The sequence below is a fragment of the Rathayibacter sp. AY1E6 genome (assembly GCF_002931115.1).
In the GTDB taxonomy this organism is placed as follows: domain Bacteria; phylum Actinomycetota; class Actinomycetes; order Actinomycetales; family Microbacteriaceae; genus Rathayibacter.
This window is the reverse complement of sequence record NZ_PSVK01000008.1, coordinates 1-110,274: the sequence shown is the minus strand read 5'-3', so window position 1 is coordinate 110,274 and position 110,274 is coordinate 1. Positions and strand designations below refer to the sequence as shown.

Here is a 110,274-nt window from a genome sequence, read left to right as displayed (position 1 = left end):
CTCGCCCTCGTCGTCGGTGCGGTTCGTGATCACGGCGCCCGGCACCACGCACGGCACGTCGAGGCGCTGCAGCGTCTTCAGCATCTCGTACTCGCGCCGCGACATCTCGGCGGTCGTCTCCTTGACGGCGACGACGTGACCGGAGAGGTGGGCGAAGCGGACCGTGTGCCGCGAGATGCCCTTCGGCAGGGCGGCGATGTACTCGTCGGGCCAGTCGTCGAGCCGCAGGTTCCACGGCAGGTCGAGCAGGGCCGGGTCGACGGTGGCCGAGGTGATGTTCAGGGAGCCGGACATGGTGCGCCGTTCGTGTCGCGTGTCGGACGGTGGGGGAGCCGCAGACGACGCTGCCGCCGCCCTGGAGGGGACGGCGGCAGCGTGCGGTGCAGGAGGAGGCTCAGGAGAGGCGCTCGCCCGACTCCGCGTCGAAGATGTGCACGCGGTGGTTCGCGGTCACGTACACGCGGTCGCCCGCGGTCGGGTGCACGCGGCCGTCGACGCGCGCGACGATGTCGGTGCGGCGGCCCTCGACCTCGGTGTGGCCGTAGAGGTAGCCGTCCGAGCCGAGCTCCTCGATGAGGTCGACCTCGATCGGCAGTCCGCCGGGCTGGGTCGAGACGGTGACGTCCTCGGGTCGCACGCCGAGCGTGACGACCTTCTGGCTCGTCTTCGCGAGCGCCTCGCGGGCGATCGGGAGGACGGTGTCGCCGAACTTGACGCCGCCGTCGGTGACGTCCGCGTGGAACAGGTTCATCGCGGGCGAGCCGATGAAGCCGGCCACGAAGACGTTGTTCGGGTTCTCGTACAGGTCGCGGGGCGAGCCGACCTGCTGGAGGAGGCCGTCCTTGAGGACCGCGATGCGGTCGCCCATGGTGAGCGCCTCGGTCTGGTCGTGGGTGACGTAGACCGTGGTGATGCCCAGGCGGCGCTGCAGCGTGCCGATCTGGGTGCGGGTGGACACGCGGAGCTTGGCGTCGAGGTTCGACAGCGGCTCGTCCATGAGGAAGACCTGGGGCTTGCGGACGATGGCGCGGCCCATCGCGACGCGCTGGCGCTGGCCACCGGAGAGCGCCTTCGGCTTGCGATTCAGGTAGGGCTCGAGGTCGAGCATCTTCGCGGCCTCGAGGACCCGCGCGGCGCGCTCGTCCTTGTTGACGCCGGCGATCTTGAGCGCGAAGCCCATGTTCTCGGCGACCGACATGTGCGGGTACAGCGCGTAGTTCTGGAAGACCATCGCGATGTCGCGGTCCTTCGGCGGAACGTCCGTGACGTTGCGGTCGCCGATGAGGATGCGGCCCTCGTTGACCTCCTCGAGGCCGGCGAGCATGCGCAGGGAGGTGGACTTGCCGCAGCCGGAGGGGCCGACGAGGACGAGGAACTCGCCGTCGCCCACCTCGAGGTTGAGCTTGTCGACGGAGGCACGAGTGGCCCCGGGGTAGACGCGGGACGCGTGGTCGAAAGTTACGGACGCCATTGTTCTTGCTCCTTCACCGGCAGGTACGTGCCGGACGATCCGAGTGAATGGAAGTGATGGTCATCATCGCGTGGGCGACTCCGACCAACCGTCACAGTATGCCACGGGGCCGACAGTCGTCGGTCGGGCACCGCGTATCCGTCGTTTGGAGGTTTCCCAGGGCTCGCGCGTAGGATTCCGGCGAGTCGCGCCCGGCGACCCCCTTCTTCCCCCTCTCTCATTCGGAGCGTTCTTGTCATGACCACCGGCGGAGCCAACGACCGTCTCTCGAAGAACCAGCGACGAGAGGCCGCCCGAGAGAAGGCGCGCCGCCTGCGCGAGCAGCAGAAGCGCCGCGACCGCGTGAGCCGCTTCGCCCTGCAGGGCGGGCTCGCCGCCGTCGTGATCGCGGTCGTCGTGATCGTGGTCTTCGCCGTCACCTCGAGCATCCGCCCCGCGGGCCCGGGCCCGGCGAACATGGCGAGCGACGGTGTCGTCATCGGCGAGAACATGGTCGCGCAGACGAGCGGTGCCGTCGCCGCCGACGGGACGCCCACCCCCAGCGCGCTCGACACCTCGGCCGGCACGGTCGACATCCGGGTCTACCTCGACTACCTCTGCCCCTACTGCGGCCAGTTCGAGAAGACCAACGGCGACCAGATCAAGGAGTGGGTGACCAGCGGTGCCGCGACGGTCGAGATCCACCCGATCGCCATCCTCACGACCCGCTCCAACGGAACCAAGTACTCGGAGCGCTCGGCCAACGCCGCCGCGTGCGTCGCGGACCGCTCGCCCGACTCCTTCTTCGACTTCAACTCCCTGCTGTTCGCCAACCAGCCGGCGGAGGGGACAGACGGACTCTCGGACGACCAGTTGAAGGACTACGCCTCGCAGGCGGGCGTCGAGGACACGGCGGCCGTGAACACCTGCATCGACGACCAGAGCTTCGTGAGCTGGGTCCGCGCCGCGACCGAGCGCGCCACCTCGGGTCCGCTGCCCGGCACGGACGTGCCCGCTGTCACGGGCACCCCGACCGTCCTGGTCAACGGCGAGGCGTACTCGGGCTCGCTGACCGACCCGGACGCCTTCAGCTCCTTCGTGCTCTCGGCCGCCGCCGACTCCTACTCGTCGGCGACTCCCGCGCCCACCTCCTCCGAGACCCCGGCGCCGAGTGACACGCCCGCCTCGACCGAGGCCCCCGCGTCGACCGAGACGCCCGCGTCGACCGAGACCCCCGCTCCCAGCGACGCCCCGGTCTCCACCGAGGCTCCGGCCTCCTCCGAGCCCACTCCGGCCGCCGCGGGCTGAGCCCCGGACGCGCAGGAGCCCCGCGCATGCAGAAGGCCCCGACCGCACACAGCGGTCGGGGCCTTCTTCTCTCCTGAGCCGACGACGGGACTTGAACCCGTAACCGCCCGATTACAAGTCGGGTGCGCTACCAATTGCGCCACGTCGGCAGGTGCGCTCGCGCGCCCGGCCACCCTATCGCGGGCCCCGGATCCGCCCGGATCGGGGCCCGCCGCGTCTCACGGTTCGAGGATGCTGAGGTGCCGCTCTGCGGGAGCGGGACGCTTGGGGCCGCCGATCTTCCCGTCGGGACGGCCGACGTAGAGCCAGCCGAGCAGCTCCTCGCCCTTCTCGAGGCGATGCGCCTTCCGCACGGCCTTGTCGCGCGTGTAGGAGCCGGTGCGCCAGAAGACACCCCAGCCCGCCTCGTCGAGCAGCAGGCTCAGGAGGTGGGCGACGCCCGAGGCGACGGCCTCCTGCTCCCAGGCCGGCACCTTCGACTTCTTGACGCTGACCACGACGGCCAGCAGCAGGGAGGCGCGGTGCGTCTTCTCGATGTACTTCCGCGGGTCCTTCTTCGCCCCCGAGGCGACCGCGAAGCTGCGGCCGACCCGGTCGCGGGCGGCGCCGCGGATCTCGATGACCCGCCACGGGCGCAGCGAGCTGTGATCGGCGAGACGCGACGCCGCCGAGACGAACGCCGCGATCTCGTCGTGCCCCGGAGCCTCCGGCGTCACCTTCGAGCGCGATCGGCGCGCGAGGACGGCCTCGAGCACGGGGGAGGAGGACACGGTCACTCGCCCTCGGCCTGGAAGTTCAGGGCGATCGAGTTCATGCAGTAGCGGTCGCCGGTGGGCGTGCCGAAGCCGTCGGGGAAGACGTGTCCCAGGTGGGATCCGCAGTTCGCGCAGCGGACCTCGGTGCGGACCATGCCGAGGGTGCTGTCCTCGATCAGCTGGACCGCGTCCGGGTTCACGGACTCGTAGAAGCTCGGCCAGCCGCAGCCGGAGTCGAACTTGGTGCCGCTCTTGAAGAGCTCGGCGCTGCAGGCGGCACAGGTGTAGAGGCCGGAGCGGTGCTCGTCGAGCAGCTCGCCGGTCCACGGGCGCTCGGTGGCCGCTTCGCGCAGGACCGCGTACTGGTCGCGGTCGAGCTCCTCGCGCCACTCGGCGTCGGACTTGTTCACGGAATACGACGACATGGGTCTCCCTCGGAATCCTCGTCAGTGTACGGGGGCGGTCGCGCCCCTCCACCTGGTCCAACCCCCGGGGCGACGGCTCCATTCCGCCTCCGCGGGCTGTGGAGGAGACTCCCCGCCTCCATGCCGCGACACGGTCACGAGCCGTTCGGAGCGCCTCCCCGGCGGCGGCCGTGGGCCTGCCTACCCTGGAGGGATGAGCAGGACGACGGACCCGAGGCCGGGCATCGGTCTGTCCGAGCGCGAGCTGCGAGTGCTCGCCTTCGAGCGCGAGTGGACGGCCCGCTCCGGGGACAAGGACGACGCGATCCGCTCCCAGTTCGGACTGTCGGCCGCCCGCTACTATCAGGTGCTCAGCGCGGTGCTCGCCTCTCCGGCCGCCCTCGCGCACGACCCGATGCTCGTCACGCGGCTGCAGCGCATCCGCGACCAGCGCGCCGGCGCCCGCGCCTCGCGACGCCTCGGGCGCCTCGAGTAGACGAGCTGCTCGAGTCCACCAACGGAAGGCCGGCCGTACCCCCGATGTCGAACACGCACCCGAGAGACCGCTTCGACGAGGTCCCGGCGACGGAGGCGCGCGTCGGCGCCCACCGCCGGCCGCCGGCCCCTCACGCCCGCGCCGTCGCCCTCGCCTGGGCCGCCCTCGCCACCGGAGTCATCGTCCTGCTCGGCTTCATCGGGCTGCTGGTCATCGACGACCGGGTGCAGTTCACGGACGTCTTCACTCCGCCGACCGCGACCGCGGAGGCGACCCCGACCGCAGCCGCGACGCTCGATCCCGATCTCGCCGTCGCCGTCCTCAACGGCACCGCCACCGTCGGACTCGCCGCCAGCGCCGGCGACGCCCTGACGACGGCCGGATGGAGCGTCCCGACCGTCGCGAACGCGAACACCGAGGACATCGCCGCCACGACCGTCTACTACACCGACCCAGCGCTCGAGGGAGCGGCCCTCGGTCTCGTCGACTCGCTCGGAACGGGGACCGTCCTGCTCTCGCAGGACTTCGTCGAGACGGGCTCCGTCGTCGTGGTCCTGGGGGCCGATTACGCCTCCGAGCAGGGCTGATCGGGGCCCTCTGTTACGGGCACGTTTCCTCCGTGTTGAATCCCGGGCAACTCTTCCCCGCGAGGCCCTTTCCAGCCCCTCCCGGGGCCGACAGCCGGATTAGTATTCCTGACCAGGCACCAGCACATCGCTCGTGCCGCGGGCATCACAGCACTGGGGAGTACAGAGATGGCGAACGGAACCGTCAAGTGGTTCAACGCTGAGAAGGGCTACGGCTTCATCACGGTCGACGGCGGCGGACAGGACGTCTTCGTCCACTACTCCGCGATCGACATGTCGGGGTACAAGGTCCTCGAGGAGGGGCAGCAGGTCGCGTTCGAGGTCGGCACGGGGTCGAAGGGCCCCCAGGCCGAATCGGTCCGCCCGGCCTGACCGCCGAGCCTCCCAGGAGCCGTCGTCCGCCTCGTGCGGGCGGCGGCTCCTTCGTGTCGGACCGCGTGCCGGTCGCTTGCACTCGTCCACCGCGAGTGCCAGAATCGACCTTGGCACTCGCTCCGGTCGAGTGCCAGCACAGACATTTCACGACGTCCGGGAGGGACGAGAAACACACATGGCCAAGATCATTGCTTTTGACGAAGAAGCCCGCCGCGGCCTCGAGCGTGGACTCAACACTCTGGCCGACGCGGTCAAGGTGACCCTCGGCCCGCGCGGCCGCAACGTCGTCCTCGAGAAGAAGTGGGGCGCTCCCACCATCACGAACGACGGCGTTTCCATCGCCAAGGAGATCGAGCTCGACGAGCCGTACGAGAAGATCGGCGCCGAGCTCGTCAAGGAGGTCGCCAAGAAGACGGACGACGTCGCCGGCGACGGAACCACCACCGCGACCGTCCTCGCTCAGGCTCTCGTCCGCGAGGGCCTGCGCAACGTCGCGGCCGGCGCCGACCCGATCAGCCTCAAGAAGGGCATCGAGAAGGCCGTCAAGGCCGTCACCGCCGAGCTCATCGCCGGCGCGAAGGCGATCGAGACCAAGGAGGAGATCGCGGCGACCGCCTCCATCTCCGCCGCGGACCCCGAGATCGGCGCGATCATCGCCGAGGCGATCGACAAGGTCGGCAAGGAGGGCGTCGTCACCGTCGAGGAGTCGAACACCTTCGGCACCGAGCTCGAGCTCACCGAGGGCATGCGCTTCGACAAGGGCTACCTGTCGCAGTACTTCGTGACCGACCCCGACCGCCAGGAGGCGGTGTTCGAGGACCCCTACATCCTCATCGTCAACTCCAAGGTCTCGAACATCAAGGACCTGCTCCCGGTCGTCGACAAGGTGATCCAGGCGGGCAAGCAGCTGCTGATCATCGCCGAGGACGTCGACGGCGAGGCGCTGGCGACCCTGGTCGTCAACAAGATCCGCGGCATCTTCAAGTCGGTCGCCGTCAAGGCCCCCGGCTTCGGCGACCGTCGCAAGGCGCAGCTCCAGGACATCGCGATCCTCACCGGCGGCCAGGTCATCTCCGAGGAGGTCGGCCTCAAGCTCGAGAACGTCACCCTCGACCTGCTCGGCTCGGCCCGCAAGGTCGTCATCACCAAGGACGAGACCACGATCGTCGAGGGTGCCGGCGACGCCGAGGCCATCGCCGGCCGCGTCGCCCAGATCCGCGGCGAGATCGAGAACACCGACAGCGACTACGACCGCGAGAAGCTCCAGGAGCGCCTCGCGAAGCTCGCCGGCGGCGTCGCGGTCATCAAGGCCGGAGCGGCGACCGAGGTCGAGCTCAAGGAGCGCAAGCACCGCATCGAGGACGCCGTCCGCAACGCGAAGGCCGCCGTCGAGGAGGGCATCGTCGCCGGTGGTGGCGTCGCCCTCATTCAGGCCGGCAAGCTCGCCTTCGAGAAGCTCGAGCTCGTCGGAGACGAGGCGACCGGCGCGAACATCGTCAAGGTCGCCATCGACGCCCCGCTCAAGCAGATCGCCCTCAACGCGGGCATGGAGCCCGGCGTCGTCGCTGCGAAGGTCCGCGAGCTGCCCACCGGACACGGCCTCAACGCCGCGACCGGCGAGTACGTCGACCTCATCGCCGCGGGCATCATCGACCCGGTCAAGGTCACGCGCTCCGCTCTGCAGAACGCGGCGTCGATCGCCGGTCTCTTCCTCACCACGGAGGCCGTCGTCGCCGACAAGCCCGAGAAGAACCCGGTCGCCGCGGGCGGCGACCCCACCGGAGGCATGGACTTCTAGTCCGTCCCCCCACCACGCAGAAGGCGGTTCCCCTCCGGGGGAGCCGCCTTCGGCGTTTCCGGAGGCATCTGAGCGAGCAGCAGGCGACCGAACCGGCAGGTGGTTCTGAATCCGCTCCGCGACCACAACGGCGGTCCTCCTGCGGTGGCACCGCACTCCGCGCCGCCTCGGTCTCCTCAGCGGACACCGGCACCAGAAGCGCGTGGGGTGCGCCGGTGCGGGTCGCGACGTACGGGGTCGGGGCGGAGATGTCGTCGGCCGAACGGATGCGGACGGCGACTCTGCAAGAGCCGGCGACGCGGCATCCGTCGAGCGTCGGGTGTCATCTCCAGCGGTCCGGGCGGGCTCGCCGCCCGTTGGTCCCCAAGAGGAGAGAATGAGCCGTGCGCGGCCGTGCGCGGCCGTGCGGGCCGGGTGGGCGAGGTCACGGTCGCTCGGGCGGATCGATCTGTGCCGCTCGCGGACGTCGACGGGAGAGCTCGGACCGAAGGGGCCCCCGAGGAAGGACGGACCGCGGTGCGGATCAGACCGAGGCGGGGGAGGTCTCGCCGTTCTGGCCGACCGTGAGCAGCGGCAGCGCGACGCGGAAGGTCGCGCCTCCGCCCGGCGTCTCGACGACGTCCACGCGGCCCTTGTGCGCGGCGACGATCGAGGACACGATCGCCAGTCCGAGGCCGCTGCCGCCGGTCTCGCGGGTCCGCGACGTGTCCGCGCGCCAGAAGCGCTGGAAGATCTTCTCGCGGATCTGCGGCGGGATGCCCTCGCCGTGGTCGATGACCTCCAGCAGGGCGAGGCGGCGGGAGCGGTCGACGGCGACGCCGATCTCGATCGGAGTGTCCTCGGGCGTGTAGCGGACGGCGTTGCCGATCAGGTTCGTCAGGACCTGGCGGATCTTGTTCTCCTCCGCCATCACCATCGCGGGCACGCCCGGCTCCTCGGGGGCGGTGGCGGTGCCGGCGGCGATCTCCTCGGCGTTGACCCGGCGCGGACGCCGGCGGAATCGGGCGAGCCTCGCTCCTGCCGCGGCGATCGGGCCGGTGAGCCCGGGGTTCGTCAGCTCCATGGTCTGAGTGGCGGAGGCGCCGGCCTCGTCGGGCTCGAGCGCGGGCGTCTCCACGGGGGTGTCGTCGCGGGTCTCGACGCCGAAGTCGCGGTCGGGCCAGGAGGCCATCGCGTCCATCGCGGCGTCGCGGGCGAGCGGCATCAGATCGACGGGCGCGAGTGCGAGAGGCTTCGTCTCGTCGAGGCGGGCGAGCTCGAGGAGGTCCTCGACCAGGCCGCCCATCCGGATCGCCTCCTTCTCGATGCGCTCCATCGCCTGGCCGACGGCCTCGGGCGTCTGCAGAGCGCCCATCCGGTACAGCTCGGCGTAGCCGCGGACGGAGACCAGCGGGGTGCGCAGCTCGTGGCTGGCGTCGCCGACGAAGCGGCGCATCTGGTCGATCGTGCGGGCGCGGTCGCGGAAGGCGGAGTCGATCCGCCCGAGCATCGCGTTCAGGGAGCGGTTGAGGCGTCCGACCTCGGTGTTGGGTGTCGTGCCGTCCAGGCGCTGGCTGAAGTCGCCGTCGGCGATGGCGGCGGCGGTCTGCTCGACCTCGCGCAGCGGGGCGAAGGTGGTGGTGACCAGCAGGCGGGTGAGGAGTGCGCCGATCACGACGATCGCGACTCCGAAGCCGAGGAAGATCGTGAGGTACGTCGTCATGATGACGTCGACGCTGCGGGTCGACACCGCGAGCAGGAGCGTCTGGTACTCGGTGCCCCTCGTGAACACCGTCGACATGACGTGGTACTCGACCTTGCCGTTGGAGCTCCAGATCTCCATCGGCTTGTCGCCGCCCTGCAGCGCCTGCTCGAGGGTGAAGGTCTGCGGGAAGGCGGGGTCGGCCGCGCCGGACGCGTTCGTGTTGTCGAGCGTGCCGTACTGGTCGTAGACGGCGCCGAAGTCGGCCTTGGACTCGTCGATCGCGGCGAGGTCGTTGACGGAGAGGTCGCTCGCCGTCCGCTGGACCTGGTCGGCCAGCTGCGCGTCGAGCTGGGCGACGAGCTGCGGCTTCAGCATCGTCATCGTCCCGATCCCGGAGACGAGGAGTCCCAGCGTGAGCAGGAGGACCGTGACCGCGGTGATCTTGGTGCGCAACGAGATGGAGTTCCACCGCTCGGCCAGACCCTGGTGCATGGCGGTGGAACTCCCTCGGGATCGGCGGGCGCCGCGCCTCCGGCGGGAGGTGGCGCCGAGGTGGCGGAGGCTAGGCCTTCGCGACCTTCAGCATGTATCCGAATCCTCGCTTGGTCTGGATGAGCGATTCCTCCGAATGCGTGTCGAGCTTACGTCGCAGGTACGAGATGTAGGACTCGACGATGCCCGCATCGCCGTTGAAGTCGTACTCCCAGACGTGGTCGAGGATCTGCGCCTTGCTGAGCACCCGGTTCGGGTTGAGCATCAGGTAGCGGAGCAGCTTGAACTCGGTGGGGCTGAGCTCCACCGGCTCGTCGCCGACGAGGACCTCGTGCGTGTCCTGGTCCATCGTCAGCTCGCCGGCCCGGATGACGGCGTCCTCCTCGGCGTGCATGGTGCGGCGGAGGATCGCCTTGATGCGCGCGACGATCTCGTCGAGGCTGAACGGCTTCGTGACGTAGTCGTCACCGCCGACGGTGAGGCCCGTGATCTTGTCCTCGGTGTCGTCCTTCGCCGTGAGGAAGAGGATGGGGGAGGTGTACCCGGCCGAGCGGAGGCGCTTGGTCACGCCGAATCCGTTCATGTCCGGGAGCATCACGTCGAGGATGATCAGGTCCGGCTCCTCCTCGAGGACCGCCGAGATCGCCTGGGCCCCGTTGCCGACCGCACGCACGGCGAAGCCGGCGAAGCGGAGGCTCGTGGTGAGCAGGTCTCTGATGTTGGGCTCGTCGTCGACGATGAGAATGCGGGGTCCGTCCATGCAGGACAGTATCTGGCCGTCGGCTGTACGGAGTCTGGGAGTCGGTTGTCCGGGCGCTCGGTGCCGGCTCGGCGGCGGGGAACGCCGGATCGGAGGCGGTGCGGCAGGAGGAGAGCGCGTCCGATCAGGACTGCGCGCGGCGGCGCCGGACCCCCACGATGAGCATCGCGATCATCATGAGGAACGCGATGGGCAGGCCCACCAGCGGCACGGCGAAGACGAACTGCCAGAACGGGCCGGCGTACTCGCGGATCCCGAGCGCGGGGGCGACCAGGATCGCGAGGAACGCGAGGACCGTCACGACGATGATCGCGATGAACATGTAGGCGAGCGTGCGCTCCGCGCGTCCGACGCCCGCCGGCTCCTGTGGCTTCACCCGTCAAGGATAGGGCGGCCCCGGTCGACTAAACTGATGGCTGCTTCATTTCCAGGAGGGGTCTGCATGCCTACCGGCAAGGTCAAGTTCTACGACGAGGAGAAGGGCTTCGGCTTCATCAGCACTGATGACGGCCAGGAGGTCTTCCTGCACGCTTCCGCGCTGCCCTCCGGGACCGCGGTCAAGGCCGGCACCCGACTCGAGTTCGGCATCGCCGACGGCAAGCGCGGGGCGCAGGCGCTCTCGGCGCGCGTCCTCGACGCCCCGCCGAGCCTGGTGAAGCTCAACCGGAAGTCCGCGGACGACATGTCCGTGATCGTGGAGGACACGGTCAAGCTGCTCGACGGGATCGGCGCGGGGCTCAAGCGCGGCCGCTACCCCGACAAGGCGCACGGGCGCACGATCGCGGCGCTCCTGCGCCGGGTTGCGGACGAGCTGGATGCCTGACGCCGACGGCACGACCGACGAGCAGGGCCCGGTCGAGGAGACCGTCGCCGCTCCGACCCCGGAGGACGCTCGCGTGGAGCAGTCCTCGGGAGAGGGCGACTCCGGCGCCGAGCCTGACGCGACTCCCGCCGATTCTGACTCCTCCGCTGAGGACGCGCGCGGAGCCGACGAGGAGACCGACGCTGACCAGGCGGCTCCTGTCGACGAGGCTCCCTCCGGCGAGGGTGAGAGCGACGCGGCCCTCCCGGTGACCGAGGCTTCTGGCGAGGACTCCGCCTCTGCGGAGGAGACTCCTCCGGCCGACGACGTCGCCGCGGAGGCGGGAGTCTCCGGCTCGGGCACGGCTTCTGCTGCAGTGCCGGCTCCTGCTGAGAACGCGGCCACTGCTGACAACTCGACTCCTGCTGACGACGCGGGAACACCTGAGGACTCGGCTCCTGCTCAGGACCTGGCTCCTGCTGACGACTCGGCTCCTGCTGAGGATGCGACTTCTGCTGAGGATTCCGCCCTCGTCATGGACGAACCTTCCGAGGCCGATGGCGCACCGGCGGCGGACGCGACGTCAGCCGACGACGACGCTTCCACGGGGGAGGCGGACGAGGCCGCCGCGGACGAGGCTCCCGAGCCCGTCTACGAGGCGGACGCCGTGCTTGCCGGGTCTCTCGATGTCGCGCGCGCCGCGCTCGCCGAGATCGCCCCCGAGGGGACGATCGGCGAGCTGGTCACGACTCTGGCGCAGGGCGAGCACGTCGTGTCGCTGCAGTTCGCGAACCTCATGCGCGGGTACCCGGGTTGGCTGTGGACGGCGACGCTGTCCCGGATCGACGAGACCGAGGACGTGAACGTCCTGGAGGTCGAGCTGCTGCCGGGCGAGGGCGCGGTCCTCGCTCCGGACTGGGTGCCGTGGTCCGTGCGTCTCGCCGACTACCAGACCGCGCAGGACGCGCTCGGCGAGGAGGTCGAGGACGGCGACGAGCTCGAGGACGCCGAGGAAGACGACCTCGACGACGAGTCGGACGACGACTCCGACGAGGACGAGGACGACTCGGACGACGACGACGATCCGGTCGACGACGACGACGACTCGGACGACGATTCCGACGGCGACGACTCGGACGACGAGGACTCGGACGAGGACGACTCCGACGACCCGGACGACGACTCGGACGACGAGGACTCCGACGACGTCGAGCCCGAACCCGCTCCCGCCCCGACCACCCGTCGCCGTCGACGTCGCCGCTGATCCGGTCCGGCGCCGCCCGATGAGCATCGACTCCGACACCCGCATCGCCTATCCCGACGGCGCCGTGCGCTCCTCCGGGCGCGTGCAGCACGTGGGCCGGCTGGAGGACGGCCGCTGGGCGGTCGTCCTCGATGCGACCGCCGCTCACCCCGTCGACTCGACCTGGCCCGACCAGGGGCCCGACCGCGGCGCGCTGGTCGTGGCGGGGGAGCGGCATCCCCTCATCGACTGCCGCATCGGGGCGTGGCAGGGCGGCGAGCTGCACGTCGGCGAGCGGCTCCCGGCGCGGCTCGGCACTCCGGAGTGGAGCTTCGTCGTCGTCCACATCGTCGACGACGCCTCCTCACTCCACGTGGACGACGAGGTCGGCGTCGAGGTCGAGCAGGAGCACCGGCACGAGCTCTCCCGCGGGCACACCGCCTGCCACCTCGCCTCCCTCGCCCTGAACGCCGCTCTGGCCTCGTTCTGGTCGAAGCCGGCGCGCACCGACGCTCTCGGGAACCCGGACTTCGACCAGGCGGCGATCCAGACCTCGCGGATCCGCGAGTCCGGCTCCACCGACGTCTACCGCCTCGGCAAGTCCCTCCGACGCAGCGGGATGGACACCGCCCGCCTGCTGGCGGAGATCCTCGAGGTGCAGGAGCGGGTGAACGCCCTCCTCGCCGAGTGGATCGCCTCGGACGCGGAAGTGCGCATCGAGCGCGATGACGACCTCCTCAGCACGCGGCGGACATGGCGCTGCACCCTCCCCGCGGGGGACGCCGCGATCGCGTGCGGCGGCACCCATGTCGAGCGCCTCGGCGAGTTCACCGGCCTGCGCGTCCGTCTCGAGCCCGAGGCCGACGGCACCGGACTCCGGATGGAGACCGACGCGGTCTAGCGGCGGTTGCGGCTGTAGAACAGCCCGATCGTGCCGAGGACCAGTCCGATCACGACGGTCGACAGGACGACCGGCTCGATGACGGCTCCGACGGCCGTCGCCACGAGCACGGCCACGAGCGCGACCGCCCAGACGACGCACCCGACCAGCAGAGCCGTCGCGTCGTCGCTCGCGTAGGGCGGCGGCGCGGGCCGCCGCTCCTCCTCGCGCAGCCACAGCCGCATGGCGTGCCTCAGACCGCCAGGCGCTCGAGGACGTGGTCGATGCAGCCGAGCAGCGAGCGGACGTCGTCCGGCTCGATCGCGACGAACGTCGCCACGCGCAGCTGGTTGCGGCCGAGCTTGCGGTACGGCTCCGTGTCGACGATCCCGTTCGCGCGGAGGATCCTCGCGACGAGAGCGGCATCGACGGAGGCGTCGAAGTCGACGGTCGCGACGACCTGGGAGCGGTGCTCGGGCACCTCGACGAACGGGGTGGCGAGGCTCGAGGCCTCGGCCCAGTCGTAGATCGCGGAGGAGGACTCGGCCGTGCGCGCAGACGCCCAGGCCAGGCCGCCCGAGGCGTTCATCCACTCGAGCTGCGACTCCATCAGCAGGAGGGTCGAGAGCGCCGGAGTGTTCAGCGTCTGGTTCAGGCGCGAGTTGTCGACGGCGTTCTTGAGGCTGAGGAACTCGGGGATGTAGCGGCCGCTCGCCGCGATGCGCTCGATCCGCTCGATCGCGGCGGGGGAGAAGAGGCCGAACCAGAGTCCGCCGTCGGAGGCGAAGTTCTTCTGCGGGGCGAAGTAGTAGACGTCGGCCTCGGCGATGTCGACGTCGATGCCGCCCGCCGCGCTGGTGGCGTCGATGACGGTGAGCGCGCCCTCGTCGCCGCGGACCCGGCGGACCGGGGCCATCACTCCGGTGCTCGTCTCGTTGTGGGGCCACGCGTACACGTCGATCCCCTCGACGATCTCGACCTCGCTTCGGGACCCCGCCGGGGCGGAGACGACGTGGGCCGGCTCGAGGAACGGCGCGGAGGCGGCGGCCGCGAACTTCTGGCCGAACTCGCCGAACGTGAGGTTCTCGGCGCGGCGCTCGATGAGGGAGAAGGCGGCGGCGTCCCAGAAGGCGGTCGAGCCGCCGTTGCCCAGCAGGACCTCGTAGCCGTCGGGGATGCGGAACAGCGTGGCGAGGTGCTCGCGCACGCGCCCGACGAGGTCCTTGACGGGCGCCTGGCGGTGCGAGGTCCCGAGGAGGTGCGCGCCCTGCGTCGCGAGGTGGGCGAGCTGGTCGTGCCGCACCTTGGACGGGCCGCAGCCGAACCGTCCGTCGTGGGGGAGCAGCTCGCGAGGAATGGTGAGGTCCGGCATGCGTTAATACTAGGGTTCCCGGCCCGCACCCCTCCTCCGAGCGACGGAGGCCTGCGTCGCGCCGCAGCGCCGATGCTGCGTCGAGGCGACCACTAGGGTGGAGCGCGCCGAGACGGGAAGGCTGAGATGACGGATCTGATCGACACCACCGAGATGTACCTGCGCACCATCCTCGAGCTCGAGGAGGAGAACATCATCCCGCTGCGCGCGCGCATCTCGGAGCGGCTCAGCCACTCCGGGCCGACCGTGTCGCAGACCGTCGGTCGCATGGAGCGCGACGGCCTCGTCGTCGTCTCGGGCGACCGCCACCTCGAGCTCACCTCCGACGGCCGCCGCAAGGCGATCCACGTCATGCGCAAGCACCGCCTCGCCGAGCGGCTCCTCCACGACGTCATCAAGCTCGACTGGGAGTTCGTGCACGAGGAGGCCTGCCGCTGGGAGCACGTGATGAGCGAGCAGGTCGAGCGCCGTCTCCTCGAGATGCTCGACCACCCGACGGAGTCGCCCTACGGCAACCCGATCCCGGGCCTGGACGAGCTCGGCGACACCCCCGCCTCCCGCTTCGCCGACGGCGTCATCAGCCTGCCGCGCTTCGTCGCCGGGTCGAGCGAGCCCCGCCGCGGCGTCGTCCGTCGCCTCGGCGAGCCGGCGCAGGTCGATCCGGAGCTCCTCCTCCAGCTCAAGCAGGCCGGGGTCGTGCCCGGTGCCGAGGGCGAGTTCTCGGCCCTCAACGGCTACGTGCTCGCGCGCATCGACGGAGCCGAGGCGGGCATCGAGCTGCCCAACGAGGTCGCGGCGCACATCTTCCTCGTCGTCTGACCCCGCCTCCCTGGGAGTGGCCCGTACGGGCCCCTAGCGCATCCGGTGACCGGAGGCGAACGGGAGAGCGGTCTCTTTCCGCCGAGAAGGTGACAAATCGGTAACGGTCGCTTACGCTCTGTGGAGCCCTGCGGCCGAGCCTCGGTCCCAGGGCGCGGGATCCGACGCCCCCACACCCGTCTCGGATCCTGTGCACACCGATGCTTCGTGCATGAGACGGGACAGCTGCCTGGGCTGAGGGGACGTCGGAGGATCTCCCCCTTGCCCCAGAACCCCCTCACCCCGAACGAGGACGCCGGCTCACCCGACCGGTTCCGCTCCAACCACCCCGACCGCTCCGGCGACGCGACCTTCGAGAACCGGCCCCCGGTCATCCGCGCCCGGATCCACGGGGACGCACCCGTCTCCCGTCGCGCCGTTCCCGCAGCTCCTGCCCGCCGCGCGGACATCACCGACTTCGTGCCGTCGCCGGCCGGGACCCCGCGCAAGCGCCGGGGCCGTGTCGTCGGCAAGGTCGCGATGGTCGGCTTCGCCGGCGCGCTGGTCGCGACCATGGCGCTCCCCGCCTACGCCTTCACTCCGGGCAGCCAGGACGACGGCCTGTTCGCGGCGTCGCGAGCCGACCTCCTCCGCCAGGGCTCCGCGCAGACCGTCGCCGTCGACGGCGGAGTGGTGCAGGCCGCGATCGCCCGCGACGGCTTCTCGGCCGAGGCGGCGCCCCCGCCGCCCGCACCGGAGCCCGAGCCCGTCGTGGTGGCCGAGCCCGTCGTCGACACGAGCGACGTCGAGGAGGCGCGCGCCGAGACCGCCGAGGAGTTCAACTCCTACTCCGGCGCCTCGGCCAGCGAGATCGCGGCCGCCGCCCCGACCACCAGCTACAGCCTCTCGGCGGTGTTCGATACGGCGATGCAGTACCAGGGCGTGCCCTACGTCTTCGGTGGAGCCGACCCGAGCGGCTTCGACTGCTCCGGCTTCGTGATGTACGTCTTCGCCCAGTACGGCATCTCGATGCCGCACTCGGCTGCGGGCCAGGGCGCCATGGGCACCCCCGTCTCGCTCGCCGACGCGCAGCCCGGCGACCTCGTCATCATGGACGGCCACGACGGCTTCTACGCGGGCAACGGCAACATCCTGCACGCACCCTACGAGGGCGCGAGCGTCCGCGTGCAGCCGCTGTGGACCTCCGACTACCGGATCGTGCGCATCAACGGCTGACCCGGTCGATCCGCTCGAGAGCCCGTCCCCTCCTGGAGGGGGCGGGCTCTCGTCGTCCCGCCATGTGAACGCCGCGTGACGAATCCGGACCGACCCCTGGTGTTCCGGGCGTGAAGGGTTAACCTGAACCCCAGTCCGCTCGCGTGGCGAGCGGATCGATTCGTCGAGGGACGGAGTGCCGGGATGGCCGAGCGGAGCGGGCGCCACAGCGTGGGGCTGCGCTCGCGCGTGCGGCCGGCCGATTCGATACGCGCGCGGGTCCTCACCGCGGCGGTGCACTCCTCCGACACGCGGATACGACTCCACGTCATCGCGCGGCACTCCGCCGCGGCCTCGCAGGGCGCCGTCATCACGACGGCGCCCTTGCTCGTGGTCGCGGCGCTTTCGCGTGACGGCGTGCGACAGCACGGAGGTCACTGATGCGCACTCTGGTTCTCAACGCCGGCTACGAGCCGCTCGCGGTGGTGTCGTTCAAGCGGGCCCTGGTCCTGCTGATGACGGAGAAGGCGACCGTCATCGCCGCGGACGAGGGCAATCCGGTGCACAGCGCGCACGGCGACCACGTGCGGCCCTCGGTGATCGTGCTGACACGCTACGTGCGCATCCCGAGCGGCCGGAGCGTGCCGGTGTCGCGCCGGGGCGTGCTCCGCCGGGACAACCACCGCTGCGGCTACTGCGGTCAGCACGCGGCGACGATCGACCACATCCAGCCCAAGTCGCGCGGGGGCCGGGACACGTGGGAGAACCTCGTCGCCTGCTGCCAGCGCTGCAACAACGTCAAGAGCGACCGCACCCCGCACGAGATGGGATGGCGTCTGCGCACCGTCCCCCGGATGCCGCGCGCCGGCTCCTGGCTCGTGCGCGGCGCGGAGCGGACGCAGCCCGACTGGGACGACTACCTGGCTCCCGCAGCCTGACGGGCCGCGGTCGTGTCGCTGGCGGCGTTGTCGTCGGGCGCGATCGCCGGTATCGCTTCCTCCTCCGCCTTGCCAGCGCCTGACGGGCCGCGGTCGCGCCGCTGGCGGCGTTGTCGTCGGGCGCGATACCGCCGGTATCGCTTCCTCCTCCGCCTTGCCAGCGACACGACCGCGACCCGTCAGGAGAGGGGCGTCGGGTGCGGCCCAGCGTTACTCGTTGTCGTTGCCGGTGTTGGCGCTGGCGTTGCCGGAGCGCTCGCCGGCCCAGGTCCAGTTCGCGACCTCGGGGATGTCCTCGCCGTGCTCGCGGGTGTAGGCGCGGGCGCGGATGCGGGCGTCCTGCATCTCCTGGCGGAGACCGGCGGCGCGGGCGCCGAGGCCGGGGGTCCGGTCGATGACGTCGATCACCAGCGAGTAGCGGTCGAGGTCGTTGAGCATCACCATGTCGAACGGAGTGGTGGTGGTGCCGTTCTCCTTGTACCCGCGCACGTGCAGGTTGCCGTGGCCGGTCCGCTTGTAGGTCAGGCGGTGGATCAGCCACGGATAGCCGTGGTACGCGAACACGATCGGGCGGTCGGGGGTGAAGACCGCATCGAACTCGCGGTCGGAGAGGCCGTGCGGGTGCTCCGACTCCGACATCAGGCGCATCAGATCGACCACGTTGACCGTGCGGATCGCGAGGTCCGGCAGCTTCTCGCGGAGGATGCTCACCGCCGCGAGGGTCTCGAGGGTCGGCACGTCGCCCGCGCAGGCGAGCACGACGTCCGGGGACTCGCCCTGCCGCTCGCTGCTCGCCCACTCCAGGATGCCGAGTCCGCGCGTGCAGTGGGCGACCGCCTCCGCCATCGTGAGCCACTGGGGCGAGGGCTGCTTCCCGGCGACGACCACGTTGACGTAGTCGACGCTCCGGAGGCAGTGGGCGTAGGTCGAGAGGAGCGTGTTCGCGTCGAAGGGCAGGTAGACGCGCACGACCTCGGGCTTCTTGTTGACGACGTGGTCGATGAAGCCGGGGTCCTGGTGGCTGAAGCCGTTGTGGTCCTGGCGCCAGACGTGGCTCGAGAGCAGGTAGTTGAGGCTCGCGATCGGGCGGCGCCACTCGATGTCGCGGGTGCCGTCCAGCCACTTCGCGTGCTGGTTGAACATCGAGTCGATGATGTGGATGAACGCCTCGTAGCAGGTGAAGAGCCCGTGGCGGCCGGTGAGCAGGTAGCCCTCCAGCCAGCCCTGGCACTGGTGCTCCGAGAGCACCTCCATGACCCGCCCGGCGCGAGCCAGGTGGTCGTCGAGGGGGCTGAGCTCGGCGTCCCACTGCTTGTCGGTGGCGGCGTAGACGGACTGCAGCCGGTTGCTCGCGACCTCGTCCGGCCCGAAGAGGCGGAAGTTGGTCGGGTTGGCGCGGATGACGTCGGCGAGCCATTCGCCGAGCACCTTCGTCGCCTCCGCGACGGTGCCACCCGGCTGCTCCACGACGACCTCGTAGCGGCGGAAGTCGGGCAGGTCGAGGGTCTGCCGCAGCAGCCCGCCGTTCGCGTGCGGGGTCGCGCTCATCCGCAGCTCGCCCTCGGGAGCCAGCGAGCGGACGCGGTCGGCCACGCCGCCGTCCTCTGTGAAGAGCTCCTCGGGGCGGTAGGAGCGGAGCCAGTCCTCGAGGAGGCGGGTGTGCGCCTCCGTGTCGCGCGCGTTGGGCAGCGGGACCTGGTGCGAGCGGTAGGTGCCCTCCACCTGGACGCCGTCGATCTCGGTCGGACAGGTCCAGCCCTTCGGGGTCTTCAGTACGATCATCGGCCAGGCCGGGCGTGAGAGGTCGCCGGCGGCGGCGCGCTCCTTGATCGCCGCGATGCGGTCGAGCACCGTGTCCAGGACGTCGGCGAACCGCTCGTGCACGCGCATCGGGTCCTCGCCGTCGAAGCCGCCCTCGACGAGGAACGGCTCGTGGCCGTACCCGCGGAGGAGGCTGTCGAGCTCCTCCTGCGGGATGCGGGCGAGGACGGTCGGGTTCGCGATCTTCCAACCGTTGAGGTGCAGGATCGGCAGGACGACGCCGTCGGTGAGCGGGTTCACGAACTTGTTGGAGTGCCAGCTGGTGGCGAGCGGGCCGGTCTCGGCCTCGCCGTCGCCGACGACCGCCGCGACCAGGAGGTCCGGGTTGTCGAAGGCCGCTCCGTACGCGTGGCTCAGCGCGTAGCCGAGCTCTCCGCCCTCGTGGATGCTGCCCGGAGTCTCGGGGGCGGCGTGGCTGGGGATGCCCCCGGGGAAGCTGAACTGGCGGAAGAGGCGGCGCAGCCCCTCCTCCGACTCGTCGATGTGGGAGTAGATCTCGCTGTAGGTGCCGTCGAGGTAGGCGTTGGCGACCATGCCCGGTCCGCCGTGGCCGGGACCGGTGATGTAGAGGGTCGGCTGGCGGCGCTCGCGGATCGCGCGGTTCAGGTGCGCGTAGATCAGGTTGAGGCCGGGGGTGGTGCCCCAGTGGCCGAGCAGGCGGGGCTTGATGTCCTCGCGGCTCAGCGGGGTCTTCAGGAGCGGGTTCGCGAGCAGGTAGATCTGTCCGACCGCGAGGTAGTTCGCGGCGCGCCACCAGGCGTCGACCGAGTCGAGAGTGTCCTGGGTCAGCTCGGCGTCGGCGGGTCGCGCGATCCAGCTGTGCTCGGGGACGGGCAGGAGGGACGGAGCGGGGGAGTCGGCCATGTGCCCACGTTGGCATCCGGACGCCCGGGGCGGAAGGGCCTTGCAGGCCCGGTTCCGGAGGGGGTCAGCCGCGCGGCGTCGCCCGGCGGAGGACCAGCGAGCCGACCGCCGTCAGGAGCGCGGCGGGGACGAGGAGCAGAGCGGCGGCTCCGGCGGTGCCCGCGCTCTCGAGGACGTCCACCACGACCGGCCGGCCGCCGGCGAGAGCGACGACGACGACCACCGCGAGTGCCGCCGCTCCGAGGACGAGGAGGAAGGCCGTCACTCCGCGCTCCCGCCAGCGGAGGAAGACCGCGCCCGCTGCTCCGCCGAGGGCGAAGGCGGTGAGGAGCGAGCAGAGCAGGACGACGAAGCGCTCGAGCCACGGGCCGTCGAGGGGAGAGGCGAGGAAGAGCGCGCCGCCCAGCCACCAGCCCCCGGTCGCCTCCTCGATCGCCCCGAGGGCCACGACGATCGCGGACCAGAGCACGGACAGTGCCGCGAAGGCGAGGGCGCTGCCGAGGACGTGGTCGCGCCGGGTCGCTCCGTAGCTCAGCGCCAGCCCGAAGGTGGCGGTCGTGGCCTGGATGGAGCCGATGAAGAGGAAGACGACGATCAGCATCCCCGGCCCCACGAGCAGGATGCCCGAGTCGCCGCCGCCCCGCTCGGCCCCGATCCCGCGGAGGACGAGCCACCAGATCACGAGGTTGCCGGCGAGGACGGCGAGCAGGACGAGCAGCGGCCAGCCGAGGACCGTCCCGGGGTGGGCGAGGTGGAGCCTCAGAACGGAGAGGATCCTCCGCGAGGAGGCGGAGCGGCGGGCGGGGGCGGTCATGGTCGGTCCTCTCGGATCGGTGGCGGTGGTGTCAGCTGCTGCGCGGGGTGGCGCGGCGGAGGATCGCCCAGCCCGCGACTCCGGCGATCGCGGTCGGGATGAGCGAGAGGGCGTAGCCGCCCGCGTATCCGACGCTGCCGAAGAAGGAGCCGACGGCGGGCCAGTTCTCGGTGAGCGTGAGGAGGGCGATCACGGCCAGCAGGAGGGCGCCGAGGATCCCGAAGAAGAGCAGCATCCCGCGCTGGCGCCAGCGCACGTAGACCGCCGCCGTCGCCGCTCCGATGAAGAAGAAGAAGAGCAGGGCGCAGAGCACCGCGACAGCCTGCTCGCCCACGGAGTCCCCGCCGAAGTAGATCGAGCGGAAGAAGCTGCCGCCGAAGCCCCAGCCGTCGGTCGCCCGCTCCACGATCCCAAGGACCACGAAGACGCCGGTGTAGAAGACCGAGAGGGCGACGAAGGTGAGGGCCGTGCCGAGGGAGAAGTCGCGGCGGGTGGCGCCGTAGCCGAGGGCGAGGCCGAAGGTGACGTTCACCGACTGGACGGCCACGACCATCATGTAGACGAAGAGGAAGAAGGACGCGCCGGAGTAGGTCATCCCCTCCTGCGCCTCGAGGCGCTCGCCGGAGTCGAGCCCGCGCAGGATCAGCCACCAGACGACCAGGTTGCCCGCCAGGATGACGGCCGTGATGATCAGCGGCGTGTAGAGGATGGTGGCGGGGTTCGCGAAGTGCAGGCGGACGATGCTGCCGAGGCGGCCGACGGCGGTGTCGTGGCGCGTGTGGGCGGCGGTGAGGGCGGTCATTCCGAGGCCTTCCCGGTGGTGAGCTGGACGACGAGCTGCTGGAGGGGGACGGACTCGAGCTCGAGCCCGTGGCGGGCGGCGGAGGCGCGGCCGGCGTCGTCGAGGCGGGGGAGCGTGGCAGAGGCGCGGCTGCCGAGAGCGGAGCGGGCGATGACCTCGCGGCCGGCGGTGAACGACTCGACGGCCTGCCGGGGTCCGATGACCGTTGCCGCAGCACCCCGCAGCTCCTCCGCGTCACTGTCGACGACGAGGCGGCCCTGGTCGATGACGAGGACGTGCTCGAGCAGGCTGCTGACCTCGTCGATGAGGTGGGTGGAGAGGACGACCGTGCGCGGGTGCTCGGCGAAGTCCTGGAGGAGGCGGTCGTAGAACAGCTGCCGGGCGACGGCGTCCAGCCCCAGGTACGGCTCGTCGAAGAACGTGAGCGGGGCGCGGGAGGCGAGACCGACGATCACTCCGATCGCCGAGAGCTGTCCGCGGGAGAGCTTCTTGATCTTGCGGTCGACCGGGAGGCGGAAGTCCTCGACGAGCTCGCGGGCGAACGCCTCGTCCCAGCCGTCGAAGAACCAGGGAGCGCTGCGCAGGACGTGCTTCACCTTGAAGTCGTCCGGGTACTTCTGGCTCTCCTTGATGAAGCAGGTGCGGGAGAGGACGGCGGCGTTCTCCACAGGCGACTGCCCGAAGACGCGGATCTCGCCCGAACTGGCGAACTCCTGGCCGGTGAGCAGCGACATCAGCGTCGTCTTGCCCGCGCCGTTGCGGCCGAGGAGGCCGTGGATGCGGTTCTCCTCCAGCGCGAAGCCGATGCCGTCGACGGCGCGCATGCGTCCGTAGTGCTTGGTGAGGTCGTGGACCTCGATGACCGCGCTCATCGCGATCCCCCTTCTGTGATCATGTCGGCGAGCTGCTCGGTGCTGAGGCCGAGCTTGGCGGCCTCGGCGAGCAGCGGAGCGACGAACTGGTCGCGGAACTGCGTGCGGCGCTTCTCGACCAGCCGGTCGCGCGCCCCCTCGGCGACGAACATGCCGATTCCCCTCTTCTTGTAGAGCACCCCGTCGTCGACGAGCAGGTTCACGCCCTTGCCGGCGGTGGCCGGATTGATGCGGTGGAACGCGGCGAACTCGTTGGTCGACGGGACCTGCGACTCCTCCGGCAGCGCGCCGTCGATGATGTCGTTCTCGATCTGCTCGGCGATCTGCAGGAAGAGCGGGCGGGAGTCGTCCACGCGGGCTCCTTCGGTGCTGGGTTGAGTGGTTAGTTGGTGTTGTAACTAACCATGGAGGCGGTAGGCCTTCGTGTCAAGAGGGGTGTGCCGCGCAGTCGCCGCGACGAGGGCCGTGGCGTGCTTCGCTGGCCTTGTGGTGGGGCCCTGTCGTCGCTTCGCGGGGGGCGGGGCACGGCGGGTACACTGGCTCGGCCAGCCTCTGTAGCTCAATGGAAGAGCGACTCCGTCCTAAGGAGCAGGTTGGGGGTTCGAGTCCCTCCAGGGGCACCACGATCCGCAATCGGGATCAGTCCATCGGACGACCGCCGCTTTCGCTCCGTCTGACGCCAGCGTCCGCCCCCCGCCCAGCACTCCGAGCTCTGCTCGTCGAGGCGACGACGGTCCGAGCCCTCGATGGTCCTGCCCGGGTGGGGACTCCTCGGCGGCAGGGACGCACGACCGAGGAGCTCCGTCGCGCGTTCTCGGCCGTCCTCGTCCTGAGCCTCTCCATCCAGCGGGACCCGTTCGCGGACAGACGGCGCGCGGGTTTCAGTGCGCTGCTCGCGATAGCCGGTCGCATGGCGGCCGTCCGCAGGCGGTGACCGGCGGAATCCGAGACCCCCTTCTCGGCGGGATGTGGCGGGCCGTCTTCCGCCCGCGGTACGTGCGCGAGCTCCTCGATCAGGCGGGGAGCACGGATACGCTCTCGAAGCGTCGCCCGAGGTTCTGACCGCTCACGGTCTTCTGAGGGCGTCCCGCGGGCCTTCGTTCAGGCTGCCTCGACATGATCGAGGCTGGTACTCGACGGAAGGTTCTCTGTGAGCATGTTCAAGCGCGTTCTCGGCATGGCGTCGAAGGCGCTCGATTCGAAGAGCGGCTCGGGGTCGTCCTCGAGCGGGACGACCGATTGGCGCGACCTGGTGCGCACCGCCGCCGACAAGGTGACGGGCGACTCGCGGAGCGGGCAGGCTCAGCCGCCCCAGCAGTACGGCTCGCCGCAGCGCCCCTCCGCGCGACCCCAGGACGCCCGGCCCGGGCAGCAGCCTGTGGTCACGCAGGAGGACCGCGCGGCGATCGCGCGCTACGACTACCTCCTCCGCACCGCCGACCCGGAGCAGCTCGAGCAGGTCCACCGCGACGCGTTCGCGAAGCTGACGCCGGCGCAGCGCACCCAGGTCGAGGCCCGGCTCCGCGACGAGCTGCCCGCGAACGAGCAGCCGCGGTCCCCCGCCCCCGACGACCTGGCGCGTGCGGCGACGCGGGGAGAGGCGAACAACCCGGGATTCCTCAAGAAGATGTTCTCGAAGCCGGGGACGCGCGGTACGCTCGCGGGCGCGGGCGTCGGAGCGGCGGCGGGCATCGGGCTCGGCGCGGCGGGCGGACTGCTCGCGGCGGTCGCAGGCGGTGCCGTGATCAGCAGCGTCGCCGGTCCTCTGCTCGCGCAGGCGTCCGGTCTCGGCGTGGACTTCGAGAACCTGGCCGGCGGATTCGGGGACCTGGGTGACTTCGGCGACATCACGGGCGGCGCGGGCGAGTTCGTCTCCGGCGCGGGCGAGCACGTGTCCGGGCTGGGGGAGCAGGTGTCCGAGTTCGGCTCGGACTTCCAGCTGCCGGGTCTCGGCGACCTCGGGAACCTCTTCGACCGCTAGGCGGTCCCGGCCGGAGCGCTCCGGCGGCGGAGGAACGGCGACGCGATCGCGAGCGCCGCTCCGACGACGAGCAGGACGGCGCCCACGATCGCGACGGCGGTCGTCGACCAGTCGGGGAGGTCGACGACCGTCGTGCCGTTGAGGAGCTTCCATTCACAGGCTGCGCCGAGCGGCCACCACGACCAGAAGCCGCGGACGAGCTCTCCCGCTTCGGGCGGGACACCGCCGAGGCTGACGCTGCAGACGTAGTCGAAGCCCTGACGGTCGATGTTCGCGTACTGCAGAGGCACGAGTGCGAGCGCGGCCAGGCCGGCGACGGCGAGGACGAGGCCGGCGATCAGGGCGAGACGGGCGGCCGTGAGGCGCTTCTTCACCGGTGTCGAGGCGGGGGCGGGAGGCGTCTCGGTCATCATCCGATGGTGTCATGAGCGCGGAATGGCCGGGCGGGGGTGCGCAACTACGGCTGAGACGCGTGCATCGGTCTGATTCAGCGCTTCGCGAGAAAGTCAGCATCCGGTGCGCAAGAGTCGCCGGTGTGCTGGCGCGATCGGATGCCGTCACCAGCGTCCGCCGACCGCCCGCAGCGCGACGGCCAGCATCCCGGCCAGCGCCACCAGGACGGTCGCGATGACGAAGATCCCGGACGAGTAGCCCTCGACCATCAGCGGCAGCACTGCTCCGAGGACGGTCCCGACCTGCGTCACGGCCGTGTATGCGCTGGCGCCCGCGCCGACTCCGCCCCTGCTCGTTCGACCGAGCAGGACCAGGCCGGTGCTCTGAAAGCCGACGCCCACAACGGCGTAGAGCACCTGGGCCAGCAGCAGCACCGGATAGGTGGTCGCGAGGAGCAGGAGCGAGAACGATCCGACCCCGAAGAGGGCGATCACGACGAGGGTGACGGCGCTGCCGCGGGCCGCGCTGAGCCGACCGAGCAGAGGCAGCGCGGCCAACTCCAGTAGAGCCGATATCAGGAACAAAGGAGGCACCTCGGCAGGGCGGAGCCCGGACGAGACAGCGAACAGCGGCAGATAGATCCCCCGAAGGGTGTCGGCCGACTTGAGAAGCGCCACGAGGACAAGCGCAGTGAAGAACGCTCCGCTTCTCGCTCGAGGCGTTCCGACTTCTCCGCCATCGTGCTCGCGCGGGAACGCGCGTCCAGCGAATGGTCTGCAGGTCGCACCGATCATCGTGATGCCGCCGAACACGGAGGCGATCAAGAGAGGATCGAGCCCGAGCGCGGACACGGCCGAGTAGATGACGAGGCCGAGGATGTATCCGCCGACCGTCATCAGCCGAAGACGCGTGACCGCGGCGACCTGTTCGTCGTCACTCAGCTGCGCGGCGACGCGGCCGAAGATCTGCGGGACGATCGTGCTGACGAGGAGCAGGAGAACGCCGCTCAGCATGACGAGCACGAATGTACCTGCGGTCGCGCGGAGTGCAAGGAGGGCGACCGGGACGGCTGCGCAGGTCAGGACCAATGCGCTGCGCGGGTACCCGTGATGGCGAACTGTAGGGACGAGCAGGGTGTTGTAGACGATGGCGGCGGCCGCGTTGACGAGAAAGAACACGGCGATCTCGCCCTTTGAGTGACCGGCCGAGTCGAGGGAGACGGGAACGGCTACGCTCGTGAGGCCTCCGATGGTCGCGTTGCTCAGCAGGGTCAGGGCGACGGATTGTGGGACGCGAGCGCCAGACAGTGGTTCCTCCTTAGTCGCTGACCGGTCTAGTTGGCGCGGGCGGACGAAGGTGGATCCTCGATGTCGCCCGGGTCGTTGCGATCCGAAACTGATGCGCGCCACTGAATATCTCTCACCTAAAAGCCGTCCGACCCTATCCCCGCTGATTGAAATGCCGCGGCGAGACCGCGCCCCAGCAACAGGTCCTTCCCGCACCTCCGGGCCGTGGCCAGAAGATGCTCACCCCACACTGCAGCCAGGGGCGCCATCGCATCGCTCAGGTACACCATGTCGAATTCGCGTTCGGCGAAACCGCATCGGATCCCGATCGCGTTGAGATTGACCGGTCGCCGTGCAGTCGACCAGCCGCTCGGATGTTCGGACGCAATGGGAAAACCCGGCCCGAGCGCGACGACGGACCGTGAATGAGCTACTTCAGACATCAGTCCGACGAAAAGCATCGATGTGTCGTTCGGATGCTGACGAAGGATCTGCAGGTCAGCTCGGCTGTTCGTTGAATCTCGAGCCCACCTCGCGACGCGCTCCCACTCGGGCTGCTCCAATTGCGCCAGGGGCCTGTTGCAGATGAAGAACTCGATTTCCATATCGACACATCGATCGGCCCACTGTTCCAGGTTAGCTCGATTGCTTCTTGCTTGTTCGGCTGTATTTTCGGAGATGCTCGGCAGTTCTACGCCCCACGCGTCCTCTATCCAGTGAAGAGAAAGGCCCATCCGGCATAGCCTGTAGCCGAACTCCACTCTTCGACTCCATAAGTTGAGAAGCGCTCGTCGAAACCGCCCGCGGAGAAGAAATCCGATCGCGCCACTGCAATGTTCCGTCCCCAGTAGAAACGCCAGGGGACCGCCAGCGGAACCCGCCGGACATCGACATCCAACCACTTGTCCGATCTGTAATCAGCGTAGCCGGGCCGCGTAGCCATCTCCATGTGTCTTGTGCGCCAGTCCGGGCCGCTGACAAGAGAACGGAATGCATGGGCATCTTCGCCAGAGAAGTCCCAGCCGTAGGTCGGCCCTGCTGTACTGCGTTTACCGACTTCCACGTTCGCCGCATGGGACTGAATCAGGTTCTCGCCCGCGAGAGTGCCGCAATCGAGGAAGATCAGTGTTCTGCCCCGAGATGCTCGCGCGCCGAGATTCCTTACCGCGCTCAGGCGGAACCCGTCGTCTCGTTGGCGAGTGTATGAGATGTCAATCGCGTGTTCGAAGGCCTTGACGACCGCAACGGTATCGCTCGAAGAGCCGTCGTCTGCGACGATGACCTCATAGGTGAACGACGCCTCTTGTTGCGCTAATGTCGTCAGAGTTCTTCTCAACTCGTCAGGGCGGTCATAGGTCGGAACGACGACTGAAACCTCCGGAGAAACACCGTCTGCTTTCTGCGGGAAGATCAACGGTCCTGACATGCCTTCATCCTTTCTCGCGTACCTGGAGGCATCGCAGAGCCGGCCCTCATTGTACGTTGCGGACTGCACTCCGCGATGTCGCGGTAAAGGAGTGATCGCTTCACGTCAGTTCGCTTGTGACTTCGCAATTCGATGTGCGAGACCGTAGCAGGCTGTGCCCTTCGGCGACCAGAGTGTGGCGCGCGTGGCACCCCTCGGGTCGTGAACACCGTGCGCACGCGCAGACGTGGCGCCAAGGCTCGCCCGCTGTCCAGCTCTCACAGAGCCAGGCGCGGCGAGTGTCATTTCGTGCCAGTCGTCGGCGTGGATGGCTGTGGGATATATGTTCATCATCACATCGAACCGACGAAGACCCACACGAAGAGGTGCGGAGTGATTTATCTCGATTCTGCGGCCACGTCTTTTCCCAAGGCGCATCATGTAGTGGACGCCATGAAATCCTATGCTTAACGTGGAACAAGCCCAGGCAGGTCGGGGCACCGGCTATTCGCTTGGGCTGAGGGCCAAGTCTGGGCAGCTCGTGAGTCGCTAGCAGATCTGGTCAAATGCATCGATCCGGAGCGGGTGACCTTCTCGCTGAATGCAACGATGTCTCTCAATGCGGTTGTGCACCACCTGGGCTCGATCGGGGGCCGCGTCCTGACGTCCGCTTTCGAACACAATTCAGTGGTTCGGCCACTTCATGCAGCGGCGCAGGAGGGTTCGGTCAGGCATGAGATCATTCCGCCCTCGACCAGCGGACCGTTCGATCTCGATCGACTGCAGGAGCAACTGCTTGCCGGCGGAGTCGCCGGGGTCATTGTCACCTGGGCCTCCAACGTCTCCGGTTCAGTGCTTCCGATCCGTGAAATCTCTGAAATCTGCAGAGAGGCCGGTGTTTTCATCGCCGTGGATGGGGCGCAGGCGCTTGGGTACCTTGATGTCGACGCGGGTCTTGCGGACGTGCTGGTGTTCGCTGGGCACAAGGGTTTGGGGGGACCTTTGGGTGTTGGTGGCGCTGTTGTCGGAGAAGGTGTCCGGTTGTCGCCTTTCGTCACCGGCTAATCGGGTGGACGTTCTGAAAGTCGGGATCATCCCTGCTGGCTGCCCTGGTCGCAAGAGGCGGGAACACAGAATGGGATCGGAATCGCCGGGTTAGGCGCGGCTCTGAGGCTGTTGGACGGGGCCGAGATCGCCAGAAGGCGGCGTCGAGCAACCGATTTGCGAGAACGATTCGTTACTGGTCTCAGTGGTGGTGGCGCGGTCACCCTCATCGAATCGCCCAGCGCCGAAGAACCTGTCGGAGTGGTGTCGTTCCGGATGAACCGTGTGACCCCGAGTGTTGCTGCTTCGCTCCTCGAAGAACGCTTCGACATTCTCGTTCGCGCCGGACTGCATTGCTCTCCTCTGGCCCACGAGACTCTCGGCACAGGCGATGGCGGGACTGTCCGGGTGAGTTTCGGGCCGAGAACTACGACAAATGAGGTCGATCTAGCACTTGCCGCAGTCCAGTCCATCTCATCGAGTTCGAGCGAAAGGAAATGATGAAGAATGTCGGTCACCTGGGACCCCGAATGGGTCTTCTGCAGGTCGAATCCGCGTCGAGTGTGGGAGGAAGACGGACTCGCGGTCTGTTCTGATCCAGCTCCCCTTCGGCAGGGTCACCTCCTCATCTACACAACCGAGCACTATCCATCGGCCGCAGACATGGATGCGCAGGCGGCAGAGCGGCTCGACGCATTGGAGGCCGACCTCGGTAAGCGTATCTGTGCAGAGTTCGGGGACTACGTTCTGTTCGAGCACGGGCGTACCGGTCACTGTCTTCGAAGTCGTCCTGGAGAGCGCCTCTGTCATCACATGCACGTCCACATGATCCCCGGCGCCCTAGACCTGCGGGGCTATGCAGGAATAGCGCAAGAGATCGAGATCTCATCATGGCGAGACGTCCTAGCCCTTGGTAGCGATGTCGATGGCTACGTTGTCATCGGCAATGCGCACGAAAAGGTCGTCGCGCCATTGACGCGCTCTCTTCCTCCGCATCACCTGCGTACGGTGATCGCGCGAGCGAACGCAACTCCAGATCTCGCCGACTGGGAACTCGCTCTCGCGGGAGAAGAGGTGGGCCTGGTCGCCGCTGCATCGCATTCGACTGTCGTCGCGCTCGTTGAGAATTTTCGGTTTGCGAGGGCGACATGAAGCGCCCCGTTGTACTGCATGTCTCGTGGGGAAGGGGGAACGGCCACGTCACGCGCCTGGTAGCCATAGGTCGGGCTTTTCACTCCGCGGGTTGGGACTGTGTTCTACTCGGTCGGCAGAATGCGGTGCACGATCGATTGGTCTCGAAGGCGGGAATCTTCACGACAGCCTATTACCGCGAAGGTGTCGCAGACATCGACCCATGGGCAGAATGGGGAGATCCTGGCGTGTTCGATAAAGCAGTCGTTGCTGACGTCGCTGTGCTCCAGCGGTTCAGGCCGGACCGGGTGATCAACGATAACCGATTGTCGATGATCGTAGCTTGCGCTTCGCTCTCCATCCCGATCGTCACGCTATGCCAAGACAATCAGCTCGTCGGCTACCGCTATCAGGGCGAGGGAGTGTCCGAGATCTGGACCGGACCGCTCATGGCGGTCAACGAGGCTCTTGGGCGGCGAGGGCTTCCCCTGGTCGATCGAGATGTTCGAGAACTGTTCGAACGCGGGCTGATCGCAATACCGAGTGCGCCGAGTCTTGACGTAATGGAGAGCCGCGTCGGTATGAGAGAAGTGGTTTTCACTGGCGTTCTCGGACCGGTCAAAGCGGGTCTGCATGGATCCGGGTTGCTGTTCTATCGGACGGTAGGAGGAATCGACTCGGAGTTCCTGCACGCTTTCGAGAACTGGGAAGGAGAAATCTATGTGGCGACCGGAGACCAGGCGTCAGCGGATTCGTATCGACATGTCCCGGACGCCATCCACGTCGCGGCTCTCTGGGATCTCGAAGAAGTGTTTCCGGAGCTGGCTGCCGTCGTGCATCACGGAGGACATGGAATCGCGACGACGTGCGTGGCATCAGGGGTGCCAGCCGTCATTCTTCCAGGTCACAATCCGGAGAGGCGTTCGAACGGGTATCGGGTGGAGTTGTCGGGGTGGGGGAAGGTGCTCGGTCCACTTTCAGCGGAGGGTACTCGATGGGGCCCGGCCGTCGATGTGACCGGAGACCGTCCTCCGTGGAGCGATGTCCGTGGTGCAGTCGACGCTCTCCGGGCCCCCGACGTCGACGCGGGCGGGTCCGTCGCGTCAGCATCAGAGCTCGTCCGGCTGCTGACATGACGAGGGAGAAGCTCGTCCGAGACGGTGTACCGGCACTGCTTTGGGGTCTCGGTGTCGACGCGCGCTTCAGATCCGTCGATGCCGGCGAGCGGCGGGCCTGGCTCCTGGCGAAGCTGAAGGAGGAATGCGACGAGGTCCTGGCTGCCCCGTCCGTCGAAGAGCTGGCGGACGTCGCGGAAGTCCTGCATGCGCTCGCGTCGGAGCTCGGAGTGGCCTGGAGCGAGGTCGAAGCGGTGCGCGAGAGGAAAGGAGCGGACCGCGGAGTGTTCGACGCCGGAGTCGTGATGCGACTCTCCGAGTAGCACTCTGCTCGCGCGGCGGCGTCGTACCCTCGTCTGCATGGGGTTCGTCTTCTCGCTGCTGATCATCGTCCTGACCGTGCTCGCGCTGGTCGACGTCGTACGGCAGCCGGACAACATCATCAAGAACCTGCCAAAGATCGTGTGGATCCTGCTGATCTTCTTCCTCCCGCTCATCGGCGTCTCGCTGTGGTTCCTGCTCGGGCACGACTGGAAGCGCGGCGACGGCGGATCCTTCGTGCCGGGCGGCCGAGTGCCCCGCCGCCGGAAGCAGGCGCCGCCGCCGATGGTGGTGCGGCCCGCTCCGAAGAGCACCGAGGAGCAGCTCGCCGACCTCGAGCGCGAGGAGGCGCACTACGCGCGGCTCGCCGAGGAGCAGCGTCGCCGCCGCGAGGGTGAGCGGCCGCTCGACGCGTGAGCGGCCGCTCCGGAGGCCGCTACTTCGAGAAGTTCGACGCCGCCCACTGGATCGAGGCGATCTTCGCCTGACCCGCGACGCTCGGGTGGAAGTAGTCGGTGGTCCCGATCAGGCCCCTGGTGACGGGGGTCGCGGTGAGCGCTCCGCCGTCCCAGTCGCAGAGCTGACCGGCGGCGCTGCACGCCGTCTGCAGCGCGGTGTTGTACTGCGTCGTCCGCGTCTTCGCGGCAGCGGCGGAGGCGGCAGCGGCGGTGCTGCTGAGCCTGCGGCCGGTGGAGCTGACGCCGCGCGTGGTCCGGCAGAGGTCGCCGCCCGCCCAGACGAGCGCGCCGACTCCGGTCTTCACGACCGACCACTCGGAGGCCACGTTCGGCATCGACGAGAGGACGATGCGGGCGGAGGGCCACGTGGTGCGGATCTTCGTGATCGCGGCGGAGGCTCCGGTGCGGAACGTGCTCGCCGGGGTCATCGTGTAGCCGTCGGAGGCGACGCGGTTGTCGGGCGAGCAGAGGTCGTTGCCGCCGATGAGCAGGGTGACGACGTCCGGCCGCACGCCGGCGGCGACCGCGGCGTCGATCCGCGAGGGGACCTGCGCGACGACGTCGCCGGTGGTGGCGAAGTTCGCGGTCGTGACGGTGGTGCCGGGGAGCGCGGTCCGCAAGCGGGAGGCGAAGGAGTTCACGGAGGAGCTGGTGCCGGTGGACCAGTTGTTGCGGGGGCAGTCCGCGAAGGAGCCGCAGGTCCCGTAGGCCTGGGTGATGGAGTCGCCGAGGCTCAGCACCGAGAGGGTGGCGGGAGTGGCGGCGGCGGCGGCCTGCGCCGGGAGCAGCGCGGCGGCGAGGGCGAGCGCGGCTCCGACGGCGAGGGCGCGGACGCGGCGGCTCGGGGTCGGCGGGCGGGAGAGGGAGAGGCTCATGGGGGACCGTTCTCGAGGGGGAGGACGGTGGGGGAGCCGTCGGTGCTGACGCTAGGGGAGCGGCGCCCCGGATGACCCCGAACGGGTGACCCCAGAACGGGCCGGATGTGCGCGACGGCAGCGGATCCGGTCGTCCGGCGGGCGGAACCGTCTGGAAGGCGAGCGTCCTCTCAGCCGCCTGCCACCGGCACGATCCGCAGCCGGCTCATCGCCCAGACCAGCGCCCCCGACGCGAGGAACGCGACCGCGATCCCGACGACGAACACCGACACCTGCCCGTACCCGGTCGCGGGATCCAGGAACGGATAGGGCACCCAGCCGTCCGTCGCTCCGCGGATCAGCACCACGACGAGCCAGACGATCGGGTAGACCACGACCAGCCAGAGCCTCCGCCACGGCAGCGGAGGGCGATCCGCGAGCAGCAGCCAGTCGAGCAGTCCGTAGACGGGGAACAGCACGTGCATGACGGTGTTGGCCCACGGTAGCGCCACTCCGCCCGCCACATCGGTGAGGAGGGTGTTGTAGACGAGGCCGACGATGATGATGTACCCGGTGAAGGCACCCCTCACCAGCACGAGCCCGCCGGGCGCGGGACGGCGGCGGAGCGCGAGCACGGCGGTGGCTCCGAGCACGACGGCCAGCACGATGTTGCTCTGGATGGTGAAGAAGCCGAAGAAGTTAAACGGGTTCAGCGGCGTCCGAGAGGCGGTGTCGACGGCCGTCGCGATCACGGCGACGAGCACGGCGGCGGCCACGAGGAGGCGGAGGAGCGCGACCGGCACGCGGGCCGACTCCGCCCGGGGGGAGGGAGCGGGCGGCGTCATCGCTCGAGCGTAGCGCCGGAGCGCCTACCCTGTCCCCGTGCTCACGATCGGTGTCGACCTCGCTGCGGAGCCGGTTCGCACCGCTCTCGCCGCCCTCGAGTTCTCCGGCGGCCGGGCCGTCGTCCGCTCGCTCGCCCTCGGCGCCGAGGACACGATGATCGTCGAGGCGTCACGGGACGCGGCGGTCATCGGGATCGACTGCGCGTTCGGCTGGCCGGTGGAGTTCGCGGCGTTCGTCTCCGCGCACACGCGACGGGAGGTCTCGCCGCGGACGCTCGCCGGGCGCGACTGGCGCCGCCTCCTCGCGTACCGCGAGACGGACCGGGTGGCGCGCGAGGTCACCGGCCGCTGGCCGCTCAGCGTCTCGACCGACCGGCTCGGGATGACCGCGATGCGCTGCGCGGAGCTGCTCGACGCCTTCGCCGCGAGCGGGGAGGACGTCGACCGCTCCGGGCGCGGACGGCTCGTCGAGGCGTACCCGGCGGCGGCGCTGCGGCACTGGGGAGTGGACACCACGGGGTACAAGACGCGACCGGAGGCCGTGGCGCTCGCCGCGGAGTCGCTGCGACGGGCCGCGCCCTGGCTCGATGTGCCGGCGGCCGCGCTCGCGCTGATGAGCCGCTCCGACGACGCGTTCGACGCCGTCGTCGCCGCTCTCAACGCCCGCGCCCACGCCCTGGGCGCGACCCTGCCGGTGCCTCCCGAACTGCAGGAGGCGGCGGAGGCCGAGGGGTGGATCGCGGTCCCGACCGGATCGCTCGCGGAGCTCGCGGGCTGATCCGGCCGTCTCGACCGGTGTTCGCTCAGGCCGGGATCTTGGCCCCCAGCAGGCCGGCGGCGACCTCGGCGGCCCGCTCGGCCTCCTCGACGGTCGAGAAGGGTCCGGTGGGGACGAGGGAGGGCGCGGTGGTCAGTCGGGCGTCGATCTCGAGTCGGAACCGGGGCAGCTCCGCCCCGGGGACGACGACGATCCTGACTCCGTTCCGGCTCCATCGCGCGGGTTGGATAGAAGAAATCTGTGTCATGGTGCTCTCCGCTTTCGCGATCATCCGCACGGGTGGCTGACGCCTCGACCGTGCACGCTTCACGCTACGTCCGGTGCCCGTCTCTCCGAACGGGCTTGACCTCTCAGGCTCGTCGGGCGTAGCGCCTCACTGCAGTCGGTCGAGGGTGTCGCTGATCCGCCGCAGACACTCGATGAGGACCGACACCTGCGCGGTGTCCAGGTCGGCGAGCACCTCGCCCTCGGCGGCGACGAGATTGCGCATCGCCTCGTCGACCCGCTTCGTGCCCCGCGGGGTGAGCGAGACGATCTTGCTGCGCGAGTCGGCGGCGTTCTGCTCGCGGACCACGAGCCCGCGAGCCCCGAGGCGGTCGACGCGGCTGGCCAGGTTGCCGCTGGACAGCGCGAGGTGCGTGGCCAGGGCCGAGGGCGTCATCCCGCCCTCTCCGCGCTGCCGCAGCAGCGAGAGGAGCTCGAACTCCCACGGGGCGAGATCGCTGACGGCGAAGGACTGCCGCCGAACCTCCTGCACGCGCGGGCTGAGGCGGCGGAGGCGGGAGACTACGTCCAGAGGCGCGAAATCGAGGTCGGGCAGGGCCCCGGCCCACGCGTCGATCACCAGATCGACGTCGTCGTCTTCGCGCATGCCCCGATTATCCCCGGACGGCGCGGGCGCCGACGACGGGTGGTCCGGGGAGGCCGGCGGGCCTAGCCTGTGCGGACGACGGGCGGACCGGTCAGGCGCGGGCGGCCCGGACGTAGGCGACGATCGCGTTGGCGTGGCCGTGGCCCAGGCCGTGCTCGGTCTTCAGCCAGGTGACGACCTGCATGTGCGGCTCGGAGCGCAGACGCTCGTCGGCGAGGTCCAGCCAGTCCTGGACGGGACGGTCGTAGGTCTTCTCGATGCTCGGGAAGTACGAGGCCGGTCCCTTCGGCTTCGCACCGTCGGCGGGCGGTTCGGGAGAGAGCACGCGGTCGGTCATGCGGTCACGATAGCGAGCCGCGGTCAGGTCGTGTAGGCCGAGGGGTCGAACCGGCCGAGCTCCTCGCGGAAGGCGAAGGCGAAGTCGGGCCAGAGCAGGGTGAGTCGCCGGTTGTCGTCCAGGTACCAGCTCTCGCAGCCGCCGTTGGTCCAGACGGTGTCGGCGCTGAGGGCGTCGAGCCGTGCGACGGAGGCGGCCTCGGCCTCGGCGGTGACCTCGAGCCGGTCGGCGCCGGAGACCGCGAGGTGGTCGAGCGCGGCGAGCACGTAGGCGATCTGCGTCTCGATCATGTGCACCGCGGAGTTGTGGCCGAGGCTCGCGTTGGGGCCGTTGACGACGAAGAGGCTCGGGAAGCCGTGGACCGCGGTCGACTCGTACGCGACCATGCCGTCGGCCCAGCGGTCGGCGAGGAGGACGCCGCCGCGGCCGCGGATGCGCCGGGCGAAGGGCGGCCGCGTGGAGTGGAAGCCGGTCGCGAAGACGAGCACGTCGACCCCGTGCGGGACGCCGTCGTCGCCGAGCGCGGCCCCCTCCTCGAGGCGCCGGAGCGGACCGGGGACGACGCGGACGTGCGGCTGCGCGAGAGCGGGGTAGTAGTCGTCCGAGAGGAGCACGCGCTTGCAGCCGATCTCGTAGTCCGGAGTCAGCACGGCGCGGAGCGCGGGATCGACGATCTGCGCCTCGAGGTGGCCGAGCGCCTCCGCCCGCAGCCGATCGATGGCCTCGGGCACGGCGACGCGGCCGGCGAAGCCGAGCTCGGCGCGCCAGAACAGCTCCTCGCGGAGCCTCGCCAGGGCCCCGGGCGCGCGGGAGAGGGCTCGGCGCTCCTCCGGCGGGTACGGGCGGTTCCGGCGGGGGACGACGTACGGGGCCGAGCGCTGGAAGAGCACCACCTCGGCGGCGCGCTCGGCGAGGTGCGGCACGATCTGCACGGCGGAGGCGCCCGAGCCGACGATGCCGATGCGCTTCCCGTCAAGGTCGACGTCGTCCCGCCAGCGTGCGGAGTGGAAGGCGGGACCCGCGAACGAACCCAGGCCCGGGACGGCCGGGAGGCGGGGCTCGGAGAGGCGCCCCGCGCAGACGAGGAGGACCGCGGCGGAGTAGTCGCCCCGGGAGGTGCGCACCCGCCAGCGGTGCGCCTCCTCGTCGAAGACCGCCTCGAGCACCTCGGTCCCCAGCCGGAGCCGGGGCGCCAGGCCCTCCTTCTCGACGACGCGCTCGAGGTAGGACTGGATCTCGGCCCCGGGGGCGTAGAACGCCGACCAGTCGGCCTCGGGGGCGAAGGAGTAGGAGTAGAGGTGCGAGGGGATGTCGCAGGAGACCCCGGGGTAGACGTTGTCCCGCCAGGTCCCGCCGATCCGCTCGGCGCGCTCCAGCACGACGAACGAGGTCCCGCCGCGGCGCTCCAGGCGGACCGCGGCTCCGAGCCCGGCGAACCCGGCGCCGATCACGACGACGTCGACGTCCATCAGACCGTCGTCCTCGCCAGGACGCTGCCCGCCGGGTCGCGGTGCGGATCGGCGAGGAAGTGCTCGAGGACGGCGAGGAGCTCGGCGGGCCGCTCGGCGAGCACCGCGTGACCGGCGTCGAGGACGGCGTAGCGGGCGTCGTCGATCGCGCCGAGCAGGGCCTCGGCGCCCTCGACTCCGGCGACAGCGTCGGCGGAGCAGCCGACCACGAGGGCGGGAACCCGGCAGTCCGAGGCGGCCGCAGCGACGTCGGCCCGGGCGGAGGCGGCGAGCATCCGCGCGACGTCGGCGCCCCACGGGGAGGAGGCGGTGGCCGAGCGGACGGCGAGGAGCCGAGCGGCCTCCTCCTGCGCGTCGGGCGGCAGCATCGGCCAGAGGCGCGCCGTGCGGAGGAGGCGCTCCGTCGGGCGCAGCCATCCGGCCACGAGGGCGAGGGCGCGCACCCGCCGATCGCCCGCGGCGAGGGCCACGGCGGCTCCGAGCGAGTGGCCGATCAGGACGGCCTCCTCGGCGCCGAGCGCGTCCAGGGAGGCGCGGACCGCGGCGGGTCCGTCGAGCCAGGGGTCGCCGAGATCGGCGAGCTCGAGCGCGGCGACGCGGTGGCGCCGCGCCAGCATCGGCAGCAGCAGCCCGGTCTCGCTCCGCGCGCCCCGGCCGACGCCGGTCAGCAGCAGGACCGCGCGCGGGCTCTCGGCGCCCGCGGTCAGCAGCCGCACGGTGGCGCTGCCCGACTCGATCCGCTCCTCCCGGACCAGATCGGCCTGGCGCCGCAGGTACTCGGAGCGGGTCATGACGCCCGGCGGGTCCCGCGGACCGGGAGGCGCATCCGCTGCGGACCCGCCGCTGCGACGGGCTCCGCCCGCAGCGCCCTCTCCGGCGCGACCACGCCGTACGTCGTGGTGCGCTGGCGCCAGCCGCGGCCGATCTCGCCGCTCAGCCGGGCGACGGTCGCGATGTCGAGCGAGCGGTAGGCCTCCGCTCCGGCCTCGGGCCGCAGGGCCCCGTCGAGCAGCAGGCCGCCGAGGTCGTCCGCCCCGCCGCGGAGGAGGACCTGCGCCGCGTGCAGTCCGAGCTTGGTCCAGGCGGTCTGCACGTGGGCGATCCGGCCGTGGAGGACGAGCCGTGCGACGGCGTGCACGGCGCGGGTCTCGCGGAGGGTCGGCCCGCCCCGGCTCGCGCGCACCACGGAAGGAGGCGCCTCCGCCGGGACGAAGGGCATCGCGATGAACTCGGTGAAGCCGCCCGTCTCGTCCTGGATCGCCGCGAGCGTGCGCAGGTGCGCGAGCTGCTGCTCGGGGGTCTCGACGTGTCCGTAGACCATGGTCGAGGTGGAGCGGAGGCCGCTGCGGTGCGCGGCCGTGATCGCCTCGCGCCACTCGGCCACGGTCGGGTCCGTCCCCTCGCTCAGGACGGCGCGGACGTCGTCGTCGAGGATGCGGGCGGCGGTCCCCGGGACGGAGTCCACGCCGGCCTCGCGCAGAGCGTCGAGCATCGCGGGCAGGGTTCGGCCCGTGCGCCGGGCGACCTCGAGGATCTCGCCGGGCCGGTAGGCATGCAGGTGCAGCGAGGGCTGCCGCTGCTTCAGCGTGCGGACGATCAGCAGCAGATCGTCGCCCGGGTGCTCCGGTCCGATCGCGCCCTGGAGGCAGAGCTCGGTGGCGCCGAGCGCGACCGCCTCGTCGGCGAGCTCCTCCAGCCGCTCGACGGTCAGCCCGCCGTCTCCCCAGAGGGAGGTGTCGATGTTGCGGTTGACGACGACCGAGACCTCGTCGCCGGCGGCGTCGTGCCGCAGGTCGTCCGCCAGAGCGGAGAGGGCGTCGAGGTCGTCGCCGTCGGCTGCGAGCAGGGCGAGGTAGTCGGCGTCCTCGAGACCGGCGGGGTCCGTCTCCGCCCGGGCGAGCACGGCGCCGAGGGCGGGCGCGACCGGTCGGGGCAGGGCGTCGAGCGAGTCGCGGTAGGGCCGGGGGAGGACCGCTGCCGCCTCGTCGGCGAGCCAGGTCCCGCGGTCGGCGAGCGCCTCGACGTAGGGAGCGACGCGCGGATCGATCCAGGTGGCCGAGTCGCGGAGGTACTGCGGGTGGGCGGTCAGCCGCTCGTGCAGCCGGTAGCCGGCCGCCGCGGTGAGCCGCGCGAGGTCGTCGATGTTCGGCCAGGGGCGCTCCGGATTCACGTGATCCGCCGTGAGCGGGCTGACACCGCCCCAGTCGTCGACCCCGGCGCGCAGCAGCAGCCCGAGCTCCTGCTCGTCGGTGAGGTTCGGCGGCGCCTGGATCGTCGCCTCAGCGCCCAGCACGAGGCGCGCGACCGCGACGTTGGCCACGTACTCCTGCAGCTCGAGGTCGACCTCGTTCTGCATGGCCGTCCGCGGCTTCGCGCGGAAGTTCTGGACGATGCACTCCTGCACGTGGCCCCACCGCTCGTGGGACTCGCGGATCGCGAAGAGGGCGTCCGCCCGCTCCGCCGCGTTCTCGCCGATGCCCAGCAGCACGCCGGTGGTGAAGGGGATGCGGCTGCGGCCCGCGTCCTCGAGCACGCGCAGGCGCAGCGCCGGGTCCTTGTCCGGGGAGCCGTAGTGCACACCGCCCTTCTCGGACCAGAGGCGCTCGGCGGTCGTCTCGAGCATCATGCCCATCGAGGGCGCGACCGGGCGGAGCCGCTGCAGCTCGGCCCACGACATCACGCCGGGGTTCAGGTGCGTGACCATGCCCGTCTCGCTCATCACCAGGACGGCCATCGCGCGCACGTACTCGAGCGTCGAGGCGTAGCCGTGCTCGGCCAGCCAGGCGCGGGCGACCGGCCACCGGTCCTCCGGGCGGTCGCCGAGCGTGAACAGGGCCTCCTTGCAGCCGAGCTCGGCACCGGCGCGGGCGACCTCGAGGATCTCCTCCGGCTCCATGAAGGTCGACTCGCGCTTGGCCGCGAGCCCGCCCGGTGTCTCCACGAAGACGCAGTAGTGGCACCGGTCGCGGCAGAGCTTGGTCAGCGGGACGAAGACCTTCCGCGAGTAGGTGACGACGCCGGGCCGTCCGCGGCGGGCGAGTCCGTCGTCGCGCAGGCGGCCGGCGGCCTCCAGCAGCAGGTCGAGGTCGTCGCCGCGCGCGCCGAGGAGCTCCTCGGCGGTCACGCGCGTCAACGCCTCGCCGCGGTCGAGCCGGGCGAGCAGGGTGGCCGTGGTCATGCGGGAGCGGCCCTTCCGAAGGGGGTCGTGGCGGAGGCGGGAGGTCAGAGCGCGCGCAGCCGCGGCGCGAGGTCGCGCTCGAAGGCGTCGAAGAAGCGCTGCTGGTCGTCGCCCGGGGCGTGGAAGACCAGGTGGGTGAAGCCCGCGTCGACGTAGGGCTTGATCTGCGCGACCGTCTCCTCGGGGTCGGAGCCGACGATCCAGCGCTTCGCGACCTGCTCGATCGGCAGCTCGTCGGCGGCGCGCTCCATGTCGACCGGATCGGTCAGCGAGTGCTTCTGCTCCGGCGACAGCGAGAGCGGCGCCCAGAAGCGCGTGTTCTCGAGCGCGAGCGCCGGATCGGGATCGTAGGAGAGCTTGATCTCGATCATGCGGTCGATGGTCGAGGAGTCGCGATCGGCCGCCGCGGCGCCCTCCTCGACGGCGGGGAGCAGCTTCTCGGTGTAGAGCTCCATGCCTTTGCCCGACGTGCAGATGAAGCCGTCGCCCGCGCGGCCGGCGTACTTCGCGACGACGGGGCCGCCCGCCGCGATGTAGACCGGCACGCCGCTCTCGGGCTTGTCGTAGATCGACGCCTCGTGCGTGGAGTAGTACTCGCCGTCGAAGGTGACGCGGTCGCCCGCCCAGAGCGCGCGCATGAGCCGCACGGCCTCGCGCAGGCGGGCGAAGCGCTCCTTGAAGTCGGGCCAGGTCTGCTCGCCCGCGCCCTGGTAGCCGGTGGCGACCTCGTTCAGCGCCTCGCCGGTGCCGACGCCGAGCATGATCCGCTCGGGGTAGAGCACGCCGAGCGTGCCGAACGCCTGGGCGATGACGGCGGGATTGTAGCGGTAGTGCGGGGTCATCACGGAGGTGCCGAGGGTGATGGTGGAGGTGCGCTCACCGGCCGCGGCGAGCCAGGCGAGGGAGAACGGCGCGTGCCCGCCCGTGTGCCGCCACGGCTGGAAGTGGTCCGAGACGACCGCGGTCTCGAAGCCGTGCCGCTCTGCGCCGACCGCGAGCTCGACGAGCTCCCGGGCGCCGAACTGCTCCGCCGATGCCTTGTACCCGAGCGTGATCGTCATCTGCAGCCTTCGTGAGAGGTGGGACGGCTCCCGGAGCGGGAGCGGCCCCTCCATTCTGCGCCCGCCGCGGCGCCCGGCGGGACGGGTGGACGCACCCGGGGGAGGCGTGCCCCGATCCCGCACTGGGGAGGAGCGTCAGGCCGGCGGAGCGGCGATGTTCACCATCCAGCCGACGCCGTAGCGGTCGACCAGCATCCCGAAGCGGTCGCCCCACGGTGAGGCGACCAGCGGCTCGACGACCATGCCGCCCTCGGCCAGGCCGTCCCAGTAGCCGCTCAGCTCGGCGTCGTCGTCGCCGAAGAGCGCGATCGTGATGCGGGCGCCGCTCTCGGCCGGGCTCGAGGAGGGGGAGTCGGAGCCCATCAGGATCATCCCGCTCGGCGTGACGAGCTGGGCGTGCATGATCCGGTCCTGGTCGGCCGGATCCGCGCTCATCCCGAAGTCGCCGAAACGGCTGGAGCTGAGCTCGCCGCCGAGGACGTCCCGGTAGAACTCCATCGCCTCCTGCGCGGAGCCGTCGAAGCCGATGTAGGGGCTCAGTGAAGTGGGCACGGCACGCCTTTCCGTCGAGGTGCGCCCAGTATCTCCGCGTCCCGACGCGAGCACCAGGGGCGTCCTGCAGAAGGTCCGCCCCCGGCCCTCAGAGCTCGTCGCGGGTGGGCGGGTTCGCGCCGGAGCGGGAGGTCGTGATGCCGGCGACGTGCGCGGCGTGGCGGCCGATCGCGTGCAGGGCGGGGCCGTCGAGGAGCATCCCGTTCGCGGCGCCGAGGCCCTGGCGGAACGCCTCGTCGAGGATCGCGCCCATCGCGGAGTCGCCGGCGCCGATCGTGTCCGCCACCACGATCCGGGCGGCGGGCACGGTCACCCGCGTGACGGTCGAGGCCAGCAGCAGTCCCTCCGCGCCGCGTGTGACGACCGCGAGCTGCGACCCGAGCGAGAGCAGTCGGCTGAGGACCTCGTCGAGCTGCATCGTCGGGTAGAGCCACTCCGCGTCCTCATCGCTGAGCTTCACGACCTCGCACGCGGCGGCGATCCGCTCGAAGCGCGCGAGCGCCTCGGCGTGCGCGCCGACCAGAGCCGGGCGGATGTTCGCGTCGACGCTCGCCGTCACTCCGGCGGGCAGTGCCTCGAGGAGCTCGAGCACGGCGGATCCGCCCGGCTCGAGGAAGATCGCGATGGAACCGGTGTGGACGTGGGAGGCGCCCTCCGGGTCCGCCGCCGGCGGGTTCCAGGAGAGGTCGAAGACGTAGCGGGCCGACCCGTCCGCGGCGAGGACCGCCCGAGCGGTGCTGGTGCGCTCCGAGTCGCCGTGCCGGACCTCCACGCCGGAGGCCTCGAGGTGGGCGCTGATGCGGCGGCCGCGCTCGTCGTCGGCGATGTCGGTGACGAGGGTCGCGGGCCGCCCGAGTCGGGCGAGCGTGAGGGCGACGTTGGCCGGGGAGCCGCCGACGTGCTCCGTGGCGCTGCCGTCGCGCTCGACGATGTCGATCAGCGTCTCGCCGATGACCAGGGTGCGGGAAGCCGGGCTGACGCGCTCGTCGGTGGAGGACATGCCGACATCATGCCGGGTGACGGGGTCGCCCCGCGACGCGCGGGGCCGACCGGCGCGAGCGGCTCGCGTCCCGACCGCGGTCTCAGCCCCGGTCGCGCAGGTCCGCCAGCACCGCGTCCACGGTCGTGATCTCGATCAGCGGCGCGTACAGGGACATGGCGTCGAGCGCGCGCTGGTGGTCGGCCTCGGAGGCGCCCGCGCAGGCGTCCGCGGCGACCCTGACGCGTACTCCGGCGTCCGCGGCCGCCAGCGCCGTCGAGAGCACGCAGCAGTCGGTCGAGACGCCGGTGAGCACGAGCTCGCGGGAGTCGTCGAGCTCGGCCTCGAGCTCGGGCCCCCACTTGCCGAAGGTCGTCGCGGTGATCGTGCGGTGGCCCTCGAACCCGGCCACGAGCTCGTAGAGCCGTTCGCTCTCGGGGACGAGCGCGAACGGCCACTCGCGGTAGTAGGGGATCCACGCGCCGGCGGGCCGCTCCGGGGCGACGAAGCGGGTGGTCACGACCCGCTCGCCGAACGCCGGGAGGAGCCGGCGGGTCCCCTCGGCCGCGCGCTCGAATCCGCCGGATCCCCACGGCGACTCGGCGTCGGCGAAGACGTGCTGCAGGTCGATCGCGACGAGCAGGCTCACTCCGAGGCCTCCTGGCGGCGGACGGCCCCGCGCGAGATCGCGAGCGTCCCTGCGAAGCCGATCACGAGCGCCACGAGGACGCCGAGATTGGCGCCGGCCCAGTCGCCGTCGCGGCCGCCGAGCGGGCCGAGGAGGTAGCCCTCCCACTCGAACCCGGGGGAGTAGTTGACCACCAGGCCCCAGCCGACGACCGCGCCGATCAGCACGAGGGCCACGGGGACCGCCGAGACGCTGCCGTAGCGGCCGCGGGAGTCGTACAGAGCCTCCTGGTCGTAGTCGCGCCGACGGAGGAGGAGGTCCGCGAGGAAGACGCCGAGCCAGGCCGCGATCGGCACGCCGAGGGTGATCAGGAAGCCCTGGAACGGGCCGAGGAAGTCGCCCGCGACGAACACGACGTAGACCGCTCCGAGGACCATCAGCACGCCGTCGATCCCGGCGGCCACCGGCCGCGAGACCTTGAGCCCCGTGCTGAGCAGCGCCAGGCCCGAGGAGTAGATGTCCATCACGGCCCCGCCGATCAGGCCGAGCAGCGCGACGACGATGAAGGGGAGCAGGAACCAGGTCGGCAGGATCCCGGCGAGCGCTCCGATCGGGTCCGCGGCGATCGCGTCCGAGAGCTCCTTCGAGGAGCCGGCCAGCAGCAGGCCGACGACCACCAGCACGACGGGCGCGACCGCTCCGCCGATCGTCGTCCACGCGATCACTCCGCTCGTGCGGGCACCGCGGGGGAGGTAGCGGGAGTAGTCGGCCGCGGCGTTCACCCAGCCCAGCCCGAAGCCGGTCATCATGAACACGAGCCCGCCGATGACCGCGGCGGCCGAGCCCGCGGGCAGGGCGCCGACGGCGGCGAGGTCGATCCGGTCGAGGACGAGCACGACGTAGACCACGGTCAGCACGGCGGTCGCGACGGTGATCGCGAGCTGGAGCCGCATGATCAGGCGGAAGCCCGCGATCCCGGCGATCACGATGAGCGCGGCGACCACGATCAGCGCGACCACCTTGGTGAGCACGCCCCCGTCCCAGCCGAACTCCTCGAACACCGTCGCCGTCGCGAGCACCGCGAGGGAGGCCAGCACCGTCTCCCAGCCCACCGTGAGCAGCCAGGAGATCACCGAGATCAGGCGGTTGCCGTCGACCCCGAAGGCCGCCCGGCTGAGCACCATCGTGGGGGCGGAGCCGCGCTTGCCGGCGACGGCGACCAGACCGCAGAAGAGGAACGAGACGACGATCCCGATCACGCTGACGAGCGTCGCCTGCCCGAAGGAGAGGCCGAAGCCGAGGAGGAAGGAGCCGTAGCTCAGCCCGAGCACGGACACGTTCGCGGCGAACCACGGCCAGAACAGGTCGCGAGGGCGGCCGTGCCGCTCCGACTCCTGGATCGTGTCGAGGCCGTTGAGCTCGATGCCGCTTGCGGGGCGGGTGCTCGGACGATCGGGGGAGGTCATCGCGTCCTCGTTCTCACGGGTGCCGGCCCTGCGCCGGAGCTGTGACGAACCTACAGCGCCCCGCGCTCGAACAGCAGCCGGAGCGATTCGAGGTCGTCCGCGACCCGCGCGCAGTCCTCGTCCCAGTCGTCGAGGCTCATCCCGGGGCGCCGCCGCACGGTGAAGGCCACCTCGGCGCCGTCCCCGTTCACGAGCACCCGGAGCGGATTGTCCACCACCGTCCCGTCGGGGAGCGTGACCTCGTGGTCCGCGACGCCGAACGGGTTCTGCGGGGCGAAGCGCACCTCGACCCGGCCCATCGGCGAGTCGACGAACCAGCGTCCGTCTACCTGCTCGAGCGCGGAGGAGGCGAGGCCCGCGGCCCACCGCGGGAGGTTCGCCGGGTCGGAGACGAAGGCGTACACCTCCGCGGCCGGAGCCTCGATCACGACGCCTACGGGGCGCGATTCGTACAGGGTCATCCGCTCGTCCTTCCTCTGCAGCCGGTCAGTGCTCGTCGCCGAAGCTGGCGACCAGCAGCGCGGCCAGCGCCGTCCGCTCCAGCATGCCCTCGATGCCGATCGCCTCGCTGCGCGCGTGCGCCCCCTCGCCCGGGGCGCCGAGCCCGTCGAGGACCGGCAGGCCCAGCGCGGCGACGAGGTTGCCGTCGCTCGCCCCGCCGACCGCGATCTCGCGGAGGGGGACGTCGATCCGCTTCGCGACCCGCTCGGCCCTGCGGTAGAGCGCGGCGACGGAGGCGGTCCGCTCGAAGACGGGCCGCTCCCAGGAGCCGCGCACCTCCAGCCGGATGCGCGGGTCGGCGGCGGCGAGCGCGTCGAGCTCGGCCTCGACGCGGGCGGCCTCGGCGGATCCGCGGATCCGCGCCTCCAGCTCCAGGCGCACGCGGGCCGTCGTCACGTTGACCCGCGAGCCGCCGGAGACCACTCCGATGTTGACCGAGGTGCCCTCCTCCTCCCGCGCGATCGCCAGCACCCGCGGGATCAGCGAGCCGAGCTCGTGGATCGCGCTCGCCCCCTTCTCCGGCTCGACCCCGGCGTGCGCCTCGACCCCGACCACGTCGATCACGAAGCGCCCGATGCCCTTGCGCGCCGTCTTGACCGCGTCGCCGATCGCGCCCTCGAACACCAGGACCGCGTCGGCGCCCGCGCACTGCCGCTCCAGGAACGGGCGGGAGGCGGCGCTGCCGATCTCCTCGTCCCCGCTCATCACCAGGCGGACGGCCGGATGCGGGACTCCGGCGTGGCGGAGCGCGGCCACCAGCCACACCATCTGCACCAGCCCGGCCTTCATGTCGTAGCTGCCCGGTCCGCTCAGGCGGTCGCCGTCGACGGCGAAGGGCCAGGAGCGGGTCGTGCCCAGGGGCCACACCGTGTCGTAGTGGCCGAGCAGCGCCACGAACGGACGCGTGCCCCGGTGCGGTCTCGCGCCGCCGCTCGCCGGGACGGTCCAGCTGGTCGCGGTCGGCGCGTCCTGCGCACGCCGGTGCTGCACGTCGGCGTCGTGCCCGAGCCGCTCTCCCACCCAGTGCACCAGGAAGGCGTGCAGCTCGCCGAGCGCCTCGAGGGAGTCGCTGGGGCTCTCGATCATCACGAGGTGCCGGACGTCGTCGAGCATCCGCGAGCGGTTGTCGCGGAGGAAGGAGCGCACGCGGGCGGCGTCGTCGGCATCGGGGAAGGTCATCGACTCCGGAGTACCAGAGTGCGGCCGCTCGCGCGAACCGGCTGAACCGTTCGGGCCCCCGTTACGTTGGTGCAGGAAGAGGTGGAGATGTCCGAGGATCAGGCCCAGATGCTGCGTGCGCTGCACGACGAGCACGCCAGCGCGCTCTGGCGGTTCGTGCTGCGCCTGACCGGCGACCGCCAGATGGCGGAGGACGTCGTGCAGGAGGCGCTGCTGCGCGCCTGGAAGCACCCCGAGATCCTCGCCCAGGGCGAGGCCGCCGCCCGCTCCTGGCTCTACACCGTGGCCCGGAACCTCGTCATCGACGACCGCCGCAGCGCCCGCTACGCCCGGGAGCTGGGCACGGACGAGGTCCCCGAGCGCCCGACCGCCGACCGCACCGACCAGGTGCTCGACGCCTGGCTGCTCTCGGACGCGCTCAGCGGACTGAGCCACGACCACCGCGCGGTCATCGTGCACGCCTACTACGGCGGCCGCACGGTCACCGAGATCGCCGCGCTGCTGGGGATCGCCCCGGGCACCGTCAAGTCGCGGATGCACTACGGGATGCGGGCCCTCAAGCTCGCACTGCAGGAGCGGGGGGTGACGGAGCTGTGAGCCGCGACCCCTCCTCCGACGACCGGCACGACGACCCCTTCCGCGACTGGGACGCCGCGTACCTCCTCGGATCCCTGACCGCTGCCGACCGCCGCGAGTACGAGCTGCACCTGCGCGCCTGCCCCGGCTGCCGCGAGTCCCTCGCCGAGTTCGTCCCGCTGCCGGGCCTGCTGGCCCACCTGCCCCAGGACGAGGCGATGCGCCTGGTCGAGGAGCCGGAGGCGGCCGGCGATCCGGCTCCGGCAGCACTGCTGACCCGCCTCGCCGCGGCCACCGACTCCGTCCGCCGCCGCACCCGGCTGCGCATCGCGGGCCTGGTGCTCGCCGCCGCGGGCGTCTCGGCCGCCGCCGCCGTCGCCCTGCCGCCCGCGATCGGTCCGTCCCTCGCCCCCGTCGAGACCGTCGGCTCGACCGTCTCGCTCGCCGCGGCTCCGGGCGTCCCCGTCGAGGCCTCCGTGCGGTTCGTGCCGCAGCAGTGGGGCACGCGGATCGACATGGACTGCAGCTGGGCCGACACGGCCGAGCAGTACGCGGGCTCGGCCGGCTACGTCCTCTACGTCACGGACACCTCGGGCGGCACCGAGGCCGTCGGATCGTGGACGAGCGCGCCGGGGACGACGATGGAGCCCAGCCTCGCCACCGGGCTCCCGCTCTCCGAGATCGCCTCGGTCGAGGTGCGGCTGCAGGGATCGGACACCGTCGTGCTCACCGGCCGCCCCTGAGCGGGCCGCCGGATTCCCAGGTGCGCGCGCGGCGGACTGAGTAGCTTCTCAGTCATGACGATCGCGACCCTCGCCCTCGCCCCCGCCTCCGTGGCGACCGCCTCCTCCTCCGACAGCATCGACGAGCTCTCCGGGCTCGTCGGCGTCGCCGCGCGGGTGATCGCCGCGCTCGGAGAGGCGGGCGTCGGCCTGCTGACGCTGATCGAGACGGTGTTCCCGCCGATCCCGAGCGAGCTCGTGCTGCCGCTGGCCGGCTTCCTCGCCCAGCAGGGCCGGATGAACCTGGTGCTGGTCGTGATCACGGCGACCCTCGGCGCCTACCTCGGCGGCCTGATCCTCTACGCGCTCGGCCACCGCATCGGCACGGAGCGCTCGATCCGCCTGCTCTCCAAGCTCCCGCTGGTCGACCGCGAGGACTTCGAGAAGGCGGTCGGCTGGTTCCGCCGGCACGGCACCTGGGCGGTCCTCTTCGGTCGCCTCATCCCGGGCGTGCGCAGCCTCATCTCGCTCCCCGCGGGGGCCGAGCGGATGAACCTGCTGCTGTTCTCGGGACTGACGATCCTCGGCTCCGGCGTCTGGAACGGCCTGCTGATCGGCCTCGGCGCGGCCCTCGGCACGCAGTACGAGCTCGTCGACCAGTACGCGGGCGTGCTCGACGCGATCATCTACAGCGCGTTCGGCGTGCTGCTGCTCGCGCTCGTTGTGCGCCGCGTGCGGCGGCACCGTGCCGCGGCGCGCACCGGATCGCGCCACTGACCTGCGTCCTCGGGCGGGCGGGCGCAAGGCCCCGCTCCACCCCGCCCCGGTGCCCTAACGTTCGAGGGGTCCGCACTCCCCGACGCGAAGGAACGCCATGTCCGAGACCGCCGCGCCCACGATGTCCCGCACCTCCGTCGAGCGCTGGTGGATCATCGCCGTCTCGCTGATCGCGATCGTGCTCGGCGTCATCGCCGTCCTGATCCCCGGTCCGACGCTGCTGACCGTCGCCATCGTCTTCGGCATCCACCTGATCGCCGCGGGCGTCTTCCGCCTGCTGCTGGCCTTCACCGCCTTGCGGCTCGATGCCCGGGTGCGCTGGCTCGCGGGCCTGCTCGGCGCCCTGATCCTGGTCGCGGGCATCCTGTGCCTGTCGAACCCGTTCGAGTCGCTGAGCGTCCTGGGCCTCGTGATCGGCGCGGGCTGGATCCTCGACGGCGTCTCGAGCATCACCAGCGGCCGCACCGTCGCCGGCCCCGCGTGGCTGCCGATCGCGGCAGGGATCGCCTCGGTCATCGCGGGCGTCCTGACGATCATCATGCCCGTGCTGGCGCTGGCCTCCTTCGTCACGGTCGCGGCCATCCTGCTGATCGTCGTGGGCGTCTCGGGCCTGCTCCTGCTCCCGGGCCGCACGAAGCGCCCCGAGGGCGCCGAGGCGTAGACCGCGCGGATGGCCGATCCCGATCTCGTCCCCGAGCTGCTCGTCGCCGACCTCGACCGGAGCCTGGGGTTCTGGTGCGGTCCCTGCGGGTTCCGGATCCACTACGCCCGGCCCGAGGAGGGCTTCGCGTACCTGGTCCTCGGCTCCGCGCACGTGATGCTCGAAGAGGCGGAGCGGGGCCGCAACTGGATCGCGGCACCGCTGGAGCGCCCGCTCGGCCGGGGGATGAACCTGCAGCTGCACGTCGACGACGCCGACCGGACGGCAGCGGCGCTCGCCGAGGCCGGGACGCCGCCGTTCTCGCCGCTCGAGACCCGCTGGTACCGGGTCGGAGCGGAGGAGGCGGGCGTCCGTCAGCTGGTGGTGGCCGATCCCGACGGGTACCTGCTGCGGTTCCAGTCGTCGCTCGGACGCCGACCGGCTCGAGCGGACGTCCCCGTCGCTCCCTGACCGGCCGACCGCCCCACCATCCGCTCGGCTCAGGACGTCACGCCAGCGAGTGACGACCGAGACACCGCGCGGCTGGTTGCCTCGGAGACATGACGCAGCACCCCGCCACCGCGACCCTCCCGCAGGTCCCGGCCGCCGCCCTCTCCGAGCCCGCGATCGAGCAGGCCGCCTCGGCGGAGCACGAGCCCCTCGTCCGTCCGGCAGACCTGGTGTCGGCGCTCACGGGCGTCGCGCTCTGCTTCTTCTCCCTCTTCGTCTACGCCATCGCGCACTGGCAGTACTTCGGCACGGACGTCGACGAAGTGAGCGTCCTCGGCTGGCTCGCGCCGCTGATCGCCGGCGTCGCCTGCCTGCTGTCGGCCGTCGTGTCCGTCGGGGTCCGCGCCTCCGGGCGCCGCGCCGAGCGGACCGCGGCATGATCCCCGTCCTCGCCGGGCCCGGCCTCGAGGCCGCGGAGCAGCTCCTCGTCCGCGCCGGATACCTCCGCCCCGAGCACCCGTGGGCGGCCGGTGCCGCCACGGAGGCCGCGCCGCGGATCGACTTCGCCGTCCTCGCCGAGCAGGCGTGCCTCCTCGACCTCTCGGAGGAGGCGGTCGCGCGCATCGCCGTGTCGCTCGCCACCGGCCGCCCCGTCGATCTGCGGAGCGCCTTCGGGCATCTCACGCGCGACCACGCCCGGCTCGTCATGACCGCGGTCGCCGCGGCCGCCGGGCACGACCGCGTGAGCAGCCGGATCCGCGTGGTCGGCGACGAGCGCCGGGTCGAGACGGCGCCGCCCCTGGCCGTCTGGCCCTCCTGAGCCCCCCGCCCGCCCCGATCGGGCGGGCGCGCTCGCCGATCCGACCCTGGGCTCCGCGTTCCTCCGATGCTCCGGCCCGGTGAGCCGTACGGAGGTGCCGTGCCGCCGACCCGCGTCGCTACGGCCTTTCGGAGGTGCCCGGTTTAGGGTGTCCGTGTGCAACGAGTCGACGATTTCCCAGGAGCCGGACCGGTGGCGACCTCACCCGAATCCGGTGACCAGGGGGAGGCGTCCGCGCATCGGCTCTCCCCGACGGCGACCTCTCCCGTGCAGGTGACGAGCGGCGAGGCCGGCTACCAGGGCGGCAACGTGGCCGATCCGGTGTGGCAGTCGTGGCGCGACGAGCTCGCCAAGGTCGGCGGTCCGTCGCCCCTCCTCCACTTCGTGGACTCGCCCCGGACGCGCATCGAGCTCTCGACCACGCACCCCGGCGGGCTGCCCCCGTTCATCTCGGGCAAGACGACGCTCCTCTCCTCGCTCATCCGCGACGAGCTCGCCCTGCGCACCGCGAAGAACGCCGCGGGTGCGATCACCGACAAGGGGATCGAGCTGCGCTCGGTCCGCGGCATCGAGGGCGTCCACCTCGCCATCGGCCTCGCCCAGTGGCGCGCCGGCGACACGGAGTTCACCGCACCCGTGCTCCTGCGCCCGCTCGCCATCCGCCGCTACGGCCGCGACTTCGAGCTCAAGCTCAAGGGCCAGCCCTACTTCAATCCGCAGCTCGCGCGCGCCCTCAAGCAGCAGTTCGGCATCACGATCGACCCCGAGCAGTTCGTCGAGCTGGCCGTGCAGAACGGCGTCTTCAAGCCGCAGCCGGTCATCGACCAGCTGCGCGGCCTGACCTCGCACCTGCCGTGGTTCGCCGTGCACCCGCGCCTCGTGGTCTCGAGCTTCGCCGACGTGGCGGGCGACATGCTCCGCGACGCCCGGATGCTCGAGCACCCCGTCCTCGACGCCGTCGCCGGGAACCCGGCCGCCAAGCGGGCGCTGCAGCAGTCGCAGAAGGTGGCGTCGATCATCCCGCAGGACGAGCGTCCTCCGGCGACCGACAACCTCCTCCTCGACGCGGACGCCGAGCAGGAGCAGGTGATCGCGAACATCGCGGCCGGCAACTCGCTCGTCGTGAAGACCCTCCCCGGCACGGGCGGCACCCAGACCATCGTCAACGCGATCGGCGCCCTGGCCGCCCAGCACAAGCGCGTGCTGGTCGTCAGCGCCCGCAGGTCGAGCCTCGACAGCATCCACCAGCGCCTGCTCTCGGCGGGCCTGGGCGGCATCGCGGTCGGGCCCCGCACGCTCCGCCGCGACCTCATCCAGTCGATCGGCCGCAACGAGAAGGCGGCGCGCCCCTCCGTCAGCGAGATCGACGACGCCCTGCTCCGGCTGCGGAAGGTGCTGCTCGACTACCGCGGCGCGCTCTCCCGGCGCGACGAGAGCTTCGGCGTCTCGGCGCTGCAGGCCCTCGAGGAGCTCGCCCGCCTCTCGCAGCTGCGGACGCCCCCGTCGACCGCCGCCCGCCTCGACCGCCGCTCCGTCACCGCTCTCGCGCACAGCCGCCCCGAGGCGACCCGGATGCTGATCGAGTCGGCGCGCCTGGGCGAGTTCCGCTACGGCCCGGGCGACTCGCCCTGGTACGGGGCCCAGTTCGACTCCACCGCCGACGCCGAGATCGCCCACGAGCTGGCCAAGCGCCTGCACCTGCGCGACCTGCCGCGCCTGCTCGACCGCGCCCAGGACGTCATCGGCCAGACGCGGATGCGCCCGTTCGAGTCGGTCGCCGAGCTCGGCATCTACCTGCGCCTGCTGCAGGACGTCCGCGAGACGCTGGACAAGTTCCAGCCGGCCGTCTTCGACCGCTCGATCCAGGACCTCATCGTCGCCACCTCGCCGCGCCGCGAGGCCGCCGAGATGTCGTCCACCAACCGCCGGCGCCTGAAGAAGCTCGCCCGCGAGTACCTGCGTCCCGGCGCGCACGTCACCGACCTCAACGCGGCGCTCCGCCGGGTGCAGCAGCAGCGGACGCTGTGGCAGCGCTACGCGGTCGCCGGCACGATCCCCGAGGTCCCGGTCGGCGTCGCCGACGTGCAGGTGGCCTACCAGCAGGTGACCGACCAGCTGAGCCGTCTCGACGAGCCGCTCGGCCGCCGCGGGACGAACCTGCAGCTCGCCTCGCTCCCTCTCGCCGAGCTGGCCTCGATGGTGTCCGGCCTCGCCGAGGACAGCGAGGTGCTGGCCAACCTCCAGGAGCGGACGACCCTCCTCGCCACCCTGCGCGACTGGGGCCTGGACCCGCTGCTCACCGACCTCTCGCGCCGCCACGTGCCGGCCGAGCTGGTCGCGGGCGAGCTGGACCTGGCCTGGTGGCGCTCGGCGCTCGAGATCATGCTGACCGACGAGCGTGCGCTGCTCGGCGGCAACACGAGCGTGCTCGACCGGCTCGAGGCCGACTTCAAGCTCGTCGACGAGGCGCACGCCGCCTCGAGCGCCGAGCTGCTGGCCTGGAAGCTCTCCGAGACCTGGAAGATCGGGCTCGTCGACTGGCCGCAGGAGCGCGACGCGCTGCGCGCGCTGCTGCGCACCGAGGCGGCGACGACCCCTCAGGAGCTGCAGAAGGCCGCTCCTCACCTCTCGCGCGTGCTCGCTCCGGCCTGGCTCGCCTCGCCGTACGAGGTGCACCGCATCGGCACCGAGACGACCTTCGACGCGGTGTTCCTCGTCGACGCCGGGGCGACCACGCTGGCCGAGAACGTCGGAGCGATCCGCCGGGCCAAGCAGGTCGTCGCGTTCGGCGACCCGGTCACGCAGACCCCCACTCCCTTCGGCCTGCGCGTCGACGAGACGCCGGAGTTCGGCTCCACCGCCTCGCGGACCGACGTGGAGGCGCTGCACGCCCAGTCGGCGCTCGCGCGACTCGGCGAGCTGCTCAACACCGTCACGCTCACCCGCAGCTACCGCGCGGGCGGCGAGGACCTGGCCGAGCTGGTCAACCGCCGCTTCTACGGCGGCCGCATCGACTCCCTGCCCTGGGCCGGCTCCTTCCTCGGACACGACTCGCTCCGCTTCCACTACATCGCGAGCGGGCACGGCATGCCCGAGAACGACTCCGGAGCCGTCGAGTCCGTCGACGCCGAGGTCGCGAAGGTGGTCGAGCTGGTGCTCGAGCACGCCGTGATCCGTCCGCGCGAGTCGCTGATGGTCATCACCGCGAGCCCTCGCCACGCCGTGCGGGTGCAGCAGGCGGTGCTGACGGCCTTCGCCAAGCGCACCGACCTGAGCGACTTCATCCTCGGCGATCGGCCCGAGCCCTTCGCCGTCGTGACTCTGGAGCAGTCGGTCGCGCAGAGCCGCGACCGCGTCATCTTCTCGATCGGCTACGGCCGGACGCCCCACGGTCGCCTGCTGTCGAACTTCGGCGCGCTCGCGGAGCCGGGCGGAGAGCGTCTGCTGGCGGTCGGGATGACCCGTGCCCGCCGCTCGATGGACATCGTCTCGTGCTTCCGCCCAGGCGACATCGACGAGTCGCGCATGCGCTACGGCATGGTCGCGCTCGCGCAGGTGCTGCAGGAGGCGGAGGACCGCGTCCAGCCGAGCGACCGCGACGACTACTCGGAGCCGATGCTGGTGGATCTCGCCGCGCGCCTCGAGCGCCGCGGACTCCGGGTCAACATCGGGCACAAGGGCAAGCTGGCCCTCGTCGCCGCGCACGGGACCCGTGCCGTGGTGGTCGAGACCGACCGCGACGTGAGCACGCAGAGCCTGCGCGTGTCGCTGCGCCTGCGTCCGGAGCTGCTGCGCCGGCTGGGCTGGCACTACCTGCGGGTGCACAACTTCGAGCTGTTCGCCGACCCCGAGGCCGTGGCCGCGCGGGTGGCCGGGCTGATCGGTGCGACCGCGGGGGAGGAGCAGACCCCTGCTCCCGCCGCCGGCGAGGCTCCTGCTGCTCCCGCCGCTCCTGCCGCTCCTGCTGCCGCCGCCGCTCCGGCGTCGGGGGAGACGCAGCCCGTCAAGCCGCTGCCGCGCGACTGATCGTGGCGCCGGATCCCGACGCCCCCGCGGGTGCCGACCGCCCGTTGCGGCGCACCCGCGGCGGCCGGCGGGCGACGCTCCCCGCGAAGCCGGGCACCGATCCGTCCCCGCACGACGCTCCGATCGCCGACCCCTCCGCGCCGCCCGCGCGCCCCGACACCGGCCCGAACGACGCTCGCCTGCGCCAGGACGTCCCCCCGCACTACTGACGTCAGCCGGACCGGTCGGTGATCCGCGAGTCGACGCTCGACCCGTCGACGACCTCGGACCTCACCCCGCCGCGCCCCGCCTCGACGAGCGAACGCGTCACGCCGCTGTCCGGCGACCGCTCACGTCGGACCCGGCGACGGTGACCGGCTGCTTCCCGTCCGGTGCCTGCGGACGATCGCGTCCGTCCGGTGCCTAGCTGATCGACCGCTTTCCGCCTCATGCCCGGCGATGTCCGATGAAGGCGTGGACACAGGAACGATCAGTCCCCGCCGGAGACGCTGAAGGCCCCGATAGGCGACCTGCCGAGGGTGCAGGTGTCGTCCGAAACGCGTGCCAGCGTTTCGAACGCACTGTTCGCACACCGCTCCACGGAACGCTCTCCATCGGGAAGCCGACCGCGGTCTTCTTCCGCCTCCGGCGGAAGAAGACAGGACAACTCAGTCGACGTGCTTGCCGGAGTTCGCGGTGGTGGCGGTGCCGTTGTTGGCGAGCAGGTCGCGGATGTCGGAGAGGAGCTCGAGCTCGGTGGGGGCCTTGTCCTCCGCGGCGGGGGCGTCGGCGGCCTTCTTGGCGAACGCGGCGTTCTTGAGGTGGTTGATCGGCAGGACGAACGCGAAGTAGAGGACGAAGGCGACGATCACGAACTGGATCAGGGCCGAGACGACCGAGCCGTAGGCGATGACGGTCGGGTCCTCGCCGTTCTCTCCCGGTCGGATGGGCCAGACCAGGGCCTCGAGGGAGGAGGCGTCGAAGATCACGCCGATGAGCGGGTTGAAGATCCCCGTCACGATCGCGTTGACGATGGTCGTGAAGGCGGCGCCGATGACCACGGCGACAGCCAGGTCGATGACGTTGCCGCGGAGGATGAACTCTTTGAAGCCGTTGATCATGATGGTTCCGTTTCTGCCGTGAGCGGTGGGTGGCGGGTCAGCTCCCGGAGGAGGAACCCGAGGAGGAGGACCCGGAGGAGCCCGAGGACGACGAGGAGGAGGACGATCCGGAGCCCGAGGACCCCGAGCCGGACGAGGAGCCGCCCGAGCCCGATGAACCCGAGGATCCGGAGGAGGAGCCGCCCGATCCCGAGGAGCCCGACGACGAGTCGGATGAGCCGGAGCCGGATGCGCCCGAGCCGGACGAGCCGGCACCCGAGGAGGAGGAGCCGCCCTCGCTCGACTTCCCGCCGGAGCGGGAGTCGGTGCGGTAGAAGCCCGAGCCGTTGAAGGTCACGCCGACCGCGCTGAACACCTTGCGCAGCGCCCCCTGGCAGCTCGGGCACTCGGTGAGCGTGTCGTCGGTGAACTTCTGCTGGATGTCGAAGGCGTTGCCGCACTGCGTGCAGCGGTAGGAGTAGGTGGGCACAGGGGGCTCCTCGGAGGCGGGTGGGGGAGAAGGAGGACGGGGTCAGTGGCGCAGGTCGACGATGCCGGAGGGAGTGACGACTCCGTCGACGGCCTGGTCGTGGACCTCGCTGGGCACCCGGTCGACGAGCTCGCTGTCGAAGACGACGGCGTAGACCGGCGGGCACTTCTCCATCGAGCCGAGGGTCTTGTCGAAGTAGCCGCGCCCCCAGCCCATCCGCATCCCCTGCCGGTCGACGGTGGCGGCCGGGACGACGATGAGGTCGACGTCGTTGATCGCGATGGGGCCGAGCAGCTGCCCGACGGGCTCGGGCATGCCGAACAGGCCCTGGGTCTCGGTGTGGCCGTCGCCGACCGCCCAGTCGAGCAGGCCGTCCTGGCGCGAGACGGGGAAGAGGACGCGGATGCCGTGGCTCTCGGCCCAGCCCAGGAACGGCCGGGTGCTCGGCTCGTCCGGAGCGGAGAGGTAGCACGCGAGGGAGCGGGCCCCCACGCGGGTGGCGAGCTCGATCAGGTGGGCGGTGATCTGCTCCGCGGCCTGGTCGCGAGCGGTCGAGGTCTGCGTGCGGCGGCGCTCGCGCAGCTCGGCGCGCAGCGCCCGCTTCTCGTGCGTGATGTCGGCTGGCATGCGCTCAGTCTAGAACCGGGCCCCGCGCCGGCCTCCGCGCGGACTACCCTGAGGGACGCTCGTCCCGGACCGCCCCGGAACGGGGTCCGGCGCCTTCCGTCGCCGGTCCTGGCGCGAAACTCCCGCGACGTCCCCCGCCGCTAGGATGGCGCCCCATGGGCACTCGAATCCGCAAAGCAGTCATCCCCGCCGCAGGTCTCGGCACCCGCTTCCTGCCGGCGACGAAGGCCATCCCCAAGGAGATGCTGCCGGTCGTCGACAAGCCGGCGATCCAGTACGTGGTCGAGGAGGCGGCGGACGCCGGCCTCCAGGACGTGCTCGTGATCATCGGGCGCAACAAGAACGCGCTCGCCAACCACTTCGACTCGGTGCCCGAGCTCGAGCAGAACCTGTCCCAGAAGAAGGACGACAAGAAGCTCGAGCACGTCAAGTACGCCAGCGACCTCGCCGACGTGCACTTCGTCCGTCAGGGCGAGCCGAAGGGCCTCGGCCACGCGGTCTCCCGTGCGCAGCGCCACGTCGGTGACGAGCCCTTCGCCGTGCTCCTCGGCGACGACCTGATCGACGCCCGCGACCCGCTGCTCTCCCGCATGATCGACGTCGCCGAGCAGCGCGACACCACGGTCGTCGCGCTGCTCGAGGTCGACCCCGACCAGATCCACCTCTACGGCTGCGCGGCGGTCGAGGCGACCGACGAGGACGACGTGGTGCGGATCACCGGGCTGGTCGAGAAGCCCTCCAAGGAGGACGCCCCCTCGAACCTCGCGATCATCGGCCGCTACGTGCTGAAGCCCGACGTGTTCGGCGTGCTCGAGCACACCGCTCCGGGCAAGGGCGGCGAGATCCAGCTGACCGACGCGCTGGAGCGCATGGCCCAGGACCCGGCCGAGTTCGGCGGCGTCTACGGCGTCGTGTTCCGCGGCCGCCGCTACGACACCGGCGACAAGCTCGACTACATCAAGGCGATCGTGCAGCTCGCCTCCGACCGCGACGACCTCGGCAAGGACCTCAAGCCCTGGCTGAAGGACTTCGTCGCCGGCCTCTGAGCCCCGGCGAGCGCGCCTCCGGAACGGACGGGACCCCCTGCTGCGGCACGGGATCCCGTCCGTTCCTCCGTTCCCCGAGAGCACGGAACGCCGCGGAGTCCAGTCCCCCTCCCGCAGTGCGGCGGAGCAGTAGGGTCGCATCATGCCGCTCCCGATCCCGACGCTCACCGAGGGTCGTGTCACCGTCCGCCCCATCCGCGTGCGCGACGCCCGCCCTCTCGAGCGGGAGCTGATCGCGAACCGGTCGTGGCTGCGCCAGTGGGAGGCGTCCGACCCCCGGGGAGGCGCCGCGTTCGACGTGCGCGCCAGCATCCGCTCGCTGCAGCAGAACGCGCGGGCCGGCGGGGGAGTGCCGTTCCTCATCGACTGGGACGGCGAGCTCGCCGGGCAGCTCAACATCTCGAGCATCGGGTACGGCTCGCTCTCCTCCGGGTCGATCGGCTACTGGGTGTCCGAGCGCTATGCCGGGCGGGGGATCACTCCGATCGCCGTGGCCCTCGCGGCCGACCACGCCTTCCTCGACCTGGGCCTGCACCGGATCGAGATCTGCATCCGCCCGGAGAACCGGCCGAGCCTGCGCGTGGTCGAGAAGCTCGGTTTCCGCTACGAGGGCCTGCGGCGGCGCTTCATCCACATCAACGGCGACTGGCGCGACCACTTCTGCTTCGCCCTCGTGGCGGAGGAGGTGCCCCGCGGCGTGCTCCGCCGCTACCTCGACGGGCAGGTCCCGTCGGAGGTCGGCGTGCCGACCGACGCGGACCTCCGCGCCTCGCGCCGCTCGGGTCTCTCCGGACCCTCCGACGGCGCCGGTGTCCCTCCGACGGGGCCCCGGCTGATCCGCGATCCGCACGGACACACCTACCCGTAATGACGGACGGGAGTGCCCGGTGCTCCTAGCGTTGTCCGCATGAGTAGCGACTGGCTGGGCGGGGGCGTCGTCTGGGCGCTCGCCGCCGTTCTGTGGGTCGCCTACCTGATCCCCACGTGGATGCGCAGGCGGTCGTACAACGCGACCGAGCGCAACGCGGTGAGGCTGCAGCAGACGCTGCGGATCCTCGCCGAGACCGCGGAAGTGCCCGAGCACGTGCGTGCGGAGGCGACGGCCCGCGAGGTGTCGCTGCAGCAGCGACGGCTCCGGGTGACCGAGACACGACGACGAGCCGAAGAGAAGGCACAGGCGATGGAGCTGGCACAGGCGGAGAAGGCGGCGCGCGACGCGCTGCGACGGGCGACCGCGAGCGCACGGCGGAGCACGCGATCGGGGCCCTCGGTCCTGCGCTGGCGCCAGGGCGCCGCGCTGGCCGTGCTGGTCGGCGCGGTCGCCGCGCTGGTCGGGCTCGTGATGCTGCCGTTCGGAGGCACGGGCGCGGTGCCGCTCGTCGGCCTGCTCCTCGCCGTCGCGGGGCTCGGCACGCTGATCCTGCTGGCGCCGGGTCGCCGCCGCGCCGCCGCTCCGGCCGCGACAGCGACGACGGCCGCCGCGACCGAGCGCCGGCGCGCCGAGGTCTTCGAGGCCGAGCTCGCCGAGGAGGCGGCGGACGACGCCTCCGAGGAGCTCGCCGAGGACCGTGCGAGCTGGACGCCGCAGCCGCTCCCCAAGCCGCTCTACCTCTCCCGGGGCACGGTCGCCGCCTCCGCGATGGCGTCGATCGACGCCGTGGAGCGCCTGCGCACCGCCGCAGCGGAGGCGGAGCTCGCCCAGCGCGCCGCCGCTGCCGCTCCCGAGGTGGCGCCGCTGCGCGTCCCGCGTGCCGCCGCTCCCGCTCCCGAGGCTCCGCGTCCCTCCTCCCGCTTCGCCGCGATGGGCGTCGTGGACGGCGTCGACGCGATCGACCTCGACCAGGCTCTGCAGCGCCGCCGCGGGGCCTGACCCGAGTGCGAGGCGCCTGCTCGTCCGTGCTAGTGTGGACGAGTTGTTCGGGCCGGTGACGGCTCGGAAGGCACGGGTCCGTGGCGCAGTTGGTAGCGCGCTTCGTTCGCAATGAAGAGGTCAGGGGTTCGAATCCCCTCGGATCCACCACCACGGAAGGCCCGCTCGAGAGAGCGGGCCTTCCGTGTTCTCCCGGCGGCCGGATCGGGAACCTCGCCTGTTCGGCGGGTCGACCGCCTCGCGGCCTCGACGCGCTCGTCGGCGGAGGAGTGGTCCGTTCGATCGGCACTCGGTACTAGGCGTCTCCGCCGATCCTGGCTCGACCGCCGAGGACGGCGACTCCCGTCGAGACTCCGGCGACTGCGACCATCGCGACGATGCCCAGTGCACGGAGCACGAACGCCTTGTGCTCCGAATCCTTCAGCGCTTCGTCATCGATCGCTTCTTTGAACAGCCGAAGGACCGAGTAGCGGTCCGCCGCGCTCAGGGTGTCACGATCCAGTTCGCGGTTCAGGACGGCGCGGTACTCGGCGAAGGCCCTATGAACCTTCTTCTGACTCTTCCAGTTGGCTCGAACGGCTGAACTCGCCTGATCTCGCACTTCACTGAACGAGTCGAGGACGAGATTCTTGAAATCCGGGAACTGCTCGACGACCTTCAGGGCGAGCTCCTCGCTCATGTTCGGCAGCTCGGATGCGAACGCGATGAACTTCTCTTTCGACAGATTCCTCCAGGAGTCGATACCGATCCTCTGCTTGAGATCGTCCTCGTTCGAGTAGTCCATGCTGATCCTTCTTCCCTCCACGGCGACGGCCGATCATCGCCTCAGAGTATCGAGGAGGAGCCGTCGGTCCACGTGCTCTCCGGGCGGGAGAGCGCGCGGGCCGGTCGTGCAGGTCCTGACGATCGGGCGCCTGAAGCTGTGGGCCGCCCGCCTCCGCGCGTCCTCCGTGTCCCCCATCCGGGCCGCGCCGGACGGGAGCCGCCCTCCTCCGGTCCGTCGGGGGAGCCGCGGCGACGTACGCTCGCCCCTCGTGCTCTCGCAGCACGCGAGGCACTCGAACGATGGACGACCAGGGGACGGGACGACATGGGGACCACAGCACACAGGGCACGGCGGAGAGCAGCAGGGGTCGGCGCGGGGGCGATCGCGCTCCTGGCGGGGCTCCTGGCGGCACCGCCGGCGCAGGCGTCCGGGACGCAGACGCTGCTCGCGCTCGGCGACTCGATCACGCGCGCGGCGACGACCTGCGGGGTGAACCGCGACTGCGTCGAGAACTCCTGGGCGACGGGATCGGCGCCCGCGGTCGACTCGATCGCGAGCCGGATGGCGGCGGCGGATCCGCGGACGGCGGTCCGCGCGGTGAACTACGCGAAGTCGGGCGCGGTCATCAGCGGCGTCGAGTCGCGGATCGACGCCGCGGTCGCGGCCGGGGAGGAGCCGGACGTGGTCACGCTGCTGATCGGCGGCAACGACCTCTGCTCGCTGAGCCTCTCGCCCGACTCCCGCGACGGCTACGCGATGACGCCCGCGGCCTCCTTCGCCGCGTCGGCGACCCGGATCCTGCGCTCGATCGGCGAGGAGTGGCCGGAGGCGACGGTGCTCGTCGGCTCGGTCCCGGACATCGAGTCGGAGTGGGAGGCCGTGAAGCCGACGCCGGGCGCCGCGATCTGGGCCTGGGGCGGGGTCTGCCGGACCCAGCGCGGAGTCGACGCCACGACCGGAGCCCCGCTGACCGGCTCGGCCTACACCGCCTCGCTCGCGGCGGCGGAGGACCGGGAGGCCGACTTCAACGAGGCACTCGAATCGGCCTGCGCATCCACCGCGAACGACTGCGTCTGGGACGGCGGCGCCCTCACGGCGGCTCCGATCTCGCTCGACCAGCTCTCGACGGACGTCGACTACTTCCACCCGAACGTCGCCGGCCAGGCGATGATCGCGGAGGAGCTGTGGACGGCCTGGGGCCTCGGCGACGAACCGGCTCCGGCTCCGACCCCGACTCCCACGTCGGCGCCCACCGCGGCACCTGCTCCGGCACCCACGGGCTCGCCCGCGCCGTCGCGCGACACGACGGCTCCGAAGACCGTCATCACCGCGCCGACGAGCGGATCGACGGTGCGCGGCTCTGTCACCCTGGTCGCCACCGCCAAGGACGACGTCGGCACGACGAAGCTGAGCTTCTGGAGCGGAGCCACGCGGCTGGGCGACGCGACGAGGGCGTCGGACGGCACGTGGCGCCTGACCGTCTCGGCCTCCTCCTACCCGGCCGGGCGGTACGCGATCGTCGCGCACGCCTACGACGCCGCAGGGAACCTCGGGCGGAGCGCTTCGATCACCCTCAAGCGCTGAGCGGCTGAGGGGGCCGCCACCGGCCCCCTCAGCCCCGCGCGACGAGCAGCACGTCGGGACGGTCCCAGTTCTCGACGGTCTGCAGCACCCAGAAGATCCCGAAGAGGGCGAGCGCGACGGCCTCGCCGAGCAGGAGCCACTGCTCGCCGAGAAGTTCCGCTCCCCGCCCCGTGAGAAGCAGGAGCACCAGCGCCGTATCGACCGCGGCGATCAGCACCGCGAGAACGGCGTAGCAGCGGGAGTAGAAGCGCGGCGTCCCCGGCCCGCTCGCTCCCTCCTCGCGCACCGCGGCGGCGTGCAGACCCGCGGTGACGGCGATGAGCAGGAAGAAGACGCCGGCGGCGGCGTAGTGGCCGAGCCGCAGGAACGACGGGAGCGTGCTCCAGGCCGCCAGAGCGATCAGGAGGGCGGCGGCGATCGCGGTGCGGACGAGCGCCCAGCGGTCGAGGACCCGGTCGAGGGCGAGCAGGATCACGGAGGCGACGAGGACGGCCGCGGCCGTGACCAGGTAGGCGGGCAGGGAGGCGGCGACCTCACCTGCGGCCGTCGCGGGAAGGCACGACGCCCCTCCCGCCGGGCACACCGCTCCCTGGAGGCGCTGCAGCTCCTCCGAGGCGAGGGGCACCGGCACGATCGCGATGACCGGCGCCGTCATGCCCGCCAGCAGCAGGAGGAAGCGCCGCACGCTCCTCCCGGCGAGGACGACCAGCGCGACGCCGACCGCGAAGAGCGCCCCGGTGAAGAGGGAGCGGACCGGGGTGTAGTACGAGGCGCTGATCGAGCGCAGCGGGCCTCCGACGACGAGCTGGTGGACGAGGCCGGCCGTGAGGAGCATCACGGCCGCCACCAGGGAGAGGCGGACGTAGCGGTAGGTGCGGAGGGAGGAGACGGCGCCGCCCCCGCCCAGCGCGTCGCCGCGGGCCACCCGGCTACTCCGCGCGCAGGCCGGAGGAGGCGAGGGCGAAGTCGACGTCGATGCGGATCGCGACGCGGAGGGAGTTCGGGCGCGGGGTGCGGTAGCGCTGGGAGTAGAGCTCGACGGCGTGCTGCACGGCGTCCGGCTCCTCCTCGATCGTCGCCGGACCGCCCAGGCTCAGCCACCGGATGCCGTCGACCTGCCCGACCGTCGCGGTGCCGCCCCGCCGGACGTTGAGCACCTTCTGGCTCTCGCGGGAGGTGATGACGCGGACGACGCCGTCCTCGTAGGTGAAGCCCACGGCGACCACGTGCAGGCGGCCCTGGCGGCCGGGGGTGGAGAGGGTGGCCAGGTGGCGCTCGGTGACAAAGGCGAGGCCGTCGGCGCTCAGGATGCTCATCCCGCGAGCGTAGCCGGAGGCGCCGACGCGCTCCTGGGGGCGGACCGCCGGTCAGCCCTCGAGGATCAGCGCCTCGCCCTGGCCGCCTCCGCCGCAGAGCGCGGCGACGCCGAGCCCGCCGCCTCGGCGACGGAGGGCCAGCGCCAGGTGCAGGGCCAGCCGTGCTCCGGAGGCGCCCACCGGGTGGCCGAGCGCGATCGCCCCGCCGTCGAGGTTGACCTCCTCGGGCTCGACGCCGAGATCGTCCGCCGACTGGAGGACGACGGAGGCGAACGCCTCGTTGATCTCGATCAGGTCCAGGTCGGACACCGCTGCACCGCGGCGGCCGAGCGCCCGGAGGATCGCCGCCGACGGCTGCGAGTGGAGGGAGTTGTCCGGTCCGGCGACCTGCCCGTGCTCGGCGACGGTCGCGAGCCAGGGCAGTCCCCGCTCGCGGGCCCAGCCGCGGGACACGACGACCAGCGCGGCGGCGCCGTCCGTGATCGGGGACGAGCTGCCCGCCGTGATGGTGCCCTCGGGCGAGAACGCGGGTGCCAGCCGGGCGAGCGTCTCGACCCTGCTGTCCTCCCGGATCCCGTCGTCGGCGGACACGACGAGGTCCGGTCCGCGCCGCTGCGGAACCGCGACCGGCACGATCTCCTCGGCGAGCACGCCGGTGGACCGGGCCGCGGCGGCCCGCTGGTGCGAGAGCGCGGCGAAGGCGTCCTGGCGCTCGCGGCGGATGCCCCGTGCGGCGTTGCCGTCGTCGGTCACCCTCCCCATCAGGCGGCGGTCGAACGGATCGAGCAGGCCGTCGTGGAGGAGTGCGTCCTCGAGCGGACGCGGACCGACACCCAGGCCCGAGCGGGATCCGAGCAGGAGGTGCGGCGCGTTGGTCATCGACTCCTGTCCTCCGGCGACGACCACCTGCGCCTCGCCGAGCCGGATCATCCGCGCCGCGTCGATCACCGCGGTGAGACCCGACAGGCAGAGCTTGTTGATCGTGACCGCCGGGACGTCCCAGCCCAGGCCCGCGAGGACCGCGGCCTGCCGGGCGGGGCCCTGACCGGCTCCGGCCTGGATCACCTGGCCGAGCACGACCGCGTCGACGTCGGCCGCGGAGGCGCCCGAGCGCTCGAGAGCCCCTCGGATGGCAGCGGCGCCGAGCTCGACGCCCGAGAGCGGCGCGAAGGCTCCGGAGAAGCGGGCGAACGGGGTGCGGGCGCCCCCCAGGATCACGGGGGTGGTGTCGTCAGTGGACACGGGGACTCCTTCTCGACGGTGAGAGCGGGGGAAGCGGTGGGGAGACGGATGCCGGATGCCGGCCCGGCTCAGGGAACGAGAAGGATCTTCCCGCGGACGTGGCCGTCCTCGCTGAGCCGGTGCGCCTCGGCGGCCTGCTCGAGCGGGAGGCGCGGACCGGTCGCGACCGCGAAGCGCCCCTCGCTCGCCAGCCGGGCGGCCAGCGGCACCCCCTCGCGGCGGAGGCGCTGCTCCTCCTCGGTCAGCGGCACGGGACTGCCGCCGCTCCAGGCCCGGATGCCCAGCTCTGCCGCACGAGGGCCGGCGACCACCGTTCCGACGTGCTGCGGATCCGCCACCAGCGCGAGCGAGGCGGCGAGCGCCTCGTCCGTCCCGGCCGCGTCGAGCACGCGGTCGACGCCCTCGGGCGCTGCGGCGCGCAGCCGCTCGAGCAGCCCGGGCCCGTAGGCGACCGGCACCGCTCCGAGCGCGCGCAGCGCCTCGTGGTTCACCGGGCTCGCCGTGGCGATCACCCGGGCTCCGCGGTCGACGGCGAACTGGATCGCCGCCCGTCCTACCGCGCCGGCGCCCGCCTGGACCACGAACGTCGATCCCTCCGCGACGCCGAGCGAGACCACCGCCTGGTAGGCGGTGGAGACCGGGATGCCGAGCGCGGCCGCCTCCTCGAAGCCGAGTCCGTCGGGGAGCGGATCGAGGGAGTCGGGGGAGACCGCGACGGCGGTCGCGTAGGTGCCGGTGGCGCCGCTGACGATCACCCGGTCTCCGACGCTCCAACCGGTCACGCCCGGACCGACGGCGGAGACCACGCCGGAGCCGTCCGACCCGAGCCTCCGCGGACCGTCGAACGGCGGGCTCGGGCGCAGGCCGGAGCGCACCTTCCACTCGATCGGGTTCACGCCGGCCGCGCGGACGGCGACCACCACGGTGCCGGGCCCCGCCTCGGGCTCCGGCGCCTCGACGGTCTCGAGCACCTCGGGCCCGCCGATCCGCTCGTACTGCACGATCCTCGCCATGTCGTCCTCCTCCTCGCGGGCCACCGCCCGCTCCGGTCGTCTCAGTCCAGCAGACTCTTGCGCACCTGGCGGCGCAGCACCTTGCCGATCAGCGAGGTCGGCAGCTCGTCCACCGGGACGATCCGCTTGGGCACCTTGTAGGGCGTCAGGTGCAGCCGGCAGAAGTCGCGCAACGCCTCCGGATCCACGGCCGTCCCGGCCCGCAGGACCACGGCCGCCGCGACGCTCTCCCCGCCGTCTTCGCGGGGGAGCCCGACGACGGCCGCGCGCGTCACGTCCGGGTGCGACTCCAGCACTCCCTCGACCTCGGAGGGGGAGACGTTGAAGCCGCCGGTGATGATGAGCTCCTTGGCCCGGTCGACGATCGTCACGAAGCCGTCGGCCGAGACGGTCGCGATGTCGCCCGTGCGCAGCCAGCCGCCGGGGAGGAGGGCCTCGGCCGTCTCCTCCGGCCGCTTCCAGTACCCCTGGAACACCTGCGGCCCCCGGAGCAGGAGCTCGCCGGACTCGCCCGGGCCGCGGTCGACCGACGGATCGGCGGGGTCGACGAGGCGGATCGTCGTGCTGGGGAACGGCACGCCCACGGTGCCGGGCCGGCGGGTCGGGCCGACCGGGTTCCCGAGGGCGACCGGCGAGCTCTCGGTCATGCCGTAGCCCTCGACCAGGAGTCCCCGGCTCGCGCGCTCCCAGCGGTCGACCGTCGCGACCGGCAGGCTCATCGCTCCCGAGATCGCGAAGCGGATGCCGCGCAAATCGAGCTCGTGGCGCTCGGAGGCGCGGGCCAGCGCGTCGTACACGGGCGGCACCGCGGGGAGGAAGGTGGGCGGCGACGACTTCGCGGCCGCCTTCACGAGGCCGACGTCGAAGGTCGGGAACAGCACGACCTTCGCGCCGATGCTGATCGCGAAGGTCAGGCACAGCGTCAGGCCGTAGGCGTGGAACAGGGGGAGCACCGCGTAGAACGTCTCGTCGCCCTCGCGCAGGCCCGGCACCCAGGCGCGGCCCTGCAGGGCGTTCGCGCGGAGGTTCGCGTGGGAGAGGATCGCGCCCTTGGGCGTCCCGGTGGTGCCGCTCGTGTACTGCAGCAGTGCCGTGTCGCCGAGGACCGGGCGGGGGTGCGAGCGCGCGATGCGGCGGTTCTTCAGCAGCGACGCGAAGGGCACCAGGGAGCGGCTGCGGGGGGTCGCGGTCAGCTTCTCGCGCGACCGGCGCGCCGACGGCAGGGGGAGCCGCAGCGCCAGGCGCTTGCCGAGCGGGAAGGACCGGGTGAGGTCGACGGAGACGACGCGCTCGATGCCCAGGTCGGCGGGCATGGTCGCGACGACGTCGGCGATCTTGTCCCAGACGACCGCGAACCGGGCGCCGTGGTCCTCGAACTGCCGCCGCAGCTCGCGCGGCGTGTAGAGCGGGTTGTGCTCGACCACGATCGCTCCGAGGCGGAGAGCGGCGTAGAACGCCACCACGTGCTCCGGGCAGTTCGGGAGCACCAGCGCGACGCGGTCGCCGGCGCGCACGCCCAGGCGCCGCAGGCCCTCCGCCGCGCGCGCGACCTGCTCGCCGAGCTCGGCGTAGCTGGTCTCGGCGCCGAAGAACTCGAGGGCGGTGCCGCGGCGGTACCGCGCGACCGAGTCCTCGAGCAGGTCGACGAGGGTCTGGGTGGGAGGGTCGATCTCGGCGGGCACGCCCTCCGCGTAGGAGGTCAGCCACGGCTTCGTCGCCAGGTTCGAGGATCCGGAGGTCACGGGCCGAGTATCGGGCACCCGCCTTCGCACTTCCTCCGAGGCGCGCGGAGGGGGTGCCGCGCCGGGCGCGGGAGCGGCAGGCTGGCGGCATGAGCGCAGCCATCGACCTCCTCCGCGACGCCTTCGGCCGGGTGCACGAGAACGTGCACGCCGTCCTCGACGACAGCACCCCCGATCAGCTCGCGTTCCGCGCGGACGCCCGCTCGAACTCGCCCGCCTGGCTCGTCTGGCATCTCGTCCGGGTGCAGGACGACCACCTCGCCCCGCTCGCCGGCCACGAGCAGGTGTGGACGGCCGACGGCTTCCACGGCCGGTCCGGCCTGCCCTTGGGGCCCGACGAGACCGGCTACGGGCAGGAGCCGGCCGAGGTGGCGGCGCTCGCCGCGGTGCCGGCCGCGCTGCTCGCGGAGTACGCCGACGCCGTGCACCGGCAGACGCTCGCCCTCCTCGACACGCTCGGCGACGAGGACCTCGCGCGCGTCGTCGACGAGCAGTGGGATCCGCCGGTGACCCTCGGGGTGCGGCTGGTCTCGGTGATCGACGACGACACGCAGCACGTCGGCCAGGCCGCGTACGCGAAGGGTCTCGCCGAGCGCTCGGCGCGCTGAGCCCGGCCTCTACGCTGGCGGGATGCGCGCGCTCCGGACCCTGCCCGCGAGCGCGGTCCTCGCCCTCGCCACCGCGCTGACCCTCGTCGGCTCCTGGATCCCCTCCTACTGGAACGACGAGACCGCGACCCTCCGCCTGGCGCGGCTCCCGGTGGGGGAGCTCCTCGCCTTCGTGCAGGAGAAGGACGCGGTGCACCTGGTCTACGGCCTGCTGATGCACGGCTGGATCGCGATCGCCGGGGAGTCGGAGCTCTCGGTGCGCGCGCCGTCCGCTCTCGCCACGGGAGCGGCGGCGGCGGGCGTCGTCGTCCTGCTGCGATCGTTCGACCGGCCCCGGGCAGCACTCCTCGCCGCCGCGGTGCTCGTGCTGCTCCCGCGGTCCTCGTTCTCGGGGACCGAGGCGCGATCCTCCGCTCTGGCCACCGCGCTCGTGGTGGGAGCGGCGGTCCTCGTCGTGCGGGCGGCCCGCTCCGGAGGCGCCCTGCGCTGGACCGCGTTCGCGGCCGTCGCAGGTCTGGCGAACGCCGTGTTCCTCTACTCCGTGCTGGTGCTGCCGGCTCTCGTCGCTCTCGCCGCGGCCGCGGCGCCCCGGGGTGCCGTGCGGGCTCTCCCGGCGAGCGCCCTCTCAGCACTGGGCGCCGTGCCGGTGCTGCTCCTCGCCGCAGGGCAGAGCGGCCAGGTCGGCTGGCTCCGCTTGCAGCCCGTGACCGCGTTCACCGTCGTGGTCGAGCCGTTCTTCGGATCCGCGTGGTGGCTGGCCGGGATCGCCGTCGCGCTCCTCGCGGTCGCCGCGGTGCGGGGCGGCCTGCGCGGGCCGCTCCTGCCGGCCCTCGTCCTCTGGATCGTGCTGCCGACCGCGGTGCTGGTGCTCGGGACCCTCCTCGTCGAGCCGATGTTCACCCCGCGCTACCTCGCGTCGAGCACGCCCGCTCTCGCGGTCCTCCTCGGCCTCGCGCTCGACTCGTTCAGGGCCCGGACGGGCGTCGCCCTCCTCGCCCTGATCGCGGTGGCCGCCCTGCCGGTCCTCGTGCAGATGCGCACGGTCACCGGGAAGCCGGCCGGGCAGGACCTCCGCGGTCTGGCGGCCGCCGTCGAGGAGCGGGCCCGTTCGGGCGACGCCGTCCTCCTCGGCTCCTCCGGGACGGTCTCGCTCCGGCCCCGCCTGGCGCTCGCCGCCTACCCGGAGGCGTTCGCGGGCGTGGACGATGTCGCCCTCGCCGCTCCGTACAGGACGACGGGCACGTATTCGGACGTCCTGCTGGAGGGCGAGGCGCTGCGCGCCGCGCTCGCCGGGGAGGACCGGGTCTGGCAGGCGCTGCCGGAGGGCGAGGCGGACGCGGTGCTCGCGGAGGCGGGGTTCGTCGCGCGCGAGCGGATCCGGGTGCCGACGACCGTGCTGACGCTGTGGGAGCGTCCGGAGGGCCGCTGATCCGGAGCGCTCGGGGCGTCGCAGCCCCGGAGTGGAGAGACGCCGGAGTGCCCGGAGCCCCGCCGACGGGGAGCCGCTACCCTTGTCCCCGGCGCCGTCGCAGAGCGGTGGCGTCCGCGGAGCGAGGACCGCGCCACCGAGAGGACCCGAACGTGACGTTGCCCGAGACCACCACCACCACCGCCATCGCGAAGCGGAAGGGGCGCGACGTCGCCCCCGAGATCGCGCGCTCCTGGCTGCTGGTGAACGCCACCCGCACCGAGACGTTCGACGCCGCGCACGCGTCCCGCGCCGACCAGATCGTCCTCGACATCGAGGACGCGGTCGACCCCAAGGCGAAGCCCGACGCGCGGACCGACGTCGCGGAGTGGCTGACCGGCGAGAAGCGCGCCTGGGTCCGCATCAACGACCACTCCACCCCGTTCTGGTCCGACGACGTCGACGCGCTGAAGGGCCTGCCCGGCCTCGCCGGCGTCATGCTCGCCAAGACCGAGGCCGCTGAGCACGTCACCGAGACCTTCGATCGCCTCGGCGGCTCCACCCCGGTGCTCGCCCTGGTCGAGTCCGCCCTCGGCATCGAGGAGGCGGTCTCGATCGCCCGCGCCCGCGGCACCTTCCGCCTCGCGTTCGGCAGCGGCGACTACCGCCGCGACACCGGTACCAGCGCCGACGACCTCGCGATGGCCTACCCGCGCTCGCGCCTGGTCGTCGCCTCGCGCATCGGCGACCTGCCCGGCCCGATCGACGGACCGACCGTCTCGAACAGCCACCCCGTGCTGCGCGAGCAGTCCGCGCTCACGGTCTCGCTCGGCCTCACCGGGAAGCTCTGCCTCGACACCGAGCAGCTCGCCGTGATCAACGAGGTCATCAGCCCGACGCCGTCCGACGTCGCCTGGGCCCGCGACTTCCTCGACGACTTCGAGGCCCGCGGCCGCGTCATCCGCGACGGCAGCGACCTGCCCCGGCTGGGCCGCGCCAAGAAGATCGACAAGCTGGCCACGGCGTTCGGCGTCAACCCGCTGTGATCCGTCGCGGGGAGGGCGCCTCCGCGGCACACTGAGGGAGCCGCGGAGACCCTCCCGCGCAGGACGGAGACTCCGATGGGCGCGGTCAGCACCTTCCTCTGGTTCGACGACGGCGCGGGGGAGGCGGCGTGCTTCTACACGGAGCTGGTGCCGAACTCGCGGATCACCGGAAGCCAGGTGCTGCCGGAGGGCTCCCCGTCGCCCGGCGAGGTGCTGTCGGTGACGTTCGAGCTCGACGGGCAGCGGTTCCAGGCGATCAACGCCGGGCCGCGGTTCCCGTTCACCGAGGCCGTCTCGATCGTCGTGACCGTCGGCGACCAGTCCGAGCTCGACCGGCTGTGGGACGCCCTGATCGCGGACGGCGGCGAGGAGAGCCGGTGCGGCTGGCTCCGCGACCGCTGGGGGCTGTCCTGGCAGATCGTGCCGGAGGTCCTCCCGCGTCTGCTCGGAGGCGCCGACCCCGAGGCGTCCGCGCGCGCTCTGCAGGCGATGCTCGCGATGAGCCGCCTCGACATCGCGGAGCTGGAGCGGGCCCATGCCGGCGCGTGACTCCGCCCGCCAGCGCCGCTCGACCTCGCTGCGGCGCGCGTACCTCCGCGACTACCGCTACGCCTACGGCTCGCGCTTCGTGCACCTGCGGGAGGGCTGGGACGTGTCGCGGTACGCGTCCGGCGACGGCGCTCCGGTGCTGCTCATCCCCGGGATCTACGAGACGTGGCAGTTCCTCCGGCCCATCGCCGAGAGGCTGCACGCGGCGGGCCATCCGATCCACGTGCTGCCCGCGCTCGGCTACAACACGCGGCCGATCGTCGCGTCGGCCGGACTCGGCCAGGACTACCTGCGCGAGCACGATCTGCGCGGAGTCGTCGTCGTCGCGCACAGCAAGGGCGGCCTGATCGGCAAGCACATGATGGTCGTCGACGACCGCGAGGACGGGCGGATCGAGCGCATGATCGCCGTCTCGACCCCGTTCAACGGCTCGTCGCTCGCACGGATCGCCCCGGCGCGGGCGCTCCGGGAGTTCGCGCCCCACCGCCCGCTGATCCGCACCCTGCTGGCCGAGCGCGAGGCCGACGCGCGCATCACGTCGATCTACGGGATGCGCGACCAGTACATCCCCGGAGGGAGCCGCCTCGCCGGGGCGCACGAGAACATCGCGGTCTCGGTGGTCGGCCACTTCGCGCTGCTCTCGAGCCCGAAGGTGCTCGACCTCATCGCGGCCCGGGTCTGAGGCCGGACCGGATCCGCTGGGCTCGCCGCCCGCGTGAGGCGCCTGCCGTGCGGCGCGTCCTCGACCGGAGGACGGCCGCCTCAGCGACGGGCCGAGCCGCCCGCCGCGCTCAGGACCAGGGAGTGAGCAGCACGAGCGGGATCTGCCGCTCGGTCTTCGTCTGGTACTCGGCGTAGTCCGGCCACGCGGCGACCGCGCGCTCCCACCAGGCCGCGCGCAGATCGCCCTCGAGCACGCTCGCGGCGTAGTCCTTCTTCACGGGCCCGTCCTGCAGCTCGACGTGCGGCTCCTTGAGCATGTTGCCGTACCAGACGGGGTGCTCGGGCGCGCCGCCCTTGGACGCGACGACCACGTACTCGCCCTCGTGCTCGACGCGCATCAGCGCGGTCTTGCGGAGCTTCCCGCTCTTCGAGCCGACGGTGGTCAGGACGATGATGGGGCGGCCGCGGAGGAGGTTCCCCTCGGCTCCGCCGGTCCGCTCGTAGAGCTCCGCCTGCTCGCGGGCCCACTCGGACGTGCTGGGTTCGTACTCTCCGGTCAGCGGCATGCCTCCGATCGTACGGCCGCGGCGGCCCCGGTGGCCGACCCGCGTGCAGGAGGATGGAGCGGTGTTCTCCGCAGACCCGTTCGACCGAGCCCGCATCGCCCTCCTGCGCGACGATCTGATCCGCGCCCGCTACGGCGTGGACGCCGTGCGGGGGCTCTGGGGCGACGAAGCGGCCGAGGCGCTGCACCGCGGCGACCGGGTCCCCGCCCGCCGCGCCCTCGAGCGCAGCGGCGACCACGACGCGCTGGCCACCCTCGCCCGCCTGTTCCTCCTGGCCGATCCCGTCTCGGCCGACGACGCGGACGAGGCGTTCGGCGCTCTCGCGCTGGAGGGGGCGGTGGAGCTCGGCCTGGTGCGCGTCGAGGCCGGAGCCGTCGTCACCGCGGCCCTCGACCTGCGCCCCTACGACGTGGTCGACCAGCGCGGCGCGGCCTCCTGGTGGATCGCCTCCGACCTCGGGGAGCTCGCCCTCGGCCGCGCGCTCGACGAGGACCACGTGCTCGGCGTCGGCGGCGCGAGCCTCACGCTGACCGGCCTGATGATCCAGCGGCCCGTCGGCCGCGTGCTCGACCTGGGGACCGGCTGCGGGATCCAGGCGCTGCACGCCTCCCGCCACGCCGAGCAGGTGGTCGCCACCGACATCTCCGAGCGCGCGCTCGCGCTCGCCTCCTTCACCGCGGCCCTCAACGGGATCGAGAACATCGAGTTCCGCCTCGGCAGCCTCTACGAGCCGGTCGCGGGGGAGCGCTTCGACCACATCGTCACGAACCCGCCGTTCGTCATCACGCCGCGAGCCGAGGGCGTCCCCTCCTACGAGTACCGCGACGGCGGGCTGGAGGGCGACGAGATCGTGCGCCGCGTGATCCTCGGAGCAGCCGAGCACCTGGTGCCCGGCGGTGTCGCCCAGCTCCTGGGGAACTGGGAGTACCGGGAGGGCGCAGACGCCTTCGACCGGATCGCGGACTGGCTCGCCGACGCCCGCAGCCCGCTGGAGCAGGCGCTCGAGGCGGGGCCCGAGGGGCTCGACGCCTGGATGGGCGGGACCGCCTCTCCGCTGGACGTCTGGGTCGTGGAGCGCGAGCGTCAGGATCCGGCGGTCTACGCCGAGACCTGGATCCGGGACGGCGGCACGACTCGCGGCCCCGCGTTCGACGCGCTGGTCGACGCCTGGCTGACCGACTTCGAGCGGCGTGGGGTGACCGGCGTCGGCTTCGGCTACGTCACCCTCCGCCTGCCCGAGCAGCCCCGCCCGCCGATCCGCCGCCTCGAGCGGATCACCACGCCGGTCGCGACCGCGGGCCTGGGCGGCCACCTCGCCGCCTGCCTCGACGCGGCCGAGGCCCTCGCGTCGATCGACGATCGCGCTCTGGCGGGTCTCGCCCTGGTCGTCGCCGGAGACGTCACGGAGGAGCGACACTACTGGCCGGGCAACGACGATCCGACGGTGCTGCGGCTGCGCCAGGGCGGCGGGTTCGCCCGGGTCGAGGAGGTCGACACGGTGCTCGCCGCCGTGGTCGGCGCCTGCGACGGCGAGCTCTCGGTGGCGGCGATCGCGGCGGCGGTCGCCTCGCTCCTCCAGGCCGAGGAGGAGGCGGTGTCCGACTCGGTGCTGCCGCGGGTGCGCGAGCTGGTGGCGACGGGGCTGCTGCGGCTGCCCCAGGGGGAACGCGGCTAGAAGAGGGTGGCGGAGTCCTCGACGGGGGGCGCAGCGGCCGCGGCGGGCGCGTCGGCGGCCGTCGGCCATCCGGGTCCGGCGTCGACGGGCTGCCGGCGCTGGTAGGCGGTCGCGGCGCTCCGGGCGCGGACGTCGGCGGCCTCGTTCATCCGGTGGTTGGCGTGCCCCTTCACCCACTCGAAGGTGACGGCCCGGCCCTGCAGCTCCTCGTCGAGCGCCTTGATGATCTCGACGTTCATCACCGGCTTGCCGTCGGCCTTGCGCCAGCCCTTCCGCTTCCAGCCCGGCAGCCACTCGGTGCAGGCCTTGATGGCGTACTGGCTGTCGCAGAGGATGTGCAGCGGCTCCTCCTCCTGCGCGGTCGCGCGCAGCAGCTCGAGCACCGCGGTGAGCTCGCCGATGTTGTTCGTGCCGTGCGACCAGCCGCCCGCGGCCCAGCGCTCGTCGTCGACGTACCAGGCCCAGCCGGCGGGGCCGGGGTTGCCCAGTGCGGACCCGTCTGCGGCGGCGATGATGCTCACGTGCGTCTCTCCTCGTGCTCTCGGTGCTCGCGCCGGTGCGGCGCCCTCCGAGGGTAGTCGGCGGGCGGGGCGGTCCGCGGCGCGCGGCGCGGAGTCAGGCGGAGGAGGAGCGGCGCGCGATCGTCACGCGCGTCGAGTACGGCATCGCGACGGTCCCGCTCCCGCCCGACTCCTCGTCCACCACGGCGTCGACCGCCGCGATGACCGCGGCGCGCTCCTCGTCGGGCATCGCGATGACGGAGCTGCGGGACGCGAACATGTCCCGCACCCCGGCTCGGTCCAGCTCGAAGGACCAATCGAAGGCCGCGAACGCCACCCGCTCGAGAGCGGAGCCGAGCGGCGGCCGGAGCGTCTCGAAGCGCTCGGCGGAGGAGGCTCCGGCGACCTCGCCGAGCCGGCGCACCCAGGGGACCGACTCGTCGCGGATGTTCCACACCAGCGCGAGCACGCCCTCCGGCACCAGGACGCGGGCGACTTCGGCTCCCGCGCGCTCGGCGTCGACCCAGTGCCACGACTGCGCGGCGGTGACGAGCTCCGCGGAGGCGTCCGCGGCGGGGATCGCCTCGGCCGTCCCCTCCTCGGGGCGGACCCCCGGCAGATTCGAGGCGAGCCGCGCGAGCATCTCCGCGTCGGGCTCGACCGCGGTCACGGCGAGGCCGCGGGACGCGAGCGACGCGGTGAACTTGCCCGTTCCCGCGCCGAGGTCCACGGCGCGCAGCCGATCGGAGGCGTCGGCTCCCGCCGCGCGGGCCCGCTCCGGGACGAAGGCGCCCGCCACTCGCGCGGGGGCGTGCCCCACGATCCAGTCGACGGCGTCGTCGGGGTAGCCGGGCCGCCCGCGGTCGTAGGCGTCGACCGCGCTGCCGAAGGAGCGTCCGAGGCCGCTCATCGCTTCTCCGCCGCTCGCGCGAGCACGTCCACCGCGTAGCCGTAGCCGGCGATCCCCGCGCCGACGATCACGGCGATCGCGACGTCCGAGAGGTAGGAGTGCTGCCGGAACGGCTCGCGCCGGTGCACGTTGCTCACGTGGACCTCGACCATCGGCAGCTCGGTCGCGAGGACGGCGTCGCGGATCGCGATCGACGTGTGCGTGTACGCCCCGGCGTTGAGCACCACTCCCGAGACGGAGCCGCGAGCCGCGTGCAGCCGGTCGACGATCGCGCCCTCCGAGCTGCTCTGGAAGGTCTCGACCGTGAAGCCGTGCCGCTCGGCCGCCTCCGCCGCCAGCGCCTCGGCGTCGACGAGGGTGTCCGAGCCGTAGAGCTCGGGCTCGCGGGTGCCGAGCAGGTTCAGGTTCGGGCCGTTGAGGACGAGGATCGGCAGCTTCACGCTCCGACCCTAGCGCCGGCCGTCCCCGCGAGCGGGAGCGGCGGCAGCGCCGCGCGCAGGAGGATCAGCTCGCGCGCATGGGCGTCCAGACGCCGGTCCTCCTCGGTCCGCGGCTCGAGAGGCGGGACCGGCTCGGCCGCCCCGTCGGAGCCCCGCACCACGAAGACGCTCCGGCACTGCGTGGTCAGCTCCAGCTCGCCGGTCCGCGGGTCCCCGGAGCGCACGTGCACCGCCAGGTGCATGCTCCGGGCGCTCGTGTGGATGAGGCGCGCCTCCACCTCGACGAGGTGCCCGATGCGCACCGGACGGTAGAAGTGGATCCCGCCGGAGTAGACGGCCACCGCGTCGCGGCCGGTCCAGCGCTGCGCGACCGCGTCGGCCGCCTCGTCGATCCAGCGCATCACGATCCCGCCGTGGGCGTTGCCGCCCCAGTTGACGTCGCCCGGCGCCGCGAGGAAGCGGAACACGATCCGCGGACCGGTGCCCTCCTCGGTGTACTCCTGGGCGCGCATCACGTCGTGCAGCCGTCGGCGGCCCTCGATGCGCGCGGCGGCGCCCTCGGCGAGGGACAGGTCCTCGATCGAGCGGGGCCGCCACTCCGGGACCGACCGCGGCCTCTTCTCGTCGTCGACGGCCACGAACACGAGGAGGCAGTGCGTGGCGTCCTCGTAGAGGCCGGTCCGCGGATCCGCCTGCGCGACCTGCACCAGCACGTGCATGCTCGTGCGCCCGGTGTGGATGACGCGGGCGGTCGCCTCGATCAGGTTGCCGACCGAGATGGGCCGGGTGAAGTGGACGTTGCCGACGTACGCCGTCACGCAGTAGCCGCCGCTCCAGCCCACGGCGCAGGCGTAGCCGGCCTTGTCGATCCATTCGAGGACGCGGCCGGCCTGGGCGCTGCGGCCGTCGGCGGTGGCGTCCTGCGGGGCGGCGAGGAAGCGGAGCGTGATGCGGTCGGTCATGGTGCCCGTCGTCGTGGGAGCGGAAGGGGGGAGTGGACCCGCGGGGGTGCGAGGAAAGGGGGATGATCCGCCCGCGGGCCACAGGGGTGTCCGGCCGGAGCCGGCTCGGTCAGGGGGATCAGGCCGCCAGCGGCAGCTTCTCGGCGAGGAGCCGGAGCCGCAGGGCCTGGAGCTCGGCGGTCAGCTCGGGCGGCAGCCGGTCGCCGAACCGCGTGAAGAACTCCTCCGTGAGCGCGCACTCCTCCAGCCACGCCTCCACCGGGACGGAGAACAGCTCCTCCTTCTGGGCCGCGGAGAGCAGCAGTCCGTGCGTGTCGATCGCGAGCGGCAGGTCGCCGAGGGGGCTCCGCCGCGCCTCCGCCAGCCCCTCGAGGCGGCGGACGAGCCACTGCAGCACCCGCGCGTTCTCGCCGAAGCCGGGCCAGAGGAACTCGCCGTCCGCGTCCTTCCGGAACCAGTTGACCTGGAACACCGCCGGCGCCGCATCGCCGAGCTCAGCGCCGATCGCGAGCCAGTGCGCGAAGTAGTCGGCCATGTTGTAGCCGCAGAAGGGGAGCATCGCGAACGGATCGCGGCGCAGCTCCCCGACCGTGCCCTCCGCGGCCGCGGTCTTCTCGGAGGCGACGGTCGCACCCAGGAAGACGCCGTGCTGCCACGAGGTGGCCTGCGTGACCAGCGGGACGTTGCTCGCCCGTCGGCCACCGAAGACGATCGCGTCCAGCGGCACGCCCTCGTGGGCGTCCCAGTCGGCGGAGAGCGACGGGCACTGCGCGGCCGGCGCGGTGAAGCGGGAGTTGGGGTGCGCGGCGGGCGTGCCGGACGCCGGCGTCCACGGGTGCCCGCGCCAGTCGGTCAGCCGCTCCGGGACCTCGTCGGTCAGGCCCTCCCACCACACGTCGCCGTCCTCGCGGAGCGCGACGTTGGTGAAGATCGTGTTGCCCCAGAGCGTCTGCACGGCGTTCGGGTTCGAGGTCTCCCCGGTGCCGGGAGCGACGCCGAAGAAGCCCGTCTCGGGGTTCATCGCCCAGAGGCGTCCATCCTCCCCGCGGCGCATCCAGGTGATGTCGTCGCCCAGCGTCTCGACCCGCCAGCCGGGGATCGCGGGCTGCATCATCGCGAGGTTGGTCTTGCCGCACGCGCTCGGGAAGGCGGCGGCGACGTGGTAGCGCCGTCCCTCAGGCGAGACGATGCGGATCAGCAGCATGTGCTCGGCGAGCCAGCCCTCCTCGCGCCCAATCGCCGAGGCGATCCGCAGGGCGAAGCACTTCTTCGCCAGCAGGGCGTTGCCGCCGTAGCCGGAGCCGTACGAGACGATCTCGCGCGTCTCCGGGAACTGGGTGATGTACTTCACGGGGCTGCACGGCCAGGCGACGTCCTCGCGGGTGACGCCGTCCGCGTCGCGGAGGGGCAGCCCCACGGTGTGCACGCCGCGGACGAACGGGGTCTCCTCGGTGAAGGCGGCGAGCGGCTCGGAGCCCACGCGCGCCATGATCCGCAGGTTCAGCACCGCGTAGGCCGAGTCGGTGACCTGGACGCCCAGCTGCGAGAGCGGACCGCCGACGGGCCCCATCGAGAACGGGACGACGTACATCGTCCGTCCGCGCATCGCTCCGTCGAGGAGGGGAGCGAGCTCGGCCCTCATCGCGGCGGGCTCGCGCCAGTTGTTGGTCGGTCCCGCGTCGGCCTCGTCGGTCGTGCAGATGAAGGTGCGGTCCTCGACCCGGGCGACGTCGTCCGGGTCGGTGCGGGCCAGGAACGAGCCGGGCCGCCACTCCGGATTGAGCGGGAGGAGCGTGCCGGAGGCGACGAGCCGCTCGGTCAGGCGGTACCACTCCGCGGGGGAGCCGTCGCTCCACTCGATCGCGTCGGGCTGGAGGATCGCGGCGGTCTCGCGCACCCAGCGGCGGAGGGCGAGGGGCGCCCGCGGCACGACGGGCGCGGGGACGGACGTCGGCGCGGTCATGGTGCTCGGCTCGAGTCGGACGGTGTTGCTGTAGATGCTCATGCTGGCTCCGCTTTCGGTGGTCGTCGTCGACGGGGGTGGGGAGTCGCCGGCCGCAGCCGGGAAGAGGCCGGCCGGGCCGGGAGGGGCGCTCAGTGGCGCCTGAAGCCAGGATGGAGGAGGATCAGGAGGTATTCCCGGCGCTCAGGCGGTCAAGAAACCGCCTTTTTGCGCTTCCGTCACAACCGACCGCTGGAGCTCGCCGTGACCGATCCCTCGACACCCGCCCCGGGCTCCGACGCCGTGCTGCTCGGGCAGCGCCTGCGCCACTTCCGCACCCGGCGCGGACTGACCCTCGGGCAGCTCGCCGAGCGCGTCGACGTGTCGGGGAGCCAGCTCTCGCTGATCGAGACGGGCCGCCGCGAGCCGCGCCTCTCCCTCCTGCAGCGTCTCGCGGCCGCGCTCGGCGTCGAGCTGGCGGCGCTGCTCTCGGACGAGCCGCCGAGCGAGCGGGCCGCGCTGGAGATCGAGCTGGCGCGGGTGCAGAAGGGGTCGCTGTACCGCTCGCTCGGCCTGCCCGAGTTCAAGGTCAACAAGGGGCTGAGCACGCCCGTGCTGGAGGCGTTCCTCGGCGTCTACCGCGAGCTCGCCCGTCGCCGGAGCGAGGCGAGCGCCACGCCGGAGGAGGCACGCCGGGCCAACACCGCCCAGCGGCTCCAGCTGCGCGAGCGCAGCTCCTACCTGCCCGAGATCGAGGAGGTGGCGGGCGAGATGCTCCGCACCGTCGGGCACCGCGGAGGAGCACTGACCCACAGCTCCGTCTCGAAGATGGCCCGGCACCTCGGCTTCGAGATCATCCACGTCGGCGACCTGCCGCACTCCGCCCGCTCGGTGATCGACCTCGCGAACGGCAGGATCTACCTCCCGCCCGCCTCGATCCCCGGGGGGCACGGCCTGCGGGCGCTGGCGCTGCAGGCGATGGCGCACCGCCTCCTCGGGCACGAGCGGCCGGTGACCTACGCCGACTTCCTCCGCCAGCGCCTCGAGATCAACTACTTCGCCGCCGCGTGCCTGATGCCGCTGGAGCCGGCGGTCGCGTTCCTCCAGGAGGCGAAGCGCGAGCGGGACATCTCGGTGGAGGACTTCCGTGACGGCTTCGGCGTCACCCACGAGGCCGCCGCCCTGCGCTTCACGAACCTGCTCACCTCGCACCTCGACATCCGGATGCACTTCCTGCGGGTGCTGGGAGACGGCTCGATCCAGAAGGCCTACGAGAACGACGGGCTGCCGCTGCCGACCGACGTCACCGGGGCCGTCGAGGGCCAGGTGGTCTGCCGCTACTGGTCGGCGCGCTCCGCGTTCACCCGGACCAACCGGACGACGGAGTACTACCAGTACGTCGACACCCCGGCGGGGACTTTCTGGTCGGCGTCGCAGACCGGCACGACCGCCACCGAGGAGTTCTCGATCACCGTGGGCGTCCCGTTCGCCGAGGCCCGCTTCTTCCGAGGCCGCGACACCGACCGCCGCGAGCTCTCCCGCTGCCCCGACGAGTCCTGCTGCCGACGCGCCCCGTCGGAGCTCGCCGCGCGCTGGGACGGCAACGCCTGGCCGAGCGCGCGCCTGCACGCGCACGTGCTCGCGCCGCTGCCGTCGGGGACCTTCCCCGGCATCGACGACGCCGAGGTCTACGAGTTCCTCGACGCGCACGCTCGCGAGTCCTGACCGCTCCTGCGAGACGCCGCTCCGGTGCGCCTGGGTCGGCGTGCCGCGTGCCCGAGCGCGTCCCGCGGAAGGGCGGGAGGCGTCAGTCCGAGATGAGGGCGCGGGCCGTTCCCTCGTCGAGGATGAGGTCGGTGATGAGGCCGGCCGCCAGGGCGCCGCGCAGGCCCGGCAGCTTCGAGGCGCCCGACACGACGCAGATCCGGCGCGACGCGCGGCGCACCGTGGAGAGGTCCGGACCGCTTGCACGTTCGTTCATGGGGATGTCGTCCCAGCTGCCGTCGGACCGGTAGAACACCGTCGCGACGTCGCCGACGACCCCGGAGCCGCTGAGCGAGGTGAAGTCGCTCGGCTCCAGGTAGCCGCCGATGTAGACCTTCGAGGGGACCGCCGCGAACGGCGACCCGAGCCCGAACAGCGCCACGTCCATCCGCTGCTGCAGCTCCAGGACCCGTCGGGTGGAGCGCTCGCGCCACACCGCCTGCTTGGTGGTCGGGTCGTCGAAGAACGCCGGCACCGGGAACTGCTGGACCTTCGCCGCGTAGGCGTCACCGAAGCGGCGGAGGATCTCGCTCGAGTAGTTGATGCCCGTGGTCTCGGTGTTGCCGGCGCCGTTCAGCTGCACGATCTGCGTGTTGTGCGTCTCCTTGGCGATCAGGTGGCGGCTGATCGCGCTCATCGTGGAGCCCCAGGCGATGCCGACGATCATGTTCGAGTCGATGAACTGCCCGAGGATCCTCGCTGCGGACAAAGCGACCCGCTCGAGCCGGTCGATCTCGCTGGTGTGGTCCGGCACCGGCACGATGTGCGCCGTGATGTCGAAGTGGGACCGCACCTCGGCCGAGAGGGCGCTCGCCCGGTCGAGGGGGGAGCGGATCTGGATGTCGACCAGGCCGGTCGCGCGGGCGTGCGAGAGCAGGCGCGAGACGGAGGAGCGCGATGTGTGCAGCTCGTGCGCGATCGCGTCCATCGTCAGATCCTGCATGTAGTACAGCTGGGCCGCACGCAGCGCGTCCCGCGTCTTGTCGGGATGGGTCGCGTGGGTCGTCTCGTCGAGTTCGACGACCGGTCTCACCGGGGTCATAGCGCTCCCTGCACGGATTTCCACCCGTCTTGACCGGATGTGTTGTCGGGTCAAGGATGGCTGTATTCCTCCGCGAAATCAATCGGTCATCTCCCCGGTGCACGCTGGTGCGGAGGCCTCGACGACACCCCTATGACACGAAGGCGAGTACGAAGTGGCACAGTCCGACGGAACTCCCGGAAACTCCGCTCTGCGCGAGAGCGTCGCTGCTCTCCGCGACAACCCCCGCGCCACGGTCCTGGTCATCGGCGGTGGCATCAACGGCATCGGGACCTTCCGCGAGCTCGCGCTCAACGGCGTCGACGTCGCCCTCGTCGAGCGCGGCGACTACGTCTCCGGTGCCTCGAGCGCCTCGAGCCACATGATCCACGGCGGCATCCGCTACCTTGAGAACGGCGAGTTCCGACTCGTCAACGAGGGCGTGCACGAGCGCAACGGCCTGCTGAAGATCGCTCCCCATTACGTGAAGCCGCTGCAGACGACGATCCCGATCTACTCGACGTTCTCGGGCATCCTCGCGGCTCCGCTGCGCTTCCTGACCCACAAGTCGGGCAAGCCCCAGGAGCGCGGCGCGCTGCTGATCAAGGTCGGCCTCACGATGTACGACTTCTTCTCCCGCGACGGCGGCACGGTCCCGCGCCACCAGTTCCACGGGCGCAAGCGCTCGCTGAGCGAGCTCCCCAAGCTCGACCCGAAGATCAAGTACACCGCCACCTACTTCGACGCCTCCGTGCACGAGCCCGAGCGCCTCGCGCTCGACGTGCTCCACGACGCGCTGATCGGCGGCAGGAAGGCCCGCGCGGCCAACTACGTCGAGGCCGTCGGCGCCGACGAGAAGGGCGTCGTCCTCCGCGACCGCGAGTCCGGCGAGGAGTTCACCTTCGCGGCGGACGTCGTCGTCAACGTCTCCGGACCGTGGACCGACTTCACCAACACGGCCCTCGGCACGACCACGAAATTCATGGGCGGCACCAAGGGCTCGCACATCGTGCTCGACAACCCCGAGCTGGTCGAGGCCTGCGAGGGCCGCGAGATGTTCTTCGAGCACAGCGACGGACGCATCGTCCTCATCTACCCGCTCAAGGGCCGCGTGATGGTCGGCACGACCGACATCGACGCCGACCCCACGAAGCCGGCGGTGTGCACGGAGGAGGAGATCGACTACTTCTTCGAGCTCGTCAACCACGTCTTCCCGGCCATCCGCGTGGACCGCTCGCAGATCGTCTTCAAGTTCTCCGGCATCCGCCCGCTGCCCCGCCACGACGACGAGGCCCCGGGCTTCGTCTCCCGCGACTACCGCATCGAGCCCTCGACGCTCCCCGGCAACGGCTCGCCCGTGCTCAGCCTGGTCGGCGGCAAGTGGACGACGTTCCGCGCCCTGTCGGAGCACCTCTCGAACGAGGTCTTCAAGCGGATCGGCGTGACCCGTCGCGTCTCCACCGTGAAGACCCCCATCGGAGGCGGCAAGGGCTTCCCGCGCACCGACGCGTCCCGCGCGCAGTGGATCAGCCAGCACCGCTCCGGGCTCTCCTCGGCCCGCACGGGCCAGCTGCTCGAGCGCTACGGCACCCGCGCGCAGGAGGTCATCGAGGCCCTGGCCGACGGACACGACGAGGCGCTCGACTTCGACAAGGACTTCACCACCGGTGAGATCCGCTACCTCGCCCAGCGCGAGAGCGTGGTGCACCTCATCGACCTGGTGATGCGCCGCACCAACCACGCCTTCACGGGCGGCCTGAGCCGCGAGCTCCTCGAGGAGCTCGCCGAGCACACGGGCGCCGTGCTGGGCTGGGACGACGCCGCCCGCGCGTCGGAGGTCGACGCGACCATCGCGCACCTCAAGGAGTACAACGGCGTCGACGTCGGGGGCACCTCGGTGCAGACCCCGACGGCCGTGCCCGCCTCCTGATCGGCGATCAGGCGCGGATCGACGGAAGCCCCGGACCGAGGATCACCTCGACCGGGGCTTCCGTCGTGACAACGCACAAACGTGCACGCGCCGTTCCTTGTCGCTAGGACAGGGCGCCGATAACTTCACACCGTCGGGCATCGAAGCCCGCCGCGGACGCCGGTGCGCGTCCGTCTTACGAAAAGGAAAAGGTCAACGTGGACAATCTCGGAGTGGTCTTCCTCGCCGAAGTCGTGGGAACGGCCATGCTCGTGCTCCTCGGCTGCGGTGTCGTCGCCAACGTCGCGCTCGTGAAGAGCAAGGGTCTCAACGGCGGAACCCTCATGGTCAACATCGGCTGGGGCTTCGCGGTCTTCGCCGGTGTGATCGTCTCGTACAACTCGGGGGCGCACCTCAACCCCGCGGTCACCCTGGGCCTCGTCGCGAGCGGAGCGACCGAGTTCGGATCCGGCGTGCCCGTCAACATCGTCTCGATCCTCGTCTACATCCTCGCTCAGATGATCGGTGCGATCCTCGGTGCCGTCTTCTGCTGGCTCGCCTACAAGCAGCACTTCGACGAGGAGCCCGACGCGGCGAACAAGCTCGGCGTCTTCTCGACCGGCCCGGCGATCCGCTCGTACGGCTGGAACTTCGTCACCGAGGTCATCGGCACCTTCGTCCTCGTCTTCGTCGTCATCGGCTTCGGCGGCGGACGTCAGGGCGACGGCGGTCTGGCCGCGCTCGGCGCGCTGCCCGTCGCCATCCTGGTGATCGCGATCGGCGCCTCCCTCGGCGGCCCGACCGGCTACGCCATCAACCCCGCCCGCGACCTCGGCCCCCGCATCGCGCACGCGCTGCTGCCGATCAAGGGCAAGGGCTCGAGCGACTGGAGCTACGCCTGGGTGCCCGTCGCCGGCCCGATCGTCGGTGGAGTGCTCGCGGGCCTCGCCTCGCTCGTGCTGCTCCCGGTCCTCTAGACCGCCGCGCTTCCTTTCACCCCCGTTACGAAGGAGTAATCATTCATGGCTGACTACGTCATCGCTATCGACCAGGGGACCACGTCGTCCCGCGCGATCATCTTCGACAAGAAGGGATCGATCGTCTCCACCGGCCAGAAGGAGCACGAGCAGATCTTCCCGCGCGCCGGCTGGGTCGAGCACGACCCGATCGAGATCTGGAACAACGTCCGCGAGGTGATCGGCCAGGCTCTCTCCCGCGCCGACCTGACCCGCCACGACATCGCCTCCGTCGGCATCACCAACCAGCGCGAGACCGCTGTCGTCTGGGACAGGACGACCGGCAAGCCCGTCTACAACGCCATCGTCTGGCAGGACACCCGCACCCAGTCGATCGTCGACCGCCTCGCGGGCGACGAGGGCGCTGACCGCTTCAAGTCGATCGTGGGCCTCCCGCTCGCGACCTACTTCTCCGGCACCAAGATCGTCTGGATCCTCGAGAACGTCGAGGGTGCTCGCGAGAAGGCCGAGGCGGGCGACCTGATCTTCGGCACGACGGACACCTGGGTCCTCTGGAACCTGACCGGCGGCATCGACGGCGGCGTCCACAAAACCGACGTCACCAACGCCTCCCGCACCCTGTTCCTCGACCTCGAGACCCTCGAGTGGCGCGACGACATCCTCGAGGCCTTCGGGGTCCCGAAGTCGATGCTCCCCGAGGTCTGCTCCTCCTCCGAGGTCTACGGCCACGTCGAGTCGTCGTCGCTGCTGCGCGAGGTCCCGATCGCCGGCATCCTCGGCGACCAGCAGGCCGCGACCTTCGGCCAGGCGGCGTTCGACCCGGGCGAGGCGAAGAACACCTACGGCACCGGCAACTTCCTGATCTTCAACACGGGCACCGAGATCGTCCACTCGAAGAACGGTCTGCTCACCACCATCGGCTACAAGCTCGGCGACGGCGAGGTGCACTACGCGCTCGAGGGCTCGATCGCGGTCTCCGGCTCGCTGATCCAGTGGCTGCGCGACAACCTGGGCCTCATCGGCTCGGCCCCCGAGGTCGAGGCGCTGGCCGCCACGGTCGAGGACAACGGAGGCGCGTACTTCGTCCCCGCCTTCTCGGGTCTGTTCGCCCCCTACTGGCGCTCCGACGCCCGCGGAGCCCTCGTCGGCCTCACCCGCTACGTCAACAAGGGCCACATCGCCCGCGCCGCGCTCGAGGCGACCGCCTTCCAGACCCGCGAGGTCCTGGACGCGGTCAACGCCGACTCCGGCGTCCCCCTGCAGGAGCTCAAGGTCGACGGCGGCATGATCGCCAACAACCTGCTCATGCAGTTCCAGGCCGACATCCTCGGCGTCCCGGTCGTCCGACCGGTCGTCGCGGAGACCACCGCGCTCGGAGCGGCCTACGCGGCCGGTCTCGCGGTCGGGTTCTGGGAGAACCTCGACGACCTGCGCCAGAACTGGCAGGAGGACTCGCGCTGGACCCCGCAGATGGACCAGGACGAGGCCGCCCGCCAGTACCGCCTCTGGAAGAAGGCCGTCACCAAGACCTTCGACTGGATCGACGAGGACGTGCAGTAGTTTTCTCCCCGGCAGTCCCTGCCTGCCGCGGCGCGGTCGGCTCATCGAGGTGGTCGCGTCTCGGGGAGCGGGTCGCGTCCGGCTAGGGGACGACGCTGACACGCGTCCTCCCCGTTCGCCTTGCGCGACGAGCGGATGGCGTGCGTCCGTTCACGGTGAAGCGCCCTGTCCGACCCTCGGGTCGGGTGGGGCGCTTCGTCGTTCCGACGACGGCGCAACGGGAATCGCAACGGGGTGGTTCGGGGACACCCGTGCTGGTCGAGTGGTCGCCGCAGACGGCTCATCGAGACCCGGCAATTCGGACCTGCATGCTGGTCGCGTAGTCGCTGCAGGCGGCTTATCGAGACCCGGACCGGGCGGGGCCTCAGTCCGCCGACAGCCCCAGCTGCGCGTCCAGCTCGTCCAGGGAAGCGATCCGGCGCACGCCCAGCTCGACCGCCTCGGGCGGCAGCTCGCGGCCGTGCTCGGGACCGCCGACGCGGTCGAGCCAGACGCCGCGCAGGCCCGCAGCGGCCGCTCCGACGGCGTCGGTGCCGAGCCGGTCGCCGACGTAGAGGGCCTCCTCCGGAGAGACCCCGAACCGCTCGCAGGCGATCGCGAAGATCCGCGCATCCGGTTTGGTGACGCCGACGTCGCCGGAGGCGATCACGTGCTCGAAGCGACCGGAGAGGCCCGTGCCCTCGATCTTCCCCCGCTGGAAGTCGAGCACGCCGTTGGTGATGACGCCGAGGCGGACCCCGGCGGCGTCGAGCCGGTCGAGGACGGGCAGCGCGTCGTCGTGGAGGGTCCAGGCGGCGACGTAGTGCTCGAGGTATCCGCGGAACCAGGAGCTCGCCTCCTCGGGAGTCAGCCCGACTCCGGCCTCCGCGGCGAAGTCCGTGGCGCGCGCCCGGCGCTGGCCCTCGTAGTCGAGCTCGCCCGCGAGGTAGCGGTGGTAGTGCTCCTCCTCGAGCAGGTGCCAGCGACGCTGCACCTCGGCCGGCTCGCCGGCGTAGGCGGCGCCGAGCGAGGCGGCGTACGCGACGATCCCCTCCCGCACAGCGCGGGCATGGGCGAAGAGGGTGTCGTCGAGGTCGAAGAGCGCGAGCCGCAGCACGGCCGCCTCAGCGGACGCGGCGGAGGAGGCCGACGGAGTCGTAGACGGCGGTGAGCGTGCGCTCCGCGGTCTCGGACGCGCGGTCGGCGGCGAGGGAGAGGACCCGGTCGAGCTCGGCCGGGTCGGCGAGCAGCTCCGCGGTCCGCGCGCGGATCGGGTCGAAGGTGGCGGCGACCACCTCGACGAGGCCCTTCTTGAGGTCCCCGTAGCCGCGGCCCGCGTACTCCTGCTCCAGCGACTCGACGGAGCGGTCGGCGAGGACCGAGTAGATCGTCAGCAGGTTCGAGACGCCGGGCTTCGCCGCCCGGTCGAAGCGCACCTCCGACTCGGTGTCCGTCACGGCGCGCATGATCTTCTTCGCGGTCGCCTTCGGCTCGTCGAGCACGCTGAGCAGGCCCGCATCCGACTCCGCCGACTTCGACATCTTGGCGCCCGGGTTCTGCAGGTCGAAGATCTTCGCGGTCTCGCGCACGATGTGGGGCTCCGGCACGGCGAAGGTCTCGCCGAAGCGCGAGTTGAAGCGCGCGGCGAGATCGCGGGTGAGCTCCAGGTGCTGGCGCTGGTCCTCGCCGACCGGCACCGCTTCCGTCTGGTACAGCAGGATGTCGGCCGCCATCAGGATCGGGTAGGTGAACAGGCCCACCGAGGCGGCCTCAGCGCCCTGCTTCGCCGACTTGTCCTTGAACTGCGTCATCCGGCTGGCCTCGCCGAAGCCGGTCAGGGTGTTGAGGACCCAGGCGAGCTCGGCGTGAGCGGGCACGTGGGACTGGATGAAGAGGGTCGAGCGCGCGGGGTCGATGCCCGCGGCGATGTACTGCGCGGCGGTCGCGCGGGTGCGCTCGCGGAGCTGCTGCGGGTCCTGCGGGACCGTGATCGCGTGCAGGTCGACGACGCAGAAGTAGGCGTCGAAGTCCTCCTGCATCGCGACCCACTGGGTCAGCGCGCCGATGTAGTTGCCGAGGTGCAGCGACCCGGAGGAGGGCTGCATGCCGGAGAAGATGACGGGCTTGGCGCCCGGGGTGCTGGGAGTCATGGGTGGCCTCGAGGGGTCGGTTCGCGGGGGAGAGGGTCAGAGCTCGTAGTCGACGACCACGGGGGAGTGGTCGGACCAGCGGGTGTCGTAGGAGGCGGCGCGGTCGACCTCGTAGCTGCGGGCGAGGTCGGCGAGCGCGGGCGTGGCGAGCTGGTAGTCGAGGCGCCAGCCGGTGTCGGTGTCGAAGGCCTGGCCGCGCTGCGACCACCACGTGTACGGTCCGGGCACCTCGCCCGCGAACCGGCGGCCGAGGTCGACCCAGCCCAGTCCGGCACCGGCGTTGTAGTCCGGGTCGCCCTCGGCGCCGACGAAGCGGTCGACGTAGGCGCGCTCCTCCGGGAGGAAGCCGGCCTTCTTGACGTTGCCCTTCCAGTTCTTGATGTCGAGCGTGCGGTGGCCGACGTTGAGGTCGCCCATCACCACGGCGAGCTCGCTGTGCGCCTGGATCTCGGGCAGGCGCGCCTCCATCGCGTCGAGGAAGCGGTACTTCTCGACCTGCTTGGGGGTGCCGACCTCGCCGGAGTGGACGTAGGTGGAGACGACGGTGAGCGAGCGGCCGCCGACCTCGTAGTCGGCCTCGAGCCAGCGTCCGGCCGAGTCGAAGTCGTCGGCGCCGAAGGTCACGCGGTGGATCGTGGCGCGCCTGCGCGAGGCGAGAGCGACTCCGGCGCGCCCCTTGGCGGTCGCCTCGTCGTGCAGCACGTCCCACTCGTCCCCGAGGAGCCCCGTGAGGTCGTCCGTGGAGGCGCGGACCTCCTGCAGGGCCAGGACGTCGACGTCGCGGGCGGCGAGCCAGTCGCCCATCCCCTTGCGGTAGGCGGCGCGGACGCCGTTCACGTTGACGGAGGCGATGCGGAGGGTGCTGCGAGTCACCGGAGCAGTCTATTCGGAGCCGCGGAGCGGGCCGCCCGGCCGCGCTCGCACCCCGGAACGCGGAAGCCGGCGGCCGCCTCACGCCACTCCCTCGGAGAGGGGGAGGAGCGCGGAGGCGACCGCCGGCGGGACCGCTCAGGACGGTCGGTCGGAGGGGATCAGGCGGGGACGGCCTGCGCGGTGGCGGGCTCGGGCACCTCGGCGACCACTGGGGCGCGCTTGATGCTCTTCGCGATGATCACGCAGACGGCCGTGACGACCATGCCCACCAGGATGGCGACCAGGTAGAGGATCGGCTGCCCGACGAGCCCGGTGACCCAGACGCCGCCGTGCGGGGCGCGGAGGGTGGAGCCGAAGAGCGCGACGAGCGCACCCGTGACGGCCGAGCCGACCATGGCGGACGGGATCACGCGCAGCGGGTCGACCGCGGCGAACGGGATGGCCCCCTCCGAGATGAAGGACGCGCCCAGCAGGTAGGCGGCCTTGCCGTTCTGGCGCTCGGCGTCGGTGAACAGGCGCTTGCGGAGCGTCGTGGCCAGGGCCAGACCCAGCGGCGGGGTCATGCCGGCGGCCATGACGATCGCCATCACCTTGAACTGCACGGAGTTCGGGTCGCCGTCGGCGGGGACGGAGGCGAGGCCGGTGGTCGCGAAGGCGTAGGCCACCTTGTTGACCGGACCGCCCATGTCGAACGCCATCATGAGGCCGAGGATGATCCCCAGGATGATCAGGTTGCCGCCCGAGAGGCCCGAGAGCCAGGACGACAGGCCCTCGCTCAGTGCGCGGAGCGGCGCTCCGAGCACCACGAACATCAGGAAGCCGGTGATGAAGGTGGCGATCAGGGGGATGATCACGACGGGCATCAGCGACTTGAACGCCGCGGGGAGCTTGATCCGCGAGATGTAGAGGGCCGCGTAGCCGGCGATGAAGCCGGAGGCGAGGCCGCCCAGGAAGCCCGCGCCGACGGTGACCGCGACCGCGCCGCCGAGGAAGCCCGGCGCGATGCCGGGACGGTCGGCGATGCCGAAGGCGATGAAGCCCGAGAGCACCGGCACCAGGAACGCGAAGGTCGCGCTTCCGATGAGGAACATCACTCCGGCCCAGTCGGTGATGTTCGCGACGTTGAAGCCGTCGTCGATGATCTGCTGGGCCGTGAAGTCGACGATCCGGTAGCCGCCGAACAGGAACGACAGCGCGATCAGCAGACCGCCCGCCGCGACGAACGGGATCATGTAGGAGACGCCGGTCATCAGGTTCTGGCGGATGCGTGTTCCGACGCCGACCTTCTTCGGCGCGGCGGGGGCCGCGGCCGGAGTCGAGCGGGCGGGGGCGGACGCGGCGGAGCCGGAGCCGCGGAGGGCCAGAGCGCGGTCGAGGACCTCGTCCGGCTTGGACAGGGCCTCGGCGACGCCCACCTGGAGGATCGGCTTGCCGGCGAAGCGGTCCTTGCCGCGGACCTCGAGGTCGGCGGCGAGGATGACGACGTCCGCGGCGGCGATGTCGGCCGCGGTCATCTCGTCCGAGCCGGCCGCGCCCTGGGTCTCGACGTGGATCGGGTAGCCGCGCTTCTTCGCGGCCTGCTCGAGCGCCTCCGCCGCCATGTACGTGTGGGCGATGCCCGCGATGCAGCTGGTCACGGCGACGAAGCGCGGGCCGGAGGCGGGGCTCGCGGCGGGCGCGTCCTGCACCTTCGCGACGGCGCGGTCGATGACGTCGGCCGCCTTCGCGAGCGCCTCCGACGTGCCCACCTCGAGGGTGGGCTTCCCGGCGAAGCGCTCCTTGCCGCGGACCTCGAGGTCGGCGGCGAGGATCACGACGTCGGCGTCGGCGATGGTCCGGTCCGACATGGGATCGGACCCCGCGGCGCCCTGGGTCTCGACCTGGATCTCGTACCCCTTCTTCTTCGCGGCCTGCTCGAGGGCCTCGGCCGCCATGTAGGTGTGCGCGATGCCGGCGATGCAGCTCGTGACGGCGACGATCCTCATGAGACGACGACCTCTCGGGCGATGATGTCCGCGACCTCCTGGCCGCTGGCGGCGGCGCGGAGGGAACCGGTGAAGGACTCGTGGATCAGCTTGCGGGCGAGCTGGGCGAGGATCTTGAGGTGCGCCTGGTCGGCGCCGTCCGGAGCCGCGATCAGGAAGATCAGGTCGGCCGGGCCGTCAGGGGCGCCGAAGTCGACGCCCTGCTTCGCGATGCCGACCGCCACGCTGGGCGAGACGACGTGGGAGGAGCGGGCGTGGGGGATCCCGATGCCGCCGGGCATGCCGGTCGCCATCTGCGACTCGCGGTCGCGGACGTCGGCGAGGAAGCCGTCGAGGTCGGTGACGCGGCCGGCGTCGGCGAGCGTCTTCGCGAGCTGCGCGGTGGCCTCGTCCTTCGTGGCGGCGGTGAGGTCGACGATGACCGTCGACGCCTCGGTGAGAGCAGTCATGCGCTCAGTTCTCCAATCGGGAGGGTGGGGTCGGGGTTCTCGACGACGGAGACGTCGTCGAGGCGGAGGGAGTCGGGACCCGGGGCTTCGCTGCCCGGGAGCTGGACGGCGGCGGTACCCCACGCGACTGCTGTCGCGAGGCGCTCCGCCTCCGTGGCGTCGACGGCCGAGAGGTAGCCGGCGAGCGTGCTGTCGCCGGCGCCGACGGTGCTGAGGGGCACGACGGCGGGGGCGCCCGCCCACCACGACGCGTGCGCCGTGACGAGGAGGGCGCCGTGCTCTCCGAGGCTGACGAGCGCTCGCGCGTCGGGCAGCTGCAGGAGTTCACGGGCTCCGGCGACGACGTCTCCGACCGTCGTCAGGGAGCGGCCGAGGAGCTCCTCGAGCTCCTCGAGGTTGGGCTTCACCAGGGTGGCGGTGCCGGCCGCGATGATCGCGGTCAGGGGGGCTCCCGAGGTGTCGACGGCGAGGGGGACGCCGAAGTGCAGGGCGAGGCGGCCGAGGGCGGGGTAGAAGTCCGCTCCCAGTCCCGGGGGGACGCTGCCGCAGGCGACGAGCCAGCGGGGCGAGGCCGAGACGTGCTCGCCGATCAGCTCGGAGAGGGCGTGAGCCTCCTCCTCCGTGACGGCGGGGCCGGGCTCGTTGATCTTGGTGGTGCGGCCCGTCCGGTCGTCGACCACGGTGATGTTGGTGCGGATCGGGTGGGCGATCGCCGCACTGGCCGAGCGGACTCCGGCGGCCCGGAGCATCGTGGACAGGTCGACGCCGGTGGAGGCGTCGGCCGGGTAGACCGCGGTCGCCTCGACGCCGTTGCGCGCGAGGGCACGGGCGACGTTGACGCCCTTGCCGGCCGGGTCGCGCCGCACGTCGTGCGCGCGGTTGACCTCGCCGACGGCGAAGCCGCTCGTGGAGAGGGTGACGTCGATGCTCGGGTTGGCGGTGACGGTGACGATCATGCGCGGACGACCTCCGGGCCGGCCGACTCGATGTCGTCGGCGAGCTCGTCGTCGACATCGGCGTCGGTGATGACGGTGTCGACCGCGGACAGCGGAGCGACGTGCCCGAAGTCCTGCCGGCCGAACTTCGAGTGGTCGGCGAGGACCACGACCCGGCGCGCGGAGGCGATGATCGCGGACTTGACGACGGCCTCGTCGAGATCGGGGGTGGTGAGCCCGCGCTCGAGGCTGAGGCCGTTCGTGCCGATGAAGGCGACGTCCACCGAGACCGTGGAGAGGGCCTGGGCGGCCCACGGCCCGACGGCGGCCTGCGTGACTCCGCGCAGGTGCCCGCCGATGAGGTGGAGGTCGATGTTGGGCCGGCCGACGAGCGCCATCGCGACGGGGAGGGAGTGGGTGACGACCGTCAGCCGGCGGTCCAGGGGGAGCAGCTCCGCCAGCCGCACCGTGGTGGTGCCGGCGTCGATGGCGATCGAGCCGCCGTCGGGCACCTCGGCGAGGGCCGCGGTGGCGATGCGGTCCTTCTCGCCGGCGAGGTGTCCCTCGCGGGCGGCGACCTCGGGCTCGATGCCCAGCCGCTCGACGGGGATGGCGCCGCCGTGCGCACGGCGCAGCAGGCCCCGCTTCTCGAGGCTGGTGAGATCGCGGCGGATCGTCTCCGGCGTCACGGCGAGGGAGAGGGCGAGGTCGCGGACCTCGACACGCCCGTCGGTGCGGGCGCGGTCCAGGATCGCCTGGTGCCGCTCCGGTGCGTACATGTGGACTCCGTCGTCTCGCCGTGGGTGGTGCGCCGGATCCGCGGTGTCGTTGCCGACCTCGGATCTGCGTTTACCTCTTTTTAGACCCGTTCAGGAGGGAAGTCAACAGAAACGGACAGAATCGGCAGGCGGAATCGGGCGCGGCGACGCCGGGAAGACCGGGAAGCGGACCGCCGGGTCAGGCGGCGAGCTGCTCGAGCTCCTCCTCGAGCTGCGCGAGCTGGCGCTCCAGGCGCCGTCGTTTCAGGAGGGACGCCTCCGGCAGCGCGGCGCGAAGCCGCTCGCGCTCGGCCTCGGCGAGGGTGCGGCGCGCGGTGCGCAGCTGCTCCTCCCGCTCCTTCTCGCGCTCCTCCGGCGTGAGCTTGCGCGCCGAGATCCCGGCGTCGCTCATCCCGACGGAGATCCACGACGCGGCGATCAGGATCACCTGGCAGACGAGGTTGAACCAGATCAGCAGACCGATGAGGACCGCGAACGAGGCGAGCAGCGGATTGCGGGAGGCGCCGCCCAGCAGCTGCGTTCCGAGGACCTTGAGCGCGCCGAGAGCGATCCCGCCGAGCAGCGACCCCGCCCAGAGGTTCTTCCAGGGGATCGAGATGCCCGAGAGGATGCGGAAGGAGCCGGCGAGGGTGCCCGTGTCCAGGGCGAGCATGATCAGCAGGCCGACCGCGCTGCCGGCGAGACGGGCCGGCATCGACTCGCTGCCGATCCCGAGGAAGCCGAACGCCACGTCCACCAGCGAGGTCGAGAACACGGAGAGACCCGCCGAGACCAGCAGCACCGCCCCGAAGACCAGGGCGAGCCCCGCGTCCTTGAGCTTGAGCAGGACGAAGAGGGTCGTGGGTCCGGGGAGCGAGAAGAGCAGCCGGACCGCCTGGCGCAGGCTCCCCAGGAAGTTCAGCGCCGTCCAGAGCAGGCCGGCGGCCGCGATCGCACCCGTCCAGCCGAGGATCGACGAGTCGAGCAGGTCGTCCACCGACACGAGCGCGTTCTTCCCGCCGATCAGGCCGGGGACGGAGCGGGTCACCAGATCGAGGAGGGAGTCGCGCAGCACCGAGTCGTCGCGCACCCAGAAGCCGAAGACGGCGAAGAAGACGAAGAGCGCCGCGAAGACCGCGAACAGGGCCTGGAAGGCGAGTCCGGAGGCGAAGAGGGGCCCGCCGGTCTCGGAGTAGTGGAGCATCACCCGCACCGGCCGCGTCCGCATGACCCGCTCGAACAGGCCCGGGATCCCGCGGGGAGTGTCGGCCGCCTCGGTCATTCCTCCAGCGTACTGAGGCCTCGCGGCGCTCCCGTGCACGCGCCCGCCTGCACGCAGGAACGCGTCCGGCCCGCCGGATCCGAGGATCCCGGCGGGCCGGACGCGTTCGCGAGGGGGAGGATCAGGCGCGGCCGCGGATGACGGCCTGCTTCACCTCGGCGATCGCCTGCGTGATCTGGATGCCGCGCGGGCACGCCTCCGTGCAGTTGAAGGTCGTGCGGCAGCGCCACACGCCCTCCTTGTCGTTGAGGATGTCCAGGCGCGCTCCACCGGCGTCGTCGCGCGAGTCGAAGATGAAGCGGTGGGCGTTCACGATCGCCGCAGGGCCGAAGTACTGCCCGTCGGTCCAGAACACGGGGCAGGACGACGTGCACGCGGCGCAGAGGATGCACTTCGTGGTGTCGTCGAAGCGGGCGCGGTCGGCGACCGACTGCACGCGCTCCTTGCCCTTGGGCGCCGGGGTGTTGGCGACCAGGAACGGCTGCACCTCGCGGTAGGAGGCGAAGAACGGCTCCATGTCGACGACGAGGTCCTTCTCGAGGGGCAGGCCCTTGATCGCCTCGATGTAGATCGGCTGCGAGATGTCGAGATCCTTGATCAGCGTCTTGCAGGCCAGGCGGTTGCGGCCGTTGATCCGCATCGCGTCGGATCCGCAGATGCCGTGCGCGCACGAGCGGCGGAAGGTCAGCGATCCGTCCTGGTCCCACTTGATGCGGTGCAGGGCGTCGAGGACGCGGTCGGTCGAGTACATCTCGACGTCGAAGTCCTGCCAGCGCGGCTCGGCGTCCACCTCGGGGTCGAAGCGGCGGATGATGAACGTGACGGTGAACGCCTCCGGGGCCGCGGGGGCGGCGGGCGGCTGCTCGAGGGTAGCGGTCGACATGGCTAGTACTTCCTCTCCATCGGCTGGTACCGGGTGATCACGACGGGCTTCCAGTCGAGCCGGATGTGGTCACCGGCGTCGGAGGAGTGGGCGTCACCGGAGAGGTACGCCATCGTGTGCTGCATGTAGTTCTCGTCGTCGCGCTTCGGGAAGTCGTCGCGCATGTGGCCGCCGCGGCTCTCCTTGCGGTTGCGCGCCGAGTAGACGACGACCTCGGCGAGGTCGAGCAGGAAGCCCAGCTCGACGGCCTCGAGGAGGTCGGTGTTGAAGCGCTTGCCCTTGTCCTGCACCGAGATGTTGCGGAACCGGTCGCGCAGGCGCTGGATGGTCCCGGTGACGGCCTCGAGGGACTCGTCGGTGCGGAACACCTGGGCGTTCTTGTCCATCTCGTCCTGCAGCTCCTTGCGGATCGAGGCGATCCGCTCGGTGCCGGTCGCGGAGCGGAGCGAGGCGAGCATGTCGCGGATCGCGCCGGCCGGGTCGGCGGGCAGGGGGGTGAAGTCGACCGTCTTGGCGTAGTCGGCGGCGTTGTTGCCGCTGCGCTTGCCGAAGACGTTGATGTCGAGGAGGGAGTTGGTGCCGAGGCGGTTGGAGCCGTGCACCGAGACGCACGCGCACTCGCCGGCGGCGTAGAGGCCGGGGACGACGGTCGTGTTGTCCGAGAGCACCTCGGCCTTGACGTTGGTCGGGATGCCGCCCATCGCGTAATGCGCGGTCGGCATGACGGGGACCGGCTCGACGACGGGGTCGACGCCCAGGTAGGTGCGGGCGAACTCGGTGATGTCGGGGAGCTTGGTCTCGAGGACCTCGGCGCCCAGGTGGGTGCAGTCCAGCAGCACGTAGTCCTTGTGCGGTCCGGCGCCGCGGCCCTCCGCCACCTCCTGGACCATGCAGCGGGCGACGATGTCGCGCGGCGCGAGGTCCTTGATGGTGGGGGCGTAGCGCTCCATGAAGCGCTCGCCCGAGGCGTTGCGGAGGATCGCACCCTCTCCTCGCGCTCCCTCGGTGAGGAGGATGCCGAGGCCGGCGAGGCCGGTCGGGTGGAACTGGAAGAACTCCATGTCCTCCAGGGGGAGGCCCTTGCGCCAGATGATGCCGACGCCGTCGCCGGTGAGGGTGTGCGCGTTGGAGGTGGTCTTGTAGATCTTGCCGAAGCCGCCGGTCGCGAAGATGATCGCCTTCGCCTGGAAGACGTGCAGCTCGCCCGTGGCCAGCTCGTAGGCGACGACGCCGGAGGGCTTGGCCACTCCGTCGATCTCGGTCATCACCAGGTCGAGGACGTAGAACTCGTTGTAGAAGTTGATGCCGAGCCGGACGCAGTTCTGGAACAGCGTCTGCAGGATCATGTGGCCGGTGCGGTCAGCGGCGTAGCAGGCCCGGCGGACGGGCGCCTTGCCGTGGTCGCGGGTGTGGCCGCCGAAGCGGCGCTGGTCGATCTTGCCCTCCTCGGTGCGGTTGAAGGGCAGGCCCATGTTCTCGAGGTCGATGACCGCGTCGATGGCCTCCTTCGCGAGGATCTCGGCCGCGTCCTGGTCGACGAGGTAGTCGCCGCCCTTGACGGTGTCGAAGGTGTGCCACTCCCAGCTGTCCTCCTCGACGTTCGCGAGGGCGGCGGCCATGCCGCCCTGCGCCGCTCCGGTGTGGGAGCGGGTCGGGTACAGCTTCGAGATCACGGCCGTCTTCGCCTTGGGGCCGGCCTCGATGGCCGCGCGCATCCCGGCACCGCCGGCGCCGACGATGACGACGTCGAACTGGTGGTAGTGGACGCCGTCGGGTCCGACGGTCTGCGCGAAGGCGCTCTGGTCGGCGCCGGTGTGGGTGTGGCCTGGTGTGCTCACGGGGTGGGTGCTCCGTCGTACGGGGATGGGAGGGGGAGGTGCCGGGACGCGGTGCCGCGGACCGGGAGGGGCGCGGGCCCCTCTCCGATCCGCGGCACCGTGGTCACGCTGCGCAGAAGGAGGGCAGCAGGTCCGCGGCGGTGCCGGCGGGGCACGGGTCGAACGCGAAGACGACCCAGGTGCCGAGCGCGATCAGCGCGACGACGGCGACGAGGATGCCGCCCTTGAAGGCCTTGGCCAGCAGGGGCGAGGTCGCGTAGTCGTTGACCAGCGTGCGCATGCCGTTGCCGCCGTGGATCAGCGCGAGCCACAGCATGAGGACGTCCCACCACTGCCAGAACGGGTTCGCCAGCTTGCCGCCGACGAAGCCGAAGTCGATGGCCTTGATGCCGTCGCCCAGCAGCAGGTTGTAGATGAGGTGCCCGAAGATCAGGACGATCAGCACGACGCCGGAGGCGCGCATGTAGATCCAGCCCCACTTCTCCCAGTTGGTGCCGGAGGAGCGGGTCGGGGTGTGCGGGGTCCGCGGTGCGGCGACGGTGCTCAATGCGCACCCCCCTCGCTGAAGACGTTGATCAGGTGGCGCGGCGCGAAGCCGAGCATCAGCACGACCCAGAGACCCATGACGACCCAGAAGAGGACGCGCTGATTCCGGGTCGCCCAGCTCCAGAAGTCGACCAGGATGATCCGCAGGCCGTTCAGCGCGTGGAACGCGATGGCGCCCACGAGCCCGGTCTCGCCGAGTCCCATGATCGGGTTCTTGTACGTGCCGATGACCGCGTTGTACGCCTCGGGGCTCACGGCGATGAGAGCGGAGTCGAGGACGTGGACGAGGAGGAAGAAGAAGATGGCGACACCGGTGATCCGGTGGAGCACCCATGACCACATGCCTTCGCGACCGCGGTACAGGGTGCCGGCCGGACGCCGGATCTTCCCCTGCTTCCGGGGTGCGAGGGTTTGAGCAGCTTGAACTGACACGAACAACCCTCCCTGGTTGTGCTCCGACGGCCTGACCTGTTCCCACGTCGCGTGGACGGGGACGGGGCGGGGAGCGACGAGAAACTCGCCCTCCGATTCTAAGCGCGCTCGCAGGCGGGCGCGGCTTAGGCGAGCCTTAGCTGCGGGGCAGGGCGAGGGCGCGCGCCCCCGCGGTCGCGTAGTGCGCGAGGAGCTCGTCGGTGAGCGCGCTCCAGGTGCGGTGGAGCACGCGGCGGCGGCCCGCCTCGGCGAGCCGGGCGCGCAGTGCGGGATCGCGGACCAGGCGCTCCACCTGCCGGCGCAGGTCGGAGTCGCTCTCGGGCGCGTAGAGCAGGCCGTCCACGCCGTGCTCGATGAGGTCGGTGGGGCCGCCCGCGTGCGGCGCGACCACGGCGGTGCCGGACGCCTGCGCCTCCTGGACCGTCTGGCCGAACGTCTCCTCCGTGCCGGTGTGCACGAAGACGTCGAGCGCGGCGAAGACCGCCGGCAGCCGGTCGCCGTCGAGCCGGCCGAGCATCCGCGCCGCCGGGCCGAGGGCGGCGGCGACCCGGGCGGAGGAGGGGCCGTAGCCGCCCACGACCAGCTCCGCGTGCGGGAGGGAGGCGAGCGCCGCCATCCGCTCCACCCTCTTCTCGGGGGAGAGGCGCCCGATGTAGCCGACGAGCGCGTCGTCGGCGCCGAGTCCGGCACGGACGGCCTGCGCGTAGGGGGAGGAGCGGCGGCGCGGGTGGAAGCGCTCGCTCTGCACGCCGCGGCCCCACAGCGCGGTGCGCTCGATGCCGGCGGCGGCGAGGTCGTCGAGGGCGCTCGTGGAGGGGGCGAGGGTCAGGTCCGCCCCGGCGTGGATCTGGCGGATCACCCGCCAGGCGAGGGCGCGGGCGCCGCGGATGCCGTAGCGGGCCGCGAATCGCGCGACGTCCGTCTGGTAGATCGCGACACTCGGCACGCCGAGCCGACCGGCGGAGGCGATGGCGCGGGCGCCGAGGAGGAAGGGCGAGGCGACGTGCACCACGTCGGGCTCGAAGTCGGCCAGCTCCCGGGTGAGGGCGAGCGTGGGGATCCCGACCGGGAAGTCGCGGTAGGCGATCGCCGGGTGCTCCACGACGCGGTGGCCCGCGTAGTGGCCCGGCGCCCCCGCGGCCGGGCAGACGACGAGCGCCTCGATCCCGCGCTCCGCGAACTCGTCGAGCACCCGCAGGACGCTCGTGGTCACGCCGTTCAAGGACGGCAGGAAGCTCTCGGTGACGACCGCGACTCTCACGCCCCGGACGCTACGGCGGCGGGATGAACGGCGGCGCGCGCTCGGGTGAACGGACGGTCGCGCTCGGGCTCCCTTGTATCCTGCGGACATGACATCACCTGAGACCGATGGCCGCGCCCCGCTCGACCGCTTCTACAGCGTGATCCCCGCCGGCGGGATCGGCTCGAGGCTGTGGCCGCTCTCCCGGGCCGACGCCCCGAAGTTCCTGCACGATCTGACGGGGTCGGGACGGACCCTCCTCCGCGACACCTGGGACCGCCTCGCGCCCATCTCGGGCGCCGACCGGATCATGGTCGTGACCGGGCGCGCGCACCGCGCCGCCGTCGAGGAGCAGCTCGAGAGCCTCGAGGACCTCAACGTCGTCCTCGAGAGCGAGCCGCGCGACTCGTCCGCCGCGATCGGCCTGGCCGCGGCCATCCTCGAGCGCCGCCAGCCCGGCGTGATCATCGGCTCGTTCGCCGCCGACCACGTCATCAGCGGTCAGCAGCTGTTCCACGACGCGGTCGCCGAGGCCGTCGTCGCGGCGGACGCGGGCTACATCGCGACCATCGGCATCACGCCGACCGAGCCTGCCGTGGGCTTCGGCTACATCCGCACGGGGAAGCACCTCGGGATCGACGGGGCGACGCACACGCTCGCCGTCGACTCCTTCGTCGAGAAGCCCGACGCCGACACCGCGCGCGCCTACCTCTCCAGCGGTCAGTACCTCTGGAACGCGGGCATGTTCATCGCCCGCGCCGACCGCCTCCTCGAGGAGCTCGGCCGCGCGAAGCCGAAGCTGCTCGCCGGACTGCTCGAGCTCGCCGCCGCGTGGGACACCCCGGAGCGCGGCGCGGTCGTCGACCGCATCTGGCCGGGCCTGGAGAAGATCGCAATCGACTACTCCGTCGCCGAGCCGGCCGCGGCCGCGGGCAAGCTGGCCGTCGTGCCGGGCCACTTCTCCTGGGACGACGTGGGCGACTTCGCGTCCATCGCGAAGCTGCACTCGAGCGGACTCCGCTCGGACCTCGCCATCCTCGGCGAGGACGCGCGTGTGCTCGCCGACTCCGCGACGGGCATCGTCGTCAGCGGCGGCAACCGCACCATCGCCCTCATCGGAGTGAAGGACATCGTCGTCGTGGACACCCCCGATGCGCTCCTGGTGACCACGACCGAGAACGCCCAGAAGGTCAAGGGCGTCGTCGACGCCCTGCGCCTCTCCGGCCGCACCGACGTCCTCTAGCCCTCCGTCCCACCCGGCGAAGCGCGGCCCTCCCCTCGGAGGCGCCGCGCTTCGCCGTTCCGCCCCTCGCCTCATGCGCGTGCGGAGGTCCCGATCCGCCGTTCGCGCGGCCACTCGACCACCCTCGATGAGGGCCTCGGCCGTCGCCCTGGGTGCTGGTGGCTGGGTCTCGATCCGCCGCTTCCGCGGCAACTCGACCACCATGGAGGAGCATCGCGTCGAGCCCGACCGCGCGCAGCGCGGAGCTCCTCCGAACGCCTTCGACATCCGGCAGCAGGGGAGAGGGCCGCGAGCCGGAATCGCGTGCCAGCGATTCAGGCCAGCCCGACGCGACCCGCTCTGCGGAACGCACCCGTCGCGAAGCCGACCGCGCCGAGCCGCTCCGCGGCTCGGAATCGAGCCCAGCCGCCCGCACCCGCGACACGCTCCGCATGTCGCGAAGATCAACACTGTGTAACGCTTCCTGAGGTCTACCGTCCGGGCGGCTGAGCGGCTTGTCACATTGGGTAACGTGTGGGAATCGACGCCCTGCTGCGCTCGTCGCGCGGGGCCGCATTCCTGGAGGACGACATCTTGACTATCACCTCGCGTAAGGCCGCGTTCGGCGGTCTCGCCGCCCTCGGCGTCACCGCGCTTCTCGCCGGTTGCGCCTCCGCCCCCGAGGAGAGCGGCTCCAGCGCCGCCGCCGGTGGCGACTTCCTGCCCTGCATGGTCTCCGACGCGGGCGGGTTCGACGACAAGTCGTTCAACGAGCTCGGCTACAACGGCCTCGTGAAGGCCTCGGAGGACCTCGGTGTCACGCCGAAGACCGTCACCTCGGAGTCCGAGACGGACTACGCCCCGAACCTGACCAGCCTCGTCGACCAGGGCTGCAACCTGATCATCACCGTCGGCTTCGCGCTGGCCGAGGCCACGTCGGCCGCGGCCGAAGCGAACACGGACATCGACTTCGCGATCATCGACGACGCGTCGATCGACCTGCCGAACGTCAAGCCGATCACCTTCGACACCTCGCAGGCGGCGTTCCTTGCCGGCTACACGGCCGCGTCGTACTCCAAGACCGGCGTCGTCGGCACCTACGGCGGCCAGCAGTTCCCGACCGTCACGATCTTCATGGACGGCTACGCCGACGGCGTGAAGTACTACAACGAGCAGAAGGGGATGGACGTCAAGGTCGTCGGCTGGGACGTCGACGCGCAGACCGGCTCCTTCACCGGCGGCTTCGCGGCGGGCGTCGAGGCCAAGTCGGCCGCGCAGTCGCTGATCGACCAGAACGCGGACGTCATCCTCCCCGTCGGCGGTCCGATCTTCCAGTCGGCGATCGAGGCGATCCGCGACTCCGGCAAGGACATCGCGATGGTCGGCGTGGACGCGGACCTGTACGAGACCTACCCCGACGGCGCCGACCTGTACCTGACCTCGATCCTCAAGGGCATCGAGGCCGGCACGACCGACGTCACCAGCTCCGCCGGAGCCGACGACTTCGACCCCACTCCCTTCGTGGGCACCCTCGAGAACGACGGAGTCGGCATCGCGCCGTTCCACGACTTCGAGTCGAAGGTCTCGGGCGACCTGCAGGGCGAGCTCGACACCATCAAGGCGGGCATCATCGACGGCTCCATCACCGTCACCTCCCCGTCCGCTCCCGCGGCGTCCTAGCCGCTTCCTCGAAGAGGCCGGCGGGCCCGAGCACACCTCGGGCCCGCCGGCCTCTTCGTCGGTCCGGCGGGCCGATCGGCTCCGCTGCGTCCCTCGATCCCGGCCGACGGCGCATCGTGGCGCGAACCGAAAGTTAGATTGGTCCCATGAAGCTCGAACTGCGTGGCATCACGAAGCGCTTCGGCGCGCTCGTGGCCAACGACCACATCGATCTCACCGTCGAACCCGGTGAGATCCACTGCCTCCTCGGCGAGAACGGCGCGGGCAAGTCGACGCTCATGAACGTGCTCTACGGCCTGTACCAGGCCGAGGAGGGGGAGATCCTGCTGGACGACGCGGTCCAGCACTTCTCCGGTCCGGGTGACGCCATGAAGGCGGGCATCGGGATGGTCCACCAGCACTTCATGCTCGTCCCCGTGTTCACCGTCGCCGAGAACGTCATGCTGGGCCACGAGGAGACGAAGGCCGGCGGGCGCCTGGACCTCGCCGCCGCGCGCGCCCGGGTGCGCGAGATCTCGGACCGCTTCGGCTTCGACGTGGATCCCGACGCCCTGGTCGAGGACCTCCCCGTCGGCGTGCAGCAGCGGGTCGAGATCATCAAGGCGCTCTCGCGCGACGCCCGGGTGCTCGTGTTCGACGAGCCGACCGCGGTGCTGACCCCGCAGGAGACCGACGAGCTGATCGCGATCATGCGCCAGCTGCGTGCGGCCGGGACCGCCATCGTCTTCATCACGCACAAGCTCCGCGAGGTGCGCGAGGTCGGAGACCGCATCACGGTCATCCGCCTCGGCAGAGTCGTGGGGGAGGCGTCGCCGACGGCGAGCAACGCCGAGCTCGCCTCGCTGATGGTGGGCCGCGCCGTCGAGCTGACGGTGCAGAAGGAGCAGGCGGTGCCGGGCGACGAGGCCCTCGTCGTCTCGAACCTCACCGTGCGCGACGCCAACGGCCAGGCCGTCGTCGACGACGTCTCCTTCGAGGTCCGCCGCGGCGAGATCCTCGCGATCGCGGGCGTGCAGGGCAACGGCCAGACGGAGCTCACCGAGGCGATCATGGGCCTGCAGGAGCGGGTCGAGGGCTCGGTGACCCTGGACGGGCGCCGCCTCGACGGGCTGTCCGTGCGCCGCGTCCTCGAGTCGGGGGTCGGCTTCGTCCCCGAGGACCGCACCGAGGACGGTCTGGTCGCCGAGTTCACGATCGCCGAGAACCTCATGCTCGACCGCAGCGACCGCGGTCCGTTCGTGAAGGGACTGGGCCTGCGGCTCAAGGAGCTCGAGCGCTTCGCCGAGGAGCGGGTGCGCGAGTTCGACGTGCGCGCCCAGGGGATCGGCACCCACGTCGGCCGCCTCTCCGGAGGCAACCAGCAGAAGGTGGTGCTCGCGCGCGAGCTCAGCCGGGAGCTGCGGCTGTTCATCGCGGCGCAGCCCACTCGCGGCATCGACGTCGGCTCCATCGAGTTCGTCCACAAGCGCATCGTCGAGACGCGCGACACCGGGGTACCCGTGATCGTGGTGTCGACCGAGCTCGACGAGGTCGCAGCGCTCGCCGACCGCATCGCGGTCATGTACAAGGGCGGGATCATCGGCATCGTCCCCGCCGACACGCCCCGCGAGGTCCTGGGGCTCATGATGGCCGGGCAGGCGCCCGCCGAGAAGGGAGCGGCGGCGTGAGCGACGCGCAACTGCCCGCGGTCGATCCCGACGCGGAGACCGAGAAGGCGTCCGGGCTCGAGCCCGGCCAGAAGCCGGATCAGGAGGTGCGCCCCGGCCCGCTCGAGAGCGGCGCCTCCCGCGTCCTGCGCGAGATCCTCTCCGGCACCGCGCTGATGTCGGTGCTCGCCGTGCTGCTCTCCCTCATCGCGGGCGGCGTGCTGATCGCCGCGACCGACAAGGACGTCCAGGCGGCGTCGGGCTACTTCTTCGCCCGGCCGCTCGACACCCTGCAGGCGATCTGGCAGTCCGTCTCCGGTGCCTACTCCTCGCTCTTCCAGGGCTCGGTCTACAACTTCCGCCGCGAGGGCTTCGCCAACGGCATCAAGCCGCTGACGGACACCCTGGCCTTCGCGACCCCGCTGATCGCCGGCGGGCTCGGAGTGGCGCTGGCCTTCCGCGTCGGCCTGTTCAACATCGGCGGCCGCGGCCAGATGCTGATCGCCGCCGCCTTCGCGGGCTGGGTCGGCTTCTCCTTCGACCTCCCGTGGGGCGTGCACCTGATCGTCGCGCTCGCCGCCGGCATCCTGGGCGGCGCGCTCTGGGGCGGACTCGTGGGACTGCTCAAGGCCCGCACCGGCGCGCACGAGGTGATCCTCACGATCATGCTCAACTACGTCGCGTTCTACCTGATCTCCTACCTCCTGCGGACGCCCGGCGCCCTGCAGGCGCCCGGCTCGAACAACCCGAAGTCGCCCGGGATGAAGGAGACCGCGGTCTTCCCGGCGCTCCTCGGCCCCGGATACTCGCTCACGCTCGGCTTCGTCTTCGCGGTCCTCGCGACCGTGTTCGTCTGGTGGCTCCTGAACCGCTCGACGATCGGCTTCAAGTTCCGCGCGGTGGGGGAGAACCCGCACGCGGCACGGGTCGCGGGCATCGACGTGAAGAACAGCTACGTGTACGCGATGCTGCTCTCCGGCGGCCTGCTCGGCCTCGCCGGCAGCGCCCAGGTGATGGGGACGGTCACGACCGGCTTCACCTCCGGGATCGACGCGGGCATCGGCTTCGACGCGATCACGGTCGCGCTGCTGGGCCGCTCCCGACCCTGGGGCGTGTTCTTCGCCGGCATCCTCTTCGGCGCCTTCAAGGCGGGCGGCTACTCGATGCAGGCCGCCGAGGGCGTGCCGATCGACGTGGTCCTCGTCGTCCAGTCGCTGATCGTCCTCTTCATCGCCGCACCGCCGCTGGTGCGCGCGATCTTCCGCCTCCCGACGCCCGGGGCAGCCCCGAAGCGCCGCACCCGCCGCACCTCGGAGGTGTCCGCATGAGCACCGCCGTCGCCACCGCCCCCGACCGCGTCGTGATCCGCAGCTGGAAGGCGCCGATCGCGTTCGGCGTCTTCGCGCTGCTCGCCGTCGTCCTCTTCGTGGCCCTCGGCCGCGACGGGACGAGCTCGTTCCGCCTCGCCGCGGGGACCGACTTCTTCGCGCTGCCGGACATCCCGTTCCCGACGCGGGGGACGGGCGTGGTCGTCGCGATCCTCCTGGTCGCCCTGGCCGTCGCGTCGGCCGGGCTCACCCGCGCCGGCCGCCGGATCCCGCTCTGGCTCTCGGCGGTCTTCGCCCTGGTCTTCCTGATCGGGTTCCTCGTCTGGGCGTCGGCCGGTGCCGCGCTGCCCGTCTCGGGACTGCTGCTCGGGACCGTCGGGCTCGCCACTCCGCTGATCTTCGGCTCGCTCGGCGGCGTCATCTCGGAGCGGGTCGGAGTCGTCAACGTCGCGATCGAGGGGCAGCTGCTCGCCGGCGCCTTCACCGCGGCGATGGTCGGCTCCCTCACCCGCCAGCCGGTGCTCGGCCTGCTCGCGGCGATGGTCGCGAGCGTCCTGGTGTCGTTCGTGCTGGCCGCCTTCGCGATCAAGTACCTGGTCGACCAGGTGATCGTCGGAGTCGTGCTGAACGTGCTGGTGACCGGCCTGACGAGCTTCCTCTACTCCCAGGTCCTCTCCGCCGATGCGTCGACGTTCAACTCGCCGGTGAAGTTCGACCGCCTCCCGATCCCGGTGCTCAGCCAGGTGCCGATCGTGGGCGCCGTCCTGTTCAACCAGACGGTGATCGTCTACCTGATGTACTTCGCGATCTTCGCGGTGTGGTGGGGCCTGTTCAAGACCAAGTGGGGCCTCCGCCTGCGCGCCGTGGGCGAGCACCCGCAGGCCGCGGACACCGTGGGCATCGATGTCGCCCGCACGCGCTTCTGGAACGTCTCCCTCGCCGGGGCGATCGCCGGAGTCGGCGGCGCGTACTACACGCTCGACGCGGTCGGCGCGTTCGGCAAGGAGATGACCGCGGGTGCGGGCTTCATCGCCCTGGCCGCCGTCATCTTCGGCCGCTGGGACCCGATCAAGGCGACGCTCGCGTCGCTCCTGTTCGGCTTCGCGACCAACCTGCAGAACGTGCTCGGCGTCATCGGCTCGCCCGTGCCCAGCGAGTTCATGCTGATGCTGCCGTACGTCGTGACGATCTTCGCGGTGGCCGGTCTCGTCGGCCAGTCCCGCGGACCGGCCGCCGCCGGCAAGCCGTACCTGAAGTCCTGAGAGGAGCCGTCGTGACCGACATCGACTGGGAGGCGCTGCGCGAGGCCGCGCTCGAGGCCATGAGCCACGCCTACGTCCCGTACTCGAAGTTCCCCGTCGGGGTCGCCGCGCTCGTGGACGACGGCCGGACGATCTCGGGCTGCAACGTCGAGAACGCCTCCTACGGGCTCACGCTCTGCGCCGAGTGCGCGCTGGTGTCCTCTCTGCACATGACGGGCGGCGGCCGGCTCGTCGCCTTCACCTGCGTCGACGGGAAGGGCGGCGTCCTGATGCCCTGCGGGCGCTGCCGCCAGCTGCTCTTCGAGCACTCGGCCGAGGGCATGCTCCTCCAGACCGTGTCGGGCGTGAAGACGATCGACGAGGTCATCCCCGATGCCTTCGGCCCGCGCACGCTCGAGGCCTACGCCGCCTCCTAGGGCCGCCGTCACCGCTCCCACTCCCGAACCGAGGACCCCGCATGACCCGCACCACCCCCGTCGAGGACTTCGACGCCGTCGACATCATCCGCACCAAGCGCGACCGCGGCACGCTCTCGACCGCGCAGATCGACTGGCTGATCGACGCCTACACCCGCGGCTACGTCGCTGACGAGCAGATGGCGGCCTTCGCGATGGCGGTCCTGCTGAACGGGATGGAGCGCGACGAGATCCGCGACCTCACCCTGGCGATGATCGCCAGCGGCGAGCGCATGCGGTTCGACGGACTCGGCAAGCGCACGGTCGACAAGCACTCCACGGGCGGGGTCGGCGACAAGATCACGCTGCCGCTGATGCCGCTGGTCGCCTCCTTCGGCGTGGCGGTGCCCCAGCTCTCGGGACGCGGGCTCGGCCACACGGGCGGAACGCTCGACAAGCTGGAGTCGATCCCGGGCTGGCGGGCCGACCTCGGCAACGAGGAGATGCTGGAGCAGCTGCGGACGGTCGGCGGCGTGATCTGCGCCGCGGGCTCGGGCCTCGCCCCCGCCGACAAGAAGCTCTACGCGCTCCGGGACATCACCGGGACCGTCGAGGCGATCCCGCTGATCGCGTCCTCGATCATGTCGAAGAAGATCGCCGAGGGGACCGACGCCCTGGTGCTCGACGTGAAGTTCGGCTCCGGCGCGTTCATGGTCGACATCGAGCGCTCGCGGGAGCTGGCGCGGGCGATGGTCGACCTCGGCAACGACGCGGGGGTGCGGACCACCGCGCTGCTGACCAACATGAACGTGCCGCTCGGTCTGGCCATCGGCAACGCGAACGAGGTGCGGGAGTCGGTCGAGGTGCTCGCCGGCGGCGGTCCCTCGGACGTCCGGGAGCTGACGCTGGCCCTGGCCCGCGAGATGCTGGCCCTCGCCGGGCAGCCGGACGCGGACGTCGAGCGCGCCCTCGACGGCGGCGCGGCGATGGACACCTGGCGCGCGGTCATCCGCGCTCAGGGAGGGGATCCGGATGCGGCGCTCCCCGAGGCCCGCGAGACCCACGTCGTGGTCGCCGAGCGCGACGGCGTCCTGGTGGAGCAGCAGGCGCTGCCGTTCGGCATCGCCGCCTGGCGCCTGGGCGCCGGACGCGCCCGCCAGGCCGACGCGGTGCAGCACGCGGCGGGGATCGACCTGCACGCGAAGCCGGGCGACCGCGTCCGCGCGGGCCGGCCCCTGCTCACGCTGTCGGCCGACGAGCCGGAGCGCTTCGCCCGGGCGCTCGAGGCGCTCGACGGTGCCTACCGGATCGGCGACGACGGCGACGAAGTGCTCGACGGCGGCCCCCTCGTGGCGGAGCGCGTCTCCTAGCCCCGCGCCGCCCGGCACGGAGGAGGCGCCGCCCGGCGAGCCGCTCCCGCCGACCCTCTAGGGTGGTCGGCGAACCACCGCCGACCTGCGAGGAGCACCGTGACCGATCAGACCGAGGAGTACCTCCTCCCGGGCGAGCGCGTCCTCATCGACGAGCTCCCCAAGGTGTCGCTGCACGACCACCTCGACGGAGGCCTGCGGCCCGGGACGGTCCTCGAGATCGCCCGCGAGACGGGCGTGCCGCTCCCGGCCGAGGAGCCGGACGCGCTCGCCGAGTGGTTCCGCGCCACGGCCGACTCCGGCTCCCTCACCGACTACATCGCCACCTTCGAGACGACGGTCGCCGTGATGCAGACCGCGCCGGCGCTCGAGCGCGTGGCCCGCGAGTTCGTGCTCGACCTCGCCGCCGACGGAGTCGTGCACGGCGAGGTGCGCTGGGCGCCGGAGCAGCACCAGCGCGCCGGGCTCTCGCTCGACGCGGCTGTCGAAGCGGTCCAGGAGGGGCTGCAGCAGGGCGTGCAGGAGGCGGCGGCGGAGGGACACCGCATCCGCGTCGGCCAGCTGATCACCGCGATGCGGCACGCCGACCGCTCGCTCGAGGTCGCCGAGCTGGCGCTGCGCCACCGCGAGCGCGGTGCGATCGGCTTCGACATCGCCGGAGCCGAGGCGGGCTTCCCCGCCTCGCGGCACCGTCCCGCCTTCGAGCTGCTCGCGGCGGCGCACTTCCCGACCACGGTCCACGCGGGGGAGGCGGACGGCCTCGACAGCATCCGCTCCGCCCTGCTCGACGGCCGCGCCCTGCGCCTGGGTCACGGCGTCCGGATCGCGGAGGACATCCGCATCGAGCGCCAGGACGACGACGCGAGCTACGTGACCCTCGGCGAGCTCTCGGAGTGGGTGAAGGACCGCGAGATCGCCCTCGAGCTCAGCCCCTCCTCCAACCTGCAGACCGGCGCCGTCGCAGCGTGGGGTGCCGAGCTCGCCGACCACCCCTTCGACCTGCTCTACCAGCTGGGCTTCCGCGTCACGGTGAACACCGACAACCGCCTGATGAGCGCGACGACACTCAGCCGCGAGCTCGCCCTCCTGTCCGACGCGTTCGGGTACGACCTCGACGACTTCGAGGCCTTCCAGCTGAACGCGGCTCACGCCGCCTTCCTGCCGCTCGACGAGCGCCGCGAGCTCGTCGAGACGATCAGCGCCGGCTTCGAGGCGGCCTGACGGTGCCGCTCGACGCGCTCCCCGAGGAGGCGGTGGCCCTCCGCCACTCCGCCGGATCCTGGCGGGAGGCCGTCCTCGAGGCGGGCCGTGCGCTCGAGCGGACCGGCGCAGTCGACGCCGCCTACTCCCGGCGCATGGTCGAGCAGGTCGACGTGCTCGGGCCGTACATCGTCATCGCGCCCGGGCTCGCCCTCGCGCACGCCCGGCCCGGCAACGACGTCCTCGCGGACGGCCTCTCCGTCGTCACGCTGGCCGAGCCCGTCGCCTTCGGCCACAGCACCAACGACCCGGTGTCGGTCGTCATCGGGATCGCCGCCACCCAGGCGCACGGACACGTCGGCTTCGTCTCCGGGCTCGCCGACGTGCTCAGCCGTCCGGACGCGGTCGGTGCCCTCGCCGCCGCCCGCACCCTCCGCAGCATCAACGCCGTCCTCACCGACAGCACCCCGCACCACCCGCACCACGGAAGAAGCGCATGAAGATCGTCACCCTCTGCGGCGCCGGAATCGGCACCTCCGCCATCCTCAAGCTCGGCGCCGAGCGCGCCCTCGAGACCCTCGACCTCGAGGCCGAGGTGATCGCCTCCGACCTGGCCTCCGTCGACGCGCTCGCCGCCGACGCGCAGGTCATCCTCACCTCCGGCGAGCTCGTCGACCGCATCGGCCGCACCTTCGCCGAGGTCGTCGTCATCGACAACTACCTCGACCAGAACGAGATCACGGAGAAGATCGAGCGAGCGCTGGGCTGAGCTTGTCTCTGAGCCGCTCCCTGCGCGGCTCAGCGCGGTCGGCCTCCCGACGGGGCGCGTTCCGCAGAGCGTATTCCGTCGGGCTGCCTCGAATCGCTGCCACGCGCGGTGCTCGACTCTGAGCCGCTCCCTGCGCGGCTCAGCGCGGTCGGCCTCCCGACGGGGCGCGTTCTCAAGAGCGGGTCGCGTCGGCTGCCTCGAATCGCTGGCACGCGATTCTCGGACGCGCCCTCCACCTTGCGGGGAGAGGGCGCCCCTGCCCCTGCTGGTCGAGTGGCCGCGGAGCGGCGTGCCGAGAGCCGGGTTCCCGCGCGGACGGCTGCTCGGGTCTTGGGGGGTCAGCGGGCGGCGAGCTGCTCGAGGACGGTGCCGATCAGGCGGCGGGCGCGGGCGGGGGAGAGGCG

At 71.6% G+C, this 110,274-nt stretch carries 111 protein-coding genes, 3 tRNA genes and 1 pseudogene (1 of these 115 only partly in view); 52 read left to right on the top strand and 63 right to left on the bottom strand.

Annotated elements, in window-relative coordinates:
* Together C5C46_RS09350 and C5C46_RS09345 are read right to left on the bottom strand one after the other, a co-directional pair.
* Positions 1–294, bottom strand: the start of a protein-coding gene (locus C5C46_RS09350) for a DUF4032 domain-containing protein (RefSeq protein WP_104226481.1). Its footprint begins 1,023 nt before the window's first position; 294 of the gene's 1,317 nt are visible here — the first part of the coding sequence; the start codon lies at positions 292–294; the stop codon falls past the left edge of the window.
* A gap of 100 nt (positions 295–394) precedes the next feature.
* The gene (locus tag C5C46_RS09345; RefSeq protein ID WP_104224593.1) at positions 395–1,471 is read right to left on the bottom strand and encodes an ABC transporter ATP-binding protein; all 1,077 of its coding nucleotides are present in this window, start codon (positions 1,469–1,471) and stop codon (positions 395–397) included.
* Positions 1,472–1,708: 237 nt separating this feature from the next.
* Between C5C46_RS09345 and C5C46_RS09340 the strand changes: the two genes are divergently transcribed.
* Positions 1,709–2,758: a thioredoxin domain-containing protein gene (locus C5C46_RS09340; protein WP_104224594.1), complete on the top strand. Its 1,050-nt coding sequence runs from the start codon at positions 1,709–1,711 to the stop codon at positions 2,756–2,758.
* Between the two features lie 76 nt (positions 2,759–2,834).
* On the opposite strand, the gene C5C46_RS09335 is transcribed toward C5C46_RS09340, so the two are convergent.
* The 3 genes from C5C46_RS09335 to msrB form a co-directional block, all read right to left on the bottom strand.
* A tRNA-Thr gene (locus tag C5C46_RS09335) sits at positions 2,835–2,907 on the bottom strand.
* A gap of 69 nt (positions 2,908–2,976) precedes the next feature.
* Positions 2,977–3,534 carry a nitroreductase family protein gene (locus C5C46_RS09330; protein ID WP_104226480.1) on the bottom strand — a complete coding sequence of 186 codons (558 nt, stop codon included), beginning with the start codon at positions 3,532–3,534 and terminating at the stop codon, positions 2,977–2,979.
* Positions 3,531–3,938: a peptide-methionine (R)-S-oxide reductase MsrB gene (msrB, locus tag C5C46_RS09325; RefSeq protein ID WP_104224596.1), complete on the bottom strand. Its 408-nt coding sequence runs from the start codon at positions 3,936–3,938 to the stop codon at positions 3,531–3,533. The genes C5C46_RS09330 and msrB overlap by 4 nt, the downstream gene beginning before the upstream one ends.
* 193 nt (positions 3,939–4,131) lie before the next feature.
* Between msrB and C5C46_RS09320 the strand changes: the two genes are divergently transcribed.
* The 4 genes from C5C46_RS09320 to groL all read left to right on the top strand — a co-directional run bounded on the left by C5C46_RS09320 (position 4,132) and on the right by groL (position 7,173).
* A complete protein-coding gene (locus C5C46_RS09320) occupies positions 4,132–4,413 on the top strand; it encodes a DUF3263 domain-containing protein (protein WP_104226479.1) in 282 nt (93 codons plus the stop codon).
* Positions 4,414–4,457: 44 nt separating this feature from the next.
* On the top strand, positions 4,458–5,000 hold the full coding sequence (locus C5C46_RS09315) for a LytR C-terminal domain-containing protein (protein ID WP_104224598.1): 543 nt from the start codon (positions 4,458–4,460) through the stop codon (positions 4,998–5,000).
* Between the two features lie 168 nt (positions 5,001–5,168).
* Positions 5,169–5,372 carry a cold-shock protein gene (locus C5C46_RS09310; RefSeq protein WP_104224599.1) on the top strand — a complete coding sequence of 68 codons (204 nt, stop codon included), beginning with the start codon at positions 5,169–5,171 and terminating at the stop codon, positions 5,370–5,372.
* Between the two features lie 178 nt (positions 5,373–5,550).
* Positions 5,551–7,173 carry a chaperonin GroEL gene (gene groL / locus C5C46_RS09305; protein ID WP_104224600.1) on the top strand — a complete coding sequence of 541 codons (1,623 nt, stop codon included), beginning with the start codon at positions 5,551–5,553 and terminating at the stop codon, positions 7,171–7,173.
* 523 nt (positions 7,174–7,696) lie between these two features.
* On the opposite strand, the gene C5C46_RS09300 is transcribed toward groL, so the two are convergent.
* The 3 genes from C5C46_RS09300 to C5C46_RS09290 form a co-directional block, all read right to left on the bottom strand.
* The gene (locus C5C46_RS09300) at positions 7,697–9,349 is read right to left on the bottom strand and encodes a HAMP domain-containing sensor histidine kinase (protein WP_104224601.1); all 1,653 of its coding nucleotides are present in this window, start codon (positions 9,347–9,349) and stop codon (positions 7,697–7,699) included.
* Between the two features lie 70 nt (positions 9,350–9,419).
* Positions 9,420–10,109 (bottom strand): response regulator transcription factor, encoded by a 690-nt coding sequence (locus C5C46_RS09295; protein ID WP_055787731.1) that lies wholly within the window; start codon positions 10,107–10,109, stop codon positions 9,420–9,422.
* Between the two features lie 124 nt (positions 10,110–10,233).
* Complete coding sequence (locus C5C46_RS09290) at positions 10,234–10,485, bottom strand: hypothetical protein (RefSeq protein ID WP_244229474.1); 252 nt, start codon at positions 10,483–10,485, stop codon at positions 10,234–10,236.
* 66 nt (positions 10,486–10,551) lie between these two features.
* Here C5C46_RS09290 and C5C46_RS09285 point away from each other — a divergent pair, with 66 nt between their 5' ends.
* The 3 genes from C5C46_RS09285 to C5C46_RS09275 are packed head-to-tail and all read left to right on the top strand — an operon-like array spanning position 10,552 to position 13,055.
* Positions 10,552–10,932 carry a cold-shock protein gene (locus C5C46_RS09285; protein WP_104224602.1) on the top strand — a complete coding sequence of 127 codons (381 nt, stop codon included), beginning with the start codon at positions 10,552–10,554 and terminating at the stop codon, positions 10,930–10,932.
* Complete coding sequence (locus tag C5C46_RS17245; RefSeq protein WP_258059416.1) at positions 10,925–12,175, top strand: DUF3027 domain-containing protein; 1,251 nt, start codon at positions 10,925–10,927, stop codon at positions 12,173–12,175. The genes C5C46_RS09285 and C5C46_RS17245 overlap by 8 nt, the downstream gene beginning before the upstream one ends.
* Before the next feature lie 19 nt (positions 12,176–12,194).
* Complete coding sequence (locus C5C46_RS09275) at positions 12,195–13,055, top strand: metal-dependent hydrolase (RefSeq protein WP_104226477.1); 861 nt, start codon at positions 12,195–12,197, stop codon at positions 13,053–13,055.
* Here C5C46_RS09275 and C5C46_RS09270 read toward each other — a convergent pair.
* Both C5C46_RS09270 and serC read right to left on the bottom strand, forming a co-directional pair.
* Entirely contained in the window at positions 13,052–13,279 is a 228-nt protein-coding gene (locus C5C46_RS09270) for a DUF2530 domain-containing protein (protein ID WP_104224604.1), read from the bottom strand. The two genes, C5C46_RS09275 and C5C46_RS09270, sit on opposite strands and share 4 nt — an antisense overlap.
* A gap of 8 nt (positions 13,280–13,287) precedes the next feature.
* The gene (serC, locus tag C5C46_RS09265; protein ID WP_104226476.1) at positions 13,288–14,406 is read right to left on the bottom strand and encodes a phosphoserine transaminase; all 1,119 of its coding nucleotides are present in this window, start codon (positions 14,404–14,406) and stop codon (positions 13,288–13,290) included.
* A gap of 126 nt (positions 14,407–14,532) precedes the next feature.
* Here serC and C5C46_RS09260 point away from each other — a divergent pair, with 126 nt between their 5' ends.
* The 3 genes from C5C46_RS09260 to C5C46_RS09245 all read left to right on the top strand — a co-directional run bounded on the left by C5C46_RS09260 (position 14,533) and on the right by C5C46_RS09245 (position 17,357).
* Positions 14,533–15,225 carry a metal-dependent transcriptional regulator gene (locus C5C46_RS09260; protein WP_104224606.1) on the top strand — a complete coding sequence of 231 codons (693 nt, stop codon included), beginning with the start codon at positions 14,533–14,535 and terminating at the stop codon, positions 15,223–15,225.
* Positions 15,226–15,486: 261 nt separating this feature from the next.
* On the top strand, positions 15,487–16,440 hold the full coding sequence (locus C5C46_RS16900; RefSeq protein ID WP_258059415.1) for a C40 family peptidase: 954 nt from the start codon (positions 15,487–15,489) through the stop codon (positions 16,438–16,440).
* A 419-nt stretch (positions 16,441–16,859) separates the two neighbouring features.
* Positions 16,860–17,357, top strand: a complete 498-nt coding sequence (locus tag C5C46_RS09245) for an HNH endonuclease (protein WP_104224608.1) — start codon at positions 16,860–16,862, stop codon at positions 17,355–17,357.
* A gap of 210 nt (positions 17,358–17,567) precedes the next feature.
* Here the strand turns inward: C5C46_RS09245 and C5C46_RS09240 are convergent, their stop codons facing one another.
* The 5 genes from C5C46_RS09240 to C5C46_RS09220 form a co-directional block, all read right to left on the bottom strand.
* Positions 17,568–20,042, bottom strand: a complete 2,475-nt coding sequence (locus C5C46_RS09240; RefSeq protein WP_104226474.1) for a phosphoketolase — start codon at positions 20,040–20,042, stop codon at positions 17,568–17,570.
* 64 nt (positions 20,043–20,106) lie between these two features.
* On the bottom strand, positions 20,107–20,856 hold the full coding sequence (locus C5C46_RS09235) for a hypothetical protein (protein WP_104226473.1): 750 nt from the start codon (positions 20,854–20,856) through the stop codon (positions 20,107–20,109).
* A 31-nt stretch (positions 20,857–20,887) separates the two neighbouring features.
* Complete coding sequence (locus tag C5C46_RS09230) at positions 20,888–21,658, bottom strand: ABC transporter permease (RefSeq protein WP_104226472.1); 771 nt, start codon at positions 21,656–21,658, stop codon at positions 20,888–20,890.
* Positions 21,655–22,530, bottom strand: a complete 876-nt coding sequence (locus C5C46_RS09225; RefSeq protein ID WP_104224612.1) for an ABC transporter ATP-binding protein — start codon at positions 22,528–22,530, stop codon at positions 21,655–21,657. Before C5C46_RS09225 ends, C5C46_RS09230 begins: the two co-directional genes overlap by 4 nt.
* Positions 22,527–22,883 (bottom strand): GntR family transcriptional regulator, encoded by a 357-nt coding sequence (locus tag C5C46_RS09220; protein ID WP_104224613.1) that lies wholly within the window; start codon positions 22,881–22,883, stop codon positions 22,527–22,529. Before C5C46_RS09220 ends, C5C46_RS09225 begins: the two co-directional genes overlap by 4 nt.
* 195 nt (positions 22,884–23,078) lie before the next feature.
* Here C5C46_RS09220 and C5C46_RS09215 point away from each other — a divergent pair.
* Both C5C46_RS09215 and C5C46_RS09210 read left to right on the top strand, forming a co-directional pair.
* A tRNA-Arg gene (locus C5C46_RS09215) sits at positions 23,079–23,153 on the top strand.
* Between the two features lie 533 nt (positions 23,154–23,686).
* Complete coding sequence (locus tag C5C46_RS09210) at positions 23,687–24,511, top strand: hypothetical protein (protein WP_258059414.1); 825 nt, start codon at positions 23,687–23,689, stop codon at positions 24,509–24,511.
* Here the strand turns inward: C5C46_RS09210 and C5C46_RS16895 are convergent.
* From C5C46_RS16895 to C5C46_RS09190, 4 genes are all read right to left on the bottom strand, one after another.
* Positions 24,508–24,921, bottom strand: coding sequence for a hypothetical protein (locus C5C46_RS16895; RefSeq protein ID WP_104339898.1), 414 nt, complete (start codon positions 24,919–24,921; stop codon positions 24,508–24,510). The two genes, C5C46_RS09210 and C5C46_RS16895, sit on opposite strands and share 4 nt — an antisense overlap.
* A gap of 147 nt (positions 24,922–25,068) precedes the next feature.
* Positions 25,069–26,082, bottom strand: coding sequence for a hypothetical protein (locus C5C46_RS09200; protein ID WP_104226470.1), 1,014 nt, complete (start codon positions 26,080–26,082; stop codon positions 25,069–25,071).
* A gap of 245 nt (positions 26,083–26,327) precedes the next feature.
* On the bottom strand, positions 26,328–26,924 hold the full coding sequence (locus C5C46_RS09195) for a hypothetical protein (RefSeq protein WP_146078966.1): 597 nt from the start codon (positions 26,922–26,924) through the stop codon (positions 26,328–26,330).
* Positions 26,900–27,616, bottom strand: a complete 717-nt coding sequence (locus C5C46_RS09190; protein ID WP_104226468.1) for a glycosyltransferase — start codon at positions 27,614–27,616, stop codon at positions 26,900–26,902. The genes C5C46_RS09195 and C5C46_RS09190 overlap by 25 nt, the downstream gene beginning before the upstream one ends.
* 474 nt (positions 27,617–28,090) lie before the next feature.
* Here C5C46_RS09190 and C5C46_RS17240 point away from each other — a divergent pair.
* The 5 genes and pseudogenes from C5C46_RS17240 to C5C46_RS09160 form a co-directional block, all read left to right on the top strand.
* Positions 28,091–29,140: pseudogene (locus C5C46_RS17240) on the top strand (aminotransferase class V-fold PLP-dependent enzyme); the annotation flags it as partial.
* Between the two features lie 6 nt (positions 29,141–29,146).
* Positions 29,147–29,791 (top strand): hypothetical protein, encoded by a 645-nt coding sequence (locus C5C46_RS16605; protein WP_146078965.1) that lies wholly within the window; start codon positions 29,147–29,149, stop codon positions 29,789–29,791.
* 227 nt (positions 29,792–30,018) lie between these two features.
* A complete protein-coding gene (locus C5C46_RS16600; RefSeq protein WP_146078964.1) occupies positions 30,019–30,906 on the top strand; it encodes a glycosyltransferase in 888 nt (295 codons plus the stop codon).
* Positions 30,903–31,208 (top strand): nucleoside triphosphate pyrophosphohydrolase, encoded by a 306-nt coding sequence (locus C5C46_RS09165; RefSeq protein ID WP_104226465.1) that lies wholly within the window; start codon positions 30,903–30,905, stop codon positions 31,206–31,208. Before C5C46_RS16600 ends, C5C46_RS09165 begins: the two co-directional genes overlap by 4 nt.
* A 37-nt stretch (positions 31,209–31,245) precedes the next feature.
* A complete protein-coding gene (locus C5C46_RS09160; protein WP_104224622.1) occupies positions 31,246–31,623 on the top strand; it encodes a PLD nuclease N-terminal domain-containing protein in 378 nt (125 codons plus the stop codon).
* A gap of 19 nt (positions 31,624–31,642) precedes the next feature.
* Here C5C46_RS09160 and C5C46_RS09155 read toward each other — a convergent pair whose 3' ends face one another.
* Positions 31,643–32,539, bottom strand: coding sequence for a GDSL-type esterase/lipase family protein (locus C5C46_RS09155; protein WP_104226464.1), 897 nt, complete (start codon positions 32,537–32,539; stop codon positions 31,643–31,645).
* 170 nt (positions 32,540–32,709) lie between these two features.
* Positions 32,710–33,363, bottom strand: a complete 654-nt coding sequence (locus tag C5C46_RS09150) for a Pr6Pr family membrane protein (protein ID WP_104226463.1) — start codon at positions 33,361–33,363, stop codon at positions 32,710–32,712.
* A gap of 37 nt (positions 33,364–33,400) precedes the next feature.
* Between C5C46_RS09150 and C5C46_RS09145 the strand changes: the two genes are divergently transcribed.
* A complete protein-coding gene (locus C5C46_RS09145) occupies positions 33,401–34,141 on the top strand; it encodes a DUF429 domain-containing protein (protein ID WP_104226462.1) in 741 nt (246 codons plus the stop codon).
* A gap of 25 nt (positions 34,142–34,166) precedes the next feature.
* Here the strand turns inward: C5C46_RS09145 and C5C46_RS09140 are convergent, their stop codons facing one another.
* The 13 genes from C5C46_RS09140 to C5C46_RS09080 form a co-directional block, all read right to left on the bottom strand.
* A complete protein-coding gene (locus C5C46_RS09140; protein ID WP_146076606.1) occupies positions 34,167–34,388 on the bottom strand; it encodes a hypothetical protein in 222 nt (73 codons plus the stop codon).
* A 126-nt stretch (positions 34,389–34,514) separates the two neighbouring features.
* A complete protein-coding gene (locus C5C46_RS09135; RefSeq protein ID WP_104226460.1) occupies positions 34,515–35,012 on the bottom strand; it encodes a MarR family winged helix-turn-helix transcriptional regulator in 498 nt (165 codons plus the stop codon).
* A 91-nt stretch (positions 35,013–35,103) separates the two neighbouring features.
* On the bottom strand, positions 35,104–35,349 hold the full coding sequence (locus C5C46_RS09130; protein WP_104226459.1) for a DUF4287 domain-containing protein: 246 nt from the start codon (positions 35,347–35,349) through the stop codon (positions 35,104–35,106).
* Positions 35,350–35,372: 23 nt separating this feature from the next.
* A complete protein-coding gene (locus C5C46_RS09125; protein WP_104226458.1) occupies positions 35,373–36,818 on the bottom strand; it encodes an NAD(P)/FAD-dependent oxidoreductase in 1,446 nt (481 codons plus the stop codon).
* On the bottom strand, positions 36,818–37,609 hold the full coding sequence (locus C5C46_RS09120; protein ID WP_104226457.1) for an alpha/beta fold hydrolase: 792 nt from the start codon (positions 37,607–37,609) through the stop codon (positions 36,818–36,820). Before C5C46_RS09120 ends, C5C46_RS09125 begins: the two co-directional genes overlap by 1 nt.
* Positions 37,606–39,996 (bottom strand): 7,8-didemethyl-8-hydroxy-5-deazariboflavin synthase CofG, encoded by a 2,391-nt coding sequence (gene cofG / locus C5C46_RS09115; RefSeq protein ID WP_104226456.1) that lies wholly within the window; start codon positions 39,994–39,996, stop codon positions 37,606–37,608. Before cofG ends, C5C46_RS09120 begins: the two co-directional genes overlap by 4 nt.
* A 44-nt stretch (positions 39,997–40,040) precedes the next feature.
* On the bottom strand, positions 40,041–41,057 hold the full coding sequence (gene fgd / locus C5C46_RS09110) for a glucose-6-phosphate dehydrogenase (coenzyme-F420) (RefSeq protein ID WP_181067747.1): 1,017 nt from the start codon (positions 41,055–41,057) through the stop codon (positions 40,041–40,043).
* A 135-nt stretch (positions 41,058–41,192) separates the two neighbouring features.
* Positions 41,193–41,609 (bottom strand): VOC family protein, encoded by a 417-nt coding sequence (locus C5C46_RS09105; protein ID WP_104226455.1) that lies wholly within the window; start codon positions 41,607–41,609, stop codon positions 41,193–41,195.
* Between the two features lie 88 nt (positions 41,610–41,697).
* Positions 41,698–42,609, bottom strand: a complete 912-nt coding sequence (locus C5C46_RS09100; RefSeq protein WP_104226454.1) for a carbohydrate kinase — start codon at positions 42,607–42,609, stop codon at positions 41,698–41,700.
* An 82-nt stretch (positions 42,610–42,691) separates the two neighbouring features.
* Positions 42,692–43,237 (bottom strand): cysteine hydrolase family protein, encoded by a 546-nt coding sequence (locus C5C46_RS09095; RefSeq protein WP_104226453.1) that lies wholly within the window; start codon positions 43,235–43,237, stop codon positions 42,692–42,694.
* A complete protein-coding gene (locus C5C46_RS09090; protein ID WP_104226452.1) occupies positions 43,234–44,682 on the bottom strand; it encodes a cytosine permease in 1,449 nt (482 codons plus the stop codon). Before C5C46_RS09090 ends, C5C46_RS09095 begins: the two co-directional genes overlap by 4 nt.
* 50 nt (positions 44,683–44,732) lie before the next feature.
* Entirely contained in the window at positions 44,733–45,143 is a 411-nt protein-coding gene (locus tag C5C46_RS09085; RefSeq protein ID WP_104226451.1) for an SRPBCC family protein, read from the bottom strand.
* A 25-nt stretch (positions 45,144–45,168) separates the two neighbouring features.
* A complete protein-coding gene (locus C5C46_RS09080) occupies positions 45,169–46,362 on the bottom strand; it encodes a M20/M25/M40 family metallo-hydrolase (RefSeq protein WP_104225069.1) in 1,194 nt (397 codons plus the stop codon).
* A gap of 87 nt (positions 46,363–46,449) precedes the next feature.
* Here C5C46_RS09080 and C5C46_RS09075 point away from each other — a divergent pair, with 87 nt between their 5' ends.
* The 8 genes from C5C46_RS09075 to C5C46_RS09040 all read left to right on the top strand — a co-directional run bounded on the left by C5C46_RS09075 (position 46,450) and on the right by C5C46_RS09040 (position 54,373).
* Positions 46,450–46,959, top strand: coding sequence for a sigma-70 family RNA polymerase sigma factor (locus tag C5C46_RS09075; RefSeq protein WP_104225070.1), 510 nt, complete (start codon positions 46,450–46,452; stop codon positions 46,957–46,959).
* Positions 46,956–47,681 carry an anti-sigma factor gene (locus C5C46_RS09070; protein WP_104226450.1) on the top strand — a complete coding sequence of 242 codons (726 nt, stop codon included), beginning with the start codon at positions 46,956–46,958 and terminating at the stop codon, positions 47,679–47,681. The genes C5C46_RS09075 and C5C46_RS09070 overlap by 4 nt, the downstream gene beginning before the upstream one ends.
* A gap of 54 nt (positions 47,682–47,735) precedes the next feature.
* Positions 47,736–48,437: a DedA family protein gene (locus C5C46_RS09065; protein WP_104225072.1), complete on the top strand. Its 702-nt coding sequence runs from the start codon at positions 47,736–47,738 to the stop codon at positions 48,435–48,437.
* A 97-nt stretch (positions 48,438–48,534) separates the two neighbouring features.
* Entirely contained in the window at positions 48,535–49,098 is a 564-nt protein-coding gene (locus C5C46_RS09060; RefSeq protein ID WP_104226449.1) for an HdeD family acid-resistance protein, read from the top strand.
* A gap of 9 nt (positions 49,099–49,107) precedes the next feature.
* Positions 49,108–49,548, top strand: a complete 441-nt coding sequence (locus C5C46_RS09055; protein ID WP_104226448.1) for a VOC family protein — start codon at positions 49,108–49,110, stop codon at positions 49,546–49,548.
* Between the two features lie 89 nt (positions 49,549–49,637).
* Positions 49,638–49,967: a hypothetical protein gene (locus C5C46_RS09050; protein ID WP_104226447.1), complete on the top strand. Its 330-nt coding sequence runs from the start codon at positions 49,638–49,640 to the stop codon at positions 49,965–49,967.
* Complete coding sequence (locus C5C46_RS09045) at positions 49,964–50,347, top strand: hypothetical protein (protein ID WP_104226446.1); 384 nt, start codon at positions 49,964–49,966, stop codon at positions 50,345–50,347. Before C5C46_RS09050 ends, C5C46_RS09045 begins: the two co-directional genes overlap by 4 nt.
* A 192-nt stretch (positions 50,348–50,539) precedes the next feature.
* Complete coding sequence (locus tag C5C46_RS09040; protein ID WP_374953794.1) at positions 50,540–54,373, top strand: DEAD/DEAH box helicase; 3,834 nt, start codon at positions 50,540–50,542, stop codon at positions 54,371–54,373.
* 647 nt (positions 54,374–55,020) lie between these two features.
* Here C5C46_RS09040 and mscL read toward each other — a convergent pair.
* The 3 genes from mscL to C5C46_RS09020 are packed head-to-tail and all read right to left on the bottom strand — an operon-like array spanning position 55,021 to position 56,569.
* The gene (gene mscL / locus C5C46_RS09030; RefSeq protein ID WP_181131422.1) at positions 55,021–55,473 is read right to left on the bottom strand and encodes a large conductance mechanosensitive channel protein MscL; all 453 of its coding nucleotides are present in this window, start codon (positions 55,471–55,473) and stop codon (positions 55,021–55,023) included.
* 37 nt (positions 55,474–55,510) lie between these two features.
* Entirely contained in the window at positions 55,511–55,942 is a 432-nt protein-coding gene (locus C5C46_RS09025; RefSeq protein WP_104223220.1) for an FmdB family zinc ribbon protein, read from the bottom strand.
* A 42-nt stretch (positions 55,943–55,984) separates the two neighbouring features.
* The gene (locus C5C46_RS09020) at positions 55,985–56,569 is read right to left on the bottom strand and encodes a 5-formyltetrahydrofolate cyclo-ligase (RefSeq protein WP_104223219.1); all 585 of its coding nucleotides are present in this window, start codon (positions 56,567–56,569) and stop codon (positions 55,985–55,987) included.
* Between the two features lie 155 nt (positions 56,570–56,724).
* Here C5C46_RS09020 and galU point away from each other — a divergent pair, with 155 nt between their 5' ends.
* From galU to C5C46_RS09000, 4 genes are all read left to right on the top strand, one after another.
* Complete coding sequence (galU, locus tag C5C46_RS09015; RefSeq protein WP_104223218.1) at positions 56,725–57,615, top strand: UTP--glucose-1-phosphate uridylyltransferase GalU; 891 nt, start codon at positions 56,725–56,727, stop codon at positions 57,613–57,615.
* A gap of 142 nt (positions 57,616–57,757) precedes the next feature.
* Entirely contained in the window at positions 57,758–58,483 is a 726-nt protein-coding gene (locus tag C5C46_RS09010) for a GNAT family N-acetyltransferase (RefSeq protein WP_104226445.1), read from the top strand.
* A 39-nt stretch (positions 58,484–58,522) separates the two neighbouring features.
* Entirely contained in the window at positions 58,523–59,485 is a 963-nt protein-coding gene (locus tag C5C46_RS09005; RefSeq protein ID WP_104226444.1) for a hypothetical protein, read from the top strand.
* A 74-nt stretch (positions 59,486–59,559) separates the two neighbouring features.
* A tRNA-Ala gene (locus C5C46_RS09000) sits at positions 59,560–59,635 on the top strand.
* A 145-nt stretch (positions 59,636–59,780) separates the two neighbouring features.
* Here the strand turns inward: C5C46_RS09000 and C5C46_RS08995 are convergent.
* Positions 59,781–60,269 (bottom strand): hypothetical protein, encoded by a 489-nt coding sequence (locus C5C46_RS08995; protein WP_104226443.1) that lies wholly within the window; start codon positions 60,267–60,269, stop codon positions 59,781–59,783.
* A gap of 306 nt (positions 60,270–60,575) precedes the next feature.
* On the opposite strand from C5C46_RS08995, the gene C5C46_RS08990 reads away from it, so the two are divergent.
* Positions 60,576–61,835, top strand: a complete 1,260-nt coding sequence (locus C5C46_RS08990; protein ID WP_104226442.1) for a GDSL-type esterase/lipase family protein — start codon at positions 60,576–60,578, stop codon at positions 61,833–61,835.
* A 28-nt stretch (positions 61,836–61,863) separates the two neighbouring features.
* On the opposite strand, the gene C5C46_RS08985 is transcribed toward C5C46_RS08990, so the two are convergent.
* From C5C46_RS08985 to C5C46_RS08965, 5 genes are all read right to left on the bottom strand, one after another.
* Entirely contained in the window at positions 61,864–62,760 is an 897-nt protein-coding gene (locus tag C5C46_RS08985) for a hypothetical protein (RefSeq protein WP_104226441.1), read from the bottom strand.
* A gap of 4 nt (positions 62,761–62,764) precedes the next feature.
* Positions 62,765–63,151 carry a pyridoxamine 5'-phosphate oxidase family protein gene (locus tag C5C46_RS08980; RefSeq protein ID WP_104226440.1) on the bottom strand — a complete coding sequence of 129 codons (387 nt, stop codon included), beginning with the start codon at positions 63,149–63,151 and terminating at the stop codon, positions 62,765–62,767.
* 51 nt (positions 63,152–63,202) lie between these two features.
* Entirely contained in the window at positions 63,203–64,393 is a 1,191-nt protein-coding gene (locus tag C5C46_RS08975) for an acetyl-CoA C-acyltransferase (protein ID WP_104226439.1), read from the bottom strand.
* A gap of 68 nt (positions 64,394–64,461) precedes the next feature.
* Positions 64,462–65,406: an NADP-dependent oxidoreductase gene (locus tag C5C46_RS08970; RefSeq protein WP_104226488.1), complete on the bottom strand. Its 945-nt coding sequence runs from the start codon at positions 65,404–65,406 to the stop codon at positions 64,462–64,464.
* Positions 65,407–65,447: 41 nt separating this feature from the next.
* Positions 65,448–67,148 carry a long-chain-fatty-acid--CoA ligase gene (locus C5C46_RS08965; RefSeq protein ID WP_104226438.1) on the bottom strand — a complete coding sequence of 567 codons (1,701 nt, stop codon included), beginning with the start codon at positions 67,146–67,148 and terminating at the stop codon, positions 65,448–65,450.
* Positions 67,149–67,237: 89 nt separating this feature from the next.
* On the opposite strand from C5C46_RS08965, the gene C5C46_RS08960 reads away from it, so the two are divergent.
* From C5C46_RS08960 to C5C46_RS08940, 5 genes are all read left to right on the top strand, one after another.
* Entirely contained in the window at positions 67,238–67,756 is a 519-nt protein-coding gene (locus tag C5C46_RS08960; protein WP_104226437.1) for a DinB family protein, read from the top strand.
* 22 nt (positions 67,757–67,778) lie between these two features.
* Positions 67,779–69,185, top strand: a complete 1,407-nt coding sequence (locus C5C46_RS08955; protein ID WP_104226436.1) for a glycosyltransferase family 39 protein — start codon at positions 67,779–67,781, stop codon at positions 69,183–69,185.
* 158 nt (positions 69,186–69,343) lie between these two features.
* Positions 69,344–70,210 carry a CoA ester lyase gene (locus tag C5C46_RS08950; protein ID WP_219812281.1) on the top strand — a complete coding sequence of 289 codons (867 nt, stop codon included), beginning with the start codon at positions 69,344–69,346 and terminating at the stop codon, positions 70,208–70,210.
* Between the two features lie 75 nt (positions 70,211–70,285).
* Positions 70,286–70,759 carry a VOC family protein gene (locus C5C46_RS08945; RefSeq protein WP_104226435.1) on the top strand — a complete coding sequence of 158 codons (474 nt, stop codon included), beginning with the start codon at positions 70,286–70,288 and terminating at the stop codon, positions 70,757–70,759.
* The gene (locus C5C46_RS08940) at positions 70,746–71,441 is read left to right on the top strand and encodes a triacylglycerol lipase (protein WP_104226434.1); all 696 of its coding nucleotides are present in this window, start codon (positions 70,746–70,748) and stop codon (positions 71,439–71,441) included. Before C5C46_RS08945 ends, C5C46_RS08940 begins: the two co-directional genes overlap by 14 nt.
* A gap of 109 nt (positions 71,442–71,550) precedes the next feature.
* Here C5C46_RS08940 and C5C46_RS08935 read toward each other — a convergent pair whose 3' ends face one another.
* The gene (locus tag C5C46_RS08935) at positions 71,551–71,988 is read right to left on the bottom strand and encodes a nitroreductase family deazaflavin-dependent oxidoreductase (protein ID WP_104223205.1); all 438 of its coding nucleotides are present in this window, start codon (positions 71,986–71,988) and stop codon (positions 71,551–71,553) included.
* A gap of 61 nt (positions 71,989–72,049) precedes the next feature.
* Here C5C46_RS08935 and C5C46_RS08930 point away from each other — a divergent pair, with 61 nt between their 5' ends.
* The gene (locus C5C46_RS08930) at positions 72,050–73,663 is read left to right on the top strand and encodes a methyltransferase (RefSeq protein ID WP_258059411.1); all 1,614 of its coding nucleotides are present in this window, start codon (positions 72,050–72,052) and stop codon (positions 73,661–73,663) included.
* Here the strand turns inward: C5C46_RS08930 and C5C46_RS08925 are convergent.
* The 5 genes from C5C46_RS08925 to C5C46_RS08905 form a co-directional block, all read right to left on the bottom strand.
* The gene (locus C5C46_RS08925) at positions 73,660–74,184 is read right to left on the bottom strand and encodes a ribonuclease H (RefSeq protein WP_104226432.1); all 525 of its coding nucleotides are present in this window, start codon (positions 74,182–74,184) and stop codon (positions 73,660–73,662) included. The two genes, C5C46_RS08930 and C5C46_RS08925, sit on opposite strands and share 4 nt — an antisense overlap.
* Positions 74,185–74,278: 94 nt before the next feature.
* Positions 74,279–75,073, bottom strand: coding sequence for a class I SAM-dependent methyltransferase (locus C5C46_RS08920; RefSeq protein ID WP_104226431.1), 795 nt, complete (start codon positions 75,071–75,073; stop codon positions 74,279–74,281).
* Positions 75,070–75,513 (bottom strand): type II 3-dehydroquinate dehydratase, encoded by a 444-nt coding sequence (gene aroQ, locus C5C46_RS08915; protein WP_104226430.1) that lies wholly within the window; start codon positions 75,511–75,513, stop codon positions 75,070–75,072. Before aroQ ends, C5C46_RS08920 begins: the two co-directional genes overlap by 4 nt.
* On the bottom strand, positions 75,510–76,475 hold the full coding sequence (locus tag C5C46_RS08910; RefSeq protein ID WP_104226429.1) for an acyl-CoA thioesterase: 966 nt from the start codon (positions 76,473–76,475) through the stop codon (positions 75,510–75,512). The genes aroQ and C5C46_RS08910 overlap by 4 nt, the downstream gene beginning before the upstream one ends.
* Positions 76,476–76,593: 118 nt before the next feature.
* Positions 76,594–78,480, bottom strand: coding sequence for a phosphoenolpyruvate carboxykinase (GTP) (locus C5C46_RS08905; RefSeq protein ID WP_374953793.1), 1,887 nt, complete (start codon positions 78,478–78,480; stop codon positions 76,594–76,596).
* 201 nt (positions 78,481–78,681) lie between these two features.
* On the opposite strand from C5C46_RS08905, the gene C5C46_RS08900 reads away from it, so the two are divergent.
* Positions 78,682–80,142: a helix-turn-helix domain-containing protein gene (locus C5C46_RS08900; protein ID WP_104223199.1), complete on the top strand. Its 1,461-nt coding sequence runs from the start codon at positions 78,682–78,684 to the stop codon at positions 80,140–80,142.
* Positions 80,143–80,224: 82 nt separating this feature from the next.
* Here C5C46_RS08900 and C5C46_RS08895 read toward each other — a convergent pair whose 3' ends face one another.
* Positions 80,225–81,223, bottom strand: a complete 999-nt coding sequence (locus C5C46_RS08895) for a sugar-binding transcriptional regulator (protein WP_104223198.1) — start codon at positions 81,221–81,223, stop codon at positions 80,225–80,227.
* 154 nt (positions 81,224–81,377) lie between these two features.
* Between C5C46_RS08895 and C5C46_RS08890 the strand changes: the two genes are divergently transcribed.
* The 3 genes from C5C46_RS08890 to glpK all read left to right on the top strand — a co-directional run bounded on the left by C5C46_RS08890 (position 81,378) and on the right by glpK (position 85,648).
* Positions 81,378–83,132: a glycerol-3-phosphate dehydrogenase/oxidase gene (locus tag C5C46_RS08890; protein ID WP_104226428.1), complete on the top strand. Its 1,755-nt coding sequence runs from the start codon at positions 81,378–81,380 to the stop codon at positions 83,130–83,132.
* 245 nt (positions 83,133–83,377) lie between these two features.
* Complete coding sequence (locus C5C46_RS08885; protein WP_374952909.1) at positions 83,378–84,088, top strand: MIP/aquaporin family protein; 711 nt, start codon at positions 83,378–83,380, stop codon at positions 84,086–84,088.
* 45 nt (positions 84,089–84,133) lie between these two features.
* Positions 84,134–85,648 (top strand): glycerol kinase GlpK, encoded by a 1,515-nt coding sequence (glpK, locus tag C5C46_RS08880; RefSeq protein ID WP_104226427.1) that lies wholly within the window; start codon positions 84,134–84,136, stop codon positions 85,646–85,648.
* Between the two features lie 364 nt (positions 85,649–86,012).
* On the opposite strand, the gene C5C46_RS08875 is transcribed toward glpK, so the two are convergent.
* The 13 genes from C5C46_RS08875 to C5C46_RS08810 form a co-directional block, all read right to left on the bottom strand.
* On the bottom strand, positions 86,013–86,744 hold the full coding sequence (locus C5C46_RS08875) for an HAD family hydrolase (RefSeq protein WP_104226426.1): 732 nt from the start codon (positions 86,742–86,744) through the stop codon (positions 86,013–86,015).
* A gap of 7 nt (positions 86,745–86,751) precedes the next feature.
* Positions 86,752–87,777, bottom strand: coding sequence for a tryptophan--tRNA ligase (gene trpS, locus C5C46_RS08870; RefSeq protein WP_104226425.1), 1,026 nt, complete (start codon positions 87,775–87,777; stop codon positions 86,752–86,754).
* A 36-nt stretch (positions 87,778–87,813) separates the two neighbouring features.
* Complete coding sequence (locus tag C5C46_RS08865) at positions 87,814–88,650, bottom strand: exodeoxyribonuclease III (RefSeq protein ID WP_104223192.1); 837 nt, start codon at positions 88,648–88,650, stop codon at positions 87,814–87,816.
* A gap of 158 nt (positions 88,651–88,808) precedes the next feature.
* Positions 88,809–90,635: a PTS fructose-like transporter subunit IIB gene (locus C5C46_RS08860; RefSeq protein WP_104232839.1), complete on the bottom strand. Its 1,827-nt coding sequence runs from the start codon at positions 90,633–90,635 to the stop codon at positions 88,809–88,811.
* The gene (locus C5C46_RS08850) at positions 90,632–91,084 is read right to left on the bottom strand and encodes a PTS sugar transporter subunit IIA (RefSeq protein ID WP_097166616.1); all 453 of its coding nucleotides are present in this window, start codon (positions 91,082–91,084) and stop codon (positions 90,632–90,634) included. Before C5C46_RS08850 ends, C5C46_RS08860 begins: the two co-directional genes overlap by 4 nt.
* Complete coding sequence (locus tag C5C46_RS08845) at positions 91,081–92,040, bottom strand: 1-phosphofructokinase family hexose kinase (RefSeq protein WP_104226424.1); 960 nt, start codon at positions 92,038–92,040, stop codon at positions 91,081–91,083. The genes C5C46_RS08850 and C5C46_RS08845 overlap by 4 nt, the downstream gene beginning before the upstream one ends.
* Positions 92,037–92,798 (bottom strand): DeoR/GlpR family DNA-binding transcription regulator, encoded by a 762-nt coding sequence (locus tag C5C46_RS08840; RefSeq protein WP_104226423.1) that lies wholly within the window; start codon positions 92,796–92,798, stop codon positions 92,037–92,039. The genes C5C46_RS08845 and C5C46_RS08840 overlap by 4 nt, the downstream gene beginning before the upstream one ends.
* 178 nt (positions 92,799–92,976) lie before the next feature.
* A complete protein-coding gene (locus tag C5C46_RS08835; RefSeq protein WP_104223189.1) occupies positions 92,977–94,059 on the bottom strand; it encodes a YhjD/YihY/BrkB family envelope integrity protein in 1,083 nt (360 codons plus the stop codon).
* Positions 94,060–94,180: 121 nt separating this feature from the next.
* Positions 94,181–94,942, bottom strand: a complete 762-nt coding sequence (locus C5C46_RS08830; RefSeq protein WP_068254543.1) for a succinate dehydrogenase iron-sulfur subunit — start codon at positions 94,940–94,942, stop codon at positions 94,181–94,183.
* Between the two features lie 2 nt (positions 94,943–94,944).
* Entirely contained in the window at positions 94,945–96,681 is a 1,737-nt protein-coding gene (sdhA, locus tag C5C46_RS08825; RefSeq protein ID WP_374953795.1) for a succinate dehydrogenase flavoprotein subunit, read from the bottom strand.
* Positions 96,682–96,883: 202 nt separating this feature from the next.
* The gene (locus C5C46_RS08820) at positions 96,884–97,327 is read right to left on the bottom strand and encodes a succinate dehydrogenase hydrophobic membrane anchor subunit (protein ID WP_104223187.1); all 444 of its coding nucleotides are present in this window, start codon (positions 97,325–97,327) and stop codon (positions 96,884–96,886) included.
* A complete protein-coding gene (sdhC, locus tag C5C46_RS08815; RefSeq protein WP_258059417.1) occupies positions 97,324–97,710 on the bottom strand; it encodes a succinate dehydrogenase, cytochrome b556 subunit in 387 nt (128 codons plus the stop codon). The genes C5C46_RS08820 and sdhC overlap by 4 nt, the downstream gene beginning before the upstream one ends.
* A 184-nt stretch (positions 97,711–97,894) precedes the next feature.
* Positions 97,895–99,019: a glycosyltransferase family 1 protein gene (locus C5C46_RS08810; RefSeq protein WP_181136510.1), complete on the bottom strand. Its 1,125-nt coding sequence runs from the start codon at positions 99,017–99,019 to the stop codon at positions 97,895–97,897.
* Between the two features lie 88 nt (positions 99,020–99,107).
* On the opposite strand from C5C46_RS08810, the gene C5C46_RS08805 reads away from it, so the two are divergent.
* From C5C46_RS08805 to C5C46_RS08760, 10 genes are all read left to right on the top strand, one after another.
* Positions 99,108–100,241, top strand: a complete 1,134-nt coding sequence (locus tag C5C46_RS08805) for a mannose-1-phosphate guanylyltransferase (protein WP_104226420.1) — start codon at positions 99,108–99,110, stop codon at positions 100,239–100,241.
* A gap of 573 nt (positions 100,242–100,814) precedes the next feature.
* Complete coding sequence (locus C5C46_RS08800) at positions 100,815–101,900, top strand: BMP family protein (protein WP_104226486.1); 1,086 nt, start codon at positions 100,815–100,817, stop codon at positions 101,898–101,900.
* Between the two features lie 146 nt (positions 101,901–102,046).
* Positions 102,047–103,567: an ABC transporter ATP-binding protein gene (locus C5C46_RS08795; protein ID WP_104226419.1), complete on the top strand. Its 1,521-nt coding sequence runs from the start codon at positions 102,047–102,049 to the stop codon at positions 103,565–103,567.
* The gene (locus C5C46_RS08790) at positions 103,564–104,874 is read left to right on the top strand and encodes an ABC transporter permease (protein ID WP_219812279.1); all 1,311 of its coding nucleotides are present in this window, start codon (positions 103,564–103,566) and stop codon (positions 104,872–104,874) included. The genes C5C46_RS08795 and C5C46_RS08790 overlap by 4 nt, the downstream gene beginning before the upstream one ends.
* Positions 104,871–106,136 (top strand): ABC transporter permease, encoded by a 1,266-nt coding sequence (locus C5C46_RS08785; RefSeq protein WP_104223181.1) that lies wholly within the window; start codon positions 104,871–104,873, stop codon positions 106,134–106,136. The genes C5C46_RS08790 and C5C46_RS08785 overlap by 4 nt, the downstream gene beginning before the upstream one ends.
* 11 nt (positions 106,137–106,147) lie before the next feature.
* Positions 106,148–106,552: a cytidine deaminase gene (locus tag C5C46_RS08780; RefSeq protein ID WP_104223180.1), complete on the top strand. Its 405-nt coding sequence runs from the start codon at positions 106,148–106,150 to the stop codon at positions 106,550–106,552.
* A 41-nt stretch (positions 106,553–106,593) separates the two neighbouring features.
* Complete coding sequence (locus C5C46_RS08775) at positions 106,594–107,901, top strand: thymidine phosphorylase (protein WP_104226418.1); 1,308 nt, start codon at positions 106,594–106,596, stop codon at positions 107,899–107,901.
* A 99-nt stretch (positions 107,902–108,000) separates the two neighbouring features.
* Complete coding sequence (locus tag C5C46_RS08770) at positions 108,001–109,122, top strand: adenosine deaminase (protein ID WP_104226417.1); 1,122 nt, start codon at positions 108,001–108,003, stop codon at positions 109,120–109,122.
* 2 nt (positions 109,123–109,124) lie between these two features.
* Complete coding sequence (locus C5C46_RS08765) at positions 109,125–109,601, top strand: PTS sugar transporter subunit IIA (protein ID WP_104223177.1); 477 nt, start codon at positions 109,125–109,127, stop codon at positions 109,599–109,601.
* Complete coding sequence (locus C5C46_RS08760) at positions 109,598–109,870, top strand: PTS sugar transporter subunit IIB (protein WP_104226416.1); 273 nt, start codon at positions 109,598–109,600, stop codon at positions 109,868–109,870. The genes C5C46_RS08765 and C5C46_RS08760 overlap by 4 nt, the downstream gene beginning before the upstream one ends.
* Positions 109,871–110,274: the final 404 nt, after the last annotated feature.

Bases quoted from the DNA above. Each gene is read 5' to 3' on its own strand.
- C5C46_RS08990 (WP_104226442.1), top strand. From the start codon at position 60,576: ATGGGGACCACAGCACACAGGGCACGGCGGAGAGCAGCAGGGGTCGGC.
- cofG (WP_104226456.1), bottom strand. From the start codon at position 39,996: ATGACCACGGCCACCCTGCTCGCCCGGCTCGACCGCGGCGAGGCGTTG.
- C5C46_RS08885 (WP_374952909.1), top strand. From the start codon at position 83,378: ATGCTCGTGCTCCTCGGCTGCGGTGTCGTCGCCAACGTCGCGCTCGTG.
- C5C46_RS08920 (WP_104226431.1), bottom strand. From the start codon at position 75,073: ATGAGCGGCCTCGGACGCTCCTTCGGCAGCGCGGTCGACGCCTACGAC.
- C5C46_RS09155 (WP_104226464.1), bottom strand. From the start codon at position 32,539: ATGAGCCTCTCCCTCTCCCGCCCGCCGACCCCGAGCCGCCGCGTCCGC.
- C5C46_RS09230 (WP_104226472.1), bottom strand. From the start codon at position 21,658: ATGACCGCCCTCACCGCCGCCCACACGCGCCACGACACCGCCGTCGGC.
- C5C46_RS17245 (WP_258059416.1), top strand. From the start codon at position 10,925: ATGCCTGACGCCGACGGCACGACCGACGAGCAGGGCCCGGTCGAGGAG.
- msrB (WP_104224596.1), bottom strand. From the start codon at position 3,938: ATGTCGTCGTATTCCGTGAACAAGTCCGACGCCGAGTGGCGCGAGGAG.
- C5C46_RS09235 (WP_104226473.1), bottom strand. From the start codon at position 20,856: ATGACCGCCCCCGCCCGCCGCTCCGCCTCCTCGCGGAGGATCCTCTCC.
- C5C46_RS08980 (WP_104226440.1), bottom strand. From the start codon at position 63,151: ATGAGCATCCTGAGCGCCGACGGCCTCGCCTTTGTCACCGAGCGCCAC.
- C5C46_RS09240 (WP_104226474.1), bottom strand. From the start codon at position 20,042: ATGGCCGACTCCCCCGCTCCGTCCCTCCTGCCCGTCCCCGAGCACAGC.
- C5C46_RS08995 (WP_104226443.1), bottom strand. From the start codon at position 60,269: ATGGACTACTCGAACGAGGACGATCTCAAGCAGAGGATCGGTATCGAC.
- C5C46_RS09020 (WP_104223219.1), bottom strand. From the start codon at position 56,569: ATGCCAGCCGACATCACGCACGAGAAGCGGGCGCTGCGCGCCGAGCTG.
- C5C46_RS08760 (WP_104226416.1), top strand. From the start codon at position 109,598: ATGAAGATCGTCACCCTCTGCGGCGCCGGAATCGGCACCTCCGCCATC.
- C5C46_RS09075 (WP_104225070.1), top strand. From the start codon at position 46,450: ATGTCCGAGGATCAGGCCCAGATGCTGCGTGCGCTGCACGACGAGCAC.
- C5C46_RS09055 (WP_104226448.1), top strand. From the start codon at position 49,108: ATGGCCGATCCCGATCTCGTCCCCGAGCTGCTCGTCGCCGACCTCGAC.
- C5C46_RS08935 (WP_104223205.1), bottom strand. From the start codon at position 71,988: ATGCCGCTGACCGGAGAGTACGAACCCAGCACGTCCGAGTGGGCCCGC.
- C5C46_RS09310 (WP_104224599.1), top strand. From the start codon at position 5,169: ATGGCGAACGGAACCGTCAAGTGGTTCAACGCTGAGAAGGGCTACGGC.
- C5C46_RS09065 (WP_104225072.1), top strand. From the start codon at position 47,736: ATGACGATCGCGACCCTCGCCCTCGCCCCCGCCTCCGTGGCGACCGCC.
- C5C46_RS08895 (WP_104223198.1), bottom strand. From the start codon at position 81,223: ATGACCCCGGTGAGACCGGTCGTCGAACTCGACGAGACGACCCACGCG.
- C5C46_RS08795 (WP_104226419.1), top strand. From the start codon at position 102,047: ATGAAGCTCGAACTGCGTGGCATCACGAAGCGCTTCGGCGCGCTCGTG.
- C5C46_RS08775 (WP_104226418.1), top strand. From the start codon at position 106,594: ATGACCCGCACCACCCCCGTCGAGGACTTCGACGCCGTCGACATCATC.
- C5C46_RS08850 (WP_097166616.1), bottom strand. From the start codon at position 91,084: ATGACTGCTCTCACCGAGGCGTCGACGGTCATCGTCGACCTCACCGCC.
- C5C46_RS08860 (WP_104232839.1), bottom strand. From the start codon at position 90,635: ATGAGGATCGTCGCCGTCACGAGCTGCATCGCCGGCATCGCGCACACC.
- C5C46_RS09345 (WP_104224593.1), bottom strand. From the start codon at position 1,471: ATGGCGTCCGTAACTTTCGACCACGCGTCCCGCGTCTACCCCGGGGCC.
- C5C46_RS09085 (WP_104226451.1), bottom strand. From the start codon at position 45,143: ATGACCCTGTACGAATCGCGCCCCGTAGGCGTCGTGATCGAGGCTCCG.
- C5C46_RS09340 (WP_104224594.1), top strand. From the start codon at position 1,709: ATGACCACCGGCGGAGCCAACGACCGTCTCTCGAAGAACCAGCGACGA.
- groL (WP_104224600.1), top strand. From the start codon at position 5,551: ATGGCCAAGATCATTGCTTTTGACGAAGAAGCCCGCCGCGGCCTCGAG.
- C5C46_RS08970 (WP_104226488.1), bottom strand. From the start codon at position 65,406: ATGGCGAGGATCGTGCAGTACGAGCGGATCGGCGGGCCCGAGGTGCTC.
- C5C46_RS09320 (WP_104226479.1), top strand. From the start codon at position 4,132: ATGAGCAGGACGACGGACCCGAGGCCGGGCATCGGTCTGTCCGAGCGC.
- C5C46_RS08945 (WP_104226435.1), top strand. From the start codon at position 70,286: ATGGGCGCGGTCAGCACCTTCCTCTGGTTCGACGACGGCGCGGGGGAG.
- C5C46_RS09130 (WP_104226459.1), bottom strand. From the start codon at position 35,349: ATGACCGACCGCGTGCTCTCTCCCGAACCGCCCGCCGACGGTGCGAAG.
- C5C46_RS09160 (WP_104224622.1), top strand. From the start codon at position 31,246: ATGGGGTTCGTCTTCTCGCTGCTGATCATCGTCCTGACCGTGCTCGCG.
- serC (WP_104226476.1), bottom strand. From the start codon at position 14,406: ATGCCGGACCTCACCATTCCTCGCGAGCTGCTCCCCCACGACGGACGG.
- C5C46_RS09190 (WP_104226468.1), bottom strand. From the start codon at position 27,616: ATGTCAGGACCGTTGATCTTCCCGCAGAAAGCAGACGGTGTTTCTCCG.
- trpS (WP_104226425.1), bottom strand. From the start codon at position 87,777: ATGACTCCCAGCACCCCGGGCGCCAAGCCCGTCATCTTCTCCGGCATG.
- C5C46_RS08910 (WP_104226429.1), bottom strand. From the start codon at position 76,475: ATGACCGACCGCATCACGCTCCGCTTCCTCGCCGCCCCGCAGGACGCC.
- C5C46_RS09315 (WP_104224598.1), top strand. From the start codon at position 4,458: ATGTCGAACACGCACCCGAGAGACCGCTTCGACGAGGTCCCGGCGACG.
- C5C46_RS08845 (WP_104226424.1), bottom strand. From the start codon at position 92,040: ATGATCGTCACCGTCACCGCCAACCCGAGCATCGACGTCACCCTCTCC.
- fgd (WP_181067747.1), bottom strand. From the start codon at position 41,057: ATGACGATCACGCTCGGGTACAAGGCATCGGCGGAGCAGTTCGGCGCC.
- C5C46_RS09285 (WP_104224602.1), top strand. From the start codon at position 10,552: ATGCCTACCGGCAAGGTCAAGTTCTACGACGAGGAGAAGGGCTTCGGC.
- C5C46_RS09275 (WP_104226477.1), top strand. From the start codon at position 12,195: ATGAGCATCGACTCCGACACCCGCATCGCCTATCCCGACGGCGCCGTG.
- C5C46_RS08840 (WP_104226423.1), bottom strand. From the start codon at position 92,798: ATGTACGCACCGGAGCGGCACCAGGCGATCCTGGACCGCGCCCGCACC.
- C5C46_RS09295 (WP_055787731.1), bottom strand. From the start codon at position 10,109: ATGGACGGACCCCGCATTCTCATCGTCGACGACGAGCCCAACATCAGA.
- C5C46_RS09120 (WP_104226457.1), bottom strand. From the start codon at position 37,609: ATGACCCGCTCCGAGTACCTGCGGCGCCAGGCCGATCTGGTCCGGGAG.
- C5C46_RS08960 (WP_104226437.1), top strand. From the start codon at position 67,238: ATGAGCGCAGCCATCGACCTCCTCCGCGACGCCTTCGGCCGGGTGCAC.
- C5C46_RS08830 (WP_068254543.1), bottom strand. From the start codon at position 94,942: ATGTCGACCGCTACCCTCGAGCAGCCGCCCGCCGCCCCCGCGGCCCCG.
- galU (WP_104223218.1), top strand. From the start codon at position 56,725: ATGGGCACTCGAATCCGCAAAGCAGTCATCCCCGCCGCAGGTCTCGGC.
- C5C46_RS08940 (WP_104226434.1), top strand. From the start codon at position 70,746: ATGCCGGCGCGTGACTCCGCCCGCCAGCGCCGCTCGACCTCGCTGCGG.
- C5C46_RS16895 (WP_104339898.1), bottom strand. From the start codon at position 24,921: ATGACCGAGACGCCTCCCGCCCCCGCCTCGACACCGGTGAAGAAGCGC.
- C5C46_RS08835 (WP_104223189.1), bottom strand. From the start codon at position 94,059: ATGACCGAGGCGGCCGACACTCCCCGCGGGATCCCGGGCCTGTTCGAG.
- C5C46_RS09165 (WP_104226465.1), top strand. From the start codon at position 30,903: ATGACGAGGGAGAAGCTCGTCCGAGACGGTGTACCGGCACTGCTTTGG.
- C5C46_RS09140 (WP_146076606.1), bottom strand. From the start codon at position 34,388: ATGACACAGATTTCTTCTATCCAACCCGCGCGATGGAGCCGGAACGGA.
- C5C46_RS09045 (WP_104226446.1), top strand. From the start codon at position 49,964: ATGATCCCCGTCCTCGCCGGGCCCGGCCTCGAGGCCGCGGAGCAGCTC.
- C5C46_RS09195 (WP_146078966.1), bottom strand. From the start codon at position 26,924: ATGGGCCTTTCTCTTCACTGGATAGAGGACGCGTGGGGCGTAGAACTG.
- C5C46_RS09060 (WP_104226449.1), top strand. From the start codon at position 48,535: ATGTCCGAGACCGCCGCGCCCACGATGTCCCGCACCTCCGTCGAGCGC.
- C5C46_RS08785 (WP_104223181.1), top strand. From the start codon at position 104,871: ATGAGCACCGCCGTCGCCACCGCCCCCGACCGCGTCGTGATCCGCAGC.
- C5C46_RS08905 (WP_374953793.1), bottom strand. From the start codon at position 78,480: ATGAGCATCTACAGCAACACCGTCCGACTCGAGCCGAGCACCATGACC.
- C5C46_RS09300 (WP_104224601.1), bottom strand. From the start codon at position 9,349: ATGCACCAGGGTCTGGCCGAGCGGTGGAACTCCATCTCGTTGCGCACC.
- C5C46_RS09260 (WP_104224606.1), top strand. From the start codon at position 14,533: ATGACGGATCTGATCGACACCACCGAGATGTACCTGCGCACCATCCTC.
- C5C46_RS16605 (WP_146078965.1), top strand. From the start codon at position 29,147: ATGTCGGTCACCTGGGACCCCGAATGGGTCTTCTGCAGGTCGAATCCG.
- C5C46_RS09050 (WP_104226447.1), top strand. From the start codon at position 49,638: ATGACGCAGCACCCCGCCACCGCGACCCTCCCGCAGGTCCCGGCCGCC.
- glpK (WP_104226427.1), top strand. From the start codon at position 84,134: ATGGCTGACTACGTCATCGCTATCGACCAGGGGACCACGTCGTCCCGC.
- C5C46_RS09090 (WP_104226452.1), bottom strand. From the start codon at position 44,682: ATGACCTCCCCCGATCGTCCGAGCACCCGCCCCGCAAGCGGCATCGAG.
- C5C46_RS09135 (WP_104226460.1), bottom strand. From the start codon at position 35,012: ATGCGCGAAGACGACGACGTCGATCTGGTGATCGACGCGTGGGCCGGG.
- C5C46_RS08805 (WP_104226420.1), top strand. From the start codon at position 99,108: ATGACATCACCTGAGACCGATGGCCGCGCCCCGCTCGACCGCTTCTAC.
- C5C46_RS09125 (WP_104226458.1), bottom strand. From the start codon at position 36,818: ATGGACGTCGACGTCGTCGTGATCGGCGCCGGGTTCGCCGGGCTCGGA.
- C5C46_RS08955 (WP_104226436.1), top strand. From the start codon at position 67,779: ATGCGCGCGCTCCGGACCCTGCCCGCGAGCGCGGTCCTCGCCCTCGCC.
- mscL (WP_181131422.1), bottom strand. From the start codon at position 55,473: ATGATCAACGGCTTCAAAGAGTTCATCCTCCGCGGCAACGTCATCGAC.
- C5C46_RS09225 (WP_104224612.1), bottom strand. From the start codon at position 22,530: ATGAGCGCGGTCATCGAGGTCCACGACCTCACCAAGCACTACGGACGC.
- C5C46_RS09150 (WP_104226463.1), bottom strand. From the start codon at position 33,363: ATGACGCCGCCCGCTCCCTCCCCCCGGGCGGAGTCGGCCCGCGTGCCG.
- C5C46_RS09245 (WP_104224608.1), top strand. From the start codon at position 16,860: ATGCGCACTCTGGTTCTCAACGCCGGCTACGAGCCGCTCGCGGTGGTG.
- C5C46_RS09010 (WP_104226445.1), top strand. From the start codon at position 57,758: ATGCCGCTCCCGATCCCGACGCTCACCGAGGGTCGTGTCACCGTCCGC.
- C5C46_RS09080 (WP_104225069.1), bottom strand. From the start codon at position 46,362: ATGACCTTCCCCGATGCCGACGACGCCGCCCGCGTGCGCTCCTTCCTC.
- C5C46_RS09210 (WP_258059414.1), top strand. From the start codon at position 23,687: ATGTTCAAGCGCGTTCTCGGCATGGCGTCGAAGGCGCTCGATTCGAAG.
- C5C46_RS09005 (WP_104226444.1), top strand. From the start codon at position 58,523: ATGAGTAGCGACTGGCTGGGCGGGGGCGTCGTCTGGGCGCTCGCCGCC.
- C5C46_RS09270 (WP_104224604.1), bottom strand. From the start codon at position 13,279: ATGCGGCTGTGGCTGCGCGAGGAGGAGCGGCGGCCCGCGCCGCCGCCC.
- C5C46_RS09100 (WP_104226454.1), bottom strand. From the start codon at position 42,609: ATGTCCTCCACCGACGAGCGCGTCAGCCCGGCTTCCCGCACCCTGGTC.